Origin of the sequence: Rhodococcus sp. IEGM 1351 (assembly GCF_030056875.1) — a bacterium.
Taxonomy (GTDB): domain Bacteria; phylum Actinomycetota; class Actinomycetes; order Mycobacteriales; family Mycobacteriaceae; genus Rhodococcus_F; species Rhodococcus_F opacus.
In genome coordinates this window covers 54,621-169,963 of the sequence record NZ_JASHKU010000005.1, presented here as the reverse complement: position 1 = coordinate 169,963, position 115,343 = coordinate 54,621, and the positions used below count along the sequence as shown (strand labels likewise).

The window sequence follows — 115,343 nt, the reverse complement described above, 5'->3', positions numbered from 1 at the left end:
CTCGAGGGATCCGAGGTGTTCATCGCCAACGAGGGGCTGATCAAACAGTTGCCGTCGGCGCTGAGCGTCCACGTCTACCGGCTGGTGTGGCGGCAACTGCTGCTGTTCGCCCACAACCTCGTGATCTACGTGGTCATGCTGTTCGCGTTCGGGGTGTGGCGCCACCTGACCTGGATGTCGCTCGCCGCGATCCCGGCGATCGCGCTGATCGTCGTCAATGCGGCGTGGGTGTCGATCATGTTCGGCATCTTCTCCACCCGGTACCGGGACATCGCGCCGATCCTCGGCAGCATGACACTGCTGCTGTTCGTGCTGACTCCGATCATGTGGACGACGCAGAGTCTCGAGGCGCAGGGCGGGCAGGCCGCCGAGCGCGTCAAGCTCGCCGAGTTGAACCCGCTGTTCCACTACCTCGACATCGTGCGCGCGCCCATGATCGGTCAGGATCAGCAGGCGTACCACTGGTACATCGTGCTGACCATCACCGTCGTCGGGTGGGCCGCCGCCATCCTCGCGCTTCGCAAGTACCGGGCCCGTGTGCCCTACTGGGTTTAGGGGTCAGAAGTAATGACAGAGCATGTGAGTATCGAGACGCGGGACGCCTGCGTCGACTTCCCGATCTTCGACGCCAAGTCCCGGTCGCTGAAGAAGGCGTTCCTCGGCAAGGCCGGCGGGTCGATCGGGCGCAACAACTCGGACGTCGTGGTGGTCGAGGCCCTGCGCGACATCAACCTGTCGCTGAAGGAAGGCGACCGGATCGGCCTGGTCGGCCACAACGGCGCCGGCAAGTCGACGCTGTTGCGGTTGCTGTCCGGCATCTACGAACCCACCCGCGGCAGCGCGAGCATCCGCGGCCGCGTGGCCCCGGTCTTCGACCTCGGTGTGGGCATGGACCCCGAGATCTCCGGCTACGAGAACATCATCATCCGCGGGCTGTTCCTCGGGCAGACCCGCAAGCAGATGCTCGCGAAGATGGATGAGATCGCCGAGTTCACCGAGCTGGGCGAGTACCTGTCGATGCCGCTGCGCACGTACTCCACCGGTATGCGCGTGCGCGTCGCGATGGGTGTGGTCACCAGCATCGACCCGGAGATCCTGCTGCTCGACGAGGGCATCGGTGCCGTCGACGCGGAGTTCATGAAGAAGGCGCGCGTGCGTCTGCAGGCACTGGTGGAGCGGTCCGGCATCCTGGTGTTCGCCAGCCACTCCAACGAGTTCCTCGCCCAGCTCTGCGACAGGGCCATGTGGATCGACCACGGTCAGATCCGTCAGCAGGGCGGCATCGAGGACGTCGTCCGCGCGTACGAGGGTGACGACGCCGCCGACCACGTCCGCCACGTCATCTACGAGATGGACCGGGAGAAGTCCGGGCTCACCGCTTCGGCCGAACGGGACGCCCGTAGCGACAGATCGAACGAGCGTCCCGTTCGTACGGCCGCGGAAGCCGAGGCGGAGTCCGCGTGAGCGCTGCTGCCGAGCGGATCGTCGGTGTCGTCGTCACCCACAAGCGCCGCGCACTGCTGGCGGAATCGCTGAAGGTCCTCGGCTCGCAGACGCGTCCGCTGGACCACCTGGTGGTCGTGGACAACGCCGCCGAGGACGACGTGCGTGAGCTCGTCGAATCGTCCGGGATTCCCGTCAGCTACCTCGGTTCGCAGCACAATCTGGGCGGGGCGGGCGGCTTCGCGCTGGGGATCCTGTACGCCCTCTCGCTCGGCGCCGACTGGGTGTGGCTCGCCGACGACGACGGACGGCCCGAGGGACCGAAGGTCCTGGAGACGCTGCTCGATTGCGCGCAGCGGCACGGGCTGGCCGAGGTCTCCCCGGTGGTCTGCGACATCGACGACCCCGACCGTCTCGCGTTCCCGCTGCGCCGCGGTGTGGAGTGGCGACGGCTGCGTTCCGAACTGTTCGCGGACGGCGACGACTCTGCCGACCTGCTGCCGGGCATCGCGTCGCTGTTCAACGGCGCCCTGTTCCGCGCGTCGGCGATCGACACGGTCGGCGTTCCCGACCTGCGTCTGTTCGTCCGCGGCGACGAGGTGGAGGTGCATCGCCGGCTGGTGCGATCGGGGCTGCCGTTCGGCACGTGCCTGCAGACGGCGTACGTGCACCCGAACGGCGCGGAGGAGTTCAAGCCGATCCTCGGGGGCCGGATGCACACGCAGTACCCGGACAACGAGACGAAACGGTTCTTCACGTACCGCAACCGCGGCTACCTGCTGTCCCAGCCGGGCATGCGGAAGCTGCTGCCGCAGGAATGGGTGCGGTTCGGGTGGTACTTCCTCGTCACGAGGCGTGATCCGCAGGGTCTGCGTGAGTGGATGCGGTTGCGGAAGCTGGGCCGCCAGGAGCGGTTCGAGCGCCCGTAATTCGGTTGCGTCCGGGTTCCGCCGGGTGGGAGCATCGTGGGGTTCCGGTCTGAGAATCTCGACGTGTTGCGAAGGAGTGAGTGTCCGATGACTGTCTCGTCGGTCGACGCCGTGTGCGTCCGCTCCCCCTTCCCCCTCGCCTGACCGAACCCGTGCAGTGGTCCGGTCGGCACTCATCGACCCGAGGATCACACCCACCATGTTCGACCCTGGACAACTCCTGCCCTACGGCTGGAACGACACACTTTCCGACACCTTCGACAACTACCCGGCCGACGGTCGCGAGCCCGGGCGGGTGATCCGCGTGGACCGCGGTCGCTGCGACGTCGCCGCTCCCGCGGGCGTCGTCCGCGCGCTCGCCGGCGAGCACACTCTCTGCACCGGCGATTGGGTGACGCTCCACCGTCACGGCGACGAGCTCGCCGTCGCCGACCTGCTCCCGCGGCGCAGCGCGATCGTCCGGGCGTCCGCGTCCGGCCGGTCGGAGGGCCAGCTCCTCGCGGCCAACGTCGACACGGTGGTGATCGCCGCCGGACTCGACACCGCCCTCGATCTCGGACGCATCGAACGCCTGCTGGCCCTGGTGTGGGAGAGCGGCGCCCAGCCGGTGGTCGCGCTCACCAAATCCGATACCGTGCAGGATGTTTCCCTCGCGACCGCAGAGGTGGCAGCGGTGGCGCCGGGTGCGACGGTGCTCGCGGTGAGCGCCGACACGGGCGACGGCATCGACGTCCTCACCGCCGTGATCGACGGGACGGTCGCGCTCATCGGACCGTCCGGCGCGGGCAAGTCGACGCTCGCGAACGCGTTGCTCGGCGAAGACGTGCTCGCGACCGGACGTGTCCGCGAGGGCGACCACAAGGGGCGGCACACGACCGCGCACCGTGAACTCCTGCCGCTGCCCTCCGGGGGCGCCCTGATCGACACGCCGGGACTGCGGGGTGTCGGCATGTGGGACGCTGCCGACGGCATCGACAAGACGTTTCCTGAGATAGAGGAACTCGCGGCGCAGTGCCGGTTCGCGGACTGCTCGCACACGGCCGAACCCGGCTGCGCGGTGCAGGGCGCGGTGGAGCGCGGCGAATTGCCCGAGCGGAGGCTCTCAACTGTTGCCTCGATATCTAATACTATCCGGTATGTTCTGACACTATCTACGACGCGAATTGGTGAGGCTGCGCAATACTTGGGCCCGTCGGCAGTTAGGACGCGCACGGCGGCATCGGAGGGCCGGTTGCCCTCTCGGCGCACCGGTTTCGGGGGACCGAAACTGTGATCGCGTGGACCCCGACGCCTACCTGGGCCGGCCTGTATCGGAGTGTGCGGGAGCGACGCCGGAGAGGTGGAGGCATTGTAATGCCGGGTGTCGGGCTCGACCGGGCGGGAGGCTTCGCTGGCCGATCAGGAAAAGGTGTTTCGGGAGAGCGTTTACTGGTGAGGTGTGTGGGGTCTCCAAAGGATCGCGGTTCGGGACTCGAGGGAGTGGCGAGGGGCGCGGCCGGATGCTCGACGACGCGGCCAAGGGCGGGGTTCACGGTGGTGCGGGTGGTGGCGAGATCGATTGGCCCGATTCGCCGGTGGCGTGGGTCGGGCGGTACTTGTCGGGGGTCGGCGTTACAGTCGGGTTCTGTGAGAGGCGGGCGAGGTATCGCTGGGGGAGTTGGTGGATGACGTCATCGCGTTGCTGGCATCGTTGTCCGGCCGGTTGTAATCAGCCGCGGTCGATGCAGTTTCAACACCGACTTCTTCAATACCGGCTTCGGGGCGATGCCGGCGCACGGTTGGGAAGGGGTGGCTGGTGAGGATCTCGGGGGATCGCGAATCTTGTTCGGCCGCGGGGGTGCTCGCCGATCGTGAATTGGGCCCGGCATGAGCGGGCCGGGATCGACTGCGGCGCGGCAGTTTTCGGTGACCACCCGCGCCCATGTGGCGGTCGACGATGCGACCGGCGAGCCGATCGGTCTCGACGACGTCGATGTCCGGGTGGGGTGGCTGCTCGACCTGGTCGCCGCGGCCGGCGCCGAGTTGGTGTCGCGGCTGTGGCAGCCGGCGACGTTCGATGTGCTCGCCGCCGGCCTTGACCGCCAGGACCGCAGGCTGCCCGCGCAAGGTCACGTCGCCGCGGCCCGTCTCGGCTGGACTCCGTTCTATCCGGACGGGGTCTACGTGCCGTCGCGGGTGAGCAGGGTGGTGACCGCGCAGGTGGTGGCGACCCTGCGGACCCTGGCCTACCGGGACACCGCGATCGCGGCGCTCTCGGCCCGGTTCGACCCGGCCACCGGTCGTCTGACCGCACCCACCGAGCCGGGCGACTCTGTGCCGGCGGGTTTCGCCCGGGGCGTGCGGCGTCAGCTCGCCGCCCGCGGGGGCGGCGGGGCACCGGCCGGCCGGTTGCGGATCACCGAAATACAGGGACCGCCACAGACGAGCGCGATGGCCCGGCTGTCGGCCGCCGATCGGCAACTCGCGCAGATCACCGTGACGGGCCGTGAGCTGGTGTTGACGGTGAAGCTGCCCACCAGTCCGACCCCGGCGGGGCGGGCGCAGTGGCGCAGTGTCCGACTGACCGCCGCCATCCCCGAGCATCTGCACGGCAGAGCCGTTACCGACTGGCATCTGCCGACCCTGGTCCTCGACGGCCGGGGTCTGCTCTGGCGGTGCGCCGCGACCGAACTCGTCCCCGCAGACGACCTGGACTCGGCCGCGGTCGCGGTCGGGGTGGACTGGTCCCCGACCAGTCTGGGTGCCGCCGCCCTCGTGGCCGAGGGTGCTGACGGGTTGTCCTCGGATTACCGAGGTTGGACCTACGACGACCGCGGCCTCGGGATCAAACTGGCACGCCTGCAGACCGAGGGGCAGCTGCTGCACGGCAAGGCGGCCCGGTTGACGCGGCTCGCCGCCGCCGCCCCGCCCGAGGTACGCGCCCGGCTGGAGGCGAAGATCGCCGTCCTCGACGCCCACCGCACCGCGGTGGGTGTCAAGAGGGGAATGATCAACCGGGAACTGGCCTTCCATTTCGCCCGCCAGGTCACCGACTACGCCACCGCCGCGGGCGCGCAGGTGATCGCGGTGGAAGATCTCACCACCCTCGAGACCCGCGGACGCGGACGGGTCAACAACAACCGGGCCGCGCAGTCCGCCCGCCGCCACGCTGTCACTGCCCTCGCGCACACCGCCGCAGGTGTCGGCGTCACGGTGGTCTCGGTGCCCGCCCGGGGCTCCTCCGCATGGTGTCCGGGCTGCGACGAACCGCTCTCCCGCCCCGGCGGCTACCACACCGCCTGGTGCCCGGCCTGCCAGGTCGGCGGCAACCGCGACCACATGGCCGGGGTGAACCTGGCCAAACGCGCACTGCTCGGCAGAAGCAAAGTCACCAGGCGGCGTGGGCGGATGCCCGTGGTCCGGGTGGCCGAACATGCGCCGGTGCGCCGGTGCCGCGACAAGAACGGTCCCACACCGAGCAGACCGCGGCACCGCCGGGTCCGCCGCAGCCTGCCCCCCACAACACGGCGGGTGGGGGGTGAATCCGAAACAGCATGTTCCTGCACCACAAGCGTCGGTGTGGGACACGGTCAAACCCACACCACCGCACGGTGATACCGGTAGCCGTGACACACGTACATCTCAAGCGTCCGCCCCACCAGTGGCAGACGGTATGAGATCTACGTAGACGCTTGCCAGCTACCGCAAGCTGATTCGCGAGAACGGCTGGATCGCGTCACGCACCGATGCGAGGCTCCGGGCCGAGCGTGAACGCGAGTGGAAGAGCATCGCCCGCTGGCAACGTCAGATGTACCGCAGTCGCGGTCACTGACACGGGCGCCCGACCCGCATCCCGGTTCGAGCGGTGAGCCGGGATGCGGACTGGCAACATGGGTATATGTTCGATCTTCGGAGAAAGGCCCGTCTCAAGCTTCAACGTGCCATGTCCGAGGTGGTGGCCGAATCGGATCGGCGGTCCCGCGAACTCACCGAGAACCAGCACGACCAGACCCTGGCCGAGCTGAGCGCGACCAACCAGGAACTCGCCCGGGTGCTGTCCGAGCTGTCCGATGCCCGCATGGAGATCTCCGACGTCCAGCAGCGGCTCGGCGAACTCGAGCAGCAGGCCCGCCGCGACATCACGCAGGCGCTGGACGTGCGGGCCACGAACGAGGCCGCGGCGTTCGTGCTCGAGCACATGCCGAAGGCGCCCGTGTTCTGGAATCCGCAGGACACACTGCGCTACGGACTGTCGCAGGTGGAGGTCGAGGGGCTGGCCCTCGAGTTCGGGGTGGCGTCGGGCACCACGCTCCGGATCATCGTCGAACAGTTGAAGGACGCCGAGCACGAGGTGTTCGGGTTCGACGTGTTCTCCGGTCTGCCGCAGACCTGGCGCACCGGATTCCCGGCCGGGGAGTTCGCGCAGCAGAAACTGCCGCACGTGCGGGGCGCGCAGCTGGTGCCCGGACTGTTCGAGGACACGCTGGCGGGCTTCCTCGAGGAACACCCGGGACCGGTGTCGTTCGTGCATCTCGACGCCGACCTGTACTCGTCCACGAAGTCGGTGCTCGACCGGCTCGAACGGCGGGTGGTCGCGGGCACGGTGATCGTGTTCGACGAGTTCTTCAACTTCCCGGGCTGGCAGGAGCACGAGTACCGGGCCTGGACGGAGTTCGTCGACCGCACCGGCGTCGGCTTCGAGTACCTGAGCTACACCGCGAACCACGAGCAGGTGGTCGTGCGGATCACCGCACCAGCATCACCGCCTGCGTGACGTTGAACGTCGCGCGTGCGTCGATCCGCAGTCCGGACCGCGCGAGAGCGGCGAACGCCTCGGTGTCCTCGAAGTGGTACGGCGGCAGCGTCCACACCTCGTTGGACGTGTGCCGGATGATGCGCTCGGTGTCGCGTTCGTAGTCGGTGAAGAACCAGACCACGGAGCACGAGTCGAGCGCGCCCGCGAGGTCAGGGACCGCGAGTTCGTCGTCCCACAGCGACCCCCGGCTCGCGGCCGTGGTCCCGAGCCCGATGTCGCGAGTGCCGTCGAAGGCCTCCGGCCGCACGTTCTTCACGAGCCGCAGCGACGTGGGGTTCCAGGCCGGCTTGTCGAACAGCACGCAGTCGCCGGGGCGGAGGTGTTCCCCGGCGAAACCGTTGACGGTGCTGAAGTCCATGCCGCTGGGTTTCGCCCACTGCTCGCGCTGTTCGAGGTAGCTCGGCGATGCGGCCACCGCGAACACCGCGATCACCGCGGCGGACTGCCACCACTTCCGGGTCAGGGCGGCCAGGCAGAGTCCGCCGACGAGGGCCACCGCGGGCGTCGTGAATGTGAAGTACCGCGGGAGATACACCGGGCTGCGCAGGAGCGAGTACGCGAGCAGCGTCGCCATCGGCACCGCGATCCACGGCAACGCGACGGACAGTACCGGGGGCAGCCGGTGACCGCGCACCAGCGCCACCGACCCGGCCACCACCAGCACGGCGAACAGCACCGCGAACCACGGTGCGCCGACGAACCACTGGTACTCGGCGACGGCCCGGGGCAGGTGCCCGTCGAGCGGCGGGATCCACGCCACCTGGACCGATTCCCGGCGCACCAGTGCCACGAACGGCGCCGCGACCACCGCCCCCGCGGCCGTGCCCGACGTCCAACCGAGCCAGGACCGCCGGGCCTCGCGCAGCAGCAGGATCGTCAGCAGGTGCGCGGGAACGAGGGTGATCAGGTAGACGAACAACACGATCGACACCGCCAGGCCTGCGGCGTACAGCGCCCACAGCCACCAGCGCCGGAACCTCAGTGCCGCAAGGAGAATCACGGTCAGCCAGACCGCGGCCGCCGCCGTGGCCGCGTACCCGCGCGCCTCCGTGGCCGCCCACGTGACACTGGGCAGGATCACGAACAGGATCCCGGACAGCACCGCCACCCGCCTGGTCGAGATCAGCGCACCGAGCACCACCACGCCTGCGCCCGCCGCGCCAGTGGCCAGGGCGCTCGGGAACCGCGCCGAGAACTCGGAGGCACCGAACGCCGCGAACCAGTAGTGCATCCCGACGTAGTACAGCCCGTGCACGGCATCGATGTGGCCGAGCAGATTCGACAGGTCGGGCCGGGACCGCTGACTCGAGTACAGCGTCGCGACCTCGTCGTACCAGAACGACGGACGCCAACTCCACGCCGCGCCGAGCACCACACCGACAGCGAAGACGAGGAACGAATCCCGGAGCAGCCCGCGAACATCGCGTGCCCGCAACGGTCCGGCCGACGTCACTGACCGTAGAGGCGAGCCCAGTTCTCCCGGCTGGTGAGCTGCGGCAACGCGTCCCGGTACTGGCGCTGCGTGGACGCCGCATCCTCGCGGAACCGTTTCATCAGCTTCGCGGTCCGGGCCGTGAGCTCCCGGGCCGTCTCCTTGTCGCGGCGGCGCACCCGCACCCCGGACTGGGAGGCGTCGGTGATGACGGCGGTGTCGAACAGCGACACGTGCCACCAGTGCGCCTCCGCCACAGGGATACTCGCGACACCGTGCTGGGTGCGGCCGAGCCACTGGTTCGCGGCCCGCTTGGCGAGGACGAGGTCGAGCTTGCTCTTGTCGGGCTCGAAACCGGCGTACCGGGTGACGAGATCGGAGTTGCGGACCCCGGGAATGTTCGACGCGGGATGCTTGACGGTTTCGGGGAACCGCTTGCGCTCCTCGCGGATCGACGCCAGCACGGCCTGACCGCCGTCCTCGAGCACCTTCGGGCCCTCGAGGAAGTCCTCGATCCCGCGAATCATGGTGTACGCCAACCCGTACTGCATCGACACGAGGTACTGGGTGACCTCCCGCGTCATCATCTTGCTCAGCGACTTGGCGTCGAAGTCACTGTGCAGCGCGGCGGCGATCAGCGAGTTGCGGATGCTGAAGTACTTGGCCCAGTCGTCGCGGTCCTTCCAGTGGAAGTCCGCGTGCCACACACCGGCGTTGGGCAGGGTGACCGTGACGAATCCGGCGGCGCGGGCGCGGATGCCGTACTCGATGTCGTCCCACTGGAAGAACATCGGCAGCGGGAGCCCGATCTGCGCGACCACCTCGGCGGGGATCAGACACGACCACCACGCGTTGTAGCCGGCGTCGACGCGCTTGTGCTGCTTCTTCTTGATCAGGTTGATGTCGTGCCGCGACCCGGCCGCCCAGCGGCCCGCCTTCAGCTTCGACAGGTCCGCTTCCTCTGCGCTGACGTGCAGGTGTTCCGGGTTCATCAGGTACAGCATCTGCGCGCCGACGAGCGTCGGCTCGGTGGTGACGTTGGCGAATGCGTTCATCCGCAGGATCGACTCCGGCTCGCACAGGATGTCGTCGTCCATCAGAATCAGGTTGGCGTGCTCGTTGATGCCCGAGACCTCGTACATGCCGCGGGTGAATCCGCCGGCCCCGCCGAGGTTCGGCTGCCGCAGGTAGACGAGCTTGTCGCCCAGGATCTCGGCGACCTCGGTGAACTTCTCCCGGTCCGACACGTGGTCGCTGCCCTGGTCGACCACGTACACGGCGTCGATGCCGGACGCCATCGTCGAGTCGTTCGCGATGGCGGCGACGGTCTCGGCGCAGTCGTCGGCGCGGTTGAACGTGCAGATCGCGATCGCGGCGGGCCGGATCACCGACGGCGCGGCGACGGTCCACTCCAGTTCGCTCACCGCGAGGGGGCCGTCGACGGCGGTGAACTCCACCCACAGGGAGCCGCCGTCGAGGTAGGCGTCCAGCTTCGCCGACAGCGTCGCCGTGCCCGAGCCGTCGATCTCCGTCGTCGCGAGGATGCGCGAGTTTCCGCCCGAATCGGAGCCGCGCAGCGCCACCACGGCACGTCCGCCGGCCTCGTGGTGGAACCCGACGGTCACGTCGGTGACCGTGGTCCAGCGCTGGTAGTAGCTGGCCGCGAACCGGCCGAAGTAGGTGTCGGTGTCGACCGTCGCACCCTTCTCGAGGTGCACGACGTGGCGCTCGCGGTGGGCACGGCCCTTGACGATCCTGGCGTACAGGTCGTCCTTGACCCGGGTGGTCGGTCCCGTGAAGAGACCTCGCGCCACCACGAGGCGGTCGGGTGCGCGATGCTCGGTGAGAGCACTCCGTACCGCGGCCGTGCTCCCGTCCACAGGTGCTACCGACGCAGACTCGTTCATAGTGCTCCTACTGTTCCCCGCGAGAGGTGGGCTGGACCGCGCCACGGCGACAGCACGATCCTCTTCTCGGTTCGCAGGGTATCAACCTCGCGACCCGCTCCCCGACCATGCGAGGCGACCTCCGTCCCGGTGACGGGCCCGCAGCCGGAACAGCCCCACCCCCATCGCGAGCACATCTGCCCTGGATATGCGGGTTTCGTGGCTGTCGTGGTCGTCGCTCAGACGCACCGGGACCTCGACCGGCACGATGCCCGCCCGCTCCGCGAGGTAGACGAGTTCGGTGGTGAACAGGAATCCGGGTTCGACGAGGTCGGGAACCAGTCCCCGCATCAGGTCGCCGTCCATCAGGACGGTGCCCTGGGGGTCGCCGGTGCGCATCCCGAGGACCACCCGACGCAACGCCGCGAAACCCCACGTCAGGGTGCCCCGGAGGGCGCCGCGCCGCACCTGCGAGTCGGGGTGGGCCTTGGAACCGATCACGACTTCGGGCAGCCGGCCGTCGTGGCCGGCGGCGAGTTTCTCGGCGCCGTCGAGGTCGTCGAACCCGAACGGCAGGTCGTCCGCCGTCAGCAGCACGTGCGCGCCGCGACTCGCCTCCGCTCCGGTCCGCAACGCGTTGCCCATGCCCTTCTCACTCCGCAGGACGGTGAGCGACACACGTCCGGGCGTCCAGTCCGCGGCGAGGCGGGTGCAGATGTCCACGGTGTCGTCGGTGGATCCGTTCTCCACAACGATGATCTCGACGTCGTGGCCGGCCAGTCGTTCGGCGACCCGGTGGACGGTCTGCTCGATGACGGCGGCGGAATTGTAGGCCGGGACGACGACCGACAGCGCCTTCGGCGCACGTGCGCCTTTCTGGTCGTGGGAACAACCGAAAAGGCGCACGGGCGCAGCCTAACTCGTAGGCTCGGAGTCCGTGGCACCCTCCGCGTCCGTGTCTTCGACGTTCACCCGATCGATACACCGCATGCCCGAGTGGTTGGTGGCACTGGCAGTCGCGGTGGCTGCCGTGGCCGTCGCGACGATTCCGCGGATCGTGTACGACCGCTTCTACTACGGCGGCGACATGCTGGAATCGTTCGTGCCGTCCTGGCACCGGATCGGCACGGAACTCCTGGCCGGGCGGTGGCTCACCGTCAATCCCGACGCCTGGATCGGCGGAAACTACGCGGGCGAGGCCGCGTACGGTCTGTACAACCCGGTCAACCTGGCCAACTACGTCCTGGCCGCGAAGTTCGAGAACCTGTCCGTCGCGGCGTTCGTGATCATGGCCGAGTTCCTTGCGCTGTTCGCCCTCGCGACGTATCTGCTGTGCCGCGAATACGGCGCCCGCCGCGGTCCCGCGATCCTCGCCGGACTGACCATTCCGTTCAGCGGTTTCACCCTGTTCTACGAGGCGGCGGGCTGGCCGTCCGGGATGATGGCCGTCGCGTGGGTGACGCTGTTCTGGTGGTCGGCGCTCCGCCTCTCCCGCGGTCGCACGAACCCGCTGGTCACCTTCGTGATCGGTGCGCTGACAGTGAGCATGGGCAACCCGTACGCCGCGCTCGGCGCCGTCGTCGTACTCCTCGGCATCGGGATCGGCCTGCTGGTCGAGCGGCAGTTCTTCCGGTTGCTCGTGCTCGTCGTCACCGGCGCGTGCGCGGGCACCGCCGCGCTGGTGACGTACCTGCCGCTGTTCCTCAGTGTCGACGTCACCACCCGCGCCGGCAGCACCGGCATCTTCAACGACACGTTCCTGCAACCGCAGATCGGCGGCCTCGCGGGAATGAGCAGCCCGTCGTATCTCCCCGTGATCATGACGTTCGGGGGCCCCGTCGAGGTGATCCCGTCGCTGTACCTCGCGTGGTTCGTGCTGCCGGTGCTGCCATGGCTTCCGTGGGGACGGATCCGCGCACTGTTCGCGTCCGCGGAGTTCCGTCGCGCGCACGGGCGACCACTGATCAGCCTGGCCGTGATCGCGGTCGTCTACTTCCTCTTCACGTTCGGACCGTCGAACGTCGGGATGTTCCGGTGGCCGATCCGGCTCGTCGAATACCTGTACCTGTGCGTGGTGATCGGCCTGGCGCTCGCGCTGTCGCTGGGGATCGCGCGCGACCGGGTGCGTCACCGGGCGACGGCGTCGGCGGTGCTGATCGCGCTGGGTTACTACCTGGCGTTCTCGTCCTCGCCCGCCCTGACGCTGCGGCACACGCTGTTCGCGCTGCTCGTCGCGGCGCTGTGCGTGCTCGCGTACACCGGCTGGCGCACGCGGGGGCCGAATGCTCTCGTCGCCGCCCTCGTCCTGGGCACCGTGGTGGTGGCCGCCGCGCAGGTCTGGTCCCTGACCCGCGACGTCGAGCGCGGCAGCCGCGTCGACCCGGCGAGTACATCGGTGCTGTCCGAGCAGACCGACCGCTACCAGGGCACCGTGCTGCAACTCGCCGACCTGGGCGACACGTCCCACGAGGACGTCACCGCCGGCCGGATCCTGTTCGGCAACGAGATCATGGCGTCGTCCGTCGAGGGCAGCATCAACGCCTACACCGGTATCGGGTTCACCGAGTTCCAGGAAGCCCTGTGCATGGACTACCGCGGCGCCGTCTGCCCCGGGGTGTACGGGGCGCTCTGGCAGCCGGTGAACGCGGACATCCCGATCCCGCTGATCGACTACCTCCGGGTGTCGACGCTCGTCGTGGAGCACGGGCTCGTGCCCGAGGTCGCGACGGCACCGCCCCCACCCGGCTGGCACGTCACCGAACGCGGCGACTCCCGGACGGTGTTGCAGCGGGACCGGCCGCTGCCCCTGCCCGGACGCGTGGCGTTCGCGTCCGACGGCGTCCGGGTGCTCTCGTCCGACACGAGCGCGGCGACGGAGACCGTGCGGGTGGCGGGCAGCGGCGGCACCGTCTGGTTCGCGCGCCTCGCGTGGCCCGGCTACTCGGCCACCGTCGACGGCGAGCCGGTGGACGCGACCGCCGGGTGGCACGGTCTGCTCGAGGTGTCGGTGCCGCCGGGTGACCACGATCTGGTCGTGTCGTTCCGGCCGCCGCGGCAGAACCTGTCCGTAGCGGCATTCGGCGCAGCGACGGTCGTGGTGCTGATCTTGTCCGTCGTCGATGCGGTGGTGCGCCGGCGCAGGCTCAGCGCGGCGACCACTCGGACGACGTGAACGCCGACGCCTCGGTGGAGCCGGATCCCGCGACCGACGCGGACGACAACGCGTCGGCGATCAGCTGGTGGCCGATCTGGTTCGGGTGGTCGCCGTCGTCGGCCAGCAGTCCCGTGGGGTCGCCGTCGCCCCACGTCCCCTTGAACGTGCTGAACAGGTCGACGTAGGTGGCGCCCTCGGCACCCGCGACCTCCGAGATGACGTCGTTGGCGCGCAACGTCAGTACGGCGCTGTCCCGGAGGAACTGCGGGCCGTACAACTCGCGGGCCACGTCGCCGTCGGGGAAGACGTCCCAGTACCCGGTGACCAGCACCGCGGTCGGCTGACCGGCCCGCAGTTCGGCGATGCGGTCGAGCACGGACGTCAGCGTGGTCTGTAGCTGCGGGAGGACGGGTTCGAAGCAGCCGAGGCCGTCGTCGCCACCGCAGTCGCCGTCCAGGTAGTCGTCGAGTTCGGCGTAGAAGTCGTTGGCGCCGATCGTGACGGTGACGAGGTCGGCGTCGCGGACGGCGTCGGCGTCGTATTCGCCGGGTTCGAGGGAGTCGAGCAGGTCGGTGCTGGTCCAGCCTCCGACACCCAGGTTGGCCACCTGGACGGGCAGCGCGTCGTCGCCGGACAGCTGATCGCCGAACAGTTCCACGAACGGCGTGCAGCCGGGGCATCCGTCACCGGCCGGGATCGAATCCCCCAGGCCCACGAGAGTCGCACCTGCGGGCGGTGATTGCGGCTGCGGTTGCGCGACGGGCGGTGCCACAGTCGTGGAACAGCCGGCGAGGAGCGGAATCAGGACCGCTACGGGAACACCGAGAATCCAGCGTCGCACGGGGCCTCCCCATCACGTCCTGCGCCTCGGAGGGAGCGCTCGTCACCGGTCCGGACGAATTCTACCGACGGTCGTGCTCGGCTGCCGTTCCCCGCGGGACCGTGCGGACGTGCGCCCGCTCGCCCTGGGGACCGAACAGGCTGAGGATCTCCGCCGGTTGCGGTCCGGGGTTGCCGAACCAGTGCGGGACGTGGGTGTCGAACTCCGCGACCTCCCCCGGCGTCAGGATCACGTCGTGTTCGCCGAGCAGCAGTCGCAGCCGGCCGGACAGGACGTACAGCCATTCGTAGCCCTCGTGGACCTGCAGGTTCGGGACGCCGTTCGGGTCACCCGGTGGGATCACGTGCTTGAACGCCTGGATCCCGCCGGGCCTGCGCGTCAGCGGGATGATCGTCGAGCCGTTGCGCTCGAGGGGTCGCAGATGGACGCGGGGGTCGCCGGTGGCGGGTGCGTCGACGAGTTCGTCCAGGGGCAGTTGGTGGGCGCGGGCCAGCAGGAGCATCAGCTCGAGAGTGGGTTTCCGCTGGCCGGACTCGAGCCGCGACAGGGTGCTCACCGAGATCCCGGTGGACTCGGAAAGCTGGGCGAGGGTGGCACCGCGCTGCTGCCGGAGTGCTTTCAGCCGCGGTCCCACGGCGTCGAGGACGCCGTCCAGATCGGGTACGTCGTTCACACCCACCATGTTGCCACAGCGGCAAACTTGCTTGCCAGTTTCGCGGCCTCCCCGGACAGTGGACGTCACGAGGTCGACGAACGAAGGAGAACGCGATGGAAGACAGTTACGACGTAGTGGTCGTCGGTGGCGGCGCGGCCGGACTCGGCGGGGCACTGGCCCTGTCGCGGGCACGCCGCTCGGTGCTCGTGATCGACGCGGGCGCCCCGCGCAACGCACCGGCCGGGCGCATTCACAACTATCTCGGCCGAGAGGGCACCCCTCCCGGCGAACTACTGGCCATCGGACGCGAGGAGGTCGCCGGGTACGGCGGCGAGATCGTGACCGGCACCGTCACGTCCGCAGACAAGATCGGGGACGGCCAGTTCCGGGTGACACTCGCCGACGGCGCGGCCGTGCGGGCGCGGAGACTGCTCGTGACCACCGGCCTCGTCGACGTGCTCCCCGACATCCCCGGGGTGGCCGAGCGATGGGGACGCGACGTCCTGCACTGCCCGTACTGCCACGGCTGGGAGGTCCGAGACCAGCCGGTCGGCGTCCTCGCCGGCAGTCCGCTGGCGGTGCACCAGGCGCTGATGTGGCGGCAGTGGACCGAGAACGTGACGCTGTTCCTGAACGACGCGGACGAACCCACCGGCGAGGAGTACGAGCAGCTCGCCGCACGCGGTATCGCCGTGATCGACGGCGGTGTGGCCGGGCTCGAGGTGCAGGACGACCGGCTGACCGGTGTCCGGCTGCGCACGGGTCAGGTCTTCTCCCTCACCGCCGTGGTGGTCCCGCCCGTGTTCAGGGCCCGCGCCGACTTCCTTACGAGCCTCGGCCTGGACACCACCGAGATGGAGATGGCCGGACACGTGATCGGCACCGCCGTCGCCGCCGACGCGACCGGCGCCACCGCGGTTCCGGGGGTGTGGGTGGCAGGCAACGTCGCAGACCCGAAGGCGCAGGTGATCGTCGCCGCCGGAGCCGGCCTGAGCGCCGCGGCAGCGATCAACGCCGATCTCATCATGGACGACACCCGCCTGGCGGTCGCCGGAGCGCTCAGCCGGTAGCCGACACCGTCGCCTCGTGGACCACGCGATGCGCGGGCAGGATCGAGTCGCGCTCCGCTTCGGCCTCCCCCTCGCCGCCGATCAGTCCGACGTAATGCGCGAGCTGGGCGGCGAGGGGTTCGTCGCTGTAGCGGAGGGTGGGGATCTCGATCACCGTCTGCTGCTTGTAGCCGTCGCGGTCGGCGGGCAGGTCGTCGTCGATGTGCCGGTAGATGGTGATGTCGCGGCGCAGGAGGTCGATCTCGATCAGGCGGTCCGGCTCCAGCAGCGACAGCTGCCGGACCTTCCGCTGACTCACCCGGCTGGCCGAGATGGTGGCCACCGCACCGGATTCGAAACGCAGCACCGCCTCCGCGCAGTCCTCGGCCTCGTTGCGCCGCGAACTGTCGTGGAAGTACCCGAATTCGGCCTTCACGCCGACGGGTGGTGATCCGACGAAACCGATCGCGAGGTCGACGTCGTGGATCAGCAGGTCGGTCGCGACGCCGGTGGGGATGCGGGAGACGAACGGCGAGTGCCGGATTCCGTTGACCTGCCACACGTCACCGGCGAATTCGCGGGCCGTCCGGACCGCCGGATTGAATCGCTCGAGCAGGCCGCACATCAGCGGGACACCCGTCGCGGCGGCACGTTTCACCAGATCCGTGCTCTCCTCGTACGTTGCGGCGAGCGGCTTTTCGACGAGCACCGGCTTGCCGAGGTCGAGGACGCGGCCCGCCAACTCGTAGTGGGCGGGTGTCGCCGCCGCGACGACGGCGGCGTCGATGCCGTCCAGTTCGTCGAAATCCGCAGCCCATTCGGTGTCGAACCGTGCGGCGACCTCCCGCCCGTGTTCCTCCCGCGGTTCCACGAGCAGGGCGAGGTCACACAGCGAGGACTGCGCGAGAACGCGGGCGTGCAGCGAACCCATCCTGCCGGATCCGATGAGCGCGATCCGCGGTCGCGTGGACGTCATCATGCCTCCATCGCCTCGCGCACCGCGGCGACGATCCGGTCGACGTCGTCGGTGGAGAGCGCGGCGTGGACGGGAATGCTCAGGCACCGGCGGGCCACGGACGTCGCGACCGGCGTGGGCGAGATGATCACCCGGGGATGCTCGCGGTAGCAGTCGTAGTCGTAGACGGTTCTCGGGTAGTAGACACCGCTGCCGACCCCCCGATCTCCCAGACGCTGCGCGAGGGTGTCGCGGTCGATCGGCGCATCGGGTGCGAGGATCACGGTGAACTGGTGCCACACGTGTCCGCGGCCCGCGAGTTCCGAAGGCAGAACGAGACCTTCGACGTCCTTCAGACCGGTCCGCAGCGCCTCGGCGTTGCGCCGGCGCGACTCCACCTGCTGTAGATAGGAACCCAGTTGCGGCAACCCGAGACTGGCCTGCAGATCCGTCATCCGGAAGTTCTGGCCCGCCATCTCGTACTCGTAGCGGCGTCGCATGCCCTGATTCCGCAGCACCCGCAACCGGTCGGCCACCGCGTCGTCGTCCGTCGTGACCATGCCGCCCTCGGCGGTGGTGAGATTCTTGGTGGCGTAGAACGAGAAGCAGCCGAGCCCGAAACTGCCCGCACCCTTGCCGTCGAACGTGGCACCGTGCGCCTGCGCGGCGTCCTCGACGACGGCGAGTCCCCGGGTCTCGGCCAACGGCATCAGCGCACCCATGTCCGCGGTCTGCCCGTACAGATGCACCGGCATCAGCACCCGGGTGCGCTCGTTCACGCACTGCGACACGATGTCGGCGTCGAGTGCGAAATCGGCAGCCCCGATGTCGGCGAACCGGGCCGTCGCGCCGGAGTCGAGAATCGCGTTGAGCGTGGCCACGAACGTGAACGGGGTGGTGAGCACCTCGTCGCCCGGTTGGAGGTCCAGCACCCGCAGCGCCGCGATCAGCGCGGTGGTGCCGCTGTTGACGGCCACGGCGTGCCGGGTGCCGACGAGTTCGGCGAACCCGTCCTCGAACCTCGCGACCTTCGGTCCCTGCGCGACCATCCCTGATCGCAGGGTGTCGAGAACCTCGCGCTCGACGTCCTCTCCGAAAGAGATACTCGAGATCGCGATCACGGTTCCTCCGATAGATTGACGTGCGTTCACACCGTCTTCACAGATTGCACCCTCTTGAAGGTTCCCACGGTCTGCACGGCTCCTGGAAGGAATCGCCAACTTTCATGACCATCGGTGAAAACTGCGAGATCCACCCGACCGTCGTGATAGGCGACGGCGTCACGATCGGGGACCGGGTGAGCATCGGACCGTATGCCGTCCTCACCGGTCCGCTCGACATCGGCGACGACTGCTGGATCGGCGCCCACGCGACGCTCGGGGCGCCGCCGGAGTGGATAGGAAAGACGCATCCCCGCACGTGGACGGAGATCAGTCCACATCAGGGTGTCGTGATCGGCGCGGGCACCGTGATCCGCGAGATGAGCGCCGTCCAGCAGGGGGCCGAGCGGCCGACGACCATCGGGCGCGGCGGATTCGTCATGAACCACACGTCCGTCGAGCACGACGTCCGGATCGGCGACGACTGCGTCCTCTCGCCGTCCAGCACCCTCGGCGGTCACGTGACTCTCGGCGACGGCGTCAACCTCGGTATGAGCGCGGTGGTGCATCAGCGGCGGGTGATCGGTGCGCGGGCGATGGTCGGAATGGGATCGGTCGTCGCCAAGGACATTCCGCCGTTCGCCACGGTGTTCGGCAATCCCGCCGCCCTGCGCGGCACCAACCGGGTGGGCATGAGCCGCGCCGGGATCGCGGACCGGGACATCGCGGCGGTGGCGACGGTGTATGCCTCGGGGCGGCTCGACACCGACGCGGAACTCCCGAACTCGCTCGCCGACGCGTTCGCCTGGTGGCGGGAGCTGGCGGTGAAACCGCTCGTTTCCTGATCCGGCGCCCTCCGATTGCTATCGTCGGAAACGAACGCTGCACTGCCGCAGCGCACTGCCGGTGAGGGGGTGGTTCTCGTGGACGCCGATCCCGAGATCGTCCCGGACCGCGGCGGTCGCGCCGTCCTGATGAACGCGCTGCGGATCCTCGTCACCCTCGCGATCGTCGTCGCCGTCGTGTTCGCCGTGAAATCGCAGTGGGCCGAGGTCAGGGACACGATCACCCAGCTGGACTGGTGGGCGCTCGCCGTCTCCGCGGTGTTCGTCTTCCTCGGCATGGGCGCGGCGGTGCGCGCGTGGCAGCACGCGCTCGGCGCCCTCGAACATCCGATCCCCGCCTTCGACGCCGCCCGCTGCTACCTGGTCGGTCAGCTCGGCAAGTATCTGCCGGGCAGTGTGTGGGCGTTCGTCCTCCAGACCGAGCTCGTGCGCCGGGCCGGGGTGTCGCGGGCCAACGGATTCGTCGCCGTCCTCGTCACCGTCGGGCTGAGCATCACGTCGGCGCTGGTCGTCGGGCTGCTGGCGCTGCCCGCCCTGTTCCACATCAGCACCGTCGCGGCGGTCGCGGTGATCGTTCTCGTCCCGATCGCGCTCGTCTGCTGCTACCCACCGGTCCTCACCCGGCTGGTGAACCTGGCCCTGCGGATCCTGCGGCGGGCCCCGCTGCAGCGGCAGCTGACCATGCACAAGATCGGGCTGGCCCTCGGCTGGTGCGCCGTCAGCTGGGTCCTCTACGGCGTGCATCTGTGGTTCCTCGCGTCGAGCTCGGCGGGATTCGAGGCGGGCACCCTGGTGCAGTGCATCGGCGCGATCGCCCTCGGCATGTGCGTCGGCGTGCTGGTGGTCGTCGCGCCGTCCGGCATCGGGGTCCGCGAGGCCGTCGTCGTCGCGGCTCTGTCCCCGTTCATGGACAGCGGGGTCGCGCTCGGGCTGGCCCTCGCGTCTCGCCTGGTGTTCACGCTGTGCGAGGTGCTCGCCGGCTTCGTCGCCGCGATCGCCGGTTCGCGTTCGCTGCGCAACGCCCTCGTCCGCGAGGATTCCCGGGTACCGCAGCCGTCCTGAGGAGATCGCGATGACGGACGCCTGGGAGATCGATCCCGCGTACGAGCGCTACATCGGCCGCTGGAGCCGGCCGGTCGCGACGCAGTTCCTGCGGTGGCTGGCCGCCGGCCCGGGCGGCGCATGGTGCGATGTGGGTTGCGGGACGGGCGCCCTCGCCCACACCGTTCTCCGCACGGCGGATCCGGCCCGGGTGGTCGGCGTCGAACCGTCGCAGCCCTTCGCGGCGGCGGCTCGGGCCGGCACGGACGATCCCCGCTTCGACGTCCGGTCGGGCACCGCCGAATCCATCCCCGCCGAGGACGGCGAGTTCGACCGCGTGGTGTCCGGGCTCGTCCTCAATTTCGTTCCCCATCCGATCGACGGGCTCGCCGAGATGCGCCGAGTGACGCGAACCGGCGGGACGGTCGCCGGGTACGTGTGGGACTACGTCGAGGGAATGCAGATGATTCGCACATTCTGGGACGCCGCTCGCGAACTCGACGAGGCGGCCGCGGACCTCGACGAGGGCGTCCGCTTCCCGCTCTGCCGGCCCCAGCCTCTCCGCGACGCACTGTCCACCGCAGGGCTGGCCGCGGCGGAGGTGCACCCACTCGACGTGCCCACCGTGTTCTCCGACTTCGACGATTTCTGGCGGCCGTTTCTGGGCGGGCAGGGACCGGCACCCGGATATTGCGCGTCGCTGCCCGCCGTGCGCCGAGACGAGCTTCGCGACCTGCTCGATGCCCGCTCGAGGCGCGACGAGGCAGGCCGCATCGCACTGACGGCGAGAGCGTGGGCGTTTCGCGGAACCGTCAGCCGATGACGGATTCCGTGGCCGCGTACGCCTTCTCCGCGGATTCCTTCTGCGCCCGCCACCACGACTCGTTGTCGCGGTACCAGCGCACGGTGGCCTCGAGCCCGCTGCGGAAATCCTTGTACTGCGGCGTCCAGCCCAGTTCGGTGCGCAGCCGAGTCGAATCGATCGCGTAGCGCAGGTCATGGCCCGGGCGGTCCGTGACGAAGTCGAGGTCGTCGGCGTCGCGGCCGAACAGTTCGAGCAGCGTTCCGACGACGGTCCGGTTGTCGACCTCGCCGTCCGCGCCGATCAGATACGTCTGACCGAGACTCCCCTTCTCCAGGATCGTCCAGACGGCCGCGTTGTGGTCGTCGACGTGGATCCAGTCGCGCACGTTCTTCCCGCTGCCGTACAGACGGGGGCGCACCCCGTCGATCAGGTTGGTGATCTGGCGCGGAATGAACTTCTCGACGTGCTGGTACGGGCCGTAGTTGTTGGAACAGTTCGACAGGGTGGCCCGCACCCCGAACGACCGCGCCCAGGCCCGCACCAGGAGGTCGCTGGACGCCTTGGTGGCCGAGTACGGGCTCGACGGGTTGTACGGGGTCGACTCGGTGAAGCGCTCGGGGTCGTCCAGTTCGAGGTCGCCGTACACCTCGTCGGTGGAGATGTGGTGATACCGGACGTCGTGGGCGCGGACGGCCTGCAACAGCGAGAACGTGCCCATCACGTTCGTCTGCACGAACGGCGTCGGATCGGCCAGCGAATTGTCGTTGTGCGATTCCGCAGCGAAGTGGACCACCGCGTCCGAGCCCGCGACCAGACGGTCCACCAGCGCGAAATCCGCCACGTCGCCGTGCACGAACTCGATGCGGTCGGCCACCGGGTCGAGCGACTGCCGGTTGCCGGCGTACGTCAGCGCGTCGAGCACCGTCACCTGCACGTCCGAGCGCTCGGCGACCGTCTGGTGCACGAAGTTCGCACCGATGAACCCGGCGCCGCCTGTCACGAGAAGCCTCATGTGCACCCACCCTAGTAGCGCGCCCGAGTTTCTATCCGACGCGAACACTGGAACACTGCGCACATGCGCGGAATCATCCTGGCAGGGGGCACCGGGTCCCGATTGCACCCGATCACTCTCGGAGTGAGCAAGCAACTGGTCCCGGTCTACGACAAGCCGATGATCTACTACCCGCTCTCCACCCTGATGCTGGCCAACATCCGGGACATCCTCGTCATCACCACCCCGCACGACGCCGAGCAGTTCCGCCGGCTCCTCGGCGACGGCTCCCAGTTCGGGGTGAACCTCACGTACAAGGTGCAGGAGGAACCGAACGGCCTGGCGCAGGCGTTCGTGCTCGGTGCCGACCACATCGGCAACGAGTCCGTGTCCCTCGTGCTCGGCGACAACATCTTCTACGGCCCCGGTCTCGGTTCCCGGCTGAACCGCTTCGAGAACATCGACGGCGGCGCCGTGTTCGCCTACTGGGTGTCCGATCCCAGTTCGTACGGTGTGGTCGAATTCGACGACACGGGCCGGGCGATGTCCATCGAGGAGAAGCCCGCCACCCCGAAGTCGAACTTCTCGATCCCCGGCCTGTACTTCTACGACAATGACGTCGTCTCGATCGCGCGCGATCTGAAGCCGTCGGACCGCGGCGAGTACGAGATCACCGACGTCAACCAGGCGTACCTGCAGGCCGGACGGCTGCAGGTCGAGGTGCTTCCCCGCGGAACCGCGTGGCTCGACACCGGCACCGTCGATTCACTGCTCGAGGCGTCGAACTTCGTGCGCACGCTCGAACACCGGCAGGGGCTGAAGATCGGCGTCCCGGAAGAGGTCGCGTGGCGCCGCGGGTTCATCACCGACGCCGAATTGTGTGCCCGCGCCGAGACTCTCGGCAAGTCGGGATACGGCGACTATCTCCTCGAACTTCTCGAACGCGGCAAGGACTGGTGACGTGGAGTATCGGGAACTGAAGGTTCCGGGCGCCTGGGAGATCACCCCGAGGCAGTTCGGCGACGACCGCGGCGTGTTCCTCGAATGGTTCAAGGGCTCGGAGTTCGAGGCCGCCGTCGGGCACAGTCTCGAACTCGCGCAGGCCAACTGCTCGGTGTCCGCCGCCGGTGTCCTGCGCGGCATCCACTTCACCGACAACCCGCCCGGACAGGCGAAATACGTCACGTGCGTCAAGGGTGCGTTCCTCGACGTGATCGTCGACCTGCGCGTCGGGTCGCCGATGTTCGGGCAGTGGGATTCGGTGCTCATCGACGACGCCGACCGCCGCGCCGTCTACCTCCCGGCCGGTGTAGGCCACGCGATCCTGTCCCTCGAGGACGCGTCGACCGTGATGTACCTGTGCTCGATCGAGTACACCCCGGCCCTCGATCACGACCTCCATCCACTCGATCCCGAACTGGGAATCGACTGGCCCACGGTGGGCCGGGACGGCAACCCGCTGACCTTCCAGCTGTCCGAGAAGGATTCGGCCGCACCGTCTCTGAAACAGGCCATGGACGCCGGAGTGCTGCCCACCTTCCCCATGTGAGTGTTTTTGCGTGCCCAAGCACTCGATGGCACTCACATGGGGTGGCAGGATGCGGACATGACAACTGACACCGGCGAGCGGTTGGAGGTCCGGCGGGCTGTCGCCGCGGACCCGGCGACGATCTTCGGCCTGCTCTGCGATCCCGAGGGACATGTGGCTATCGACAGTTCCGGAATGCTGATGTCCGCGGAAGGGCACCGCGTCACGGCGGCCGGCGACACGTTCGTCGTGCACATGGACCGCGACGCGTTGAACGACTTCGACCTCGGTCTCTACGACGTGACGGTGACGATCGAGACATTCGTGCCCGACCGGGAGATCTCCTGGAAGGTCCTCGGGCAGATCCGGCCGCAGATCGGGCACGTGTACGGCTACCGACTCGAGCCGATCGACGAGGGAACGATGGTGACGTCGTTCTACGACTGGTCGTCCATCGACCAGGTGTGGCGGGAGTCCGGGATCTTCCCGGTGATTTCCGAGACCGCCCTGCGCGCGACGCTGGGCATCCTCGCGCGCACGGTCGCCCCCGGGCGTCCACGACCGCAAATTGATCCAGAGAATTGAAACGTGTTCTAGTATCGAGTGCGTGAACTTCGTCGTCGTCGACCATCCCCGGCCGGGCATCGCCCTGGTGACGCTCAACCGCCCGGAACGCATGAATGCGATGGCGTTCGACGTGATGATCCCGTTCCGCGACGCACTGGAGGAGATCAGCAACGACAACGCGGTGCGCGCGGTGGTGATCACCGGTGCGGGCCGCGGCTTCTGCTCCGGCGCCGACCAGAGGTCCGCGGGCACCCTCCCCCACGTGGACGGCCTCACCCCGCCGACCGTCGCCCTGCGGGCCATGGAGATGCTCGACAACGTGGTGCTCTCGCTCCGCCGGATGCACCAGCCGGTGATCAGCGCGGTCAACGGCGCGGCCATCGGCGGCGGCCTGTGCCTGGCGCTCGCCTCCGACATCCGGATCGCGGCGGAAGACGCCTACTTCCGGGCGGCGGGCATCAACAACGGCCTGACCGCGAGCGAGCTGGGCCTGAGCTACCTGCTGCCCCGGGCGATCGGTTCGTCCCGGGCGTTCGAGATCATGCTGTCCGGTCGCGACGTGCACGCCGACGAGGCCGAGCGGATCGGACTCGTGTCGCGGTGCGTGCCCGGCGAGGACCTGCTGGACGAATGCTTCGACCTCGCCGAGCGCATGTCCAGGTTCTCCCGGCCCGGCCTGGAACTGACGAAGCGCACGCTGTGGTCCGGGCTCGACGCCGCCTCACTCGAAGCCCACATCCACCAAGAGGGTCTCGGGCAGCTGCTCGTGCGGCTGCTGACCGACAACTTCGAGGAGGCCACCGCCGCACGCAAGGACAAGCGCGAACCCCGGTTCCGGGACCGGCGTTAGGCCGCCTGCCCCGTGCGGGGTTGACGAGGGCCTGGACTCGCCAACCACGCACAGGGCCGAAGGCCTCAGGAGTATCTTTCGGACATGTCGAAGCCACCTCTGACAACGAAAGCCGCCGAGATGTTCGCTCGGCCCAATTACGCCACCATCGCCTGCGTCCGACCCGACGGCCAGCCCGTGTCCGTGGCCACCTGGTACCTGTTCGAGGACGGCAAGGTGCTGGTCAACATGGATGCCGAGCGCCGACGCCTGGACTACATGCGCGCCGACCCCCGCGTCAGCCTCACCGCGATGGACCCCGACGACTGGATCACCCACGTCAGCATCCAGGGCCGGGTGACCGAATTCGTCGACGACGGCGAACTGGCCGACATCGACCGCCTCGCCACGCATTACACCGGCAAGCCGTACCCCGTCCGAGACCGGAAACGGGTCAGCGCCTGGATCGAGATCGACACCTGGCACGGCTGGGGGTCGCTGAAACAGTCCTGAACCGACTCCGCGACGACGACAACCGGCATGACGACGCCCCGCGCCACAACGGTCCTCGCCGTGGCCACGGCGGTGATCGGCAGCCTGCTGCTGAGCGCACCACCGGTCCGCGAACCGGGACCGCCGGCGGCGACGGTCGCCCAGCCCGCCGCGCCTCCTCCGCCGCCGCCCGTGGTCCTGACCCCGGCTGAGGTCGAGGCCACGGTGATCCCGGCGATCGTCACGCTCGTCGCGGATTCGGGTCTCGTCGAAACCGCGGGAACGGGGATCGTGCTCACCCCCGACGGCGTCGTCCTCACCAACCATCACGTGATCGACGGGGCCCTCGACATCAGCGCGGTGAGCCTGGGCAACGGTGCGGAGTACGTCGCGGACGTCCTCGGGTACGACAGTTCCCGCGACGTCGCGGTACTCCGGCTCCAGGGCGCGGGCGACCTCCCGGTGGCGACCCTCGCGAAGGACACCACCATCGGCATCGGTGACCCGGTGACCGCGGTGGGTAACGCGGAGGGAGGCGGAGTTCCGGTGGCGGCCCGCGGGTTCGTGACCGACGTCGGGCAGACGATCACCGCCCGCAGTTCCACCGACGGTTCCCGGAACCGGCTGAACGGGCTGATCCAGATCGATGCGGCCGTACGTCCCGGCGACTCCGGCGGCCCCCTCGTCGACGCCACCGCCGCCGTCATCGGCGTCAACACCGCGGGCAACGCCGACTCCGACCCCGCGAAACCCGCTCCCACCCAGCCGAGATCGTATGCGGTGCCCATCGACACCGCGATGACGATCGTCGATCAGGTCCGCGCCGGAACCACGTCCGCCACCGTGCACATCGGCGACACCCCACTCCTCGGGATCAGCGTCACCGACGACGATCGGGGCGCCGAAGTGCTCTGGGTCAGCATCGGCACTCCCGCCGACGACGCAGGCATCGAGATCGGGGACGTCGTCACCGAATTCGACGGAAAACCCATCCGGTCCTCGGACGATCTCAGCGAACGCATGATCGCACGGCACCCCGGCGACGAGGTCGCGCTGCGCTGGTTCGACGAGACCGGCCGACAGCGATCGACGACGATCGTGCTCGAGAAGGGCCCGCCGCGGTAGTCAGGCGGTCTTGTCCCGGGCGACACCGTCCTCCGGCCGCACACGCGACGCGACGAAACGCGCGATACGCCGAAGCACCGCACGGCTTTCCGGCAGCCCGGGCCACAACGCCGGGAACGCGTGCACCTGGCCGTCCCAGATCTGCAGCGTCGTCGCAACACCCGCAGCGCTCAGCCGATACGCCATCAGCTCCGAATCCGACCGCAGCACCTCGCCTTCCGCAGCGACCAGCAGCGCAGGCGGCAGACCCTCGAGAGCGCCGTTCACGGGTGACAGCGCGGGGTCGAGCACGCCGTCCACCTCGCCGCCGAGCTTGCCGATGGTGACGAGCGCCTCCACTGGCGCGAACACGTCGCGGGCCGCATTGGCGTGCACCAGCTTGTCCGCGCAGTCCAGGTCCAGCAGCGGGGACAGTCCGACCAGGCCCGCGGGCAGATCGACGCCCTCCTCGCGCGCCTTCAGCGCGGTCGCGAAGACGAGGAACCCACCCGCCGAGTCACCGGCGAACACCGTCCCGCCCGCGCGGGCTCCGTTCTCCAGCAACCACTTGTACGCCGTCAGGCAGTCGTCGACCGAACCGCTGATGTTCGTGTCGGGCAGTTGCCGGTAGCCGACGTGCATCACCGGCAGCCGGGTCAGCTTCGCGATCGTCGCGACCACCGGCCGATGCGTGTTCAGCCCGCAGCACAGGAACCCGCCGCCGTGCAGATAGAGGACGACCCCGTCACCGAGATCCGGTGACACCCCCGGCGCGCGCACGATCTCCGCGTCGAATCCGGGCAGTCGCACCTTCTGGCGGCGGATACCGGAAGCCGGACGGATCCCCGCCGCCATGTCCAGCAGCGCGGCCCTGCGAATCGCCGATTCGTTGATCGGGGCCATCCGCACCACAGGCCGGAGAAACCACCTGCATGCCTGGTAGAGAACCTGGGATTCGATACTCGGCCCCGCGAGCCTCGCACCCGAACGGTATTGGACGATCGGTGTCCCGTTCCGCTGCTGCGCGGACGGCTTGCGGTCGTTCGGCACAGATTTCATGCCTTCTCCCCTGGTCGCCGATACCCGTCGCCCTTGACGGATACGTAACTTCAACCTTGGAGTACCCGCCGCGATCGTGTGTCACTCATGGTGGCTTCGGCCCCAAGTCGTTATCCCCTTTGCCCGAATCGTTATCGCGGGCGTGCCAAGTGGGACATCGGGCGTCCGGCTCAGCCGAAATCGAGGTCGTCGAGCTCCTCCACGACGGTGACCTTCCGCTTGCGTCCGCCCATCACCCTGCCGATGCCGCGGCGGCCGCCGGTGTCCGCATTTCCCGAGGGCAGGATGCGCTGCGGTGCCACCCGGGGTCGCGCCACGTGCACGGGAGGCACGGCCGCGGCGGGAGCCGGACCCGAGGGTTCCACGGGTTCGGGGGCCGCGACGGGCGCCCGAGGCGGGAGTGGCGCCTTGACGGCGGCCACGGGCGGCGACGTGACGACCGGCTCGAAGACCCGTTCGCGGCGGGGCTGGCCGGTTTCCCGAACGTCCACGTCGTCCAGGTCGACCACCCACCGCACCCGGTGATCGAGACCACGTTCCTGCAGCTCGGCCCAGATCTCGTCGTGCCACGTCGACGGCTCGCCGCTACCGAACGCCCGGGAGTTGGCACTGACCCACACCACGTCCTCGGACGGGCGGCGATCGGCGATGTCCAGGACCGTCAGCCAGTTCACCGTGGCGGTGTAGCCGTGCCGTTTCTTGTCCACGTACGGGCGACGACGCTGCAACTCGCGACCGGCGATCTCGAGGTGCGACGCGTGCGCCGGCTCGATCACGTCGCAGCCCATCGCCTCGAGCTGCCGGGCCAGCGAGTCGACGTACCCGTCGGCCTTGGCCCGGGCGGCATCCACGAAGACCGACAGATCCTCCCGGAGCCCGAGCCGGTCGTACATGCGCGCCTGGACGGTGAGGGCCTCGATCATCGCGACCGATTCGCGCTGGTACCGGTGCGCGACCTCGACGAGGACCAGGCGCGGCACGAGTACCCGGCTCCCCTGATCGAGGGCGTCGCGGACGAACGTCTCGAAGCGCACGTCGCGAGTGACGGCCGAGGTATCGAGAACAATCAGCATTGATCGATTCTCACCGAACACACCCGCCACACCAGAGAAGTTGCTGAGTCGTTACCGAAACACCCGAATCGGGGTCATCGCAGCACCCGCCGGGGCATTGCCGTGCGGTTGCCCGGCAGCGCCTAGTGGATCTTGAAGATCACCGCGCGCTGCACGACGAAATTGATGACCGTCGCCGTGCCCTGGGCGATGACGAACGCGAGCGGCAGACGCCACCATTCGTCGGGGAATGCGTGGTACATCACCCAGTTGAGGCCCACCTGCACGGCGAACGTGACCGCGTAGAGGATGACGACGGCCACGAAGCGGGCGCGGCTCGGTTCGGCCTTGAACGTCCACCGGCGGTTGATCAGGTACGCGGTGGTGGTGCCCGCGATGAAGCTGATCGACTTCGCCACGTTCACGGGGAGCCCGACCACTTCCAACAGCAGGAAGTACAGCCCGAAGTCGACGATGGCCGACAATCCACCGGTCAGGACGAAACGGATGATCTGCGTCTTCAGGTCCAGTGCGTCGTCCGCGATGTTCTCGGTGACGGGGATCTCGACGGGGAGCGGAACGTGCGGTTCGTGCTCGTGACTCGGCTGGGTTTCTGACACGACGACGAGGCTAGCGCCCCGTGAGTACTTGTCGACCGCCCGCGGTGGATAAGCACGCACGGGCCCACGGGGCCGGCCTCCGGGTACCCTCTACCTCGATGTCCACGACAGCAGAAGAGACGCCCACCCAGGCGCTCCCCACACAGACCCGCACCCTCACCGGCTGGGGACGCACCGCGCCCACCACCGCGCAGGTGCTGTCCACTCCCGACGTGGAAGTGATCGCGCGAGCGGTTGCCCAGGTCGCGGAGCAGAACGAGTCGAAGCCCGCTCACCTTCAGCGTGGGGTGATCGCCCGTGGCCTCGGCCGCTCCTACGGCGACCCGGCGCAGAACGCCGGTGGCCTGGTCATCGACATGAATGCGCTGAACCAGATCCACCGCATCGACCGCGACACCCACCTGGTCGAGGTCGACGCCGGCGTCAACCTGGACCAGCTGATGAAGGCGGCCCTGCCGTTCGGTCTGTGGGTTCCGGTGCTGCCCGGCACCCGGCAGGTCACCATCGGCGGCGCCATCGGCTCCGACATCCACGGCAAGAACCATCACAGCGCCGGGAGCTTCGGCAATCACGTGGTGTCGCTGGACCTGCTCACGGCCGACGGCAAGGTGCGGACGCTGACGCCGAAGGGCGGCCGCAACGACCCCAAGGGCGCACTGTTCTGGGCGACGATCGGCGGCATGGGCCTGACGGGCATCATCCTCAAGGCCACCATCAAGATGACGCCCACCGAGACGGCGTACTTCATCGCCGACGGCGACGTCACCCAGACGCTCGACGAGACCATCGCACTGCACAGCGACGGCAGCGAATCCAACTACGAGTACTCGAGCGCCTGGTTCGACGCCATCGCGGCGCCGCCGAAGCTGGGTCGCGCCGCGATCTCCCGCGGTTCGCTCGCGAAGCTCGACCAGTTGCCGGCCAAGCTGCAGAAGAACCCCCTCGCGTTCGACGCGCCGCAGCTGCTGACGTTCCCGGACGTCTTCCCGAACGGCCTCGCCAACAAGTTCAACTTCTCGATGATCGGCGAGCTGTGGTTCCGGAAGTCGGGCACGTACCGCGACAAGGTTCAGAACTTGACGCAGTTCTACCACCCGCTCGACATGTTCGGTGAGTGGAACCGCGCCTACGGATCCAACGGATTCCTGCAGTACCAGTTCGTGGTGCCGACCACCGCGGTCGAGGAATTCAAGGCCATCATCCGCGACATCCAGAAGTCGGGGCACTACTCGTTCCTCAACGTGTTCAAGCTGTTCGGCGAGGGCAACCAGGCCCCGCTGAGCTTCCCGATCCCGGGCTGGAACATCTGCGTCGACTTCCGCATCAAGCCCGGCCTGAACGAGTTCGTCACCGAACTCGACAAGCGGGTCCTGAAGTTCGGCGGCCGCCTCTACACGGCCAAGGACTCGCGGACCACCGCCGAGACCTTCCACGCCATGTACCCGCGGATCGACGAGTGGATCGCCACCCGCCGCAAGTACGACCCCACCAATGTCTTCGCCTCCGATATGTCCAGAAGGTTGGAACTCTAGTGATCAACGCTGTCGGGAACCCCCAGACTCTCCTGCTGCTCGGTGGCACCTCCGAGATCGGTCTCGCGATCTGCGAGGAGTACCTGAAGAAGGCGCCGATGCGGGTGATCCTCGCCGCGCTGCCGGGTGATCCCGGTCGCGATGCCGCCGTCGCCCAGCTGAAGGCGGCCGGCGCCAACGCCGTCGACGTCATCGACTTCGACGCCGTCGACACCGAGAGCCACCCGAAGGTCATCGACGAAGCGTGGGCGAAGAGCGACGTCGACGTCGCCATCGTCGCGTTCGGCCTCCTCGGCGACGCCGAGGAACTGTGGCAGAACCAGCGCAAGGCCGTCCAGATCGCCGAGGTCAACTACACGGCCGCGGTGTCGGTGGGCGTGCTCGTGGGCGAGAAGATGAAGGCACAGGGCTTCGGCCAGATCATCGCCATGTCGTCCGCCGCAGGCGAGCGCGTGCGGCGCTCCAACTTCGTATACGGATCCACCAAGGCCGGACTCGACGGCTTCTACCTCGGACTCGGTGAGGCACTGCGTGAATTCGGTCCGCGCGTCCTCGTCATCCGACCCGGCCAGGTCCGCACCCGCATGTCCGCGGACGTGAAGGAAGCCCCGCTCACCGTGAACAAGGAAGACGTGGCCAAGCTCGCCGTCACGTCGGCGGAGAAGGGCAAGGATCTCGTGTGGGCGCCGGGCGCCTTCCGTTACGTGATGATGATCCTGCGGCACATCCCGCGACCGATCTTCAAGAAGCTGCCCATCTAAGCTTCGCCCTCGTGACGGAAGCAGACGTAGCACCGGCCCGACGGTCCCTGTCGACAGCTCTCGAAATGCTGCTGGGGGCCGTCGTGGCCGCAGTGGTGGCGGCAGTCGGACTGTTCGCGTTCGCGCGGGTGCAGTGGCCGGCGTTCAACTCGTCCAACGTGACTCAGGCCGTCACCACGGTCGGCCAGGTCGTCGCCATCGCGGGAATCGCGGTGTCGGTGCTGCTCGTGCGACTGCACCGGACTCCGCGGTTCGCCCGGCTGCTGTCGTGGGCGAGCCTGTCCGGGTTCGTGACCGTCACCCTCGGCCTGCCTCTCGCGGCCACCAAGCTCTATCTACACGGCGTCTCCGTCGACCAGGAGTTCCGCACCGAATACCTCACGCGGCTGACCGACTCGGCGGCACTGCGCGACATGACGTACGCCGACCTGCCGCCGTACTACCCCGCCGGATGGTTCTGGGTGGGCGGGCGCGTCGCCAACCTCCTCGGCATGGACGGCTGGGACGCCTTCAAGCCGTACGCCATCGGATCGCTCGCCGTCGCAGCCGTCGTGGCACTGGTGTTGTGGAGCAACCTGATCCGCCACGACCTGGCCATCGTGGTGTCCCTCGCGACCACGGCACTCGTCCTGGCCTACGGGTCACCCGAACCGTACGGCGCCGTCATCACCCTGCTGATCGGTCCCGCACTCGTCCTCGCCTGGGGCGGGCTGCACCGTGTCGACGGTCGCGGCGGCTGGGGCGCCGTGATCGGCACCGGTCTGTTCCTCGGCCTCGCCGCCACGTTCTACACGCTGTATCTCGGACTCGCCGCCTTCGCGATCACCCTGCTCGCACTGCTGGCCGCGACCCTGCGGATTCGCGCCCAGAAGTCGTGGCGGGCGGCGATCGATCCGCTGGTCCGGCTGATCGTGATCGCCGCCGTGTCCGGCCTTCTCGCGCTGACCGTCTGGTTGCCGTATCTGCTGAAGGTCGTGGGCGGTTCGCCCGCGGCGTCGGGAACAGCGCTGCACTATCTGCCCGAGGCAGGCGCGCATCTGCCGCTGCCGATGATCCACTTCTCCCTCACCGGGGCACTGTGCCTGCTCGGCACCATCTGGCTCGTCGCCCGCGCGTCGACGTCGCGGCGCGCGCAGGCACTCGGCGTCGGAGTGGTGGCCATCTACCTGTGGTCGCTACTGTCGATGGCGTTCACCGTGCTCGGCAGCACCCTCCTCTCGTTCCGGCTCGAGCCTGTGCTGATCGTCCTGCTCGGCGCGGCAGGTGTCTTCGGATTCGTCGAATTCGCAGGATGGCTCGTGCTCGCGACCAGCGACAACCCGCGGGTCAAAGGGGCGGTCCTGGTGATCGGGGTGTTGGGCGCGCTGTCGTTCGTCCAGAACATCCCCAAGTTCCTCGACTCCGACATCGCTGTCGCCTACACCGACACCGACGGCAACGGTGAACGCGCCGACCAGCGCCCACCCGGCGCCGCCGCCCACTACGCGGCAGTCGACGAGCTGATCCAGACGCAGGTCCCCCGCGACCGCGACGACACGGTGGTCCTCACCGCCGACACCAGTTTCCTCAGCTTCTACCCCTACCTCGGGTTCCAGGCGCTGACGTCGCACTACTCGAATCCCCTGGCGGACTTCGCCGGACGCGCCCGGACCATCTCGGAGTGGAGCGAGCTCGAGACGCCCGACAAGCTGGTGACCGCACTCGACACGGCGCCGTGGCGCGCCCCCGACGCGTTCGTGTTCCGCCAGGGCCCCGACGGGTACACGCTGCGGCTCGCCGAGGACGTGTATCCCAACGACCCCAACGTGCGCCGCTACACCGTCACGTTCCCGAAGGAACTGTTCGACGACCCCCGATTCACGGTGTCGGAGACCGGGCCGTTCGTGGTCGTCACAAGAAACTGATCGGTCTGTTCACGTTTATCGCACCCCCCTCGCGGGAACCCCGCACCCAATCAGGGAGGCGGGAATTTTCCGCGCCCCGAGGGGAATTGTCGGGTCGTCGCGAGGAGCGGTCATGCCGGATGCAGTGGAGCCGCGACGTGCCGGTAGCGGTGCCGAGGACTATCTTCTCGGCACCGCCGGCGGTGAGGTGGTCGTGCATGCCGGACTCGCTGTGACGATCGGAGCGATCGTCGGAGCCTACGTCGGGCAGTGGGCGCTTTTCGTGATCGCCGTGCTCGGTGCCGCCGTGTGGATCACAGGCGACATCGTCGTCCATGTCAGTCGACAAAGGTCGCCGGACGTCAGTCCGGCGACCCCTGTCAGGCACCCTGTCGGGCGGGCTGCCTAGTTGAGCTTCTGCGGCACGCCGTAAGTCATCACGGTGTCACCGTTCTCCGTCACAGCCATGGCGTACGGACGGATGGTGACCGGCCCGATAGCACCGGAGATGGAGCCATGAACTCCCTGCATCCTGACCACAGCCGCCGATCCGTCGAACTCCTGACCCTCGAGGAGCGGAACGGTGGTGATTCCACCGGGCTCCAGGTCGATGTCGAGTTCCTGCGACGGAATGATGTCACCGGCGAGTTCCGCGTTGGTCCCGGCGTTCAAATCCAGCGTGAAGTCCGGGACAAGTCCCAGATTGATTCCGTTGCTCGACCCGATCGCGAACCCGAGCCCGGGCGAATTGAGAACGATCGTCGCGCCGGCCAGGGAGACCGGGTAGCCGATCTGATAACCGACGGTGAGCTGAGTTCCCTTGAACTCCTCCGCGTTCGGCCCGGTGATGGCGACCCCCGCGTAACCGTTGTGGAAGAACTCCACGCTGGTGGGTACGCCGTCCAGCGGCGGTACGACCTGATACTGCGTGTCGCCCTGCACGACTTCGATGCGATTCCCTCGTGCGTCGATCACGGAGCTGGAATTGTCCACGCCGGCCGACGCGGTGCCATTGCCCATGACCATGGCGAGCGCGGCGATGCCTGCGACTGCCACCGAGCGTGTAAACCGTTTGTACCCAAATCGAGATGTGCTGATGTTCGTCATGCCGACCCCATTCAGAGTGCACTGCAACCGATACGAAAAAGCATGCTGAGCGTAACCAGTGGGGCAGGAGAATATCCCTGTATTGATCAGAAGTTCACAAATCAACTTGATGTGATACATGCAACAATCACGCGATCGCAACCCAGGAAGCTCTCAGCGACCTCCGGTACCCTCGGGCGATTGACATCGACCCGAGAACCGGAGGCGCAGCTGCGTGACTGAGATACTCACCCAGGTCGAGACCACTCGGCAGGCAGAGAGCACCAGCACCATTGCTCGCCCTCTCCGCTCCCGTCTCCGGCCGCACCCGGCCGACGTCGCGGCGATCGTCTTCTACGTCGGTCTCGCGGCATTCGTGTTGGCCCGCCAGTGGAAACACCTCGGGACCGGCTATCTGGTACGCAGCGGCCAGGACCAGACGATGTGGGAATGGTTCTTCGCGGTCGCGGCACGCTCACTGGTCCATCTGGAGAATCCGCTGTCCAGCGACCTGCAGAACTACCCGCTGGGCGTCAACCTCATGGGCAACACGGCGATGTTCGGCATCAGCATTCCGCTGGCGCCGATCACGCTGTTGTTCGGACCGAACGTCACCTTCACTCTCGCGCTCACACTTGGCCTGTCGGGCACGGCAATTGCCTGGTATTGGGTGTTTTCGCGGCATGTCGTGTCGTCGCGACTCGCGGCCGCCGTCGGCGGTGGTCTGTGCGGTTTCGCCCCCGCCCTGATCTCGCACACCAACGGGCACCCCAACTTCGTCGCCCTGTTCCTGCTGCCCTTCATCGCGCTGGCCGTGATCAGGCTGGGCAGCGGGGCGCGCCCGGTGCGCGACGGCATCGTACTGGGCCTGCTGATCGCCTATCAGATCTTCCTCGGCGAAGAACCCCTGCTGATCTACGCTCTGGCGTTCGCGGTCTTCGGTGCCGCGTTCGCGGCGTCGCGCCCGCGAGCGGCAGTCGCGGCGGCCACGCGCAGCATCACGGGATTCGCGATCGCCGGCGGCATCGCGCTGGCCATCGCCGCCGTGCCCCTGTGGTGGCAGTTCTTCGGACCCGACAGCTACCGGGCGATCGAACACGGCCCGGTCGGCAACGACACCGAGGCGTTCACCAGCTTTCCGACGTCCTCGCTGGCAGGCGAGCCCGGGTCCGCCGAGTTCAGTATGAACGCCACCGAGGAGAACGCGTACTTCGGCTGGCCCCTGCTGATCCTCCTCGGCCTGTCGGCCCTGTGGCTGTGGCGCATGCCGCTGGCCCGCGCCGCCTCCGCGACCGTGGCCGTGATGGGCGTCCTGTCACTCGGGACGTCGTTGACGATCGGCGGCTGGGACACCGGAATCCCCTTGCCGTGGAAGCTGATCTCACACCTGCCGCTCCTCGAGTCCGTTCTCGAATCGCGCTTCGCGATGGGCTGCCTGCCCGCCGCCGCCCTGCTTCTCGCGCTGGGCACCGACCGCGCCCTGGCGTCCGCCCGCGAGGGCCAGCGGACCACCACCCTGCTGTGGGTCGGCTGGCTCGCGGTGGCGCTGCTTCCGCTGGCGCCCACGCCGCTCGCCGTCGTGCAGCGCGACACCGCACCAAGTTTCTTTGCCGACGGCACGTGGCGGGAGTACGTCACCGAGGGTTCCGTCGTCACGGTGCCGCTCCCCTCCCCGGAGAACGCGCGGATGCTGCGCTGGCAGACCGAGCAGGATCTTGCATTCCCCATCGCCGGAGGGTATTTCGTCGGCCCGGCCGGCAGCGAGGACCAGGGAAAGTACGGGCCCGACGATCGCCCCACCGCGCTGCTGCTCGCGTCCGCACAATCGTCCGGCCAGGTGCCTGCCATCGACGAGGCGACGAAAGCCCAGGCACTGACGGACCTGAAATTCTGGAACGCCGACGTCCTGGTCCTGCCGCACACTCAGAACGATCGCGTTCTGCGCGAGACGGTCCGGCAGCTCGTCGGGGCGCCCGCGAAGCCGGTCGACGGCGTGTGGGTGTGGGACGTGCGAGCACTGACATAGGAAAGACTTACCGCGTCAACACTTCCGGTCCGTCCTCACCGATGGCGACGGTGTGCTCGCTGTGCGCGGCACGGGCGCCCGTCGCCGTGCGGAGCGTCCAGCCGTCTGCCTCGTGCCGGTAGTCGTCGGTGCCGTCGGCGATGAGCATGGGTTCGATCGCGATCACCATCCCCGGACGCAGCAGCATTCCCTTCCCGACACGTCCCTCGTTGGGCACGTGCGGATCTTCGTGCATCTGCCTGCCGATGCCGTGCCCGCCGTGGTCGGCGAGCATCCCGTACCCCGCGCCGCGCGCGAACAATCCGATGGCGGCACCGATGTCTCCCAACCGGTTTCCCGGCCGTGCGGCCGCAATGCCGTGCGCGAGAGCGGCTTCGGTGGCCTCGACGAGTGCCACGTCCGCCGGGTCCGCCGTTCCCACGACGAAGCTCACGGCGGCGTCCCCGCACCAGCCGGCGAGCCTGGCGCCACAGTCGATGCTGACGAGGTCACCGTCGCGGAGACGGTACTCGCCGGGAATGCCGTGCACCACAGCATCGTTCACGCTCGCGCAGATGACCCCGGGAAACGGGCTGGGCGCCCAGTTCGGGTGATAGTTCAGGAACACGGGCTCCGCTCCCGCGTCGCGGATCACCGCGGCGGCCACCGCATCGAGACCCTTGAGCGTCACCCCGGTCACTGCCGCCTCACGTACGGCTGCCAGAGCGTCGGCCACCACCCGGCCGGCCGCGCGCATCGCCTGCACCTCGGCCGCCGTCTTCAACTCGACCACAACACCCTCCACGACGGTTTCCAATTTCTATACCGGTATTACTATATGGCACATGGTGCGTGTGCCGTTGACAGCAGAGGAACTCGAACGCGGGCAGAGGCTGGGTGAGCTGCTGCGATCCGCGCGAGGAGACATGAGCATGGTCACGGTCGCACTCGACGCGGGTATCTCCGTCGAAACCCTGCGCAAAATCGAGACCGGGCGCATCGCGACACCCGCGTTCTTCACGATCGCCGCGGTCGCCCGGGTTCTCGACCTCTCCCTCGACGACGTCGCCGCGGTCGTGACCTTCGGTCCCGTGAGTACTTCTTAACGTCCGGGCGTTAACAAGTACTCACGGGTGGCAGAGCCACCATCGCCTAACATCGTTCTGTGCCGTCCCAACCCCCGCCGCCTGACCTTCGGACCATCCGCACTTCCCGGCTCGTCGCGATCGTCACCGGCCTGATCGGGTTCGTGCTCGCGCTGGCCACCCCGTTCCTGCCGGTGAAGCAGGACGCCGCGTCGATCGACTGGCCGCAGAACGGCACCCTGAACAGCGTCGAGGCGCCGCTGGTCTCGTACACACCGCTGGACATGCAGGTGAACGTGCCGTGCTCGGTGTTCACGCAACTCGGACCCGACGGCGGCACCGTCGTCTCCACCCTCCCGAATCGCGCGCCCGACTTCGAGAAGAACGGTCTCGTCGTGAAGGGGGGCGCCGGCGGCACGGTCGACGTCACGATTCGCGGCATCTCCCTGATCTCGGCGGACGCCGCGGACCTCCAGGGCTGCACCGCCCTCACCGTCACATCCGACCATCAGCGGACGTCGGCCGAGATCACCGGCACCGCCGAACCCCTCGCCGGTTCCGTCGAGGGCGACCAGCGCCCGCAGATGGTCGGCCTGTTCACCGACCTGCAGGGCGCGGCGCCGGCGGATTTGAATGTGCACGTCCACCCCGACTCCCGATTCTCGTCCAGCCCCACCCTGCTCAAACTGCTGGCGATGATCGTGTGCGTCCTCGCGACACTGACTTCGCTGTACGCGTTGCACCGCGTGGACGGCATCGACGGCCGCCGCGCGCGCCGCTTCCTGCCCGCGCACTGGTGGAAATTCACCGGTGTCGACGCGGTCGTGATCGGGACGCTGCTGCTGTGGCACGTGGTCGGCGCCAACACCTCCGACGACGGCTACCTCCTCGGCATGGCCCGCGTGTCGGAGCATTCCGGCTACATGGCCAACTACTTCCGCTGGTTCGGCGTCCCCGAGGCACCGTTCGGATGGTCGTACGAACTCCTCGCGGCGCTGGCGAAGGTGAGCACCGCGAGCATGTGGATGCGACTGCCGACGCTCCTCGCCGCCCTCCTCTGCTGGATGGTGATCAGCCGCGAGGTCATTCCCCGCCTCGGTGTGGCCGTGCGCCGCAACAGAACTGCCCTCTGGACCGGCGGACTGGTCTTCCTCGCGTTCTGGTTGCCGTACGACAACGGGCTGCGTCCCGAACCGGTCATCGCGCTCGGCGCCCTCCTCACGTGGTGTTCGATCGAGCGCGCCATCGCCACCGGACGACTCCTCCCCGGTGCCGTCGCCGTGCTCATCGCCGCGTTCTCCCTCGCGGCCGGACCGTCGGGCCTGATCTGTATCGCCGCCCTGATCGCGGGCGCGCGGCCGATCCTGCAGATCGTGATCGCACGGGGCCACCGGGTGGGATTCGCGTCCCAGATCCTGCCGATCCTCGCCGCCGGAACCGTGGTGATGGTGGCGGTCTTCGCGGATCAGACACTCGCGACGGTGCTCGAGTCGACGCGCGTCCGCACCGCCCTCGGCCCCAACGTGGCCTGGTTCGACGAGCGGCTGCGCTGGGATTCGCTCATGGGGATCTCGCCGGACGGCTCGCTGGCCCGCCGATTCGGCGTGTTCGTGATGCTGCTGTGCGTCGTGGTCTGCGTGATGCTGATCCTGCGCAAGGGGAAGGTGCCCGGGACCGCGATCGGACCGTCCCGCCGCATCCTCGGCATCGTGTTCGCGTCACTGCTGTTGATGATGTTCACGCCCACCAAGTGGACCCACCACTTCGGTGTGTACGCGGGTCTCGCCGGCTCGGTCGCGGTGCTCGCGGCGGTCGGGGTGGGTGCCGCGAGCATCCGCTCCAAACGGAACCGCACCCTGTTCGCCGCGGGGGTCCTGTTCATCCTCGCGGTCGCGTTCACCAGCTCGAACGGCTGGTGGTACGTGTCCAGCTACGGCGTCCCGTGGTGGGACAAGCCGCCGATGATCGCGGGCAAGGGCTTCTCCACGCTGTTCCTGGGCCTCACGGTGCTCACGCTGCTCCTCGCCGCCTGGTACCACGTCCGCGAACCGTACGAGAACGGCAGGAAACCCAACGGCAAGCGTGCCCGGATGCTGGCGCCGTCGCCGCTGACCGTCGCGGCCGGGGCCGTCGTCCTGTTCGAGGTGCTGTCGCTGCTGAAGGGGGCCGTCGCGCAGTACCCCGGGTACTCCATCGCCAAAGCCAACATCGAGTCGGTGACCGGCAACTCGTGTGCGCTCGCCGACGAGGTCCTCGTCGAGACCGACCCCACCGCCGCCCTGCTGCAGCCGCTCACCCCGGTCACCGACCCGAACGGCGCAGGCGCATTCGGCACGACCGCCGCGGAAGGCTTCACCCCCAACGGCATCGCCGACGACCTCACCGCCGACTCCGAGAAGATCGCCACCGGCGGCGCGAACACCGTCGACACCGAGACCGACGAGACGACGACGGGAACCAGCTCCGGTACCGGTGGCGGCACCGAGGCCACCGCCGGAGTCAACGGCAGCACCGTGACGCTGCCGTTCGGCCTCGACCCCGCCCGGACCCCGGTCCTCGGCAGTTATCAGCAGGGCGGGGAGCAGAAGCCCGCCTCCCTCACCACCGGTTGGTACGGCCTGCCCGACCGCAGCGACGACGCACCGATCCTCACCATCTCGGCCGCCGGACGCATCCGGTCGGTCGACGCGGACGGCGTCGTCACCCCCGGCCAGAGCCTGAAGGTCGAGTACGGCGTCACCGGCCCCGACGGGTCCGTCACCGCGCTCGGCACCGTCGACCCGATCGACATCGGACCGTCCCCGTCGTGGCGCAACCTGCGCGTGCCACTCGACCAGCTGCCCGCCGAGGCGAACACGGTCCGGCTCGTCGCGGACGACCCGGACACCGACCCCGGTCAGTGGCTGGCGGTCACGCCGCCCCGGGTGCCGTCGATGCAGACACTGCAGACCGTCGTCGGCTCCAGCGACCCCGTGCTCCTCGACTGGGCCGTCGGGCTCGCATTCCCCTGCCAGCGGCCCTTCGACCACCGCTACGGCGTCGCCGAGGTCCCGCAGTGGCGCGTCCTCCCCGACCGCATCGGTGCCGAGTCCACCAATGCCTGGCAGGACAAGTTCGGCGGCGGCCCGCTGGGCTGGACCGACCAGCTGCTGTCGGCGAGCACCCTGGCCACCTACCTGTCGAACGACTGGGACCGCGACTGGGGCTCGCTCGAGCGGTACACGTCGCTCGACGAGTCGGCGACGCCCGCGCAGGTCGAATCCGAACAGGTGACCAGGTCGGGTACCTGGTCGCCCGGACCGGTGCGCTACTACTAGACGTGTCCCTACCCTCTGGTAGGCGGCAATATGCCTACTCAGGTTCCTGACATACCATCGACAACCGTGCCCGACGCTCTGACAACTTCCGTCTCCGACGCCGAATCCACTTCGTTGCCTGCTCGCCAGGACCGGCGGAGTGAGTACCGGACCGCCCGTCTGATCGCCATCGTCACCGGCCTCATTGGGTTCGTGCTGGCAGTGGCCACCCCGTTCATGCCGGTGCAGCAGACCACCGCAGCGGTGAACTGGCCGGAGAACGGCGTCGTCGGCGACCTCGAGGCACCGCTGATGTCGCAGGTCCCGGTCGACCTGTCGGCGGCGATCCCGTGTTCGGCGGTGGCCGGGCTGCCCCCGCAGGGCGGAATCCTGCTGGCCACGGCCCCCGCGCAGGGCGAGGGTGCGGCACTGAACGCGATGTTCGTGCGGGTGTCGGACAAGTCCGTGGACGTGCTCGACCGCAACGTCACCATCGCGACGGCGCCGCGCGAACAGGTGCAGTCGGGCGCCTGCACCGAGATCCGCATCACGTCGAACATCGACGCGACGTCCGCCGAGTTCGTGGGTCTGACCACTCCGACCGGTGACCCGATCGCCGGTTCCCTCACCGGCGACCTCCGCCCGCAGGTGGTGGGCGTGTTCAGCGACCTCCGTGACGGGGCGGCGCCGGCGGGCCTGTCGTTCACGATGAACGTGGACTCCCGATTCTCGTCGAGCCCCACACTCATCAAGCTCGTCGCCATGATCGTGGCCCTCCTCGCCACGGCCATTGCCCTGGTCGCCCTCGGCCGCCTCGACGGCACGGACGGGCGCGGGCACCGCAATTTCCTGCCGTCGCACTGGTGGAAATTCACCGGACTCGACACGATCGTCGTGGGCACGCTGGTGCTGTGGCACTTCATCGGCGCCAACACGTCCGACGACGGCTACCTGCTCACCATGGCCCGGGTCTCCGACCACGCCGGCTACATGGCCAACTACTTCCGCTGGTTCGGTGTCCCCGAGGCGCCGTTCGGCTGGTACTACGACGTCCTCGCCGCGATGGCCAAGATCTCGACGGCCAGCCCGTTCATGCGACTGCCCGCCCTCATCGCCGGCATCCTCTGCTGGATGGTGATCAGCCGGGAGGTCGCTCCCCGCCTCGGCCGGTCCGTCCGGCGCAACAAGGTCGCCCTGTGGACCGGCGGACTCGTCTTCCTCGCGTTCTGGCTGCCCTACAACAACGGCCTGCGGCCCGAGCCCATCGTGGCGCTCGGCGCCCTGCTCACGTGGTGCTCCATCGAGCGTTCCATCGCGACCGGACGTCTCCTCCCCGCGGCTGTTGCCGTGCTGATCGGCGCGTTCACGCTCGCGGCCGCCCCGACGGGACTGATGTGTGTGGCCGCCCTGCTCGCAGGCGCCCGTCCGCTCGTCCGGATCGTCGTCAAACGCCACCGCCAGGTGGGGACGCTGCCACTACTGGCTCCGATCGCGGCCGCGGGCACGATCGTCCTGGTCGTGGTGTTCGCCGACCAGACCGTCGCCGCGGTGATGGAGGCCACCCGGGTCCGCACCCTGATCGGCCCGAACCTCGAGTGGTACAAGGACTTCCTGCGCTACTACTACCTCTTCGTCCCGACCGTCGACGGTTCGGTGGCTCGCCGCTTCGCGTTCCTGACGATGATCCTGTGCCTGCTGACGACGCTGTTCATCCTGTTGCGCCGCAAGCGGATCCCCGGCGCCGCCACCGGCCCCTCGTGGCGTCTGCTCGGTGTCGTATTCGGCACGATCTTCTTCATGATGTTCAACCCCACCAAGTGGACCCACCACTTCGGGGCGTACGCGGGCATCGCCGGTTCCCTGGCCGCACTCACCGCCGTCGCGGTGTCGGCGTCCGCGCTGCGGTCGCGCCGCAACCGCACGATCTTCCTCGCCGGCCTGCTCCTCATGCTGGCCCTGACGTTCGCGGGCATCAACGGCTACTGGTACGTCTCGAGCTACGGTGTGCCGTGGTTCGACAAGACCGTCTCCATCGGCGGCCGCCAGTCCAACACGTTCTTCCTCGTCCTGTTCGGGCTGGCCGTCGCACTGGCCGCCTGGCAGTACCTGCGTGAGGGATTCGCCGCGCCACCCGCCCGCGCCAACACCGAGAAGGGCAGGCGGATCAGGAAATTCGCGGCCGCCCCGCTCACCGTCATCGCCGGCATCATGGTGCTGTTCGAAGTCCTCTCGCTCCTCAAGGGCGCCGTCTCCCAGTACCCGGCGTACTCCCTGGCACGGTCGAACTTCGACTCCCTCACCGGGCAGACGTGCGGACTCGCCGAGGACGTCCTCGTCGAAGGCGACACCAACGGCGGCAACCTCACACCCCTCAACGATCCCGCGCAGCCGCTGGCGAACCCCGCCGACCCGCTCGGCGGCGCCAACCCCGTCGGCTTCTCCCCCAACGGGGTGCCGTCCGACCTGACCGCCGACTACGTCGAGGTCAAGCAGGGCATGGGCAACACCGACAACCAGAGCGTCGGGCCCAGCTTCGAGACCGGATCGAGCGCGGGAACCAGCGGCGGCACCGGCAACGTCGGCGTCAACGGCAGCACCGCCAAGCTGCCGTTCGGCCTCGACCCCGCCACCACACCCGTCATGGGCAGCTACCAGGAAGGCGTGCAGGAACCGGCCACGCTGTCGTCCAGCTGGTACGCACTCCCCGAGCGCAGCGACGACGCCCCGCTGATCGTCATGTCCGCCGCGGGCCGCATCTGGTCGGTCGACTCGACCGGCGCCCTCACCTACGGTCAGTCACTGCTCCTCGAATACGGCAAGCGTCAGCCCGACGGCACCGTGCAGGCCCAGGGCACCTACCTGCCCAAGGACATCGGGCCCGCACCGTCGTGGCGCAACCTGCGCGTCCCGATCAGCGAACTGTCCCCCGACGCCGACTCCGTGCGGATCGTCGCCAACGACCCCAACCTCACCGGCGACCAGTGGCTGGCCTTCACCCCGCCGCGGGTTCCGAAGCTCGAGACCCTCAACTCGACGATCGGCAGCTCGCAGCCGGTGCTGCTGGACTGGGCCGTCGGGCTCCAGTTCCCGTGCCAGCGTCCGTTCGACCACCAGTACGGTGTCGCGGAGATGCCGAACTACCGCATCCTCCCCGACCGTCCGCTGGCCGTCAGCTCCACCGACACCTGGCAGTCCCCGGAGAACGGTGGCCCCCTCGGCTTCACCGAACTACTCGCCAGCGCCACCGCCATCCCCACCTACATGCGGGACGACTGGGGCCGCGACTGGGGCTCCCTCGAGCGCTTCGACCGGTACTACCCGGACGCCACCGCGGCCACGGTCGACACCGAGACCGCCACCCGATCCGGACTGTGGAAGCCGGGCACCCTGCGGGTGTACAGCAGCCCGTAGACCTGCCTATTCGCTTCTGCTCTGCTTGCGTCGCCCGATGTCACACGCGTTCACTCTGACTGAACGAATGTCACATCGGGCGCCGCGCTGGGCGGGCCGACACGGCGAAACGGCTCCGCCGCCCGCGGAGTTGTCCACAACCTTCCGTCCATCCACAGGGAAATTTCCGACGTGGGCTTTCCGGCGACGGTCCGATTCGCCCGCGGCATGCTCTGACCCATGCGACGAGGAACCTGGGCCGAAGATCCCTCTGCGATAGCCGCCGTCAGCCGCGACGGTGTGGTCCGCGCGGCCACCCTGGAACGGCTGGGTGTCGCGAAGGGCACCATCTCCGCACGCTGCGCCGACGGCGGTCCGTGGCAGCGGATCCTCCCCGGCGTCGTCCTGCTGCACAACGGGCCGCCGACGATGCTGCAGCGCAATCTGGCGGCGCTCGAATACGGCGGTCCGGACGCGTTGCTGTCCGGTCACGCCGCGCTCGCCGCGTTCGGCTACACCTCGTCGGCGTCCCGGAACGACGTGCTGCTGCTCATCCCGTCCACCCGGCACCGCCGGGACTGGGCGTACGTGAAGGTCGAGCGGACGTGGCGCATGCCCGCACCGGTCCACCGGGGACTCCTGCGGCTCGCTCCCCCGGCGCGCAGCCTCCTGGACGCCGGTCGTCGCACGCTTCAGGCCGACAGCTGTCGGGCGCTCCTCGCCGGCGGGATCCAGCGCGGCGACGTGACTGTCGACGAACTCGTTCGTGAACTCGAGCACGGCAGCGACCGCGGAAGCCGCCTGCCCCGCGCGGTCTTGCGTGAACTGAGCGACGATGCGCATTCCGTCGCCGAGGTGCACGCGCAGAAGGTGTATGCGACGAGCGGTCTTCCGCCGATGTTGCACAACGTGGACGTCCTGTCCGCCGCCGGGCTGTGGATCGCCCGTCCCGACGGCTGGCTGGACGACGTCGCCGTCGCCTGGGAGATCGACTCGCTGAAGTACCACTTCTCGCCGGAACTCCACGAGGCGACGATGAGGCGGCGGGCGCGTATGCAGCGCGAGGGCATCATCGTCGTGACGCACCTGCCGAAGCAGATTCAGGCCGACCCGGCGACGGTGCTCGCCGACCTCCACGCGGCGCACACGCGGGCGGCGTCGCGCCCCCGGCCGCCGGTGTTCGTCCACACCGAACCGAAGCTGCGGTCGGCATGAGTCACTGCCGCGATGGCGACCTACAGAGGCATCAGATCGTGCTTGCGCGGGTTGCGCTGCACCTTCTTGTCGCGCAGCATCGTCAGCGCCTTGCGGATCTCGAGCCGAGTGGTGGCGGGCTCGATGACGGCGTCGATGTAGCCACGCTCCGCCGCGATGTACGGCGTCGCGATGTTCTCGTTGTAGAAGTTGATCAGCTGCCTGCGAACCGCGGGAGCGTTCTCACCCGCGGCCTCGATCTGCCTACGCCCGATGAGGTCGACAGCACCCTCCGCACCCATCACCGCGATGCGGGCGGTCGGCCACGCGAAGTTGATGTCGGCGCCCAGCTGCTTCGAGCCCATGACGGCGTACGCGCCGCCGTACGCCTTGCGGATCACGACGGTCACCTTCGGGACCGTCGCCGTCACGAACGCGAAGATGAACCGGCCACCACGCTTGATGACGCCGATCCGCTCCTGCTCGAGGCCGGGAAGGAACCCGGGCGTGTCGACCGCGAACACCAGCGGGATGTCGAAGGCGTCGCAGATACGGATGAAATGTGCGGCCTTGTCCGAGGCCTGGGCGTCCAGCGCGCCCGCCGCGACCAGCGGCTGGTTCGCGATCACCCCGACCGTACGTCCGTCCACGCGGGCGAAGCCGGTGATGATGTTCAGCGCCACCTGCCCGCCGATCTCGTGGAACTCGCCGTCGTCGAAGATCCGCAGCAGGATGTCGTGCATGTCGTAGCCGGCGTTGTCGGCGTCCGGGATGAACGTGTCGAGGTCGCGGTCGGAGTCCGTGATCTCCGGTTCGAGACCCGGGTTGACCACCGGCGGCTTCTCCATGCAACTCGACGGCAGGAAGCTGAGGTACTTGCGCACCCACTCGAACGCGGCCTTCTCGTCGGCCGCCACATGGTGCAGGTTGCCGTACTGCGCCTGGTTCCGGGCGCCACCGAGTTCTTCGAGGCTGACGTCCTCACCGGTGATCTTCCGGACCACGTCGGGCCCGGTGACGAACATGTACGACTCCTCGGTGGCCACCAGGACGTCGGTGTTGATCGGCGCGTAGACCGCGCCGCCCGCGCACTTGCCGAGGATCATCGAGATCTGCGGGCACATCCCCGACAGCGGTTCCTGCCGACGGCCGAGCTCCGCGTACCAGGCCAGCGACGTCACCGCGTCCTGCACCCGGGCACCGCCCGAGTCGTTGATGCCGACGCAGGGGCAGCCGATCTTGGCGGCGAACTCCATGATCGCGGCGACCTTGCGGCCGAACATCTCGCCGACGGAACCGCCGAACACGGTCTGATCGTGCGAGAACACCGCGACCGGTCGTCCCTCGACGGTCCCGTGGCCCGTGACGACACCGTCGCTGTACAGGGCACCCGGATCACCGGGCTGGCGCATCAGGCCGCCGACCTCGATGAAACTTCCCGGGTCGAGCAGCATGTCGATGCGTTCGCGCGCGCTCGGAATACCCTTCTTCGCGCGCTTGGCGATAGCCTGTTCGCCCGCGGGTTCCTTCGCCGTTTCGAGCTTTTCGCGCAGTTCGGCAAGCTTCTCTGCGGTCGTGGTGGTCACTGATGCGCTCCGGTTCCGGCGGCCTGGATCGCCGCCAGCTTCTTGGTGAGGTCGGCACCGACCTTCGCGATGTACGGCTCGTCGACGATCTGGATGTGATCGCCGCCCACGTGGATGATCTCCAGGTTCTTCACCGCGTCGCCCCAGCCGCCGTCCGGCTTCCGGGTCTTGAACGCGGGCTCCAGGTTCATCACGTCGTCGTGGTAGCGGTCGGCCGTGTACAGGACGACGTCGCCGTCGTACTCCTCGAGCTCGGCGGTCTGGATGGCCCGGTTGTCGAGCCACGACGTGCGCTGATGCTCGATGATTCCACCGGGAATCTTCGTACCACTCAGCTTGAGCAGTTCCGTCAGGATCTTGATCTGCTCTTCGTCGCTCTCCGCCGCAGCGAGCTTGTCGTACGGCAGCGGGTAGTCCACGTTGTACGTCTTCTTCGCGAACGCGGCGTACCGCTGCCAGCGTTTACGGATCTCGTCGGGGGTGTCCTCGACCTTCTCCCCGGCCATCACCGTGTCGATCAGGCCGACGATCCGGACGTCCGCACCCGACTCGCGCAGCAGCTTCGCCACCGCGTAGGCCAGCACACCGCCCAGCGACCAGCCGTACAGCACATACGGTCCGTCACCCTGGATCTCACGGATCAGCGGCAGGTACTCCGCCGCGCGGACCTCGATCGGACCCTCGGTGCGCTCGAACCCGTACATCGGCGTGCCCTCGGGCAGACGCTTCAGCAGCGGCTCGTACGCGACCGTCGAACCACCGGCCGGGTGGAACACGAACACGGGGACGGCATCCGATCCTTCCGGGCGGGCCCGCAGCGCACGGACCAGTCCGTCGATCTTGCCGGAATCCTCGAGGAATCCGCGCACCACATTGGCGAGTTCCTCGATGGTGGTGGAGTCGAGAACGTCGTCGAACGTGATCTCACCGTTCGCGCGTTCCGACAACCGAGCCGCCAGCTTCTCCGCCGTCTCGTCGTTCAGGATCGGCAGCGTGTTGAAGATGCCCTTCGCGGACTCGCCGGTGACGACGGCCCACGTGGCGAACGTCAGACGCTCGGCGGCGTCGCGGGGCGGAACGTCGGAACCGGTCGCGTCGGCGAACGCTTCCTTGCTGTCCACGGCGGCCGCCTCGGGAGTAGCAGCCGTCTCCGGCACCGGCGTCGCGGCGAGGATCGCCTCGGCCTCGGCCTCCACGGACGTGTTTTCCGCGTCGAGCGGAGACGCGGCGCCCTCGGATTCACGAGCGGCCTCCGAGTCACGGTCGGCCTCCGCGGCCTCCGCGGCCTCCTCCGCTTCCTTCTCGGCCTTCTGCTTGTCCGCCAGCGCCTGCACCTCTTCGCGGTTCTCGACCGCGTAACGCAGGTACTTGCCGACCTCCATCAGATTCGCGTCCCGGACCGCCTGCAACTGCAGCTGCGGGATGTCGAACTCGTACTCGACGCGGTTCTTGATGCGGACGGCCATCAGCGAGTCGAGGCCCAGCTCGATGAGCGGGATCTCGGCGGGCAGGTCTTCCGGGGCGTAGCCCATGGACTCGGCGACGATCAGCGCGAGACGGTCTTCGAGGGTCTGCGAACCGTTCGGGTCCCACTTCTCGCCGATGTCCTCGACGACCTCGGGCAGCTCCTCCACCGGGGAGGTCGACTGCACCGGCGGCGCGACGACCGGCTCGGGCAACGCCGCACCGGACGTGACGGCGGCATCGAACAGCAGCGTGAAACTCGGGCCGCTCTTCGCGTGCACCTGCAGCGACGCGCCACCCGGATGCGGGTTGAGCGTGGTGGTGAGCGTGCCCTCCGCGGGAGCGTGAGCGTGCAGGACGGACGCGGCGAGCGTCACGTCCGACAGCACCTGCGACGCGGCGGCGGTGACCAGTGCGGGCAGGTCGGTGACCGCGCCGGCCTGGACCTCCCACACGTGGCGGCCGTCGGGCAGCGACACGTGCGCACCGGGGACACGGGTGTTGCCGCTGGAGTCGATGCGGGTCTCCACCCAGTACGGCTTGCGGATCCACGCGGTACGCGGAACGGACGCGAAGTCGCCCTCGGGGAGCAGCGACGACAGGTCGACGGCGTGCCCGTGCACGTATAGCTGCGCGAGCGCGGCGAGGACACCGAGCGGCTCGTCCTCCTTGCGCTTGAGCGTCTGGATGAGCTGCATGTCGTGCAGGCCGGCATCGAACGCGGTGGCGGCCACCGACATCAGGGCCACCGGGTTGGGCGCCAGCTCCACGAACGTGGTGTGCCCGTTGCCCACGGCGAGGCGCACGGCGTTGGTGAAGTACACACTGTGGCGCAGACCCTTGGTCCAGTACTCCTCGCGGTGGATCGGCTCGTGGCCGGCGCGGTAGTACGTGTCCTGGTCGACCGAGGAGTACACGCCCAGCTTCAGCTTGGTCGGCTCGATCCCCGCCAGTTCCGCGGCCAGCTCGCCCAGCAGCGGATCCACCTGGGAGGTGTGGCTGGCGCCCTTCGTCTTGAGGACGCGGGCCATTTTCTCCTCGCCCTCGGCGCGCGCGACGATCGCGTTGACCTCGGGCTCGGGGCCACCGATCACGGTGTGCGTCGGGGCCGCGTACACGCAGACCTCGAGGTGCGGGAAGTCGGTGAGGACGGTCTCGATCTCGGACGCACTGTACTCGACGAGCGCCATCAGACGGATGTCGTCGCCCTCGAGCGTGGCCTCGGCCTCGCCCATGAGGCGGGACCGGGCGCAGATCACCCGCACCGCGTCCTCGAGAGGCAGACCACCCGAGATGTACGCGGCGGCAGCCTCGCCCATCGAGTGCCCGACCACGGCCTCGGGCTCGGCGCCGTGGTGACGCAGCAGGGCCGCCAGACCGATCTGGATGGTGAAGATACCGACCTGGGAGGTCTCGACGTCGTAGTCGATCGCGTCGTCGAGGAACTTCTCCTTCATGGAGTAGCCGGCCTCGTCCTCGATCAGCGCGTCAACCTCGTCGATGGCGGCGGCGAAGACCGGGTTCTCCAGGTAGAGCTGCTTGGCCATCTTGCGGTGCTGCGAACCGAAGCCCGACAGGACCCAGACGGCGCCCTTCGACGACGGCGAATCCGCCGAGAACACACCCTGCCCGGGCTTCCCTGCGGCGATGGCGCGCAGCCCGGTGACGGCCTCGGAGCGGGTCTTCGCCAGGACGACGGCGCGCGAGCGGCCGTGGTTGCGGCGGGCGAGAGCACGCGCGACATCGGCGAGCGGAGTGGTGCTGCCCTCTTCGGTCTCCAGCCAGTCGGCCAGATCCGCGGCGGCCCGGCGGCGACGCGACGGCAACGCACCGGACACCGCGAGCACGATCGTCGGCTCGACGGCCTCGGACACCGATTCCTCGGTGAGAACAGCGGGCTCGGTGACCTCGGCCGCGTCGTCCGCGGCAGGTCCGGTGTACTCACGCACGACGACGTGCGCGTTGGTGCCACCGAAACCGAACCCGGACACACCGGCGACGGCCGTGCCCGTGTAGCGCGGCCACGCCGCACCCTCGGGAATGACCTGCAGGTGCGCCTTGTCGAACGCGATGTACGGGTTGGGTCCGGCGAAGTTCAGCGTCGGCGGAAGTGTGTCCTCCCGCATCGACAGCACGACCTTGATCAGGCCCGCCGCACCTGCGGCGGCCTCGAGGTGACCGAAGTTGGTCTTGGCCGAGCCGAGCAGCGCGGGCTTGTCGTCGGCGCGGCCACGACCGACGACGCGTCCGAGCGCATCTGCCTCGATGGGGTCGCCGAGGATGGTGCCGGTGCCGTGCGCCTCGATGTAGTCGACGCCGGCCGGGTTGATGCCCGCGTCCCGGTACGCGTGCCGCAGGACGTCGGCCTGCGCGTCGGGGTTCGGGGCCGCGAGACCGTTGGAGCGGCCGTCCTGGTTGACCGCGCTACCGGCGATGACGGCGAGGATCTCGTCGCCGTCACGCTCGGCGTCCTCGAGACGCTTGAGGACGACGAGGCCGCCACCCTCGGCGCGGATCATGCCGTCGGCGTCGGAGGAGAACGCCTTGATGCGGCCGTTGGGGGCCATCACACCCAGCTGGTCGAAGCCCAGCGTGGCGGGCGGCGCGACGAGCATGTTGACGCCACCGGCGAGCGCGAGATCCGACTCACCGGACCGCAGCGAGCGCACCGCCTGGTGCACCGCGACGAGCGACGACGAGCACGCCGTGTCGAGGGCGATGGACGGTCCGCGGAAGTCGTAGAAGTAGGAAACCCGGTTGGCGACGATGGACGTCGACGTACCGGTCAGCGCATACGGGTGCGCGTGGACGGGGTCGCTGACCGCGAGCAACTGGTAGTCGTTGGCCGAGCTGCCGATGAACACACCGACCTGCTCACCCTTGAGGTCGCTGGCCGGGATGCGGGCGTGCTCGAGGGCCTCCCACGTCAGTTCCATCGCGAGGCGCTGCTGCGGGTCGACGTTCGCGACCTCCAGCGGGGACATCGCGAAGAACTCCGCGTCGAAGGTCTTCACGTCGTCGAGGTAGCCGCCCTGCGTGTTGGCCTTCTCGACGGCCGCCTTGATCTGCGGGTCGGAGGTGAACTCCTCCCATCGACCCTCGGGCAGGTCGGAGATGCCGTCGCGGCCCTCCGCGAGCATCTGCCACATCTCGGCGGGAGTCTTACCCGCGCCGGGGAAGCGGGAGGCCAGACCCACGATCGCGATGTCGTGCGCGTCCGACGTCGGCACCGACGCGTAGTACGCGGCGTCGGCGGAGTCGTCGGGCTGCTCGGGTTCGCCCTCGATGATGCGGGTGGCCAGCGACGCGATGGTGGGGTGCTGGTAGGCGACCGTCGCGGTGAGCGTGACGCCGACCAGTTCCTCGATCTCGCCGCTGAGCGCGACCGCGTCGCGAGACGAAAGACCGAACTCTTCCATCGGACGGTCGTCGGTGATCTGACCGACCGGTTGCCCGGTTGCGTCGGCAATCCAGTTGCGCAGCCACTCGCGCAGCTGCGCGACCGTCATGTCACCTGTGCTGCTGGTCCGGTCATCATCTTTTTCAGCCATCAACTCACCAAGCTACCCGTCAGGAAGTGGACTATTCGGAAACGCTATCGGGGAAGGCCGTCTGCGTGTATCCGCCGCGCAGGGTGCCTTCGATGTAGCTCGCCTTGCACGCGCGGCGGGCGATCTTGCCGCTCGACGTACGAGGAATCGAGCCCGCGGGCACCAGCAGGATGTCGCGCGCGGTGACCCCGTGCCTGCTCGACAACGCCGCCCGCACCGTGTCGGCGATCGGCTGGGGGTCGGCCTTGCCCGCACCCGGTGCGCGCTCGGCCACGATCACGAGCTGCTCGGACGAGTCGCCCGCGTCGTAGTTCAGACCCGAGTGTGTGTTCTCGAACACGACGGCGGGCAGCTGGTTGGCCGGGACCGCGAACGCGGCGACGAAGCCGGGGCGGAGCGCGGTGCTCGCCTCCTGCGCCGAGTACTCGAGGTCCTGCGGGTAATGGTTGCGGCCGTCGACGATCACGAGGTCCTTGACGCGGCCCGTGATGAACAGCTCGCCGTCGATGTAGACGCCGTAGTCGCCGGTCCGCATCCAGTTGGCGTCCTCGGGGGTGCCCTCCGCGTGGCTGCCCTCGGCGAGCCGGTTGGTGAGCTTGTTGTGGAACGTCTCGGCGGTCTCGTCGGTGCGACCCCAGTAGCCGATGCCGATGTTCTCGCCGTGCAGCCAGATCTCTCCGACCCGGTCGTCGGGCTGCTCGATGCGCGACTCCGGGTCGACGATGGCGGCCCACTGGCTGCGCGCGACGTACCCGCAGGACACCTGTGGGATGGCGTTCTCGGCGTCCTGGTCCACCTTCACGACGCGACCTGCGTTGAGCTCGTCGCGATCGACGTAGATGACGCGGGCCTCGTCCGAGTGCCGGGTGGAGGACACGAACAGGGTGGCCTCGGCCATGCCGTACGAGGGCTTGATCGCCGTCTTCGGCAGGCCGTACGGCGCGAATGCCTCGTTGAACTTGCGCATCGACGACGTGGTGACCGGCTCGCTGCCGTTGATGAGACCGATCACGTTGCTCAGATCGAGGCTCTCACCGTTCTTCGGCAGACCGCGGGCGGCCGCGTGCTCGAACGCGAAGTTCGGTGCGGCCGCGAACGTGCCCGCACCGTCGGACACCGCTGCCAGTTCCTTGATCCACCGGTACGGCCGCTGCACGAACGCGCGCGGGCTCATGATGGTGATGTACTTGCCGCCCAGGGCGGGCAGGATGACGGTCAGCAGACCCATGTCGTGGAACAGCGGCAGCCACGTGACGCCACGCGAGTTCTCGTTGAGCTCGATGGAGTCGACCATCTGCAGCGCGTTCGTGCCGACGGCGCGGTGCGTGATCTCCACACCGGCGGGCACACGGGTGGAACCGGACGTGTACTGCAGGTACGCGATGTCGTCGAGATCGATCTCGGGGCGCACCCAGGACTCGCCGACGCTGTCGGGGATGGCGTCGACGGCGATGATGCGGGGGCGTTCGGCGGCGGGGAGGGAACGGAAGAACTGTCGAACACCCGCGGCGGAGGAGGTGGCCGTGAGGATGGCGGCAGGCTTGCAGTCACCGAGGACGGCGTGCAGACGGTCGGTGTGGCCGGGTTCGTCGGGGTCGAACAGCGGCACCGAGATCGTTCCGGCGTGGATGGCGGCGAAGAAGGAGATGACGTAGTCGAGACCCTGCGGCGCCAGGACGGCGACACGGTCGCCGGGCTTGGTGACCTGCTGGAGGCGCGCAGCGACGGCGCGCAGGCGGTGGCCGAACTGTTCCCAGGTCAGCTCTTGCGCTTCGCCGTCTCTGTCCCGCGAATAGTCGATGTAGCGGTATGCCAGCTCGTCCGAGTTCTCCCGGGTGTGCCGCTGGACGTAGTCGACCAGCGTGCTTCCCGAGTCGAGCCTGATATGGCCCTTCTCGTCGATAAAATCATCGAACTTCGCGTTCATTCCATCTCCTCCGAAGCGATCACACAGGCATGCCACCGGCATGACTGCGCCCCAGACTTCCTTCGCCGAATCGGATCTTGTACAACTCGTGGGGAATGACGTAACTCGCCACTCACCCGAATAAGTTCATCGATTCCAAACCATCGATATGTTACAGATTGGCATCGCCGCCCTCGGTACGCTGCGTCTACTCGCCCTTCAGTTGCGAGATGATCGGCGCGAACGCATCCATCTGTGTGGGGAACACACCGACGTAAGACATTGTCGTCTTTTCTCGCACCATGCGTATCTGATCGGCGATCTCCTCGAAGCTTCCGATCGCGAGATACGGCGAGCTCAGGATGTCTTCGACGGACAGCTTCGTGTCGACCTCGATGTTGGGCGGGAAGCCCTGATCGAGTGCGGCGAGCGCCATCTCGGCGGTCTGCTCACGGTCGTCGGTGATGACGATGCTGGTGATCGTCCAGTTCAGTTCGATGTCGTCGAACCGGTCACCGGCAGCTTCCCGGATACGGTCGACGCGCTCCATCGTCTTCTCGAGCGTGACACCCGAGAGCAGGAGCTTGCCTTCCTTGCTGGTGGGCGTCGCCACGGAGATGATGTCGGCGTACTTGGCCGCGAGCGCCAGCATCTTGGGGCCGCCGCCGCCGACGGCAATCGGGGGACGCGGGCCCTGCCGCGGTCGCGGGCTGCCTGTCAGGCCCTTGATCTGGTAGTACTTGCCGTCGAAGTTGCACTCCTGGCCGCGCAGCAGCACGTCGAGGATCTGCAGGGTCTCCTCGAGCTTGGCGATCCGGATGCCCGGGCGCTCGTAGTCGATGCCGCCCTTGTCGAACTCTTCCTTCATCCAGCCGGCGCCGATGCCGAGTTCGAGGCGGCCCCCCGACAGCACGTCGATGGTGGCGGCGTCCTTGGCGAGGATCGCCGGGTGCCGGAAGCCGTTGGCCAGGACGGCGGTGCCGAGCCGGATCTTGTCCGTGGCGATCGCGAGTGCGCCGAGAGCGGCGATCGGTCCCACCTGGTTACCCAGGTGGTCGGGGATCATGAAGCTGTCGAACCCGAGTTCCTCGGCCTTCTGCGCAAGCTTGACGAACCGACGCGCGCCGCCCTCGTCCGCGTTGCCCTCTCCGCCTGCCGCGAATCGGAACTTACGCAACGAGCTGGCGTCGGAACTCATGAATAGCTTCTCCTGTGGTGAAACGCCCGCGTTTCAGGACGTGAACATCGGTGGGGTCGGGCACCGGTGATGCCGCAACAGTGCAGCACTCTACCGGTGCCGAGAAACGCACACTACCGGCCAGTACGCGTCTCGCCTATCTGTTTGGGACGTTTCACGGCTCACCGACCACGGTGAACCCACCCGCCACAAAATCAACTGTGTGCCGGGGTCGGGGCGGCGTCTATCTTCTCGGCAGCCCAACCGGCGATCCACTGCGTGGCCGTCGTGCCGGAGTCGTCGACGACGTACGAGTTGTACATCGCGTGGACGGGGTTGTTGTTGTACTCGAGTAGACGTAGTCCGCTTCCGATCCAGTTGCTCGGTTTCAACGCCTGCGCCGGGGCGTCGCAGATTCCGTCCGTCGGGGCGCAGATCTCGACCGCCCGGTCCGTGAGATCACCGAATCCGCCGGGGCGCGGGCCGGTCATCGTGATTCCGGGGATCTGCAGACCGGCCAACGACAGTTCGGCTCCGACGCCGGTGACGGGCTGGCCGACATTCGTGGCGGCGGCCGGGTCGCGGCGACCGTCGGCGATGAGCCCGACACCCAGCACGAGATCGGCCGGAACAGGACCGTCACCTGCACCGATGCTCGACGCGACGTCGCCGGCGATGACCGCGCCCTGGGAGAAGCCGGTGAGCAGGAAGCTGGTCAGCGGGCACTCGGCGTGACGACGGATCAGGATGTCGTTGGTGGCGGCCGTGCCCGCGCCGCGGCTGTTGTTGTACGACTGCTGCCCGTCCGGCGGGAAGGCGATCGGGTTGGAGAACTGGGCGACGTACGGAACCGTGTACACGTCGGCGCGCGACGGCTCGAACTGCTCCTGCAGCGGCCGCGACACGTTGAGCATCAGCGAAGCCGGGTTGGCCGACGGGTTGTACGGGTCGTCCGTCGGGCTGGACTCCCACGTGCCCGGGACGACCACCACCTGGACGTCGGGGCAGCTGGCCGGCTGGGCGTTGGGACGCTCGGGACCGGGCGGGGTCGGGATCGGCTTGGGCAGTCGCCCTGCGAGGAGATACCAGAGCGCGATCACTGCGACGAGAATCACCAGCAGGATCACGATCAGCACCACCAGCTTGCGCAGGAGGCTGCTCTTCTTCTTCCGCGTTCCGCGCCCGGTCAACGACATCGACGTCTACTTGCAGTAGGTCGCGTGGGCGACATCCATGTAGGTCTGGGCGTTGGCCGTCGCCTGCTCCTGGGTCAGTTCCTGACCCGCAGCCGACGCCTCGGTGCCGACCATCGCTGTGACGAACACCATCGCTTCGGCGTCGCTCTTGCCTTCGGCCTTGGCCTGGCAGATGAAGTCGGCGGTGCTCACGGCCATGGTGCCGTCGGCGGCCGGCTCGATGCCCTTGGCCTTCAGCGCGTCGAGGAACTTCTGGCCTTCGGCGCTGACCGGGACCTCGCTGGGGCCGGGGAAGTCGCCCGGAACTTCCTCGGGCTGCTCCGGCGGCGCCGTCGCCGCCTCACCCGGGCTCGTCACCGGCGCGGAGGCCGGGGCCGAGGCGCTCGCGCTGGGCGCGGCAGACGCCGAGCTCTCGGCGGAGCTGGACGCCGCAGCGGTCGTCGTGGCGCTGGTGGACGGGTTCGACGTCGCCGTGGAATCGTCGCTGCCGCACCCGACCAACAATCCGCTCGCTGCGACGGCGAGCGCGCCTACGGCGATCGTCCGTCGGAAGGTGGTGCTGATACGTGAGTGCTGCGGCATCTATTTCCGTCCTTGCTTTCCAAGTCGTTGTCTCTCGACAGGGTACAGACGCAGATCGGGCGGAACCCTGGTCCGCCGGACCCGGCCCCGCCCGCTGCGAGTGAGATTTCTACTGCGATCCGGCCATCAGTGAATCTCGGCCTTGTTGTCGATCACTGTGACGTAACCGGTCTGGAAGTTCTGCTGGACGCCGCCGGGGATGGCGAACTTGTCGCTGATCGGGAAGCCGAGCCGGCCGCCCTCGTAGCCGGCGCTCTTCCAGGCGTCGAAGATCGGTCCGTTCTCGACGGCCCACGCACCCGACAGCGGGCTCCAGTAGATGTTGCCGCCCTCGAACTGGTTGAACCGGCCGCCGTCCTTGACGGCGATCTCACTGGTCTTCGGGAAGCCGAGCCACCCGCCCTCGTAACCGAGTTCGGCATACTTGCCCATGATCATTCCCTGCACGCGGTGGGTGCCGTTCGCGGGACTGAAGTACATGGCGCCGATCTCGAAGCCCTGCACCGCGCCGTCCTTGCCGGGCGTCGGAACTTCCTCGGCCACCGGGTATCCGAGCGGTCCGCCCTCCCAGCCCTGACGTGCCCACTCGTCGCGGATCGCGCCGCGGACGGCGTGCGCCCCGGTCTGCGGCGACCAGTAGACGGACCCGTGCTCGAAGTGGTTGAAGCGGCCGCGACCGTCGGGGGTGGCCAATTCGGGCGTCGTCGGGTAGCCGAGCGGCCCACCCGGACCACCGGTCGCCTGGTAGACGCCGCCGATGGCGCCGGCCACCGGCTGCGCGCCGGTGTCGGACTTGGCGAAGATCCGGCCGTTGCGGAAGTCCTGCACCGTTCCGCCCGCGAGGCTGTACTCGGGGGTCAGGCAGTCGCCGATCCACGGGTTCGCGCCGGCGACCCCGGCGATGGAACCGCCTGTGGCGCACACCGGCTTGTCTGGTTCGACGTCGACGGCGCCGGCGAGCTGCGGCCACAGCTGGTGGAGCTCGAACTGCCAGTACGGCCACGAGTGTGTGCCGGACGGCCGGTAGTTGACCTGGGCGGGGATGCCCAGCTTGTTGAGCTTGGTCGCGAACGTCTGCGACGTGAGCCGCGACAGGATCTCGAGGCCCATACCCGCGTAATTGGTGCTGACGCCCGGAATTCCGGACGGCTGGTCGTACGGGCCGGTGGTTCCGCTACCGCTGGAGATGTACAGGCTGACGCCCTTGAGCTTGTCGGCCAGCAGGTAGGGGTCGTGCTCCTCCCACGCCGAACTGGTCGGGGGTCCCCACATCGCGTCCGCGTCGAATCCGCCTGCGTCGCTCATCGCGTACGCGACGGCCTGCGGCATCCCGAGCGCGGTGGTGGTGAGCATGCCCGACAGCGACGCGGCGAACGTGAAGAAACCCTGGTTGCGGGCCGCGAGGAACATCGCGGACGTGCCGCCCATCGAGAGTCCGATGACGCCGCGTGTCTGCGTGGTGCGCCAGTCGCTTTCGAGGATCGGGGGCAGTTCCTTCGTGAGGAATGTCTCCCACTGATAGTTCTGACCGTTGTCCTGGGCCACCCAGTCGGAGTAGAAGCTGGACTGGCCGCCGACCGGGAGGACGACGTTGATGTTCTTGTCGGCGAAGAACGACTCGGCGTCGGTCTCGAGCGTCCAGCCGTTCTCGTTGTCCTGCGCGCGGAGACCGTCGAGCATGTAGACGGACGGAAACTTCTCCGTGGGCTTCGAGTTCCAGTCGCGCGCAAGCAGCATCTGCACCTGGATCGGCACGCCCATCGACGGAGAGTTGATCCAGATCGCCACGCGACGGTCGGTGAGCCAGTCGACGTGATGGATCGTCGCGCCGCCCGGAGCCTGCGTGGCCACCGGAGCCTGCGCGGCGACCGGCGCAGCCGAGACGGTGGCGGTCTGGGTGAACCCGACCGCCACCGGCACCACGAGCACAGCGGCAAGCGAGGCCAGCGTCCGCCTTCGAACATTTCCGGCCGACGAACGCTGACGTTCTGCCTTGAACAGGCCTACTCGCATGACGTTCACTCTCTCTCTGCGCGTCGAGGCCAACACGGAGCACGGCCTCGCGTTCCGGTTCTTTCTACACGCAAACGACAGACGAGTGGGAGTGCCGCGCTGTTACAGCTGGTGCAATTGTTACTTCCGAGCTACCCGATCGTGTTGCCGAGGTCGCCCGCCAGATCGTGGATCTGCTGCTGCCAGTAACGCCACGTGTGGATGCCGCGGGGCGGGAAGCTGTAGGTGACGTTCTTCGCGCCGAGGGTCGCCATCTTGACCTGGAAGGCACGGGTGTTCGCCAGCGACAGCGCCTCGAGGCTCGCACCGGTGCTCGCGTTGAAAACGTCCATGAATCCGGTCGGTGCGGCTCCGCCGGGGGCGGGGATGCCGTTGGCGGCCGACACCCACAGGCGGGTGTTGTTGTCGCGAAGCTTGTTCGCGAACACGAACGGGTCGTTGCGCAGCCACGCCGGGTTCCACGGCGGGCCCCACATCGCGTCGACGTTGTAGCGGCCGGCGTCGAGCATCGCGATGCGGATGGCCTCACGCATGCCGGGAGCCGAGATGTTCAGGTACCCGGACAGCGAGCCCGCGTAGTTGAACTGATCGGGGTGGTAGGCGGCGAGGGTCAGGGCGGCGCTGCCACCCATCGACAGGCCGATGACACCGTTACGGGTGGACTGGAACCCGAGGCGGTTCGCCAGTGCGTCGCGAAGTTCCTCCGTGAGGAACGTCTCCCACTTGTACGGGGTCTTCTGGCCGTTGAGGTTCGAGTTCGAAATCCAGTCGGAGTAGAAGCTGGACTGCCCGCCGACCGGCTGGACGACGTTGATGTTCTGCGAGGCGAGGAACGGGCCCGCGTCGGTGTTGACCTCCCAGCCGCTCAGGTCGTCTTGCGCGCGCAGACCGTCGAGCAGGTAGACCACCCGGTTGGTGTTGCCGTCGGCGGCCCGCCAGATGCGGCTCTTGATCGGGCCCATGGCGGAATCGACCCAGAAGTCCTGCGCGGCGGGGTCGAAGGCGGCGGATGCGGTTGCGCCGCCGCCCACCATGGTCACGCCCAGCGGCAGTGCGACCGCCAGAGCAATTGCGGCGGCAGTACGCCTGGCCCATCCGCTTGTTCTCGTCGAACCCCCAACACGCATGAACTCGTCTTCCCTCCGCTTGATCCGTCTCGCGCCGCGGCCGCGGCAACCTCTCGATAACTCTCGTGAAAATCTCACGTACAGACGCCACCCGCGCAGCGCTCGCTGCGCGGGTGGCGTCTCGACGGGATCACCTTACTGACAAAACGTTCCGTTGTGCACTCTCGGGGGAAGGGAATCCTGGGTTTTCCCTCACGCTCCGGCCGTGGCGCGGGCACCCCGGAGCACACGAGTGCCGCCCCGCCGGATCGGCGGGGCGGCATTCGCCACGAGGGTGGTGTCAGATCACCAGGCGCCCAGTGTGTCCAGGATCTGGCCGCGCGCCTTGAACAACTCCGAGCCCCAGTACGGCCACGAGTGCGTGCCATTGGCGGGGAAGTCGAAGGTGGCCGGCACACCGAGGGTGGCCAGACGCACCTGGAAGGCGCGGGTGTTGGCCAGGGCGAGAGCCTCGAGGCCCATGCCGTTGGCGGTGTTGTAGTAGTCGATCGGAGCGCGCGGGTGGTCGAACTCACCGGGCAGACCGCTGGCAGCCGAGATGAACATCGACAGGCCCTGCAGACGCGGCGCGAACACGAACGGGTCGTTACGCAGCCACGCCGGGTTCCACGGCGGACCCCACATCGAGTCGACGTTGAAGCGGCCGGCGTCGAGCATCGCGACGCGGATCGCCTCACGCATGCCGGGAGCCGAGATGTTCAGGTAGCCGGACAGCGAACCGGCGAACTTGAACTGGTCGCGGTGGTACGCGGCGAGAGTCAGAGCGGCGCTGCCACCCATCGACAGGCCGAGGACGGCGTTGTTGGTGCGCGAGACGCCGTAGTTGGCCAGGAAGTCGGGCAGTTCCTGCGTCAGGAACGTCTCCCACTTGTACGTGACGGGCTGACCGTTGAAGTTGCTCGCCGAGTACCAGTCGGAGTAGAAGCTGGACTCGCCACCGACGGGCATGACCAGGGTCACGTTGTCGTTGCGGTACTGGTCGAACGCGTTGGTCTCGAAACTCCACGCGTTGCGGTCGTTGCGGGCGCGCAGTCCGTCGAGCAGGTACAGGGCGGCGCTACCGCCGCGGGCTGCCCACTGGACCTGGACCTTGATCGGTCCCATGGAAGAGGGAACCCACAGTTCCTCGTAGCCACCGGCCGGCGCGGTCTTGGCGGGACCCGCGTGCGTCGGTGCTGCTGCGGCGACGGCTCCACCAGCGATTCCTGCGCCCATAGGCAGTACCAATGCGACGGCTCCGATGGCCATCGCACGCTGCTTGAGGCGCTGAGACAACCTCGGTCTGGCAAAACGCATGAATACTGCTCACTCTCTTCGTCTGCGGACTCCGCCACTGGGCGGCTCCGGCGGATTCCGTCGGGGAACAGGCGACCTGCCGGCCCGGGCATGAAGCCGGGTCGGCAGCGGACCTCTTCCAAGTCACACTGCGCTCGGTGGACTGTATGTCACACGAACTTCTCTGACAAACGCTCACGGAGCGCTTTCCAGGGAACTTCCCAGACCACCGTCACGATGACTCATCATCGACGTACATCGTCGCCGACAGTTCCTGCGTTACACAAACGAGATCTGATGTTCCGACATCGAGATCTACCCGGGACGCCCTGGTGACCCACGCCCCGCCCGGTTCGCCCTATTTGGCAGGTTCCGGGAACGGCGGCTCGAGATTGCACCGCTGAATTTCATATGCGGGCACTCGTTCGAATCGATAACTCGCGAAATGCAGCGCATCCTTGAAATTCTGCTTGAATCGCGGCCACGTCAGTTCCGACCGATACGACGTCAGCAGGTCCTGCGTCTCGGGGCACGTGAGCGCGACCCGCGCCTCGGTCACCCATTCCTCATCGAGGAATCCGGGCATCCACGGGTGCTTGTCGATCATTCCCGTGTCCACCACGACCCAGTCGGGGTACAGGTTCTTGTCGTGCCCGATACGGCCGTCGTCCAACCGCTCGGTGTGCGCCGCGAGCGGGTAGGCGAGACCCATCTGGTCCAGCACACGCACGTCGAGACCGACGTTCATGCTCGTCATGCCGAGGTTCAGGAAGTACACCGTGTGACCTGCGCCGCCGTCCGGGATCGGAAGGGGTGGAGGAACGACGAACCAGTACGTGTAATCGGCGGACGGGATGAGCAGGCCGCCGTCCGGGGTGTCCGAGATGGTCTGCACCATGGCGCGCATCCGCGGGTAGTCCAGATAATCGTCCGCGCGAATCGGGTGCGCATGACCGGTGTTGAGAACGTAGAAGGCGCGTTCGTCGACAATTCCGGAACGTCCGATAACGACACCTTCCGGCATTCCCGTCGTGTTCGACGCGAAAAACGCCCACACGACGGTGCCGGCCCACAGGAAAGCCATTGCGAGGAAAATCGACGATTCCCCATTACGCCCCCACGCCGCCCGGTCCGGAATTCGCACCGGAATTACGGCGACGGGAACGATGAAACAGAACAGAACGGGGAGAAGAACGCGGCCGTGCATGAAGTCGCCGCCGACGCGCAACGAGTACAGACCGAGGATCAGCCCGCTCGCGAGAATGAACACGACGACGGCATTCTGCGTCCGCAGCCATCCGCGCAGGCGCGTCAGCCGATTTCCTTCGGTGTGACGAACACCATCTTCGATGGACTTGTCCCGGCCGCGCCAGGCGATCACGGCGCCGGCGAAAAGGAAGACCAGCGGTAGCCACAGCAGGTACGGGCCGAGCAGATTCCAGAGGTAGGCGAAACCCTGCGACCACTTGGCGCCGCCGGCGTCCTTCGACACCGCGGTGTTGGGGTACGGGAGGGCGTAATAGCCCATTCGCCAGATCTGATAGCCCACCGGGACGATGCCGGCGACGAACACCATCGCCACCCGCACCACCCAGGTGAGACCGGGAGCGAGGAAGATCATGGCCAGCGACAGCACACCCAGGATCGCCAGCTCGGGGCGCACGAGGGGCCCCATGCCCGCGATGAACGAGAGAACGAGCACCGAGGTGGTGGACGGAGCGGTGGCCTGACTCCATCGGACCAGCAGCAGCCAGAGCAGCGCGATCCAGAAGATGACCAGGCAGCTTTCGAGACCCGACGTCGCGAAGTCGCGGGCCGGGGGCACCGCGATGTACACGAGCACACCGGCGGGCATCAGCAACAGCGTGCCGCCGCCGGCGAAGGACCCACCGCGGTACAGGCGCGCGGTGCCGAACATGGCGAGCACGATCGCCGCCGTGGACAGGATCAGCGCGATCGTCAGGACGACGTATTCGAGCCGGGCCTGGGAGAGCCAGCTGAACGCGTAGACGATGTATGTCCACGCGGTGCTGGTGTTGGCCTCGACACGCTCACCCGAGTTGAAGACCGGACCGTTGCCTGCGAGGAGGTTGCGGACCGTGCGCAGCACGATCAGACCGTCGTCGGCAATCCATCGCCGTTCCCAGGCACCCCAGAACATCAGGAGAGCCGAGATGGCCACACCCCCGAGGAAGACCACCCTCGAGAGGATGGCCTTCCGGTGGCGTTCGGTGGTCCGCTCCGCGGCGGCGTCCGAGTCCTCGGCGCCTCCTACCAAGTCAGACGAGGTAGACAGCGACACCCACCACTCCGATCCAGGCAATCGCGAGGAGTTGGAGCACGCGGTCGCCCAGCGCGATCTCCTCGGGCTCCCCCGCCTCGCCGCCGTCGACGTCCACGGCGTAACGCAGGATCGCGATGGTGAACGGCACCATGGAGATGGCGTACCAGTTGGTGGCCTTCAGGTCGTCCTGCTGGAACGCCCACAGTCCGTAGCAGAGCACGACCGCGGTGGCGCTGAGCGTCCACACGAAACGCAGGTACGTCGTGGTGTAGTTCTCCAGGGACTTGCGGATCTTCGCGCCGGTGCGCTCGGCGAGCTGCAGTTCGGCGTATCGCTTACCGGCCGCCATGAACAGCGAACCGAAAGCCATGACCAGCAGGAACCACTGCGACAGCGCGATCTCGGCGGCCACACCGCCTGCGATGGCGCGCAGCAGGAACCCGGACGAGACGATGCAGATGTCGAGGACGGCCTGGTGTTTGAGACCGAAGCAGTAGGCCAGCTGGATGCCGATGTAGACGGCCATCACGACCGCCAGCTGCCAGTTGGCGAGGAACGACAGGGCGATGGACCCGCCGAGCAGCACGACCGCCATGCCGAACGCCAGGTTGACGGGCAGCACACCGGCCGCGATGGGGCGGAATCGCTTGGTGGGGTGCGCGCGGTCCGCCTCGACGTCCATCGCGTCGTTGACGAGGTAGATGCCGGACGCTGCCATGCAGAACACCACGAAGGCGAGTGCGACGGGAAGCAGGACGTCGGATTCCGTCGCCGTGCCCGCGGCGACGGGAGCTGCGAGGACCAGGACGTTCTTGACCCACTGACGCGGGCGGACGGCCTTGACGATGCCTGCCGCCAGGGATGTCGGGGGTCCGGTGACGACGGCCGGTTCCTCGCTCATTTCTCTCCAAACTTCTGCTCGGCCTTCAGCACCGCGACCGCAGAGGCGGCCCCCAGGGCAGATCCGGCGAGCACATCGGTCGGGTAGTGCACTCCCAGAACGAGCCGGGAGAGCAGCATCGGCGGTACCAACAACGCAGGCAAGGGTAGCCCGGTGAGACGGCCGAGCAGCACGGCAGCCGCTGTCGTGGACGTCGCGTGCGACGACGGGAAGCTCAATTTGCTGGGCGTCGACACGTTGACCTGGATCGACGGGTCGTTCGGCCGGGGGCGGCGGACGATGCGTTTGATCACGATCGAGGCCGCGTGGGCGCCGACGGCACCCACCGCGACTCCCGCCCACTGCCGGCGACGAGGCTTGTCGAGTGCCGCGCCGATGCCGGCGACGGCCACCCACCCGAGGGCGTGCTCACCGAAGTGCGACATACCCCGGGCGGTCGAGACGACGCCGGGACGGCTCGCGATCGTCGACTGGACGGTGTGCAGGATGTGAATCTCACTGGATGCCGAAGACACGTTCCCACCTCTCCTTGCTGGTCAGGGCAGGAACGGCGTCCTGGTACTCGCGCTTGAGCTCGGGGAACCGCTGGGCCAGTTCACGGCGCAACCGGATCGCTTCCTTCAGCAGCGCGAGCGCCAGCTTGGGGTTGCGCTTGCGGTAGACGACTCCTCGCCCGTCCGCGGTGGTGACGGTGACGCCGTCCACCTGGGACAGCAGGAACCACCGCGCGTCGATGGTGGGCACGTTGAGCTGGGGACGCTCGTGGTGCTGCTCGTGCGCGGGCTTCACGTTGTGGACCAGGCCCTTGCCGAGACGCACGATCTTCGCGAGCGGGTTCGTCGGCAGGCCGACCGCGCCGACTTCCTCACCGGAGGGCAGCGGCAGGCTCGTCGACGACGGCAGCACGACGGCGTCCGGGTACTCCTTGCGCATCGCGTGGACGTTACCGAGCGCGGTCGGGAGCAGTTCGAAGATGTGCTCGGGGCCCTGCAGGAAGTCGGCGATGGCCTGGTTCTGGATCGCGACGGTCGAGTACTCGAGGCACAGCAGGTGCTTGATCGTGGCCTTGACGGTGTTGATCACGAGTCCGCGGCCGTTGCCCGGCATGTGCAGGGCCGCGACGACGAGCCGGTTACGGAGGTGGAAGTACGCCTGCCAGTCGATGGCGTCGTCCTTGTCGCTCCACGCCATGTGCCAGATCGCGGCACCGGGCATGGTCACGGTCGGGTAGCCGGCATCCCGGGCACGCAGGCCGTATTCGGCGTCGTCCCATTTGATGAACAGCGGCAGCGGCTGACCGAGTTCCTCGGCGGCCTGCCGCGGGATCATGCACATCCACCAGCCGTTGTAGTCGACGTCGATCCGGCGGTGCAGCAGCCGGGAGTTCTCGCGGTCGCTGAGCGGGTAGCGGGAGAAGTCGTGGTCGTACTCGACGTTCGGGGCGGCCGTCCACATGAAGATGCTGCGGTCGACGACCTCGCCCATCGAGTGCAGGTGACTGCGCTCCTGGAGGTTCAGCATCTGCCCGCCGACGAGCATCGGCGACTTCGCGAACCGCGACATCGCCAGCGCGCGCAGGATCGAGTCGGGTTCGATCTCGATGTCGTCGTCCATGAACAGGATGTGCTGGCAGTCGGTGGTCTTCAGCGCCTCGTACATGATCCGGCTGTAACCGCCGGACCCGCCGAGGTTCGCCTGGTCGTGGATGGCCAGCCGGTCGCCGAGCGCTTCGGCCGCCTCCGTGAAGCCGGGCTCGTCCTTGACCTTGCGGGTGCCCTGGTCCGGAATGATGACGGCCTTGACCACGTCCATGACGAGTTCGTCGGACGCCAGCGCCGTCAGCGCCTTGACGCAGTCGGTGGGCCGGTTGAACGTGGGGATGCCGACGGCGACGGTGGCCTCACCGGGGGCGTCGACCGGCGCGTACCAGCCGGCGCTCTCCAGCACGACCTCGGTGTCGGTGGTGATGTCGAACCAGATCCAGCCGCCGTCCTCGAACGGGGCGAGTTCGATCTCGAACTCCAGCGCGGCGTCACCGTCCTGGAACTCGCGGCCTTCGACGTGGATGCGCGACGAGTCGGCCTTCGAGCGGTACACGTCGATGCGGCAGTGCCCCGACAGCTCGAGACGCAGCACCACGGAGTTCAGGGTGCTCCACCGGCGCCAGTAGCTGGCCGGGAACGCGTTGAAGTAGGTGCAGAACGACGCCTCCGCCTCGGCGCCGACCGACAGCGAGGTGCGCGAGAGCGAATGCGCGCGACGACTGTTGGTCTTCGCCTCCTCCAGGTAGAGGGTGCGGACGTCGAGCGGCTCGCCGGCACGCGGCAGGATCACCCGCTGCAGCAGCGACTTGCCCAGTAACGGGGCGTCCTCGGTGACCTTCTCGGATTCGAGCAGATGTCGGGCGCTCATTCGGCATCCCCCACCAGGGCCGCACCGGATTCGAAGTGCGGACGCAGGGAGTTGTCGAACATCGACAGCGCGCTGGCGATCGCCATGTGCATGTCCAGGTACTGGTAGGTGCCGAGACGGCCGCCGAACAGAACCTGGTTCGACGCCATCTCCTCCTTCGCGCGGTCGCGGTAGGCGGCGAGCATCGCGCGGTCGTCGGGAGTGTTGATCGGGTAGTACGGCTCGTCCTTGCTCTCCGCGAACCGCGAGAACTCCCGCATGATGACCGTCTTGTCCTTCGGGTAGTCCCGCTCCGGGTGGAAGTGGCGGAACTCGTGGATCCGGGTGAAGGGCACGTCGGCGTCGTTGTAGTTCATGACCGGGGTTCCCTGGAAGTCGCCGGTCTCGAGCACCTCGGTCTCGAAGTCGAGGGTGCGCCAGCCCAGCTCGCCCTCGGAGTAGTCGAAGTAGCGGTCGAGGGGGCCGGTGTAGACGACGGGGGCGTCGGGGCTCTCGGCGCGCAGGTCGTCGCGGACGTCGAACCAGTCGGTCTCGAGCCGGACCTCGATCTTCGGGTCCTTCGCCATGTTCTCGAGCCACGCGGTGTAGCCGTCGACGGGCAGGCCCTCGTACGTGTCGTTGAAGTAGCGGTTGTCGAACGTGTACCGCACCGGCAGGCGGGTGATGTTGCCCGCGGGCAGGTTCTTGGGGTCCGTCTGCCACTGCTTGGCGGTGTAGTCGCGCACGAACGCCTCGTACAGCGGCCGCCCGATCAGGGAGATCGCCTTCTCCTCCAAGTTGGACGCGGACGCCGAGTCGATCTCGCTGGACTGCTCGGCGATCAGCTTCCGCGCCTCGTCCGGGGTGAAGTAGCGCCCGAAGAACTGCGACACCAGGCCCAGCCCCATCGGGAACTGGTACGCCTGCCCCTTGTGCAGCGCGAACACGCGGTGCTGGTAGTTCGTGAATTCGGTGAACTGGGTGACGTAGTCCCACACCCTCTTGTTCGAGGTGTGGAACAGGTGCGCTCCGTACTTGTGGATCTCGATGCCGGTCTCGGGCTCGGCCTCCGAATAGGCGTTTCCGCCCAGGTGATGACGACGGTCGAGCACCAGCACACGCTTACCCAGCTGTGTTGCTGCACGCTCGGCGACGGTCAGTCCGAAAAATCCGGAGCCGACGACGATGAGGTCGTACCGGCCAGGGGCGGTTGTCTCTGGGGTTGCAGCGGTCACGATGAACCAGGGTAAGCGACTCCGCCGCCCGTGCGCGGCCAAGGGGGGCAAGGACCCCCTCGGCACGCACGAGGAGTTCTCCCTGTATTCACCGGTTCTGCAGACCTCGTTGTTCCCGCCGACGCGGCGATCGCGCTTCATGAGCGGGTGCGCATCGTCCAGCTGGCGAACTTCTACGGACCGCGGTCGGGTGGGCTTCGCACCGCCCTCCACAACTGGGGTCAGGGGTACGTCGAACGCGGGCACGAGGTGGTCCTCGTCGTCCCAGGTCAGCGCGACTGCGAGGAGCTGCTGCCGAGTGGGGTCCTGCGGATCACGCGGTCTGCTCCCACCATCCCCGCGACCGGGGGTTATCGCGTGGTCAATCCGCGGCGGGTGGCCGACGTCGTCAGCGGTCTGCGACCCGACGTCCTGGAGGTGTCCGACCGGCTCACTCTGCGCGGTTTCGGGGGCTGGGCCCGCACCCGTGGGGTGCGCAGTGTGGTCGTGTCACACGAACGCCTCGACCGGCTGCTCGGCCAACTCGCTCCGCGTCGAGTGGCCCGCGGCTGGGCCGATATCGCGAACCGCCGGATGGCCCGCAATTACGACGCCGTCGTCTGCACGACGGACTTCGCGAGCGAGGAGTTCACCCGGATCGGGGCCCCCAATCTGCACCGGGTCCCGCTCGGTGTGGACCTCACGATGTTCCATCCCGGCAAACACGACCAGGTGATGCGCGACTCGTTCGCCGACCCGGCGCAACGTTTCCTTCTGCACTGCGGCCGGCTGTCGGTGGAGAAACAGGTGGAACGGAGCATCGACGCCGTCCGGCTGCTGCGGCGGCAGGGCCACGACGCCCGGCTGGTCATCGCCGGGGACGGCCCGCGGCGTGAGGCGCTGCAGTACCGGGCCCGCGGGCTCCCCGTGCACTTCACCGGTTTCATCAGCGACAAGGGCCGCCTGGCGTCGCTGTTCGCGTCGGCGGACGTGTCGCTGGCGCCCGGACCGCACGAGACGTTCTGCCTGTCGGCGCTCGAGTCGCTCGCGGCGGGCACCCCGGTGGTCGCGTCACAGTCGTCGGCGCTCGCCGAGATCATCACACCCGGCTGCGGCGCCCTGGCCCGGGACCGGGGTCCCGCGTTCGCCGAAGCGGTGAGCGGCATACTCGCGATCCCCTCACGCACGCGCCGGGCGTCGGCCCGACGGCGGGCCGAGGACTTCGGCTGGGGCGAGTCCGTCGACGGGATGCTCGCCGTGCTCGAGGGAACCGGTCCGCTCTGCCCGGCCTAACTGCCGCCCGTCGGTAACCACTCGCGCAGCACGCTGGCGTCGATCACCTGCGCGCCCAGCTTCTTGGTCCAGATGATGGTTCCGTTGGTGTACATCCGGAACTTCCCCGCCTCCGACGGCAGCATCATCTCGGGACCGATCGGCGCTCCCAGCGTGCTGTTGACGCCGCCGAGTTCCTTGTACTTCTCGGCGATCGGCGAACCCTCGGTGGTGCCGACGGTGTCCTCGTCCTCACCCGCGGACGCGAGGGTGGACTCGGGTTCGGGGGCGGAAGGCGGTGCGGGGACGCCGAGCCCGTCACCGACCGTGAACCAGTCGGACTTGAGTTTCAGCTTCGACCGCGCCTCGGCGCCCGTCGCCTCGGCGGTGCCCGACGATCCGACCACCTTCACACCGGTGACGCGTCCGCCGTCGACTCCGAAGTTGTTGCGGGTGACCACCTCGAACGATTCGAGGTCTCCGACGTTGAACGCGGACGCGATGTCGCCCGCGGTGAGGGTCACCGTCCAGTCGTGGTTCGGTGACACGGTGTCGCCCTGGTCCTCGACGGCCGGGAACTCGCCGCCCGCGGTGTATCCGCCTGTGGACGAGGAGAATTCGGCGGCGACGGGCTTGTTGTCCTTCGTCAGGATGGTGCCCTTGGTAGAACGGACGGCGTCGGTGGTCCGCGGGTCTTCCTTCGCGGAACCCCCGTACACCTGGCAGCTCTGGGTGTCGCAGGTCTTCGCGTACTCTTCCCGGTTCTCGGCGGCAGCGTAGGAGCGGGCCGCGACGGCCTGCGCCCGAAGCGCCTCGGCCCCACCGGTGTCGGCCCAGCCGGCTTTCGCCTCGGCGGGCACGACGCCCAGGAGGTAGTCGTCCATGTCGAGGACGTTGACGGTGCGGACGGCGGCGCCGTCGAGCGCGACCCCGAGCGCGCCGCGGTAGGGGGTGTCACCGGCGCACAGCTTCAAGTGCTCGTTCGCGGGACGGTCCGGGGTCAGGTCGACCGGGTCCACCCACGGATGGTCGGTGGCGTCCTGCCACAGGACCTCGCCGGCACATCCGCGCGTCACCACGACGTTGGCGCCGCCGTCGGCGGTCGGCGTGAGGTGGACGGCCTCTCCCGGTCCGACGGGCTTGCCGGCGACGACGGCGCCGGCGTCGGAGTAGACGTCGAGCGGCTGATCGTCACGCGCCTGCAGCCGGACGCTGATCTGTGCGTCGGCGAGGGTGCCGAGTGTGGTGCCGCCGTAGTAGTGGCCGAGGATGCGCTCGGCCGCCCATCCCTGATCTTTCGCGTATCCGTAGGCGCCCCACTGGCCCATCCCGCGGCCGTGGCCGTTGCCGTGCCCGGAGAGCGTGTACGGCGTGTCGGAGGCGACGGTTTCCCGGACGTCCTGGCCGGAGGAGCGCACGTGCACGACGACGCCGGTGACGGCGCCGACGACGAGGACGGGTGCGATGCCGAGCGCCGACGCGCGCAGAAGTCTGGCCGTGAATCCGCGCGGGGCTGGAGGGCCCGCGATGTACCGCCTCCTGCGGGTCCAGGCAGGTCTACCTGCACGAACCCCGAATTCGGTCTTCGCCATCACTGCACTCCTCATCGCTGAACAACGAGCGCTGAGACGGGGCGTGCACCTCGTCTCAGCGGGTCCGAGAAATTCGGGATAAAGTCTCAATGTAAGGTTGAGCGTTATGGACCTGTGTGACTAGTGTGGCAAGAGTGGTTGGAGTTAGCAACAACAGTCTCTTCAGTCACATGAGCATCACGAGTTGCAGACACGCGAGGTCGCTCGCAGGAAACTACAACTGAGGAGAGTCCCCCTTGCCGCACCGTCGACCGAAGCCCTCGATTGTCCTCGGGGCTGTCGCCGCTCTGGCTGTCGCAAGTCCCGTTGCGGTCTACGGCATCAGTAGCGCACCCTCCGACGTCAAATCCACGAACGAAACCTCCAACTCGGCAGTGTCCACCGAGATCGCGCAGGTCGTGCTGTCGCAGATTCCCGACATCGTGATTCCGCTGAAGGAACTGACCGGGCTGAACCTGCCCGACGTCAACATCGGCGACCTCCGGAACCTGAAGATCCCGCCGTACCTCCACATCCCCAGCAACGTGCAGCTCCCGGGCGGAATCCAGATCCCGAACCTGCAGATCCCGCTGAAGCTCCCCGCCCCGGGCGACGTCTCCGACCCCGCGATCCTGCCCCCGGCCGATCAGCAGCCCGGCACGATCGTCAAGGAACTGTCCCGCGACACCCCGTTCAGCATGGTGGCGCTCACCTCCGAGACCCTCGCGTCCGCGGAGTCGAAGGTCCGGGCGCTGCAGGCCGACGGAACGTGGGGACAGTGGGTCTCCCCCGACATGATCGACACGCGTCGCACGGACAAGACGGCGTCGGACGGCAAGGTCGCCACCGAACCCGTCTACGTCGGGCTGACGAAGGCGATCCAGATCCTGACCCCCACCTCGATCCCTGCACCGGCAGGCGCACCCGCGCCCGACGCGGTGCCCGCTCCCGCCCCGGCACCCGCAGCCCCTGCTCCCGCCGCGGACGGGGCCGCACCGCTCGGTTACACCCCTGCCGCCGTCAACACGCCGTTGCGGCAGCAGCCGGCACGCGCGGGCGCCGACGACGTCACGGCCGTGCTCATCGAACCGGGCAGTGGTCCCGGCGACGCGACGCTCGGCGACATCGCGAGCCCCCTCGACAGCGGCGGTCCCAAGGTCATCAGCCGCCAGCAGTGGGGCGCCGACGAGTCCATCCGGTGCCAGGACCCCGATTACGACGACTTCATCGGCGGCGCCACCGTGCACCACACCGCGGGAGCCAACGACTACTCGAAGGCCGAATCGGCCGAGATCGTCCGGGCGATCTACGCGTACCACGCGCAGACGCTCGGCTGGTGCGACATCGGATACAACGCACTGGTCGACAAATACGGCCAGATCTTCGAGGGTCGCGCAGGCGGTCTCGACCGTCCGGTCCAGGGCGCGCACGCCGGCGGGTTCAACGAGAACACCACCGGAGTCGCGATGATGGGCGACTTCTCGTCCGAGGATCCGCCGCAGGTCACCCTCGACGCCGTCGGCAAGTTCCTGGGCTGGAAGCTCGGCAAGGCCGGACTCGACCCACTCGGTGAGACGACGATGTACTCCGAGGGCACCGAATTCACGCCCTACGCGGAGGGTGAGGCCGTCGATCTCCCGGTGATCTTCGCGCACCGCGACGTCGGCAACACGTCCTGCCCCGGAGACGCGGCGTACTCACACATGGACGAGATCCGGCAGATCGCGGCGGCCAACCTCGGCGGCGGCAACGCGTCGCTGGCTTCGGACGCACCCTCGGGTGAGGCTCCGGCGCCGTCCGGCGGTCCCGGCACGGACGCCAGCGCCAGCCTCGGCGCCGGAATCCCCGCCCTGGTCAACGAACTGCTGCGGCTCACCGACCCGTCGCCGGTCGCCCAGAAGTGGGTGGCGGAAGGCGGCGACACCGGCCGGCTCGGCCAGGCCATCACCGGACTGCTGCAGGCCAAGGCCGGTAACTCGGGCGCACAGTTCGCCAACGGCGCCATCTTCACCTCGCCCAACGGCGGTGTGTGGGCGGTCCTCGGACAGATCTTCAAGACGTGGCAGAACCTCGGAGCCGACAACGGCGAACTGGGCCTGCCGACCAGTGACGAGTACCCGATCCCGGGCGGTCTGCGCACCGACTTCGAGAACGGTTCGCTGATCTTCAACGAGATCACCGGCATAGTCACCAAGGTGTTGAAGACCTACAACGACACCTACGCGGAGGCCTACAAGAACGGTGCCCGGGTCGATGCCGCGGCCCCCGTCGCACCGCCCGCGGACCCGGCTCAGGTTCCGCCCGCTCCGGCCGAGCCCGCTCCGGCTCCGGCACCCGAACCGGCTCCCGCGCCCGCTCCCGCTCCCGTCGAACCGGCACCGGTTCCGGCCGGCTGATCGGGTTTCACCCTCCCGGGCGCTGGTGGTCTCAGGACCACCAGCGCTCGAGTACTTTCGCGACTCCGTCGTCCCAGTTGGTGGCCGTCACTTCGTCGGCGGCGGCCTTGGCGTCGGGGTGCGCGTTCTCGACGGCGACACCCCGGCCCGCGAGGTTCAGCATCGGAATGTCGTTGGGCATGTCACCGAAGGCCACGATGTGCGACGCCGTCACGCCGAGTCGTTCCGCCACCAGCGCGAGACCCGACGCCTTCGTGATTCCCGACGCCGACAGTTCGATCAGCCCGTTGTCGGTGGAGAACGTGACATCGGCCCGGCGACCGATGTGCGGCGCCAGCGCGTCGACCATCGCCTGACTGGACATTTCCGGCACCCGGATCAGCAGCTTCACCGCGGGGGCCGCGACGACCTCGTTCTCGGACATCTCGGTGTTGTCGGGGTTGAGCCAGGCGTGCTGGTAGCCGGGTGAACTCACGAACTGCGGTGTCGCGGCGTCGTGGGCGCTCACCCCGACACGCTCCGCCGCGAGCCCGGCGCCGGGCAGCACGCGGAGCGCGATCTCCGACAGCCACGTGAGGGTGTCGACGTCGAGGGTCGCGGAGCTGAGCACGCGGTCGCTGTCGCTGTCGTAGATGACGGCGCCGTTCGCGCAGACGGCGAGCGGCGCGTAGCCGAGGCCCTCGACCACGGGATGGATCCAGCGCGGGGGCCGGCCGGTGGCCAGCACGAAAGGGGTTCCCGACGCGACCACCGACGCGACGGCGTCGCGGGTGCGGGCACTGATGCGCTCGTCCTCCCCGATCAGGGTGCCGTCGACATCGGACGCTACAAGGCTCGGTCGGTCTGGGCTCACCCAGCTATTCTGCCTGCCGAGTCCGCGGCGCCGCCGGGCGGCCGTTACCGGGCCCGCCGTTCCTCGGCTTCGCGGCGGTCCATCTCGGTGGCCTCCTCGATGGTCGGCGCGCTGCCGCCGAGTCGCCGGGGCACCCAGTACGCTCCCGCCGGATGGTCGAATCCGTCCTGCACCCGGCGCAGGATGGTGTCCATCTCCGTGTGCAGGGTCTCGGTGAGGGCCTCCGCCGGTTCCCGCGGCTCGATCGGCCGGCCGACCTCGACTGTCACCGGGAACCGATGCCGCCCAAGTTGTCTCGGCTGCCCTTTGGTGGCGATCCGATGAGCGCCCCACACGATGACGGGCACGAGCGGCACCCGGGCGTCGATCGCCATGCGCGCCGCACCCGACTTCAGTTCCTTGATCTCGAAGCTCCGGCTGATGGTCGCCTCCGGGTACACACCCACCAATTCGCCCTCGCGCAGCCGGTCCACCGCAGCGAGGTACGCGCCCGCGCCTGCGGTCCGGTCGACCGGGATGACCCCGCACCCGCGCATCAGGAACGCCATCACCGTGTTGTTCGCGAGTTCGGCCTTGGCCATGAGCCGCAGTTTGCGGTCCACCGCACCGACCGCCAGTGCCAGCTGGACGAAGTCCAGGTAGCCGGTGTGATTGACCGCGAGCACCGCACCACCCTCGGTGGGGATGTTGTCCAGGCCGACTCGCGTCATCCTCAATCCCTGGAACAGGGACAACGCCTTGGCCGTCGACTCGACAGCCGTATAGACCGGCTCCACCGCCACCCTCTAGCTACCGGTCTCCCGGGCCCGACGGGACTGTGCCTTCGCCTCGGCGTCGGCGGCGTCCATCTTGTTCGCTTCGTCGAGTGTCGGCGCGCTGCCACCGAGGCGCGCGGGCACCCAGTACTCGCCCGCCGGGTGGTCGTAGCCCTGCTGGAGGTCGGCGAGCATCGTCGTCATCGTGGCATGCAGCTTCGCGGTCAGCTCGGCCGCGGGTTCGAACGGCTGGATCGGCTCACCGACGGCGATCGAGATGGGAGTGTTCGTGCGGCCCAGCCGCTTCGGGAACCCCTTGGTCCACACCCGCTGCGCCCCCCAGATGACCACCGGGATGATCGGCACATTCGCCTCGATCGCCATGCGCGCGGCACCCGACTTGAATTCCTTGATCTCGAAGCTCCGGCTGATGGTGGCCTCCGGGTACACACCCACCAATTCGCCGCGGCGCAGGAAGTCGACGGCCGCCTTGTACGAATCCGCGCCGGCGGCCCGGTCGACCGGAATGTGCTTGAGCGCGCGCATGATCGGGCCCGAGATCTTGTTGTCGAACACTTCCTTCTTCGCCATGAAGCGGACGTACCGCTTCACCCGGCGGGCCGGAAGTCCGGCGTAGGTGAAGTCCATGTAGCCGGTGTGATTGATCGCGATCACCGCCCCACCCGTCGACGGAATGTGCTGATCGCCCTTGACCGTGAACTTCAGGCCCTCGAGGGCGAATACGGTGCGGGCGATGCCGATGACGGTTCGGTAGACGGGTTCCACAATCGGCTAGCGTAGCCGGGTATCCGCGATCTGGCCCGCCGTCGGGGACGGACTTTCGGTGGGGAGTCGAGAGAAAGGGCGCGCTGGAGATGGCTGGCATGGGCAGGAGGGCGCTCATCGCGCCGGTCGTCGCGGTGATCCTCGGCGCGGGGGTGGCGTGCGATTCGCAGTCCGGCATCCCGACGGAGGAACCTCCGGCCGATACCGTTTCCGCGCCCACATCCGCCGCCGGGCCCACGACCACCACGCCGCCTGCCCCGGTGCCGCAGGTGATCGTCGGCGACGTGCCCGGCAACCCCGCAGCGGTCGACGCCGTCCGCGCCTGGGCCACCGACCTGGTCACCCGACCCGACACCGTCCCCGCGAAATGCTGGACGCTGCCGCCCGCCCAGGCCGCCGACCAGTACGCCGACACGTCCGCGATCCTCGGGGCCCTCGCGCAACCCGGCGTCGACGGACAGTTCGCGGTGTCGTGGACCGGCGGCGGCACCACGGTGTCCGTCAAACGCAGCGAGATCGCGTCCGGCTACGCCTGCCCGCACGTCCACCCCGCCGGGACCGTCGACTTCTACACCCCCGCCGACGCCGAGTACGCCGTCACCCGATTCCTGTCTCGGGAGTCGGGCGCGCCGGTGAACAGGGCAGACACCGAGACCGCCTACCCGCTGATCTGCCCCGGCTTCAGCCCCTGGGACCCGTCCGGCACGGGCACCGGTGGCAGGCCGCCGCTCCAGCTCGACCCCGACGTCCTCGCCGGGACGACGGCGTTCGCCGCCGACGCGATGACCGCCACTCCGGTCCGCGGCGACTACCTGGAAGTGTCCGTTCCCGTCACCGACGTGTCCGGTGTGACGAACACCAGGCAGCTCACGCTGTCCATCGGCCCCGACGGCTACTGCCTGGGCGAAGTGACCTGACCGCACGTGAGTGGCATGGTGTGCTGGAGCGCGCATTGCCACTCACCTGGGGGGACCGCCTACTCTGGAACAGTCGCTCAGCTCCCAGGAGGCATACCAGTGCAGGTCACCAGCGTCGGACACGCCGGATTCCACATCCAGACCGAGGCAGGCTCGATCCTGTGCGACCCCTGGGTGAACCCCGCGTACTTCGGGTCCTGGTTCCCGTTCCCGGACAACACCCAGCTCGACTGGGACGCCCTGGGCAACTGCGACTACCTGTACGTGTCGCACCTGCACAAGGATCATTTCGACCCGGAGAACCTGAGCAAGCACGTCAACAAGGACGCGACGGTGCTGCTCCCCGACTACCCGGTGCCGGACCTCAAGCGTGAACTCGAGGCGCTGGGCTTCCACAAGTTCTTCGAGACCGAGGATTCCGTCAAGCACAAGGTCACCGGCCCCAAGGGCGACCTCGACGTCATGATCATCGCGCTGCGCGCCCCCGCGGACGGTCCGATCGGCGACTCGGGTCTCGTGGTGTCCGACGGCGAGACCACGTGTTTCAACATGAACGACGCACGACCCGTCGACATGGACGTCCTGCACGACGAGTTCGGCAAGATCGACATCCACCTGCTGCAGTACTCGGGCGCCATCTGGTACCCGATGGTCTACGACATCCCCACCAAGACGAAGGCCAACTTCGGCAAGCAGAAGCGTCAGCGCGGCATGGACCGCTGCCGCAGCTACATCGAGCAGGTCGCGGCCACGTGGGTGGTGCCGTCCGCCGGACCGCCGGTGTTCCTCGACGACGCCCTGCGCTACCTCAACGACGACCGGGGTGACGAGGGCAACATCTTCCCCGACCAGATCACGTTCCTCGAGCAGATGCGGATCCACGGCAACGACGGCGGCATCCTGATGATCCCGGGGTCCACCGCGGACCTGAAGGGCGGCGAGCTGACGCTCACGCACCCGATCTCGGATGCCGAGGTCGACAAGATCTTCTCCGACAAGGCCGCGTACATCGAGGACATGGCGAAGCGCATGGCGCCGGTCCTCGCCGCCGAGAAGGCCACGTGGGCCCCCGCCGAGGGTGAGCCGCTGCTGGAGGCGCTCAAGGCGAAGTTCGAGCCGATCATGAAGCAGTCCGACCTGATCTGCGACGGCATCGGCTACCCCGTCGGCCTGGTGATGGGCGACGAGACCGTCGTCCTCGACTTCCCGCAGCGCACCGTCCGTCCGCGCGGCGAGAAGGACGGCAAGTACCGCTACGGCTTCCGCATCGCCCCCGAATTGGTGCGCACGGTGCTGCGCGACGACGAGCCCGACTGGGTGAACACCATCTTCCTGTCCACCCGCTTCGAGGCCTGGCGCGTCGGCGGATACAACGAATTCCTCTACACGTTCTTCAAGTGCCTCACCGACGAGCGCATCGCGTACGCCGACGGCTGGTTCGCCGAGGCCCACGACGACTCCGCGTCGATCGAACTCGGCGGGTACGAGATCCAGCGTCGGTGCCCGCACCTGAAGGCCGACCTGTCGAAGTTCGGCGTCGTCGATGGCACCAACCTCACCTGCAACCTGCACGGCTGGCAGTGGGACCTCGAATCCGGTCGCTGCAAGACGTCCAAGGGACACGAACTGCGGTCCACCAAGCTCTGACCCCGGCGGGCGAACGCACCCTTCGGCGCATCTGAGGCGTCGAAGGGTACGTTCACCCGGCAGTGGGGGCGTCGGTGCGGACCGGCGGCAGCCACCGACGCACCAGGACCGCCGACAGCAGCACGGGAACGGCCAGTGCCGCGACGAGCGTCGTGACCGACAGCCACAGGGACCCGACGGCCACGCCCGCGTAGATCAGCACCGCGGCCACCTCACCGAACAGTCCCGCCACCGACGTGACGGTGGCGCGTGCGGGACCGGTGATCGCATCCTGTACGCGCGCTTCCGACACGATCATCGCGTTGCCGAGGATGCCGTAGCCGACGCCGAGCGCGAGGAATCCGGGGACACCGCCGAGCAGCGCTCCCCCGCCGAGCAGGATCGCGGCGACGGCAACGGCCCGCCCCATCGTCACGGCACGCATCGACGCCGTGCGTCCGGCGAGGGCTGTGCCGACCACCTGACCGCTCACCGTGATCGCGACGAGCAGCGGTACGGACGCCGTCGCTGTGCCACCGTCGCGGGCGAGGAGCCCGAAGTACTCGTCGAACGCCAGGAACGCGATCAGCACCGCCGAGAGCAGCACTCCGCGCCGGACCACCGCCTCCCGCGTCACCTCGCCGAGGCCGGCACGCAGCATCGCGGCGTACCGGGCCGCGAGTCCCCGGCGTTCGTCCGCGACGTCGAGGGTCTCGTCGGCCTCCTCGACCTTGGGTGCCGCGGGCAGCAACAGGGCGAAGCCCCCGTGGACCACGGTCGCACCGACGCTGACCCATCCGACCAACGGATATCCGCCGAGGACGTAGAGCGGCGCCGCCGTCAGGGTCGCGAGAAGGTTGCACACCATGGCGCCGGAGTTGGCGAAGCCGAGCAACCTCGCGAAGTCACCGGCGGCGCCTCGCGCCACGAGTTCGTCGTACAGCAACGCCTCGAACGTGCCCGACTGGATGGCGCCGCTGATGCCCCACAACACGAATCCGGCCGCGAATCCCGCGTACGACGGCACGAGGATCCACACGCTGAATCCGGCCGTGTACAGCACGGACGCGAACACCAGGAGGCCACGTCGAGACACGGTGTCGGCCCACGCGCCGGACGGCACCTCGGCGACGAAGGACACGACCGACCAGATGACGAACAGGGACGAGATCTGACCGACGCTCAGTCCGTGGTCGGCGAACAGCAGGTCGTACAGACCGTAGAGCGGGATGAGGTCGCGCGTGGACACGTAGCCGACCACGCGGACGGCGAGAGAACGCTGCGAACTGGGTCAAGGCTGGTCGGCGGGATATCTCACGCGCCCAGTTTCGCACTCCCCGCCGGGGGTGTCACCCCGTTTTCGACTATCCGACGGTCGGCGGCTGATCGACGAGCTGGGCCATGTAGAGCTGGTCGCCCATCTTGTCCATCAGTTCGATCTGCGTCTCCAGATAGTCGATGTGATCCTCTTCTTCCTCGAGGATCGTCTCGAGCAGTTTCGCCGACGTGGCATCGCCCTTGTCGCGGCACATCTGGATTCCCGGACGCAGGCGCTCGACGACCTCGACTTCGATGGAGAGGTCGGAATGGAACTGCTCGCGTAGGTCCTGTCCGATGCGCAGCGGCAGCAGCTTCTGATAGTTCGGAAGCGCCTCGAGGAACAGGATCCGGTCGGTGAGGATCTCGGCGTGATTCATCTCCTCGATGGACTCCGCCCGAGTCTTGTCCGCCAGTTTGGTGAAGCCCCAATTGGCTTGCATCTTGGAGTGCAGAAAGTACTGGTTGATCGCAGTCAGCTCACTGGTCAACTGTTCGTTGAGAAGAGCAATTACTTCGTCGTCGCCGCGCATGACTTCTCCGTTCGCCCCGGTTGAGGCGAACGTACCACCGGCAATATCCCGCGATGTAGAGAATCGCGGGATTCAGTTGTGCTGCGGTTTCGTTACGCGGCCACGCTGTCGGCGGCCGACCGCTCCAGAATCTCCTTCAACCGATCGACGCAGGTTCCGCATCCCCATCCGGCGCCGCAACGCTCACCGATGGCATCCGCACTGTCAGCTCCGGCAGCACAGTGCTCATGCACTTCGTCTTCCGTCACTGCCTTGCAGATGCACACGAACATGTGGAGCTCCTTACCAACTCGATTAGGTAAGGGTTACATCATTTCGGCGTTCGCGCAAGGGTAGCCTTCCCAAAAGCCCTGCGCCTGCGTTCATGGCTTCAGGAGATCCGTCCCGACAAACGGCACGAGCGCCTCGGGCACCCGCACCGTGCCGTCGGACTGCTGGTGGTTCTCCAGGATGGCGACGATCCACCGGGTGGTGGCGAGGGTGCCGTTGAGGGTCGCGGCCGTCTGCGGCTTCCCGTTCTCGTCGCGGTACCGGACACCGAGACGACGCGCCTGGAACGTCGTGCAGTTGGACGTCGAGGTGAGCTCGCGATATGCCTGCTGCGTGGGCACCCAGGCCTCGCAGTCGAACTTGCGGGCGGCCGACGACCCCAGGTCGCCACCGGCCACGTCGATCACGCGGTAGGGCACGTCGATGGCGGCGAGCATGTCGCGCTCCCACCCGAGCAGGCGCTGGTGCTCCGCGTCGGCGTCCTCGGGCTTGCAGTAGGTGAACATCTCCACCTTGTCGAACTGGTGGACCCGGATGATGCCGCGGGTGTCCTTGCCGTAGCTGCCGGCCTCGCGGCGGAAGCACGTCGACCAGCCGGCGTACCGCTTGGGGCCGTCGGCGAGGTCGAGGATCTCGCCCGAGTGGTACCCGGCCAACGGGACCTCGGACGTGCCGACGAGGTACAGGTCGTCGTCGGCGAGGTGATAGATCTCGTCCGCGTGGGCGCCGAGGAACCCGGTTCCCGCCATGATCTCCGGTCGCACCAGCACCGGCGGGATCATCATCTGGAAGCCGTTGGCCATCGCCTTCTGCGCGGCCAGCTGCAGCATTCCCAGCTGCAGCATCGCGCCGAAGCCGGTGAGGAAGTAGAAGCGGGCACCGGAGACCTTCGCGCCGCGCTCCATGTCGATCAGCCCCAGCGACTCACCCAGCTCGAGGTGGTCCTTGGGTTCGAAGTCGAACGTGGGAATCTCGCCGACCGTCTCGAGGGTGACGAAGTCGTCCTCGCCGCCCGCGGGGGCGCCCTCCTGGACGACGTTGGAGATCGCCCGGTGCGCGGCGTCGAGCGCGGCCTGCGCCTCGTGCTGCTCGGCCTCGGCCTGCTTGACCTTGGCCGCGAGTTCCTTGGAGCCCTCGAGCAACGCCGGACGCTCCTCCGGGGACGCCTGCCCGACCTTCTTGCCGAACGCTTTCTGCTCGGCACGCAGATTGTCGCCGGCGAGAACGGCGGCGCGCCGGGACGCGTCGGCCTCGAGCAACGCGTCGACCAGGGCGGGATCTTCGCCACGGGTGCGCTGCGACTCGCGGACGGCGTCGGGGTTCTCGCGGAGGAACTTCAGGTCAATCACGGCTTCAAACCCTACCGGGCGCCGCGGAGCGGCTCACTCCGGTTTCGGTTCCAGCAGGCTCAGAAGGTCCTCGCGGCCGAACATGCGGGCAGCGTCGACGGCGGTCGGGTGGCCGGCCGTGGCGTCGGCACCACCGGCGACGAGGGTCCGCACCACGGCGTCCTCACCCTTGAACAGCGCCCCTGCCAGCGGGGACTGTCCCTTGTCGTTGAGCCGGTCGACGTCGGCGCCGCGGTCGATCAGGACCTGAACGGCCACGGCGTGACCGTGGTAGGCGGCCAGCATCACCAGAGTGTCGCCGTTCTGATTGGCCAGGTTCACCGGGACGCCCGCATCGAGGTACGTGGCCAAGGACACGGCGTCGCCGGATCGTGCCGTGTCGAACACACGCCCGGCGAGCTCTTGCAGTTCAGGATCCACCGGCTCGGCGGAGTGCTGAGGATCGTCACTCATGGTCGTCGAAGTTACGCCAGGTTCCAGCCGATTGCGGGAGTTGTTCTGCTTCCACGAGTGGAACAGGCATTATGGAAATCGATGTCCTCAGATCAGTCGAACGGCGCCGACCCCCAGCCGAAGAATGCCGGGCAACCGGAGAAGGCTCCCCGCAGCATGTCCGCGACCACGACGCGTCGCGCGCTCGCGGCCGTCGCGGCAGGTGCCGTGGTGGCGGCGATCGCCACGTTCGCGATCGCAGGCGGTTTCAACCGCAGCGAGAACCTCCCCGCGCACTCCGCCGGTTCCGGACCGCAGGCGACGGGTTCGGTGGACGGCGACGCGTTCGCTTCGGCGGCGGCAGGCGACTGCCTCGACTGGACGCCGTCGAACGATCCGCAGGAAGACCGGAAGGACGTCGCGAAGGTCGACTGCTCGGAGGAACACCGGTTCGAGGTGGCGGCACCGCTGGACCTCAGCGTGTATCCGGGTGCCGAGTTCGGTCCGGGTTCGCGTTACCCGGGTGCGCTGCGGTTCGCCGCGCTGCGCGACGAACACTGTGTGCCCGCCGTCGACTCCTACCTCGGCGCGAAGTTCGATCCGTACGGCAAGTTCAGCGTGGGTCTCATGTTCCCCAGCGAGTCCGGTTGGGCGGCGGGCGAGCGCACTCTGCGGTGCGGCCTTCAATTCTCCAGCACCGCAGGGACGTTGCTGCCGTTCACCGGCAAGGTGGCCGAGCAGGACCAATCCAACATCTGGGATCCGGGCACCTGCATCGGCATCAACCAGAACGTGCCCACCGATCCCGTCGACTGCGCGCAACCCCACGCCTTCGAAGTGATCTCCGTCGTCGACCTGGCCACCCAGTTCCCTTCCTCGATGCCGGCCGTCGAAGACCAGGACAAGTATCTCGAAGGCGTGTGCACGCAGGCCGCCAACGAGTACCTCGGTTCCGCCGACGCGCTGCGCAACAAGACGCTCACGCTGTTCTGGGACAACCTGGAACTCGACAGTTGGCTCGCGGGCAGCAGGCGGGTGAACTGCTCGGTGGGCAAGGAGACCGACGCCGGCGGCTTCTCGACCATCACCGGTTCGGCGAAGGGCGAGATCCTCATCAACGGCGCGGCGCCCGTACCGCCGCCGCCGGTCCCGGAGGGTAGGTCGATTCCGACACCGCTTCCCGGCGCAGCGCCGGTCCCCGGGAACTGATGTGGCGGTGAGCATGACGCCCGACCGATTCGAGGAATTGGTGGGCGACGCACTCGATCTGATCCCACCCCAGCTCGCGTCCGCGATCGACAACGTCGTCGTCCTCGTCGACGACCGCAACGACGAGGACCCGTATCTTCTGGGCCTCTACCACGGGATCGCGTTGACGGAACGGGACAGCCATTACGGCGGATCGCTGCCCGATACGATTACCGTCTACCGCGACGCCCTCCTCGAAATTTGCAGTTCGGAGGAGGAAGTCGTCCACGAGGTGGCCGTCACCGTGATACACGAGGTTGCGCACTACTTCGGGATAGAAGAAGATCGCTTGCACGAGCTCGGCTGGGGATGAACGGTTTTCCCGAGAAGTAATTTCTCGGGATCGGGGGGAACCGAAGAGCGCGTTGCAGCGTCCAAGTGTGTAGGGACAGCTGCACATGCAGTTCGTTTGCCGGGGGGCAACTGCCTTCCGCCTGCCTAGGTCAAGAAGGAGTTCGACGCAATGCCAGCTCTGCACGTCGCACCTGAAGCTCTTGTCGCCGCCGCCCTGGAACTCGACGCGCTCGCCGCGCGTCTCGAGACCGCGGTCGCTCTCAACTCCGCGGCCATCCGCGTGCTTCCCTCCGGGAGCGAAGAGGTCTCGCTGCACGCGGCTGGTTACTTCAATACCGTCGCCAACACGTTCACTCCTGCTGTCGCCCAGGGCATTCTCGAGATGCGCGAGACCGCGAACACACTCCGCACCCAGGCCGCGTTGTATGTCGCCGAGGACCTCGCGCTCGGCGCGTCGCTCGCTGCGGGCATGTGACGGCCGGCGCCTCGAGACCACCAGGAGATCAGATATGACCATGGGACTGACAGGTGTCATCTGGTTGCCCCGAGGGGCAACCGTCAACTCGACCACCCTCGCCGCCGGCGCGGGTCCGGTGCCGCTCAGCGTGGCGAGCGCGGCGTGGACGGCGCTGTCCACGAGCTTCGTCGACGCCAACCTCACACTCGTCCGCGTGATGGCCGAACTCGCGGCCGGCTGGCAGGGAGTGTCCGCGGTCGCGGCGCTCGCCAAGATCACGCCGTTCACGGTGTGGACGGCGGAATGTGCCGAACTCGCCGCGGACACCGCAGCGAAGGCCGGGCTCGAAGCGGGCGCCTACACCACCGCCGCGCTCATCATGCCCAGCATCCCCGAGATCGTCGCAGTGAAAACCGCGAAGGCCACCGCGTACACGACGGGTGGGGCGCTCAACGGCACCGCCGCGGCCGCCGAAGCCGCGGACCGCGCGATGGACATTCGCGCCGGGCTCGTGATGGAGGGATACGAGGCCGCGTCGAACATCCTGGCACTCAAACGCACGTACAGGCAGCCCCCTCGTATCGTCACGAAGGCCGATTCGAAGGAGGTCGGGACCTTCGACGAAATCCCGTCCGACGGTGAATTCGATCCGACGCGTGCCGCCGCTGCCGCACTGATGGCCGCCGGCCAGAACCCGGCCGTCACCACGGCCGCGTCGCAGGTCGGGAGCATCGCGGGCACCACCGTCTCGACCGCCACGTCGGCCGCGAGCAACATCGGTGGCGCGGCATTGTCCGCGGTCACCGGTGGCGGCGTCACCCCGATGGTGGGCGGTGCGCCGATGATGTCCGGCGGCGCGTACGGCGGCGGCTCTGCCTCGACCAGCGCGGCGGCAGCCCGCACCTCGGTCGGTGCGATCGGTGCGGGCACCGCAGGCGGGGCGACCCTGCCCGAGGGCTGGGGCAAGACGGACGGCGGCCAGGGCGCACGGCCCGGCGCACCGGCAACCGCACCCGGCGGGGTGATCGGAGACGTTCGCGCCGACGTGAACCCGGCTGCGGCGGCGCGCGGCGCCACCGGCAGCGGACCGATGACGGTCGGACGTGGAGCGGGCGCCGCCGGGGCGGGTTCACAGGACGAGGACGAACGGGAGACCCCCGACTACCTGAAGAACTTCGAGCACTTCTCCGACGGACGCACCGTCATTCCGTCGGTCATCGGCGCGAACCCCGACCACCGGGAGTCCGGACGGTGATCGACCTGGGCACCCAGCCGGGCGTACCGACCCTCCCGGCGGTGACCCTGAGCCTCGACGAAATGGATTATCTCGTCGACACGCTCGCACTCGACGTGCTGCCGGTGGTGCTCGACGCCACCCCGCGGTACGACACGTACGACGCCAGGGACGCAGCGTTCCGCGGCGCCGTCGACACCCTCGCCGCCCGGGACCTGCTCCCGGGCGGTGGGGTTCACCCCGAACTCGCCGACCGCCTACGGGTTCTCGCCCGGCCTCTGTGGGAGATCGCCCTGCGCTGGTACGGCGACGGCAGCATCTCGAGACTGTGCATCTCCCAGGGCGATGCCCTCTCGGTGCTGGCCCTGCGCGCCGGCGACACGTACGTCGTCCAGGATGCGGGCGCCGACATCTTCGCCCCCGTGATCGGAGCGCTGGGGGCCGCAGAGCCGATGAACGTCGGCGTCGTCAACGCACCCACGGTCCAGCTCGGCGAAGCCTTCGATCAGGGCGGGGACGGCAAGACGCTCGCCGCCACCCTCACCGCACTCGGGGTGAGCGCGGTCGACGCGACCGTCCTCGGCAACGCGATGGCCGGCTGCACCACCTACGCCGAGATCGTCGGAATCGTCTACGGCGACGGACGATACGACCCCGTGGGCGGGCCTGTCACAGTCTTCGACACGTCGGCGGGACGCATCGTCGGCACGTCCAGTGTCTCCGCGCACGGGGCGGGGTGGTCGTCGCTCAGTCCCGGCACCCCGCAGCGCCTGCGGCAGGCGCTGGAGTCGCTGGCCGACCGGCTCCGCTGACCTACACCGGTTGCCGCTTCCACCAGGCGCCGGTCTCGCGGCGCTCCTTCCAGGTGGTGAATTCGTACCGGTACATCCGCGCACGCACGTGTTTCGGCGGCTCCTCCGGGAACGGGTTGTACTGCAACAACTTCAGCGTGTCCCGATCGTTGCGCAGCAGCCTCTCGACGAAACCCCGGAACCACGGTTCGGCGTAGCCGGGCGAGATCGCCGTGAACCAGAACAACCAATCGAGCCGCAGGTGATACGGCGCGAACTGGCGCGGTCGCCGGTTGACGTCACCCGGTTTTCCCTTGAAGCCGTACTCCTTCCACACGGAGTGCACACTGGAGTGCGCGTCCGACGTGCCCTCCACGATCACCTCGTAACGCACCCGGGTGATGCTCCCGAACGCGCCGTACGTGTTGACGAAGTGCCACTTGTTGAACGACGCATTCATGCGTTGCCCGTGGGAGATCATGTTGCGAATCGGCCAGTAGCTCAACACGACGACGAGCGCCGTCACCGCGATCACCAGCACGACGAAGGGCATCGGCGCCGAGTCACTGGCGGCCGGGACGTCGAACGGCAGCACCTTCTCGTACACGTTGTCCGGGATGACGGACAGCCCCAGCACGATGGTCGTCCAGTTCAGCCACGAAAAGTTACCGCTCGCCACCAGCCACAGTTGGGTGACGATCATGATCGTCGCGGCGACGGCGGCGACCGGCTGCGGCGCGAACAGCCCGAACGGCACCACCAACTGAGCGAAGTGGTTGCCGAGCACCTCCACCTTGTGCAGCGGCTTCGGCAGCCGGTGGAAGTACCAGCTGAACGGTCCGGGCATCGGCTGGGTTTCGTGGTGGTAGTACAGGCAGGTGAGGTCCTTCCAGCATCGGTCGCCGCGCATCTTGATCAGCCCGGCCCCGAATTCGAGACGGAACAGCAACCACCTCAGCACGAGCAGCACGAGTATCGGCGGACCGACCGAGGCGTTGCCCAGGAAGATCGCGAGGAAACCCGCCTCGAGCAGCAACGACTCCCAGCCGAAGCTGTACCAGATCTGGGAGACGTTGACGATCGAGAGGTACAGCACCCACAGGGCGAACCACACGAGCATGCACGCCGCGAGCGGGACGACCTGCGTCAGACCGAGCAGCGCGGCGAGAGACAGTGCGGTGCCGGTCCAGCAGACCGCCTCGAAGAATCGGTCCGAGTAGTGGAAATGGAAGATGCTCGGTGAACGTCCGAACGAGACCGCGCCGAGAAAGTTCGGGACGGGCAGCATCCCGTTGCTGCCGACGAGCGGCCTGAACTGGTTTCTCGCGGCCACGAACGCGACGAGATAGATCGCGGCGAGCCCCTCGGTGACGAGCAGCCGACCGAGTGAATAGTCATCGCCAACGAACCAATCCACCGCCGTCACTCCTCGAGGACGGTTTCCTCCATCGTCGCGCAACCCCACAGTGCGCGCAACGACGTCACCCCATCGGGTCGTCCGCGCCGGGGATCACCCGGTGCTCGAACGGTGGCTCGACGGTTCCCCAGCGCACGCACTCCCAGCCGCCGCCCGCGAGCGGTGTCAGCTCCACCGACTGGGTGTTGGCCAGATGATTGTTGGCGGCGAACAGCCCGGGCACCCCGGCGAGTTGCGCCGCCACGAGCCGGATGGCGGCGCCGTGGCTGACCAGCACGACGTCACCCGATTCCGCCGTGTCGTCGAGGTATTGCTCACGCAGGGCGTCCACGACCGGCACATACCGTTCGAGGATGTCGTGGGCGGATTCCCCGCCGGGAACCCGGGCGTCCAACTCGCCGGTGTGCCACAGGTGGAACGTCTTCATGAACAGCTTGTGCGACTCCTCGTCGCTGCGGTCCTCGAGTTCACCGGCCTGGGCCTCGTGCAGGCCTTCCCGCACCTGGACGGCGATGCCCGACGCGAGTTCGACGAAGCGCGCCGTCTGCCGGGCGCGCAGTGCCTGCGAGGACACGAGGGCGGCCGTCGTCGCCTTGGCGGCGAGGTCGGTGCCCAGTCGTTCGGCCTGGGAGAGCCCTTCGGGTGTCAGCCGGGCACCGGGCAGCCGGGTGTCGAGCCTGCGCTCGACGTTGGCCTCGGTCTGCCCGTGCCGGATCAGGATCAGCTTGCCGCTCACGATTCCCTCTCTCCCTGACGGATTCGTTCGATCCAGTCCGCTGCGTCTCCGTCGGACGGCGGCGGCGGGCCGCTGGGGTTCGCCGCGGGCCAGGACCCGAGGAACCGCACGTGCGACTTGCGGTGCAGCGCACGGAACGCCTCGGCGACGAGCGGGTCGTCGATGTGCCCGATGCAGTCGACGAAGAAGCGGTACAAGCCGGGGGTGGTGCGGACCGGGCGCGATTCGATCCGGATGAGATCGATTCCGCGGGTCGCGAACTCGGAGAGCACATCGACGAGGGAGCCGGGGGTGTTGTGGGGTTCGAGCACGGCCGAGGTGCGGTCACCGCCGGTGCGGGCGGGCACCCGGGTCGGCGCGGTGACGAGAACGAACCTGGTGCGGGCGCTCTTCTCGTCCGCCACCCCGTCGGCCAGGCTGCGCAGCCCGAGCCGTTCGCCCGCGAGCGCGGTGGACACGGCGGCGTCGGCGAGGCCGTTCGCCACGTCCTCGGCGGCGCCTGCGTTGGAGGACGCCGTCTGGAGTTCGGCGCCGGGGCAGTTCTCCTCCAGCCAGATTCGCACCTGACCGGCCGCCACCGGGTACGCCCGCACGGTGCGCACCTGATCGAGCCGCTCGATGCCTGCCCCGCCGAGGATCGTGAACGCCACGTCGAGCTCGGTCTCGGCCACGATCTGCAGGCGGTCGCCCAGCGCGAGCGAGTCGAGGGTGGGCACCACGGCCCCCTCGACGGAGCTCTCGATGGGAACGACAGCACCGTCGACGACGCCGTCGCGTACCTTGGCCAGGCTGGCGGGCGGACTCGTCGCAGCTACCCGCTCGACCGGGCCGTCGAAGGCACCCGCGGCCTCGAGCTGGGCGAGCGCCATCTCCGTGAAGGTTCCCGAGGGTCCGAAATACGCGATCTTTGGCACGCCTACGAGATTACGCACCGAGCGTTGACGGACCGGCGCATTGACGGTGAATGTTTACCGCAGACCCGCGTCCGCCAGCTCACGGGCCACGAGTGCCGGGTCGTGCACCTCGACCCCCAGCAGGACCTCGCGGACGGCCTCCGCGGCCTCGGGGATCAGCGAGGTGAGTCTCGTCGGATCCGGTGCCGCGAGCGCCGCCCGCACGTCGTCGCCGCGAAGGGACGCGACCGTCCCGGACAGCAGCGCGAGCACCTCCGCCGTGTCCCGGGCCCTCGCCACGTACCCGACGTCCGCGTGCGCGAGGACGGCCAGGAAGTCGGCGACCTCGCCGATGGCGTGCCCGTTCGCGAGGCCCGGGATGCGGCCGGCGTCCGCGAGTTGCTGCGCCGACTCGGCCAGACCGAGGTCGTCGCTGCCGTCGACCGTGACGAACACCGCGAGCGGAGACGGCAGCCGGAGAGCGACCGCGTCGCCGAGCTGGTCCGCGGGGCAGTCGAGGTGGAAGCGGACCGCCTCGTAGGAGGCCTGCTCGCTGGTGCGGAGAACGGCGGGATCGACGTCGAGACCCACGATGACGCGGCCGGCGTCGGTCCCGACGGCGTCGAGCAGTGCGGACGCTGGGACCACCCGCGGTCCGAGTGCGCCGCCGACGGCCGGGCTCGTGTCCCGGGATCCGCTGAGAAGTTCCGCGAGCAACGACTGCGGTCCGCGGGATCGCGGGACACCGAGGGTGAGAGGTATAGCCACCTCCCCACCGTAATGCCCACCTCGTGGACCGGAATCGTCTCGGGGTCTTGCCATCGCCGACTCGGCCACATTAGGTTAGGGTTACCTCAGTATCGCGGAACCCTGAAGGAGGCTCCATGCCCGTCACGACCACCGGTCCGTCCACCGCCGAGCGTGTGCGTAGCTCGTGCGCACGGACCCAGGACGCGGTACTCGCCGTCGAAGGCAGCGCACCGACCGTCACGTCGGTACACCACCTGCGGTCCAGCGGCGACGTCGTCGTCGCGGTGCCCACCGAATCGGCGGCCGCCACGTTGTCCTGGCTCGCCGGTGGCGGCGGAATCCCCGCCGTGCTGGAGCTGACCGACAACTCACCGCTCGCGCTGCGTGAGCCCGTGCGGTCGCTCGTCTGGCTGCGCGGCACCCTCCACGCCCTCTGCGAGGCACACACCCGGACGCTGGCCGACGAGGTGGCGTCCGAATACCCGCACCCCGGACTTCTCGACGTCGGGCACGATGCGACGCTGCTGCAGCTCCGCCTCGAATCGGCGGTGGTCGCCGATTCCAGTGGCGCCGAACCCGTCGCCCTCGACGACCTGCTCGCCGCCCGGCCCGACCCGTTCTGGGAAATGGAGACCGCCTGGCTTCAGCATCTCGACGAGGACCATCGCGACCTCATCGACATGCTGTCCCGCAAACTGCCGCCCCACATGCGATGCGGACGTGTCCGCCCCCTGGGCATCGACCGGTACGGGCTGCGACTGCGCGTCGAGAACGATCACGGCGATCGCGACATCTGGATGCCGTTCTCGGCGCCGGTCGACGACGCCGTCGCGCTGAGCAGGGCGATCCGACTGATGGTGGGATGCCCGTTCGTGAACGGACTCCGCGCGCGCGGCTGATCGGTATTCCGGTTCGGCGCACGCTAGCGTGTGCCGCGTGATCTCGCGTGCAACGCTCGCCTCCTGGATACGGCCTGCCCCACCCGAACCGGCGGCTCCGCCGGCCACCGGGAGCGAGCGGCGGGCCCTGTGGATCGAGATCACGATCGTCCTGCTCGTCACGTTCGGGACGAGCGGACTGTCGGGACTGCTGTCACTGTCCGAATCGCTGCTGACCCCCGGAAACCTCGCCGATCAGGCCGTCGCCCTCAATGTCTCCCGCGCGGAGAACCAGATCATCGACGTCGCCCGGCAATTGCTCGGCGTCGTGAAACTTCTCGCGTGGGCTGCGCTGGGTCTGTACCTCCTGTGGCGCAGCGGCCTCGGCCCGCGCGCCGTCGGGCTCGGCCGACCCCGGTGGCGTCCCGACGCGACGCAGGGTGTCGGGCTCGCCGCGCTGATCGGTCTGCCCGGGCTCGGCTTCTACCTGCTGGCCCGCGCGGTCGGCGCCAACCTCACCGTCGTGCCCAGCACCATTGGGGATCACTGGTGGCGGCTGCCTGCTCTGATCCTGTGGGCGATCGCGAACTCCGGCGCGGAGGAAGTGCTCGTCGTCGCATATCTGATCACCCGGCTGCGGCAACTCGGGTGGGGCGAGAATTCGTCACTGCTCGCGTCGGCGGTGCTCCGCGGGACATACCACCTCTACCAGGGTTTCGGGGGCGGACTGGGCAACGTCGCCATGGGTCTGGTGTTCGGCCGGTACTGGCAGAAGACTGGACGGTTGTGGCCTCTCGTGATCGCCCACGCCACCATCGATTCGGTCGCGTTCGTCGGCTACGCCGCCCTGCGCGGGCACGTCGGCTGGATTCCGTAATCCGGCCGGACCAGTAAAGTCGTGCGGGTGACCGGCGACGCCCCCTATCCTCCGCTGCCGCCCCGTCCGCCCCGGCGGACGCAGGGCGGGCAGCAGGTGCCGCCGCCCCCGAACCGCCGAATGCCACCACCTGACCAGCGAGTTCCTCCGCAGACGCGGCGGGTGCCACCGCAGGGTCCCCCGCAACAGGGACCTCCTGCGCCCCGCCCGCGACATCCCGCTCCCCGGCAGGGTCCCCCCGCGCCGCCGCCGGAGGGCACCCAGGTGATCCGCCGCGACGGACGCGGCGCCCCGCCGCCTCAGCAGGCGTGGTCGCAGGCCCCCGAACCGCAGTTGTCCCGGTCGGCGCCGCCGCAGGGACCGCGCGGCTACGCGCCCACCCAGACGCCGCAGCCCTACCGTGACGCGCCGCCACCGCCGCCTCGGGTGCCCGACCGGCGTCCCCCTCGCACGCCACCACCACCCCCGCCGCTCGCACCGCCGCGGACCCCGGAGCCCCGGGGGCAGCGACGCCCCAAGCGCAAGCGGAACTGGGGCCGGCGCATCGGCATCCTGTTCCTGGTGCTGGTCCTGGCGCTCGCGGGCATGACGTACTACCTCGACAGTTCGCTGAACCGGATCGACGCGCTGGCCGACTACCCCGGCCGGATCGACGACACCCCCGGCACGAACTGGCTGCTCGTCGGATCGGACAGCCGCACCGGGCTCACCCCCGAGCAGGAACAGCAGCTGTCGACCGGCGGCAACAGCGGCCCCGACCGCACCGACACCATCATCGTGGTGCACGTCCCCAGCGGCGGCGGCCCGGCGACGATGGTGAGCATTCCGCGCGACTCGTACGTGTCGATCCCCGGCTACGGCGAGGACAAGATCAACGCATCGTTCGCGTTCGGTGGTCCGCAACTGCTGACCCAGACGGTCGAGGAGGCCTCCGGTCTGCACATCGACCACTACGCCGAGATCGGGTTCGGTGGTTTCGCCGGCATCGTCGACGCGATCGGCGGCGTCGACATGTGCCTGGACACCGCCATCGACGATCCGCTCGCGGGGATCAACCTCGCGCCCGGCTGCCAGGAACTGACGGGGGCGCAGGCCCTCGGCTTCGTCCGCAGCCGTGCGACCGCGCTCGCCGACATCGACCGGATGAACCATCAGCGGATGTTCATGGCGGCGTTGATGTCGAAGGCCACCAGTCCCGCGACGTGGCTCAACCCGTTCCGCGTCTGGCCGCTCGTCACCGACACCGCCGCATCGCTGCGTGTCGACGAGAGCGACCACATCTGGCACCTCGCCGCACTCGCGTGGGCGGTGCGCGGCGACATGATCACCACCACCGTCCCCGTGGGCGGTTTCGAGGACGTCGACGGCGCCGGGAACGTGCTGCTCTGGGATCACGACCGGGCGTCGCAGTTCTTCGATGCGCTGGCGAACGACCGTCAGGTCCCGGCCGAACTGGTCACCACCGGACCGTGACCGACGCCCGTAAACTGACACCCATGTCTCAATCGGCGACGAAGACCCCCACCGAGTTCCACGCCCTCCTGCTGCAGCAGATCCGCAACGAGTTCACCACGTCCCAGCAGTACATCGCGGTAGCCGTCTATTTCGACTCGCACGATCTCCCGCAACTGGCTCGCCGGTTCTATTCGCAGGCCGCCGAGGAGCGTGGCCACGCGCTGATGATGATCCAGTACCTGATCGACAACAACCTCCACGTGACCGTCCCCGGCATCGACGACGTAGTCACCGATTTCGATTCGGTGCGCGCCCCCGTCGCCCTGGCGGTGGAACGGGAACGCGTCGTCACGGAACAGATCACCAAGCTCGCCCGAACGGCCCGCGACACCGGCGACTACCTCGGCGAGCGGTTCATCCAGTGGTTCCTGGAGGAACAGGTCGAGGAGGTCGCGAGCATGCACACCCTGCTCACGATCGTCGAACGCGCCGGCGACAACCTGTTCGACATCGAAGATTTCATCGCCCGCGAGATGAGCGGGAACTCGCCGGTCCGGCCGGGTGCGCCGAAGAGGGCGGGCGGCGGGGTCTGACCCTTCCGGGTCAGCAGCGGGTGGGCGCCGGTTCGCCGCGGAACCGCGCGGCCACGTATTCGTACGCGTCCGGAAAGCCCACCACTGCCGTCGTCATGTGCTCGGATATCTCGTACGGGACGAACGTCAGTCTGGCGCCGGCAGCGCAATAGCGGTGCGCGGTCTCGGCAACCGAATCGAACGGTGTCAGCCCGTCGAGGGTGCCGTGCCACAGGTAGAGGGGCGCGGTCGGGACACCGTCGAAGTACCGCAGACTGTTGTCGCGCAACACCTGATGCGCGCCCGAACTCGCCATGAGGCTGGTCGACGCGGCCAGCTGTCCGGCGCTGCGAAAGGCGCCGTGAAACAGGAGGAACCGGCGGCATTCGTTCGACATCCACTCGCGCAGCCACAGTCCGGTCGCGTTCAGCTGCGACGAAATCGGTAGCTGTTCCGGGTATTCCCGTTCCAAGCCGATCGCGGCAGCGAAAGCGAGCCCGAACCCCGGGTGCGGATTGAATCCCAGGCCCTGGGCCATCTGCTCGAGGTCCGCGGGAATCCCACCCGCCACCACCGCGTCGAGTTTCAGCTCCGGCGCATAACTCGGGGCCAGCGCCGCGGCCCACGCGCTGGCCATTCCCCCACCCGAATACCCGGCCAGCGCTACAGGGCTGTGCGACAACCCCAGTTCGGCCACCCGCTGCACCGCCCGGACACTGTCGAGGGTGATCATGCCGCCGAGTTTCGCGGCACCGTAGGCGCCGGTCGGGCCGAGATGGTCGGGCACCGAGACCGCCCAGCCGCGTTGCAGACCCAGATACAGGCCCGGCGACTCCTGCAGTTCCAGATTGAACAACGACCGCGACGGGGCGCACTTGGTTCCGAGCGAATTCACGATGGCCTGATACGACACGAGCGGAGGATTCGCGACACCGCGGGGAAGCAGAACCGTGGTGACGGCCAGGATCGGATGTCCCGTCGAATTCGTCGACCGGAACGCGATCTGCCACCCGTCCGAGTTCGCGTACATCCAGGTGTCGATCCGGCGCGTCCGCACGACGTCGCCTGGACGAAGGACCCCGAGGTCGGCCGGAGCGAGGTAGAAGGGGTCGGGATCCGGCCACGGATACAACGGTTCGGCCTGCGCCGGGGCCGGAATCGCCGCCCCCAGGAAAAGGGCACCGAGAATCAACGCTAGCCACGCACCGGATCGTCTCAACATGTGCCTGCCCCTCCGCACCGTCGGAACGCTGTGAATTTTATACACGGGCGAGGCCCCGCCGACGTGGTTTGCCGCGTTCCCGTCGAGGATCCGCCGCCAGCTCAGGTTAGGAAAATGACATCAGAATGGTGCCGAAATTAGGTTGACTTTAGTTTGGGCAAGCTTTCCAAAATTAGGTCCAACTTGGATGACACCCGCTCTGACCAGCGATATTATCCATTTCATGACTTCCACTGACGCGCACAAGACGAAATTCCACGCTCTGCTCCACGATCAGATTCGCAACGAATTCAACGCGTCACACCAGTACATCGCGACTGCCATCTATTTCGACAATGCGGACCTGCCGCAGTTGGCCAAGCACTTTTACAAGCAGGCCGTCGAAGAGCGCAACCACGCCATGATGATCGTCCAGTACTTCCTCGACCGCGACATCTCCGTGGAACTGTCGGGTGTCGACGCGGCGAAGGGCCAGTTCGAGAACGCACGCGAGCCGATCGCCCTCGCCCTGACGCAGGAGCAGACGGTTACCGAGCAGATCGTGCAATTGGCGAGCACCGCCCGCGAAGAGGGCGACTACCTCGGCGAGCAGTTCATGCAATGGTTCCTCAAGGAGCAGGTCGAAGAGGTCGCCAGCATGACGACGCTGCTGACCATCGCCGACCGCGCGGGCAGCAACCTGTTCGACCTGGAGGAGTTCGTCGCACGCGAGATGAGCGGCCCCGCAGACACGTCCGGGGCACCGCACGCAGCGGGCGGTTCCATCTAGGCGGCTCCGCCGCCCGTGAGTGGTTGACGAGTCTCTGTACTCCTCAACCACTCACGAGCCCGAAGGGCCTAACGCAACGTGACCTGACGGCCACGCAGTCCGTCGCGGGCGCGTCGCTCCTCGGTGGTGAGCGGCGCGTCGACGGCGAGTGCTTCGGCCAGTCGCTGACCGAGTTCGACGGTCGCGGCGGCCCACTCGTTCGCATGCTTTTCGCGGTCCAGGTCGAACACCGGGACCAGCAGACCGTGCGTCCGGAACGACCCGGCGTAGCGCGAGCCCTCACCGAGGTGCAGGCCGCCGGTCGCGTGCACGCGCGCCAGGGCCAGCATCAGATCGTCCTCGTTCTCCGGGCGCACCCAGCGGATGTGCGCCTTCTCGCCCGCATCGACCCACCACGCCGCGACGACGCCTTCGGCCTCGACTCGCGCGGACGGCATGATCGCCGCATTCGCATGCTGCACGGTGGTCGCGACCTCGGGGGCCGGCTCCACTCCTTCGGGGATCCACCAGTTGAAATCCTGGTGCACGGTGATGTCGAGAGGTGCGTCCGCGTCGATCACGTCGGCCAGTGCCGGGGTGTCGGATCCAGGGTTGGCGGAGGCCAGCGATTCGCCGGCTGCGGCGTCACGGACCCAGGCGACGGACGCGGCCAGATCGGCGCCGAGATCCGCGGAATGCGCCTGGACCTGCACACCGACGAACCCGGTGGCACTGTCGCCCTCGTCGCGCACCAGCGCCGCGACGGCACCGGGCAGCACGGTCGCGAGCGTCACCGGACGGGACGAATCCTTGACGGGCAGCGGGGCGGTCGCCGACGGGACGAACTCGCGCAGCGCCACCAGATCGCATTCGGCGGCGAGGCCTTCGAACGGCCGGGTCACGGCCGCTGCGGCGCTCTCCCGTTCCGCCTGCCGCTGCGCGAGCTTCTCGGCGCGGGCACTACCGGGCTTCGGACCACTGTTTCTCTTGCTCTTCTTTGCCACGACGCCAAAACCTACACGCCGACGCCGGTCCGGTCAGGACGCCAGCCACTTCTTGGTGCGGCCGGGGTGGTTGGTGGCCACCCAGCTGACCCCGAGTTCGCGGCACAGTTCGACGTCGCTGCGGTTGTCGACGGTCCAGCAGTACGTGGCGCGTCCCGCGGCGGCGGCCTTGTCGACCATGTCCGGGTGTTCGTGCAGCGTCTTCACCGACGGACCGACCGCGGTGGCGCCGACGGTGGTCGCGGCTCCCCCGCCGAGGTACCGGGCGGATTCTCCGAGCAGCACGGTCGGGAGCATCGGCGCCGACCGGCGGATCCGCCACACCGCTCCGGCGGAGAACGACATCACGACCGCGCGGGAGTGGTCGGCGGACGGCGGTGCGGCGATGCCGAAGCGTTGCAGTTCGGCGAGCACCTTGCTCTCGACCAGGCCACCGAACCGCACGGGATGCTTGGTTTCGATGAAGAGTTTCACCGGGCGCGCCGACCAGTCCAGGGTGAGCGCGATCAGCGCGCTCAGCTCGAGGAGTTCGGCGGGCTCGTCTTCCGTGCCGTAGTTGAACTCCGCCAGCTCCTCGAGGGTCATCTCGCTGACGACGCCGGCTCCGGTGGACGTCCGGTCGACGGTGCGGTCGTGGACGCACACGAGGTGGCCGTCCCGGGTGAGCCGCACGTCGCATTCGAGCCCGTCCGCGCCCTCTTCCAGCGCCAGCTCGTACGCGGCGAGTGTGTGTTCCGGCATGGCCGCGGATGCGCCGCGGTGCGCCACCACCAGGGGGCCGCGCCGGTCGGGGCTCACGGCGCGACGGCTTCCCGGTCACTGGCCGCGGACGTCTTCTCCGCGGGCTTCTCCGCAGCCTTCTCCGCGTCCGTCTGCGGCGGCGGACCGGTGGCGATCACCCAGCGGGTGACGGGTTCCTTCGCCCCCTTCAGTGTCCGGCCCTCGAGCCGCCGGAGCACCATCAGTGCGAGTACGGCGGTCGCGGAGGCGACCAGCGCCGTGAAGGCGGCCAGCAGGACACCGTCCGCCATGGCCTGCAGACCCGGCCTGGAGCGCCAGAACCAGTTGAAGACGACAAGCACGGCCCCGAAGATCCACAGGCTCCACCAGGCGCGGACCAGCAGGACCGCGCGGGGGTCGCGGCGGATCACCTCGAGCAGGTACACACCCGGCATCACCAGGTTCAGGCCCGGCACCGCGCAACCGGCGATCACCTCGGTGGGGGTGCGCGGGTCGGACGTCTTGGCCCGGGCGAACGTGCGGCGCCGCATCCGCAGCAACCAGCACACTCCGCCGATCCCCGACAGCAGTGCGAGGAGCATTCCGCCGGCCTGGCCGAGGAACACCGCGATGTCGGACACGGCGAGCAGGGTGGGATCGATCAGCCGGGTCCGGTTGCGGAGGAGGACGGCGTATCGGCCCAGTTCGGCGATCACGGCGAACGCGTACAGACCGGCGGTGAGGGTGAGGAAGGAGGCCGTCTTGCCGGCGAGCAGTTCCGGCCAGTCGCGGCGCGCGGAGGGTGATTCGACGTGATCGTGGAGTCCCCAGCGGGGGATCTCGGTGTAGTGCGGGGTGGGGCCGGCCGTCGGCGCCTCGGCCGCGAGACCGCTGCGCCGCAGCGGGGATCGCGCGATCCAGCGGAACCCCCGGCTCGCGGGTGGTTGGTGCTGGTCGGTGCGGACGGGGGCGAGCAGCACACCGTGGCAACGCGGGCACCACTGCGCCGGGGAGCCGAGGACCGGCCACCGAGCCGCGCATCGCGCGCACACCTGAACGACGACGCTCATGCCCTCCGCACCCACTTCACATTGCCGATTCTGTCACGACCCGCGAATGCGGGCAGCCCACGACCGAATCGTCCTTCTTGGGGAGAATGTGTGAGCTGCACCACGAGAAATGCCGAGTTATCCACAGTTTCCACAGGTTCATACACAGTTATGGACAGTGTGAGTAGTGCTCATACACAGGTCAGAGCGCATGCGAATCCGCGATTGTTGACAGCTTCGGATGAACGGTCCACAACGGTGGATGAACTTGACATCGCAGCTCGGTGAACAATCGGACTCGGTGACCGACGGCTCGGCCCGGAATTACCCCTCCAGTTCGGATCGCCCGCGAAGCGACCCGAGAACTCCGGACCGGCCGTCGTCTCCCCCACCTGTGCCGGGCGAAAATGTCCCGACACTTGATCTGACGCAGCCCGGCGCGGTTTGGTTCCACCCGATCTGTAATCTCGGAAAACGATGACGGACGACGTCGGATCGCGGTGGCACCTCGGGCCCGCCCGTGTCCTCCAGGTGGCCGCCGCCCTCGTCGTGGTGCAACTTCTCGTGCGGACGTGGGTGGCCGCCCGCAGCGACTTCTACTGGGACGATCTGATCCTTGCCGGACGCGGTGGAAGCCTCCCGCTGCTCTCCGCCGACCTGCTGCTCTACGACCACGACGGTCATCTCATGCCCGGGGCCTTCCTGGTGGCGGGTATCGCGACGCGGGTGGCGCCGTATCAGTGGATCCTGCCGATGCTGACGATGATCGCGTTGCAGGCGGTCGCGTCGTATGCGGTCTTCCGGTTACTTCGCACGATCCTCGGTCCACGACCCGTCCTTCTCGTTCCGCTGGCGATCTATCTGTTCTCCCCGCTGACCGTGCCGGCGTTCGCCTGGTGGGCGGCGGCACTCAACGCACTGCCCCTGCAGATCGCGCTGGCCTGGGTGGCGCGCGACGCCCTCGAACTGTGCCGCACCGGGCGGCGGCGGTACGCGGTGTCGGGCACGCTCGTGCTGATCGCGTCGCTGCTGTTCTTCGAGAAGTCCGTCGTGGTCCCGTTCGCGGCGTTCGCGACCGTGGCTCTGCTCGCGCACGTCGGCGAGCGGGAGCGGCCGGTGCGGTCGACGCTGCGGCGAGGCGCGGCCCTCTGGCTCCCGTCGGCGGCGGTGCTCGCGGTGTGGGCGGCGTTCTACTTCTCCACCGTCGCCTCACAGTGGGAATGGGCGGGTGCGTCGCGCGCGTTCGAACTGTTCCACCACGGCACGTCGCTCGGACTGCTGCCCACGTTCGTGGGTGGGCCGTGGACGTGGGATCGGTGGATTCCGAGTCCCCCGTGGGCCTCCCCGTCGACGGCGCTGGAGGTGGTCGGCTGGGTGGTCCTCGTCGCGGCGGTCGTCGCGACGGTCCGGTTGAAGCGCCGCATCGGCTGGGTGTGGGTCCTCACGGCCGCGTATTTCCTGCTGTCGGTGACCGCGATGGTCGTCACCCGCTGGGGCGCGGACACCACCTACGAACTCGCGCAGACGCTGCGCTACTACACGGACACCGCGGTGATCCTCGCGATCGCCGTCGCCGTGATCGCCCGTGCACCCCGCCGACGCGCCGACCCGGTCCGGGTGCGGCCGCTGGTGTCCGTCGCCGCCGTGGTCGCGTTCGTCGCGAGCAGCCTGTGGTCGACGTACACGTTCACCCGCAGTTGGGAGGAGAACCCGACCACCGCGTACCTCGCGACCGCGCGTGCGTCGCTCGCCGAACGGGATGACGCGCCGATCCTCCAGCAGCCTGCGTCCATCTGGGTGCTGTTGCCGGTGGCGTACCCGAACAACCTGGTGAGCCGGGTCTTCGCCCCGCTGCGCGACCGCCCCGAGTTCTCCGACAGCACCCCCGACCTCCGGATGATCGACGACGCGGGTTCGGTGGTCGACGCCCAGGTCACGTGGGTGCGCGCGATCGATCCCGGACCGGTTCCGGACTGCGGGCACCTGGTCGACCAGCGCAGTTTCGTCCCGCTTCCCCTGGACGGACCGCTGACCGGCTGGGAGTGGACTGCGCAGCTGAACTACATGGCCACCGCGGACGGTGAGATCGCCGTCGCCATGGAGGTCGGCAGCCCGGTGCGGGTGCCGGTGCACCGCGGCCCGAATTCGGTGTTCGTGCGACTCACCGGCGGCGGGCAGAGCGTGCGGGTGAGCACCCTGACCCCGGACCTGTCGCTGTGTATCGGCGCGGGCCCGGTCGGGGTCGTCGTGCCGAAGTAGTTACCGCCCGTACCGCGACCAGGCGACGCGGGCACTGGCCGCGCCGACGATCGCGGCGGCCACGTCGTCCCAGCTCGCAGCGGGCAGCCCGAGCTTCGCGAAGAGGGAGCGGCGCGGCCCGGTCATCTCGAGGGTGGCGTCGGGGAACCGCTTCTCCACCACCTCGCGCAGTGTTCCGATCCCGTCCACGATGCCGAGTTCGACGGCGCGGCGTCCCAGCCAGACGTCGCCGTTGAACAACTCGGCCCCGTCCGCCTTCAGCTTGTCCCCCCGGCGGCCGACCACCCAGTCGCGGAACTCGTCGTGGATGCCTTCCTGGATCTGTTCGAGCCACTGCACGTCCTCGGACTTCTCGGCGAAGAACGGGTCGAGGCGGGCCTTCGCCTCGCCGGCCGAGTGCAGCCGCCGTTCGATGCCCAGCCGGTCGATCAGTTCGGAGAACCCGAAGCCCGCCGAGATGACACCGACGGAGCCGACCACCGACGTGGCGGTCGCGTAGATCTCGTCGGCCGCGCAGGCCAGCCAGTAGCCGCCGGACGCGACGACGTCCTCGCAGAACGCGAGCACGGGCAGTTCGTGTTCGGTGGCGAGCTGACGGATGCGGGCGGCGATGTATTCGCTCTGCGTCGGCGACCCGCCGGGGCTGTTGATCAACAGCGCCACCGCTTTGGCACCGTGCGTGGTGAACGCGCGTCGCAACGGTTCCTCGACGGATTCCGCGCTCAGCGCCCGCCCGAACCCCGCTCCGCCGGACGCGATCATCCCCTGCAGTCGCACCACCGGCACCACGCCGGCGCCGGAGCCTCCGAACGCGTCGGGCAGCTTGTCGGCCAGCGGTTTCGGCAGGTTCAGTGGGATCTTGGCCATGAAATCAGCGTACCGATCACGGATCGGGCAGAGTGGTTCACATGGAGTTGCGAATCTTTACCGAACCCCAGCAGGGTGCCACCTACGACGATCTTCTGGCGGTGGCGCAGGCCGCCGAACGTTTCGGCTACGGCGCGTTCTTCCGGTCGGATCACTACCTCGCCATGAACACCGAGGGGCTTCCCGGACCGACCGATGCGTGGATCACGCTGGCGGGTCTCGCCCGCGAGACGTCCACGATCCGTCTCGGCACCCTCGTCACGTCCGCGACGTTCCGCTATCCCGGACCGCTGGCGATCTCGGTGGCGCAGGTCGATCAGATGAGCGGTGGCCGCGTCGACCTCGGCATCGGCGCCGGCTGGTACGAGGAGGAGCACCAGGCGTACGGCATTCCGTTCCCGCCGTTGAAGGAGCGGTTCGAGCGGCTCGAGGAGTCCCTCGCCGTGATCACGGGGCTGTGGCGCACTCCGCTCGGTGAGACGTTCTCCTACGACGGGACGCACGTGACGGTCAAGGATTCGCCCGCACTTCCGAAGCCGCGGCAGCCGCAGGGTCCGCCCGTCCTGATCGGCGGCACCGGCAAGAGGAAGACTCCCGCGCTGGCCGCGAAGTACGCGGACGAGTTCAACGTCCCGTTCCAGTCCGTCGACGAGACGCGGGACGTGATCGAACGGGTCCGGCTCGCGTGCAAGGCGATCGATCGCGACCCCACCGAGTTGGTGTACTCCAACGCGCTCGTCCTGTGCTGCGGGCGCACCGAGGAGGAGATCGCGAAACGCGCCACCAGCATCGGACGCGAGGTGAGCGAGCTGCGGGAGAACGGACTCGCCGGGTCGCCCGCCGAGCTCGTTGACAAGATCGGCCGCTACGCCGAGGCGGGGTCGCAGCGGATCTACCTGCAGACCCTCGATCTGAGCGACCTCGACCACCTGGAACTGGTCGCCAGTGAGGTCGTTCCGCAACTGAGCTAGGCAAGCTCGAGTTCGGCGGCCACGACGACCGGAAGATCGAGGGGCAGCGCGGCCACCCCGATCGCCGTCCGGGCGTGGCCGCCGATGTCCGGGCCGAACACGTCGAGCACCACCTCGGAGAACCCGTTGAGCACCGCGGTGGTCTGCTCGTAGCCCGGTTCGGCGTTGACGAATCCCGTGACGGTGAGCCACGCACCGATGCGGTCGAGATCGCCCACCGCGCGGCGAACCCCTGCCAGCACCGCGAGGGCGGTGAGCCGGGCTGAGTGCGTGGCATCGGCGGCCGACACGTCGGCGGGAACGGAGCCGAACGGTCCGGCGGGTGTGCCGTCCTCGGCGAGCGGCCCGTGACCGGACACCAGCACTCTGCGGCCGTGCACGCGTACCCAGCTGAACGGCAACTCCACCCCCGGCGGCAGCTGGACGGCGCGGGGCAGCACCAGCCCCAGATCACGTAGTCGGGACTCCGCGCCCATCACCCCTCCGCTCGACGACTGCCCGGGTCATTCGGCGTGCTCAGCAACATTCCGTTCCCTTTCCACCGGTGGAAAGCTCGAAGTACGACCGGAACGGCCGTGTCACTCGAGTGCGCCGGAGGTTGTCATGGGTTCTGCGGAAGAAGCGGTAGTGCGTCGATTCTACGAGGAGATGAACAACGATCGGAAGAACGAGATAGCGGAGGAGCTGTTCAGCAGCGACCACGAGATGCACGATCCCCAGGTCCCGGGTGGGCCGGGTCCCGCGGGAATGGCGGCGGCGATCTCGGCCTATCAGAACGGGGTGGACGGGCACTGGACCGTCGAGGAGATGTTCTCGGCCGGCGACCGCGTCGTCGTGCGCTGGACGGGAACGGGAACACACGTCGGTGAGATGAACGGGATTCCGCCGACCGGAAACAAGATCCGAGTGGATGCGATCTCGATCCATCGTCTGGCCGACGGCAAGATCGCCGAGACCTGGCAGGTGTGGGACACACTCGGATTCCTTCAGCAGCTCGGCGCGGTCCCTGCGAGCTGATCCCGGCACGCCCTCGGGAGGGTGCAATGAAGTACGTGATTACCTGGACGCTGCGTGACGGTGGGTCCGCCGCCGAGAACGAGGCAGCTGCGCGGCGGAGCCTGGAAGTGTTCGCGAGATGGACGCCGGCGGAAGGGGCGACCTTCCATCATTTCCTCGGTCGCCTGGACGGAACCGGGGGATTCGCCTTCGTCGAGGCGGATGACCCGAACGACATCTTGGACGGTCCGACGAAATTCGGACCTTTCTTCGAGTTCCACGTCTACCCTGTCGCCGACATCGCTGTCACGACGCAGGCTGCGCAGCAGGCGGTCGAGTTCAGGGGCTCGATCAGCTGAGCGGGCTCAGTGCCGGGTGGTCGAATCCAGGAACTGGCGGAGGTCGCGGTCCCACTGCGCGTCGCGGCCGCGGTTCAGGGAGGCGCGGCAGATGAGGAAGCCGGACAGCGCGATCATCATCACCGCGAACCAGGTGAACATCCCGGCGATCACGCCGGCCACTCGTGCCGCGGACGGCGACATCGGTTCGGTGGTGAGGTTGCCGTCGGCGTTGACCCAGATGTCTTCCTTCGTTCCCGAAGGCGTGGCGGGGTCGACGGTGATGTCGGCGTGGCGGGTTTCGTTACCCCACGTCCACTTGGCGGGGGCGGTGTCGACGCCCGACGGTGCGACGTCGGAGGTGACGGACACGCCGGTGGAGTCGGCGAGCGTGGTGGCGGAGACGGTGCGGTAGTCCGCGACTTGCTTCTCCGCCAGCGTCAGCTGACTGTCGATGGTCCGGGCGCCCACGAGGATGGCCAGGGGCAGCATCGCGAACGCGAGCACCACGACCGCGAGGGTGAGCATGTTCTCGATCCGGTCCGAGCGCCGGAGTAGCGGGTTGTGCCGCTGACGGGCCGACCGCTGACGCAGCCCCCGTGCTGGAGAGTTGTTCCACATTCCGGATCCGGTCCTCTCGCCGACAATTCCCTACCATCCAGGGTCGTACGCAAGGCAAACAAGATCAAGTCGATCCGGTGTGTCTTTGGGCACTGTGCCGTAATACACTCATCTGCTCCCCGCCATCTCACGATGCTCCTTGGGGCTCACTCCGCGCACGCGTTTGAACGCCGCACTCAGCGCGAATCCGCTCCCGTACCCGACGCGCTGGGCCACGGACGCGACCGTGGCATCGGGTTCGCGGAGCAGATCCGCGGCCAGGGACAGCCGCCAGCCGGCGAGGAAAGTCATGGGCGGTTCGCCGACGAGGTCCGTGAACCGTCGCGCGAGGGCAGCCCGCGACAGGCCGGTTTCCGCGGCGAGCGACTCCACGGTCCACTGGCGGGAGGGGTTGTTCTGCAGGATGCGCATTGCCTTGCCGACCACCGGGTCGCTCTGCGCCCGCACCCACGACGGTGCCTCGGCCGCCGGCCGCGCGAACCAGGCGCGCAGCACCGCGATCAGCAGCAGGTCGAGCAAACGGTCGAGCACCGCTTCCTGTCCGGGTTCGTCCCGCACAACTTCGTCGTGCATGAGGGTGACCAGCCGCGAGTCCCAGTCGGCGCGGCGCTGCACGACGAGTTCCGGGAGCGCGGCCAGCAGTCGCATGCTGATCTCGCCCGGGGTCTGGTACGTCCCGGTCAGCATGACCGTGCGGCCGCCCGCACTGTTTCCCCAGGTGCGCACCCCGAGGTCCATCGCCTCGGCGAGTGGTTCCCCGCGGAGCGTCGTGCAGCTCTGGTCGGGGTTGATGATCACGTTCGGCGGGGTGTCCGGATGGTCGGCGACGACGTAGCGCTCGGGTCCGCGGACGATCGCGACGTCACCCTCGGTGAGCTGCACCGGCTCGCCGGTGTGCGGGAGGATCCACGCTTCGCCCCGGCCCATCGCGACGAGGCTGAGCGGCGCGTGGTCGTCGATCTGCAGCGACCACGGCGGTTCCATGATCGAGCGGAGCACGAACGCGCCTGCGGCACGGGGACCACTGATGAGACCGGCGAGGGGATCCACACATCCAGCGTAGACGCTCGCGTATGGATCGGCGCGTTTCAACCATGGAAAGTCTCGACGTCGCCGTCTTGACTGAAAGACATGACAACGACACCGCACACACTCGTCCTCACCGGCACCGGCAAGGTCGGTAGCCGCGTCCTCGCCCGGCTCGCCGCCGCGGAAGTACCTGCCCGGGGCGGCTCCCGCTCCGGCCGTCCCCCGTTCGACTGGGAGAACAGGGACACGTGGCGGCCCGCACTGGACGGAATCACCTCGGTGTACATCGCCTACTACCCGGATCTCGCGGTGCCGGGAGCGGCGGAGGTCGTCGAGGAGTTCGCGGGCCTGGCCGTCGCGAACGGCGCCCGGCGACTCGTCCTGCTCTCCGGTCGCGGCGAAACCGAGGCCGAGCGCAGCGAACTCGCGATCCGCAAGGCGGGAGCCGAGTGGACGATCCTGCGGTCCAGTTGGTTCAGCCAGAATTTCAGCGAGAGCTTCATGCTCGACTCACTGCTCGCCGGCGACCTCGCACTGCCCGTCGATGGGCACGTGCTCGAACCCTTCGTCGACGCCGACGATCTCGCCGAGATCGCCGTCGCCGCACTGACCGGGGACCGCCACGCCGGCGAACTCTACGAACTGACCGGACCGCGGTTGTTGTCGTTCGGTGACGCCGTCGCCGAGATCGCGGAGGCAACGGGTCTCGAAATCCGGTACACCCCAGTCACTTCGGAAGAGTATTCGACGGCCCTGGCTGGGCAGGGGGTACCGTCCGACGCGATCGGCCTGCTCACCTACCTGTTCGACGAAGTGCTGGACGGGCGCAACGCATCACTCACCGACGGGGTGGAACGCGCTCTGGGGCGCGCACCCCGCGACTTCACCGACTATGTCCGCGCCGCAGCAGCGGCCGGTGTCTGGAGGGTCTGACCGTGGAGCGCTATCTGACGATCGTCACGGCGGTGGGCGCCGGCGTGGTGGGCGGCGTGATGTTCGCGTTCTCCACGTTCATCATGACCGGACTCGGTCGGCTGGAGCCGGCCCAGGGCATCGCGGCGATGCAGGCGATCAACCGCGAGGCGCCGAACTTCTGGTTCATGACCGCGTTGTTCGGCACCGCACTGACATCGATCGTGCTCGCGGTCGTCAGCGTGGTGCGGCACGACGGTTCGGCCGTCTACGCGGTAATCGCCTGCGTGCTGTATCTCGTGGGAATCGCCCTGACCGTCGTCTACCACGTGCCGCACAACAACGCGCTGGACGCGATCGATCCCACCGCGGCCGATTCGGCGGCGTACTGGCGCGACTACGTGTCGGGATGGACCGGGTGGAACCACGTGCGCACCGTCAGCGCCATCGCGGCGTCCGCGGTGCTCACGTGGTCCGCGACCCGCGGTTGAGACCGGGGGCTACGAGGGCGGCAGGATGTCGGTCTGCGCCGGCACCTCGTCCTGCTTCAGCAGCCCGACCGGGCAGCTGACGCCGGTGGCGTGCACGGGGCAGTAACCGCCGGGGTTCTTCGCGAGGTACTGCTGGTGGTAGTCCTCGGCGTAGTAGAACTGCGTGAGCGGGGCGATCTCCGTGGTGATCGCCCCGTATCCGGCTTCGGCGAGCCTCTTCTCGAACGCTTCACCGGTGGCCTCGGCGATCTCCACCTGCTGTTCGTCGATCGTGTAGATGGCCGAACGGTACTGCGTTCCCTGGTCGTTGCCCTGCCGCATGCCCTGCGTGGGGTCGTGGTTCTCCCAGAACTCCTTGAGGATCTCGGCGTACGAGATCACCTTCGGATCGAAGACCACGAGCACGACCTCGGTGTGTCCGGTGCGACCGGAGCACGTCTCCTCGTAGGTGGGGTTGGGCGTGTAGCCGCCGGCGTATCCCACCGCGGTGGTGTAGACGCCGTCGAGTTGCCAGAACTCCTTCTCCGCGCCCCAGAAACATCCCATGCCCAGCACCGCCGTCTGCATGCCCTCGGGGAACGGGGGTTGCAGGGGGCGACCGTTGACGAAGTGCGTCGCCGGAACGGGAATCGGCTGACTGCGACCGGGGAGGGCATCCTCAGCGGTGACCATCACGGATTTAGCGGCTGCTCGACCCAGAAGCTCGTCGTACCAAGACATGATTCGATGCTACGCGCGGTGCCGGAGTGGTCTCCTGGGCGAGCGCCGAGTGCGCCCGCATCCGCTCGACGCGCGCGGTCACCCACCCCGTGGCGGGGACCTCCACCCACCGGTACAGCGCCTCCGACACCAGCGCCGTCACCACGAGGAATGCGATCACCGCCCCGGTCTCGCCGAACGAGCCGACCGTGTGCTCGTACACGCGGTAGAGGATCAGCGTGTGGACGAGGTAGATCGCGTAACTGCGCGTCGCGGTCCAGCGCACGACGGCCCAGTGCGCCGCGGGACCGTCGTATCGGCCCACCAGCACGACGCACGCGGTGACGACGGCGAACGTCCAGAGGTAGTGATCGCCCGCCCAGTACACGCGGAAGTCGGTGGCGAGGCGGATGACCTCGACCTGGGCCAGACCGGCGACGACGACCCACCGGCAGTCCGCGAGCCGCGCCCAGCCGAGGTAGATGATCTGCCCGAGGAACACGGCGGGCAGCGTCGCGGCGATCTTGGAGAGCATCGGGACCGTGTACGGCTGCGGCGCGTACAGGTTGTAGAGCAGGATCAGCGCGCAGAGCGCGGCACCGGCCATCGGCATCGCGATGGGCAGGGTGCGCAGAACGGGGCGCGCGGCCACGCAGGCGAAGTAGAAGAAGATCTGCACGGCGAGGGTCCACGTGACCCCGAGAACCGCCACCTCGGGTTTGAGGAAGAAACCGCCGAGCACGAAACTCAGGGCGGCGTCGACATTCGACACCCCGTCCTGGCCGCTGAACATGCCGTTGATGCCGAGGCGGACCAGCACGATCGCGGCGAGAACGGCCACCCAGAATGCGGGCAGGATTCGTCCGAGCCGGTTGACCAGAAATTGTCCGGGCTCGTGACGAATGGCCGAACGGGTGATCAACACCCCGGTCAGCATCATGAAGACGGCGACCCCGAGAAAGGACAGATGCTGGTTGAGACCGCCCCGCTCGACGAGGATTTGGTAGACGACGTCGATGAACCACCATCCGGTTCCGAGGTCGTCGATCAGATAGAACGAAATGTGCGAGTAGATCACGGCCAGAACTGCGAAAAAGCGGAGCAGGTTCGCGCCCGTGAGCTCCACACGCGGCGCGGCCGCGTGCGAATCTGCAACAGGTATCAGCGAAGGCATCGCGTCAGCTTAAGGTTCCGTTCACCGCTCGGACGAATTCTCACGACATCCAGTGTCACCGCGACAGCCTTTTTTCGGGTGCCCGAACTTTCCTGTGCGGGAATTGCCCCCGGGAGACCCGGTGTTGCGGAGGGTGTACCAATGAGATTGGGTATATACCCGAGAACGGTTTAGAGAAGGCGGGTGTGTGACGCGTGATCACACGAAGTCTGCACCCGGAAGAATCAGGGCTCGCACGCCCACAAAGAAGGGACCCTCGTGTCTGAATACACGCTGCCGGAACTCCCCTACGACTACGCAGCTCTCGAGCCGCACATCTCCGGCAAGATCATGGAACTGCACCACGACAAGCACCACGCGACCTACGTGAAGGCCGCCAACACCGCCCTCGAGAAGATGGCCGAGGCCCGTGAGGACGGCACGATCGCCGATAAGGCGCTCCTTCTCTCCCGCAACCTCGCCTTCAACCTCGGTGGCCACACCAACCACTCCATCTTCTGGAAGAACCTGTCCCCGAACGGCGGCGACAAGCCCACCGGCGACCTGGCTGCCGCCATCGACGACCAGTTCGGGTCCTTCGACAAGTTCCAGGCCCACTTCACCGGTGTCGCTACCACCATCCAGGGCTCCGGATGGGCTCTGCTCGGCTACGACACCATCGGCCAGCGCCTGGTGATCGAGCAGATGACGGACCAGCACGGCAACATCACCGCCGCGATCATTCCCGTCGTCATGCTCGACATGTGGGAGCACGCCTTCTACCTCGACTACCAGAACGTGAAGCCGGACTACGTCAAGGCTTGGTGGAACATCGTGAACTGGGCGGACGCACAGGAGCGCTTCGACCGTGCCCGCACCCAGGGTGCCGGCCTCATCGGCTAGTCACACTCCTCGTTCCCGAGCGCACAGAACGCCGTCATCGGCGCTTCTGTGCGCTCGTGCTCGTTTCGGGTCCGGAATTCCTTCCGAGCAGGCCGAGCGTCCAATAGGCTTCGGAAGTGACCGAGTTCAGCAATCCCGCCCGGGACGACACCGTCGTCCACGCCTTCCGTGACGACGCGCTCGGCGACCTCGACGCCACCGGCCTCGCGGCACGGATCGCTGCCGGGGAGGTGTCGGTCCGCGAGGTAACAGAGGCGGCGATCGCACGCGCCGAGTCGGTCGGGCCCGCACTGAACGCCCTGGCGTTCGCCGACTTCGACCGTGCGCTGACGGAGGCGGACCGCCCGCACGAGGGTGTCTTCGCGGGAGTGCCGACCGTCGTCAAGGACAACGTCGACGTCGCCGGCCTGCCCACGCAGCACGGCAGCGTCGCCTTCGCCGCGCAGCCCGCCCGGGTCGACAGCGACTTCGTCACGCAGTACCTGTCCACAGGTGTTCTCTCGCTGGGGAAGAGCCGGCTCCCCGAGTTCGGGTTCAGCGCGTCCACCGAGTTCATGGACGCCGCGGCCGTGCACAATCCGTGGAATCTCGCGTTCTCGCCGGGCGCGTCCTCGGGTGGTTCGGCCGCACTCGTCGCTTCGGGTGTCGTGCCGATCGCGCACGCCAACGACGGTGGCGGATCCATCCGCATACCCGCGGCCGCGTGTGGGCTCGTCGGCCTGAAACCGTCCCGCGGGCGGACGGTCCCCGACGCCATGGACAAGACGCTGCCGATCCGGATCATCGCGCAGGGCGCCGTCACCCGCTCGGTGCGGGACACCGCACGGTGGATGGCGGCCGCCGAACGCTACTACCGCAATCCGGCACTGCCACCCATCCGGTTGGTCGAGGGGCCGAGCAGCACCCGGCTGAAGGTCGGGGTGGTGGTCGACTCGGTCACCGTGTCCCGCACGGACGACGAGACCCGCAAGTCGGTCCACGCGACCGCCGATCTGCTGGCGGACCTCGGGCATCACGTCGAGGAGTGCCCGATGCCGGTGAACTCCTCGTTCGTCGAGGACTTCTGCATCTACTGGGGGTTCCTGTCGTTCGTCATCTCCAGCAACGGCAAGCGGATGCTCGGACCGGACTTCGACCGCGACGCCACGGACAATCTGACGCGCGGACTCGCCGCGATGTACCGCAAGAACATCGCGAAGACTCCCCGGGTGCTCTACCGGTTGCGGCGCACGTACCGTGAGTACGCGCAGATCTTCCAGAAGTACGACGTGATCCTGTCGCCCACCCTGGCCCACACGACGCCGGAGCTCGGATATCTTTCGCCGACACAGAGTTTCGAGGAGTTGTTCGACAAGTTGATCGCCTACACGGCGTTCACGCCGTTGAACAACGCGTCGGGCGGACCGGCCATCTCGCTGCCGATGCACGAGACGTCCCGCGGCCTGCCGCTGGCGTCGCACTTCTCCGCCGACCACGGCGACGAGCGGACTCTGCTCGAGCTGGCGTTCGAGCTCGAGCAGGCCACGCCGTGGCGTCGTATCCAGGACGCCCGCTGACGGTCAGGCCCTGCGCCGCAAACCCATCCACACGATGGCGCCCGCCAGCAGCACGGTCGTGATCCCGAACCCGACGGCGAGGTGCTCGGCGGTGAGGATCGGCGACGGCGCGGACAGTGTGCGGGTCACCGCGACCGGTTCGGCGAGCACCGTCGCCAACTGGTTCTGCTGAGCCGCCGTGCGCACCGGCATCGCCGCGACACCGTTGTTGAGGTCGGTGGACAGCTGTCCGGATAACATCTTCAGCTTTGCGAACCCGTCGACGATCTGCGAGGTGGCGCCTTCGAGCATCTCCGGTGCCTGATCGGCGATCGGGACGATGCCGTCGTTCAGTTGCTGCGCCCCGCTGCTCAGCTGATTGCTGGCGTCGGTCAGCTGACCCATCGCGACACGGACGAGTTCGCCCAGATCCGTGTCGGGGCCGACGCCTCCGCCCAGCAGACCGGGCACCGAACCCAGCTGCGAGGAGAACAGACCGAGGTCGGCACTGACCTGACGGAGCGACGGGACCACGTCCGATGCAACGGGAGTGGCGTCGAGAACGCGGATCGCCTCGTCGATTCTGGTACGCATCCGGGTGGCGCTGTCGTTCGCCTCGCCCAGCGTCAGTCCCAGCGCGCTCAACCGGTCCGCGAGATCGTTGGCCGTCCCCGACGTCTGGTCGACCACGCCCGCCACCTGGTCGGCGACGCCCAGCAGTTGCACCGAGCCGGAACGCGCCGTCTCGAGATACGGGAGCAGAGTGTCGGCGCCCTCCGTGAGCTGTTGCGCCGCATCGTCCGCCGCGGCCGTCCCGGCCGCGAGGAACCCGGCCGTCATTCCCGCCTGCTGGAACCGCGACCGCGACGAGGACATGTCCGCCAGCAGATCCGTGATGCCGTCCGCGCCGATCTGGGAGGACACCACTCCGGAGAGTTCCTCGGACGCACCGGAACCTGCGACGTCGAGGTCGAGGGTCGCCTGCCGCGGCTTCGCGCCCCACACCGAGGACACCGCCTCGCTGAAGTCCTCGGGCACGGTCACCGTGGCGAACCAGTCGCCGCCCGCCGCCGCGTCCGCGTCGACCACCTGCCAGTCGAAGGCCTCGTTCGCCTCGAGCTTGTCGATCAGGGTGTCGCTCGCACGCACCGGTTTTCCGTCCACGGTCGCGCCGGCGTCGGTGTTGACGATCGCCACGGTCCGGCTGCCTGCCGCGCTGTCACCGAGGAACAGGTAACCGAGTCCCCCCGCGGACGCCAAAACCGAGCCGGCAAGGGCGGCCGCGGCGACGCGCCGCGAAGTGAGGACCTTTCGCGTCGACTCGGTTCGGGCGTGATTCGCGGAGTTCCGTGCGCGCTCAGAGGTCATTCCGGTGAGGATAGGTGGCATTCGTAGCGGCAGATTGTGACGATTCTGAGGATTCTCTGAGACCTCTACCCGGCGACGATCACCTCGTTCGCGGCCAGCGCGTCCGCGCGGGCCTGCAACCGCGCACGCAGGATCTCGACTTCCGATGTGAGTTTCTCGGCGCCGAGCCCGTCGGACAGCGGTACGGCCCGCGCGATCTCGTCGAGGATCTCGACCGCCCGGCCACTGCCGAACAGTTGCCGGTAGAGATCGCGGTACGCGTCCTCGTAGACGCTCGTAAACGCCTCCGAGGCCAGGAACCGCTCCTTCAGCGCGTTCCCGCCACCTCCGCCGGGCATGCCACCACCGGGCCCGGCGGCGCCTGGATCTGCACCGCCCGGCCTTGCTCCGCCGCCCATCCCGATCGAGTCGTGCGGGCCCGCATCACTGTTGCCGCTCAGCGCGAGGTTGAGATCCCAGGACACGACGGAGATCTTCTTCGTCTCGAGGTCGTACCAGAGGTAGTAGTTCTTGCCCGGGCCCGCCATGTCGTCGCTGTTGACCAGCAGATTCTGGGTCGCGACGTACCGGGCGAAGGATTCGACGTCCACCCGGTCGGCGAGTTCGGCGTCGAACTGCTCGTCGGACGCACCGTCCAGCCATTTCAGTAACGAGATGATCGGCTGCAGATCCTGCGAGCCTTCCGCGTTGATCTGGTCGAACTGCTCCGCGTAGGTGGTCTGATCGTCGCCCTGATACGTGAAACTCGAGTTGGCGTCGGCCTTGTAGAGGACGCCGTCGCTGTCGAACAACGAGTTCGCATACCCCTCGTCCGGGTGCTCGAGAACGAGCCGGGTCTGCGTCGGCGACCCGTTCACGGAGTACGTGGTGTAGGCGTATCGCTGGGTGGGCTGGCCGGATTCGGCGGTCGACGACAGTGACACCGCCTCGTTCAGCACGGGCGAACCCGGCCGGACCGACAGCTGTGTCATCCCCTGGTACGCCCGCCCCGCCACGTACTTGTCGAAGTTGATCAGCAGCGGCAGCGACGCCGGGTCCTCGGCCGACAGCGTGACCATGCCGCCCGGCCCGCCTTCGCCCCTGCCCTCCGGCATCGCCGTTCCCACCGGAGGTTCCATCCCTTCCGGGATACCGCGTTTCCCGCCGCCGGGACCGCCGGTGCCGCGGAGCCCCATCAGGGTCGAGTTGCCCTTCAGCCGCACCCCGACGTCCGTGACGAGGGTGCCGTCGATCGTGATGTCGGCGGTGATCCACTTCTTCTCGCCCTCGTCCCGGTAGGCGGCGATCATGTCGTCGTAATCGGACTGCGAGAACTCGATACTCACGTCGTGTGCCGTCCCCGCGTCGAAGAAATCGACCGACCCGGCAACGTTCTCGGTGATGCGGGAGGCGATCACCGTCGTGTCACCGGTGATGTACGGACGCACCCGGGCCTGACCGAACACGCCGACCGTCACCGCCACGAACGCGAGGAAGGCGGCGAGGATCTTCCAGTGCCGGCGGACCGGGATCGGCAGCCGGTGAACGAGTCTGCGGCGCATCAGATGTCGGTTTGGTCGTAACCGGTGAGAACGGTGACCCGCTGGCCGGTGTTGACCCCACTGAGCGCCGAGATGAGTTCCGCCGGTTTCCGGCCCGACTTCAGCTGCGCCGTGTAGTACAGCTCGGTGAGCGCACCCGACCGCACCGACTCCGTGCTCACCAACTCGAACTCCTTCGTGTAGTCGATCAGCACGTCCTCCACGAGGGCGGTGTAGCCCGACTCGGGCGGAACCTGCACCTTCACCACCTGCCGCTGCACGTCCAGCTTGAACATGTTGAACCGGCTCATCAGGACGAGCACGAGGCAGATCGCGACGGTGGCGGCGACGGCCAGCACGTAGAACCGGGTGCCCGTCGTCATGCCGATGGCCATCACCAGGAAGATGAACCCGACGTCGCGAGTTTCCTTGATCGCGTTGCGGAATCGCACCACCGACAGCGCGCCCACGAGCGCGAACGCGCGGGCGATGTTGGAACCCACCACCAGCATGATCAGGGTGATCACCATGCCGACCATCACGAGGGTCTGCACGTAGGACTGGCTGTAGGAGACGTTCTTGTGCGTCAGGCGATAGACGTATCCGATGATCGCCGACAACACGAACGACAACGCGAGCGAGACGACGATGTCGAACGTCGAGAACGTTCCACTGAGATCCTGGAGATCGAAATTCATGACAGGGTTCCTGTTTTCGCGAGGGTGCGGCCACGGTCGGCCGGGGCCGGGAAGAGCTCGTCGGGGATGTGCATGCGGGATCGGGGCGCAAGCCCGAAGGCCTCCACGCTCTGGCAGTACTTCGAAACCCGGACCACCGACATGTCCAGTCGCGCGGTGAGATCAGTGACCCAGTAGGGCACCCGCTCGTTGGCCTTGATCTCGACGATGCACAGGTGCGGCGGAATGATGAAGCGGTTCTCCGCCGGCGCCGCGAAGTGGAAGTCGCGGTCGCGACCGTGCACCCGATGGTCGATCGTGACGCGCAGGCCCAGATCGGCCCCCGTACCGACGAACGCTTCACGCAGGTACCCGGTGGTGACGGTCGGGCACAGGTCGAGGTTGCCGACGAGCGTCGTCACCTCGTTCACGAACGGCCCGGCCGAGACGTCGTGGTCGATCGGCTGTCGTGCGTCGCACAACCGCATGGCATGCGAGTACGGCAGCTGGA

General features: G+C 68.2%; 101 protein-coding genes and 1 pseudogene (2 of these 102 cut by a window edge). 48 read left to right on the top strand and 54 right to left on the bottom strand.

Annotated elements, in window-relative coordinates:
• The 6 genes and pseudogenes from wzm to QM806_RS10770 form a co-directional block, all read left to right on the top strand.
• A protein-coding gene (gene wzm / locus QM806_RS10800; RefSeq protein WP_005571488.1) for a galactan export ABC transporter permease subunit Wzm/RfbD crosses the window boundary here: on the top strand, nt 1-555 show its 3' portion. 318 nt of this gene lie to the left of the window's left edge; only the last 555 of its 873 coding nucleotides appear in the window; its start codon lies beyond the left edge, outside the window; it ends in the stop codon at nt 553-555.
• Between the two features lie 12 nt (nt 556-567).
• Nucleotides 568-1,464: a galactan export ABC transporter ATP-binding subunit Wzt/RfbE gene (wzt, locus tag QM806_RS10795; RefSeq protein WP_005571489.1), complete on the top strand. Its 897-nt coding sequence runs from the start codon at nt 568-570 to the stop codon at nt 1,462-1,464.
• The gene (gene glfT1 / locus QM806_RS10790; protein ID WP_005571491.1) at nt 1,461-2,372 is read left to right on the top strand and encodes a galactofuranosyltransferase GlfT1; all 912 of its coding nucleotides are present in this window, start codon (nt 1,461-1,463) and stop codon (nt 2,370-2,372) included. The genes wzt and glfT1 overlap by 4 nt, the downstream gene beginning before the upstream one ends.
• Nucleotides 2,373-2,529: 157 nt before the next feature.
• Nucleotides 2,530-3,645, top strand: a complete 1,116-nt coding sequence (gene rsgA, locus QM806_RS10785; RefSeq protein WP_054247583.1) for a ribosome small subunit-dependent GTPase A — start codon at nt 2,530-2,532, stop codon at nt 3,643-3,645.
• Nucleotides 3,646-4,238: 593 nt separating this feature from the next.
• Nucleotides 4,239-6,039 (top strand): annotated as a pseudogene (locus tag QM806_RS10780) (zinc ribbon domain-containing protein).
• 210 nt (nt 6,040-6,249) lie between these two features.
• Nucleotides 6,250-7,125: a class I SAM-dependent methyltransferase gene (locus QM806_RS10770; RefSeq protein WP_054248767.1), complete on the top strand. Its 876-nt coding sequence runs from the start codon at nt 6,250-6,252 to the stop codon at nt 7,123-7,125.
• On the opposite strand, the gene QM806_RS10765 is transcribed toward QM806_RS10770, so the two are convergent.
• From QM806_RS10765 to QM806_RS10755, 3 genes are all read right to left on the bottom strand, one after another.
• A complete protein-coding gene (locus QM806_RS10765; protein ID WP_283291337.1) occupies nt 7,097-8,620 on the bottom strand; it encodes a glycosyltransferase family 39 protein in 1,524 nt (507 codons plus the stop codon). The genes QM806_RS10770 and QM806_RS10765 overlap by 29 nt on opposite strands.
• A complete protein-coding gene (locus QM806_RS10760) occupies nt 8,617-10,506 on the bottom strand; it encodes a glycosyltransferase (protein ID WP_054248769.1) in 1,890 nt (629 codons plus the stop codon). The genes QM806_RS10765 and QM806_RS10760 overlap by 4 nt, the downstream gene beginning before the upstream one ends.
• A gap of 81 nt (nt 10,507-10,587) precedes the next feature.
• Complete coding sequence (locus QM806_RS10755; protein ID WP_005253252.1) at nt 10,588-11,391, bottom strand: glycosyltransferase; 804 nt, start codon at nt 11,389-11,391, stop codon at nt 10,588-10,590.
• 82 nt (nt 11,392-11,473) lie between these two features.
• Here QM806_RS10755 and QM806_RS10750 point away from each other — a divergent pair, with 82 nt between their 5' ends.
• Nucleotides 11,474-13,657 (top strand): glycosyltransferase family protein, encoded by a 2,184-nt coding sequence (locus QM806_RS10750; protein ID WP_169693800.1) that lies wholly within the window; start codon nt 11,474-11,476, stop codon nt 13,655-13,657.
• On the opposite strand, the gene QM806_RS10745 is transcribed toward QM806_RS10750, so the two are convergent.
• Nucleotides 13,629-14,480, bottom strand: a complete 852-nt coding sequence (locus QM806_RS10745; RefSeq protein ID WP_005571168.1) for an SGNH/GDSL hydrolase family protein — start codon at nt 14,478-14,480, stop codon at nt 13,629-13,631. The genes QM806_RS10750 and QM806_RS10745 overlap by 29 nt on opposite strands.
• A gap of 61 nt (nt 14,481-14,541) precedes the next feature.
• Nucleotides 14,542-15,162, bottom strand: coding sequence for a helix-turn-helix domain-containing protein (locus QM806_RS10740; protein ID WP_005253247.1), 621 nt, complete (start codon nt 15,160-15,162; stop codon nt 14,542-14,544).
• A gap of 86 nt (nt 15,163-15,248) precedes the next feature.
• Here QM806_RS10740 and QM806_RS10735 point away from each other — a divergent pair, with 86 nt between their 5' ends.
• Complete coding sequence (locus tag QM806_RS10735; protein ID WP_169693801.1) at nt 15,249-16,205, top strand: NAD(P)/FAD-dependent oxidoreductase; 957 nt, start codon at nt 15,249-15,251, stop codon at nt 16,203-16,205.
• Here QM806_RS10735 and QM806_RS10730 read toward each other — a convergent pair.
• Both QM806_RS10730 and QM806_RS10725 read right to left on the bottom strand, forming a co-directional pair.
• Nucleotides 16,195-17,160: a Gfo/Idh/MocA family protein gene (locus QM806_RS10730; protein WP_133985922.1), complete on the bottom strand. Its 966-nt coding sequence runs from the start codon at nt 17,158-17,160 to the stop codon at nt 16,195-16,197. The genes QM806_RS10735 and QM806_RS10730 overlap by 11 nt on opposite strands.
• Nucleotides 17,160-18,260 carry a DegT/DnrJ/EryC1/StrS family aminotransferase gene (locus QM806_RS10725; protein WP_005571174.1) on the bottom strand — a complete coding sequence of 367 codons (1,101 nt, stop codon included), beginning with the start codon at nt 18,258-18,260 and terminating at the stop codon, nt 17,160-17,162. Before QM806_RS10725 ends, QM806_RS10730 begins: the two co-directional genes overlap by 1 nt.
• 104 nt (nt 18,261-18,364) lie before the next feature.
• Here QM806_RS10725 and QM806_RS10720 point away from each other — a divergent pair, with 104 nt between their 5' ends.
• The 3 genes from QM806_RS10720 (at nt 18,365) to QM806_RS10710 (ending at nt 20,948) form a co-directional block, all read left to right on the top strand.
• Complete coding sequence (locus QM806_RS10720; protein WP_133985921.1) at nt 18,365-19,084, top strand: DapH/DapD/GlmU-related protein; 720 nt, start codon at nt 18,365-18,367, stop codon at nt 19,082-19,084.
• 69 nt (nt 19,085-19,153) lie between these two features.
• The gene (locus QM806_RS10715) at nt 19,154-20,146 is read left to right on the top strand and encodes a lysylphosphatidylglycerol synthase transmembrane domain-containing protein (protein ID WP_133985920.1); all 993 of its coding nucleotides are present in this window, start codon (nt 19,154-19,156) and stop codon (nt 20,144-20,146) included.
• A 10-nt stretch (nt 20,147-20,156) separates the two neighbouring features.
• On the top strand, nt 20,157-20,948 hold the full coding sequence (locus tag QM806_RS10710) for a class I SAM-dependent methyltransferase (RefSeq protein WP_133985919.1): 792 nt from the start codon (nt 20,157-20,159) through the stop codon (nt 20,946-20,948).
• On the opposite strand, the gene rfbB is transcribed toward QM806_RS10710, so the two are convergent.
• Nucleotides 20,938-21,942 carry a dTDP-glucose 4,6-dehydratase gene (gene rfbB, locus QM806_RS10705; protein ID WP_265146885.1) on the bottom strand — a complete coding sequence of 335 codons (1,005 nt, stop codon included), beginning with the start codon at nt 21,940-21,942 and terminating at the stop codon, nt 20,938-20,940. The genes QM806_RS10710 and rfbB overlap by 11 nt on opposite strands.
• A 63-nt stretch (nt 21,943-22,005) precedes the next feature.
• On the opposite strand from rfbB, the gene rfbA reads away from it, so the two are divergent.
• From rfbA to QM806_RS10675, 6 genes are all read left to right on the top strand, one after another.
• Complete coding sequence (gene rfbA / locus QM806_RS10700; protein ID WP_005248802.1) at nt 22,006-22,881, top strand: glucose-1-phosphate thymidylyltransferase RfbA; 876 nt, start codon at nt 22,006-22,008, stop codon at nt 22,879-22,881.
• A 1-nt stretch (nt 22,882) separates the two neighbouring features.
• Nucleotides 22,883-23,470: a dTDP-4-dehydrorhamnose 3,5-epimerase family protein gene (locus QM806_RS10695; protein ID WP_005565990.1), complete on the top strand. Its 588-nt coding sequence runs from the start codon at nt 22,883-22,885 to the stop codon at nt 23,468-23,470.
• Between the two features lie 57 nt (nt 23,471-23,527).
• Complete coding sequence (locus QM806_RS10690) at nt 23,528-24,034, top strand: SRPBCC family protein (RefSeq protein WP_120661353.1); 507 nt, start codon at nt 23,528-23,530, stop codon at nt 24,032-24,034.
• Nucleotides 24,035-24,056: 22 nt separating this feature from the next.
• On the top strand, nt 24,057-24,866 hold the full coding sequence (locus QM806_RS10685; RefSeq protein ID WP_005248805.1) for an enoyl-CoA hydratase: 810 nt from the start codon (nt 24,057-24,059) through the stop codon (nt 24,864-24,866).
• Nucleotides 24,867-24,950: 84 nt separating this feature from the next.
• On the top strand, nt 24,951-25,358 hold the full coding sequence (locus tag QM806_RS10680; protein WP_120659910.1) for a PPOX class F420-dependent oxidoreductase: 408 nt from the start codon (nt 24,951-24,953) through the stop codon (nt 25,356-25,358).
• Between the two features lie 27 nt (nt 25,359-25,385).
• Nucleotides 25,386-26,462, top strand: coding sequence for a S1C family serine protease (locus QM806_RS10675; RefSeq protein ID WP_120659911.1), 1,077 nt, complete (start codon nt 25,386-25,388; stop codon nt 26,460-26,462).
• Here QM806_RS10675 and QM806_RS10670 read toward each other — a convergent pair whose 3' ends face one another.
• The 3 genes from QM806_RS10670 to QM806_RS10660 form a co-directional block, all read right to left on the bottom strand.
• Entirely contained in the window at nt 26,463-27,500 is a 1,038-nt protein-coding gene (locus QM806_RS10670; RefSeq protein WP_005565986.1) for an alpha/beta hydrolase, read from the bottom strand.
• 170 nt (nt 27,501-27,670) lie between these two features.
• On the bottom strand, nt 27,671-28,573 hold the full coding sequence (locus QM806_RS10665) for a PIN domain-containing protein (RefSeq protein ID WP_064080281.1): 903 nt from the start codon (nt 28,571-28,573) through the stop codon (nt 27,671-27,673).
• Between the two features lie 122 nt (nt 28,574-28,695).
• Nucleotides 28,696-29,172, bottom strand: coding sequence for a GtrA family protein (locus QM806_RS10660; protein WP_005248820.1), 477 nt, complete (start codon nt 29,170-29,172; stop codon nt 28,696-28,698).
• A 98-nt stretch (nt 29,173-29,270) separates the two neighbouring features.
• Here QM806_RS10660 and dprE1 point away from each other — a divergent pair, with 98 nt between their 5' ends.
• From dprE1 to QM806_RS10640, 4 genes are all read left to right on the top strand, one after another.
• Nucleotides 29,271-30,704, top strand: a complete 1,434-nt coding sequence (gene dprE1, locus QM806_RS10655) for a decaprenylphosphoryl-beta-D-ribose oxidase (protein ID WP_005248821.1) — start codon at nt 29,271-29,273, stop codon at nt 30,702-30,704.
• Nucleotides 30,704-31,465 (top strand): decaprenylphospho-beta-D-erythro-pentofuranosid-2-ulose 2-reductase, encoded by a 762-nt coding sequence (gene dprE2, locus QM806_RS10650; RefSeq protein ID WP_005248822.1) that lies wholly within the window; start codon nt 30,704-30,706, stop codon nt 31,463-31,465. The genes dprE1 and dprE2 overlap by 1 nt, the downstream gene beginning before the upstream one ends.
• 11 nt (nt 31,466-31,476) lie before the next feature.
• Nucleotides 31,477-33,369, top strand: a complete 1,893-nt coding sequence (locus QM806_RS10645; protein WP_208328707.1) for a galactan 5-O-arabinofuranosyltransferase — start codon at nt 31,477-31,479, stop codon at nt 33,367-33,369.
• Nucleotides 33,370-33,481: 112 nt separating this feature from the next.
• Nucleotides 33,482-33,757, top strand: a complete 276-nt coding sequence (locus tag QM806_RS10640; RefSeq protein ID WP_054246977.1) for a hypothetical protein — start codon at nt 33,482-33,484, stop codon at nt 33,755-33,757.
• Here QM806_RS10640 and QM806_RS10635 read toward each other — a convergent pair.
• Nucleotides 33,754-34,455 carry an MspA family porin gene (locus QM806_RS10635; protein ID WP_120659913.1) on the bottom strand — a complete coding sequence of 234 codons (702 nt, stop codon included), beginning with the start codon at nt 34,453-34,455 and terminating at the stop codon, nt 33,754-33,756. The two genes, QM806_RS10640 and QM806_RS10635, sit on opposite strands and share 4 nt — an antisense overlap.
• A gap of 214 nt (nt 34,456-34,669) precedes the next feature.
• Between QM806_RS10635 and QM806_RS10630 the strand changes: the two genes are divergently transcribed.
• A complete protein-coding gene (locus tag QM806_RS10630; protein ID WP_120659914.1) occupies nt 34,670-36,460 on the top strand; it encodes a glycosyl transferase in 1,791 nt (596 codons plus the stop codon).
• Between the two features lie 7 nt (nt 36,461-36,467).
• On the opposite strand, the gene map is transcribed toward QM806_RS10630, so the two are convergent.
• The gene (map, locus tag QM806_RS10625; RefSeq protein ID WP_120659915.1) at nt 36,468-37,232 is read right to left on the bottom strand and encodes a type I methionyl aminopeptidase; all 765 of its coding nucleotides are present in this window, start codon (nt 37,230-37,232) and stop codon (nt 36,468-36,470) included.
• A 52-nt stretch (nt 37,233-37,284) separates the two neighbouring features.
• Here map and QM806_RS10620 point away from each other — a divergent pair, with 52 nt between their 5' ends.
• The 4 genes from QM806_RS10620 to QM806_RS10605 all read left to right on the top strand — a co-directional run bounded on the left by QM806_RS10620 (nt 37,285) and on the right by QM806_RS10605 (nt 45,425).
• Complete coding sequence (locus QM806_RS10620) at nt 37,285-37,545, top strand: helix-turn-helix domain-containing protein (protein WP_005572349.1); 261 nt, start codon at nt 37,285-37,287, stop codon at nt 37,543-37,545.
• A 59-nt stretch (nt 37,546-37,604) separates the two neighbouring features.
• The gene (locus QM806_RS10615; protein ID WP_120659916.1) at nt 37,605-40,841 is read left to right on the top strand and encodes an arabinosyltransferase domain-containing protein; all 3,237 of its coding nucleotides are present in this window, start codon (nt 37,605-37,607) and stop codon (nt 40,839-40,841) included.
• Between the two features lie 66 nt (nt 40,842-40,907).
• Nucleotides 40,908-44,231, top strand: a complete 3,324-nt coding sequence (locus QM806_RS10610; protein ID WP_283291327.1) for an arabinosyltransferase domain-containing protein — start codon at nt 40,908-40,910, stop codon at nt 44,229-44,231.
• A gap of 219 nt (nt 44,232-44,450) precedes the next feature.
• On the top strand, nt 44,451-45,425 hold the full coding sequence (locus tag QM806_RS10605; protein ID WP_120659917.1) for a hypothetical protein: 975 nt from the start codon (nt 44,451-44,453) through the stop codon (nt 45,423-45,425).
• Between the two features lie 20 nt (nt 45,426-45,445).
• Here the strand turns inward: QM806_RS10605 and QM806_RS10600 are convergent, their stop codons facing one another.
• The 14 genes from QM806_RS10600 to glf all read right to left on the bottom strand — a co-directional run bounded on the left by QM806_RS10600 (nt 45,446) and on the right by glf (nt 68,092).
• Nucleotides 45,446-46,990, bottom strand: a complete 1,545-nt coding sequence (locus QM806_RS10600; RefSeq protein WP_005565873.1) for an acyl-CoA carboxylase subunit beta — start codon at nt 46,988-46,990, stop codon at nt 45,446-45,448.
• Nucleotides 46,987-51,963: a polyketide synthase Pks13 gene (gene pks13, locus QM806_RS10595; RefSeq protein WP_283291477.1), complete on the bottom strand. Its 4,977-nt coding sequence runs from the start codon at nt 51,961-51,963 to the stop codon at nt 46,987-46,989. The genes QM806_RS10600 and pks13 overlap by 4 nt, the downstream gene beginning before the upstream one ends.
• Before the next feature lie 73 nt (nt 51,964-52,036).
• Entirely contained in the window at nt 52,037-53,932 is a 1,896-nt protein-coding gene (gene fadD32, locus QM806_RS10590; RefSeq protein ID WP_005260435.1) for a long-chain-fatty-acid--AMP ligase FadD32, read from the bottom strand.
• A 187-nt stretch (nt 53,933-54,119) separates the two neighbouring features.
• Nucleotides 54,120-55,109, bottom strand: coding sequence for an LLM class F420-dependent oxidoreductase (locus QM806_RS10585; protein ID WP_283291323.1), 990 nt, complete (start codon nt 55,107-55,109; stop codon nt 54,120-54,122).
• 194 nt (nt 55,110-55,303) lie between these two features.
• Nucleotides 55,304-56,284, bottom strand: coding sequence for a cutinase family protein (locus QM806_RS10580; RefSeq protein WP_005565878.1), 981 nt, complete (start codon nt 56,282-56,284; stop codon nt 55,304-55,306).
• A gap of 6 nt (nt 56,285-56,290) precedes the next feature.
• Nucleotides 56,291-56,866, bottom strand: a complete 576-nt coding sequence (locus QM806_RS10575; protein WP_064080280.1) for a DUF732 domain-containing protein — start codon at nt 56,864-56,866, stop codon at nt 56,291-56,293.
• A 126-nt stretch (nt 56,867-56,992) separates the two neighbouring features.
• Nucleotides 56,993-58,879, bottom strand: coding sequence for an alpha/beta hydrolase-fold protein (locus QM806_RS10570; protein WP_283291322.1), 1,887 nt, complete (start codon nt 58,877-58,879; stop codon nt 56,993-56,995).
• 131 nt (nt 58,880-59,010) lie between these two features.
• Nucleotides 59,011-60,006 (bottom strand): alpha/beta hydrolase, encoded by a 996-nt coding sequence (locus tag QM806_RS10565; RefSeq protein ID WP_080606195.1) that lies wholly within the window; start codon nt 60,004-60,006, stop codon nt 59,011-59,013.
• 285 nt (nt 60,007-60,291) lie between these two features.
• Nucleotides 60,292-61,302, bottom strand: a complete 1,011-nt coding sequence (locus tag QM806_RS10560) for an alpha/beta hydrolase (RefSeq protein WP_043789365.1) — start codon at nt 61,300-61,302, stop codon at nt 60,292-60,294.
• 337 nt (nt 61,303-61,639) lie between these two features.
• Entirely contained in the window at nt 61,640-63,559 is a 1,920-nt protein-coding gene (locus QM806_RS10555; RefSeq protein WP_005565887.1) for an arabinofuranosyltransferase AftB family protein, read from the bottom strand.
• Between the two features lies 1 nt (nt 63,560).
• Nucleotides 63,561-64,466, bottom strand: a complete 906-nt coding sequence (locus QM806_RS10550; RefSeq protein ID WP_005248842.1) for a decaprenyl-phosphate phosphoribosyltransferase — start codon at nt 64,464-64,466, stop codon at nt 63,561-63,563.
• Entirely contained in the window at nt 64,463-64,981 is a 519-nt protein-coding gene (locus QM806_RS10545) for a phosphatase PAP2 family protein (protein WP_005260442.1), read from the bottom strand. Before QM806_RS10545 ends, QM806_RS10550 begins: the two co-directional genes overlap by 4 nt.
• Nucleotides 64,962-66,878 carry a glycosyltransferase gene (locus QM806_RS10540; protein WP_005248844.1) on the bottom strand — a complete coding sequence of 639 codons (1,917 nt, stop codon included), beginning with the start codon at nt 66,876-66,878 and terminating at the stop codon, nt 64,962-64,964. Before QM806_RS10540 ends, QM806_RS10545 begins: the two co-directional genes overlap by 20 nt.
• Nucleotides 66,875-68,092 carry a UDP-galactopyranose mutase gene (gene glf, locus QM806_RS10535; RefSeq protein WP_005260443.1) on the bottom strand — a complete coding sequence of 406 codons (1,218 nt, stop codon included), beginning with the start codon at nt 68,090-68,092 and terminating at the stop codon, nt 66,875-66,877. Before glf ends, QM806_RS10540 begins: the two co-directional genes overlap by 4 nt.
• A gap of 147 nt (nt 68,093-68,239) precedes the next feature.
• On the opposite strand from glf, the gene QM806_RS10530 reads away from it, so the two are divergent.
• The gene (locus QM806_RS10530) at nt 68,240-69,364 is read left to right on the top strand and encodes a glycosyltransferase (protein WP_005565890.1); all 1,125 of its coding nucleotides are present in this window, start codon (nt 68,240-68,242) and stop codon (nt 69,362-69,364) included.
• Here the strand turns inward: QM806_RS10530 and QM806_RS10525 are convergent.
• Nucleotides 69,361-70,935 (bottom strand): SpoIID/LytB domain-containing protein, encoded by a 1,575-nt coding sequence (locus tag QM806_RS10525; protein WP_005565891.1) that lies wholly within the window; start codon nt 70,933-70,935, stop codon nt 69,361-69,363. The genes QM806_RS10530 and QM806_RS10525 overlap by 4 nt on opposite strands.
• A 236-nt stretch (nt 70,936-71,171) precedes the next feature.
• On the opposite strand from QM806_RS10525, the gene QM806_RS10520 reads away from it, so the two are divergent.
• Nucleotides 71,172-73,310: an N-acetylmuramoyl-L-alanine amidase gene (locus tag QM806_RS10520; RefSeq protein WP_120659922.1), complete on the top strand. Its 2,139-nt coding sequence runs from the start codon at nt 71,172-71,174 to the stop codon at nt 73,308-73,310.
• Nucleotides 73,311-73,341: 31 nt separating this feature from the next.
• On the opposite strand, the gene QM806_RS10515 is transcribed toward QM806_RS10520, so the two are convergent.
• The 3 genes from QM806_RS10515 to QM806_RS10505 are packed head-to-tail and all read right to left on the bottom strand — an operon-like array spanning nt 73,342 to nt 75,704.
• A complete protein-coding gene (locus tag QM806_RS10515; protein WP_005571619.1) occupies nt 73,342-74,163 on the bottom strand; it encodes a Cof-type HAD-IIB family hydrolase in 822 nt (273 codons plus the stop codon).
• 44 nt (nt 74,164-74,207) lie between these two features.
• Nucleotides 74,208-74,939 carry a lysophospholipid acyltransferase family protein gene (locus QM806_RS10510; protein WP_169693721.1) on the bottom strand — a complete coding sequence of 244 codons (732 nt, stop codon included), beginning with the start codon at nt 74,937-74,939 and terminating at the stop codon, nt 74,208-74,210.
• 9 nt (nt 74,940-74,948) lie between these two features.
• On the bottom strand, nt 74,949-75,704 hold the full coding sequence (locus QM806_RS10505; protein ID WP_120659924.1) for a lysophospholipid acyltransferase family protein: 756 nt from the start codon (nt 75,702-75,704) through the stop codon (nt 74,949-74,951).
• Between the two features lie 89 nt (nt 75,705-75,793).
• On the opposite strand from QM806_RS10505, the gene QM806_RS10500 reads away from it, so the two are divergent.
• The gene (locus QM806_RS10500) at nt 75,794-76,621 is read left to right on the top strand and encodes a hypothetical protein (RefSeq protein ID WP_169693722.1); all 828 of its coding nucleotides are present in this window, start codon (nt 75,794-75,796) and stop codon (nt 76,619-76,621) included.
• 99 nt (nt 76,622-76,720) lie between these two features.
• Nucleotides 76,721-78,268 (top strand): Rieske 2Fe-2S domain-containing protein, encoded by a 1,548-nt coding sequence (locus QM806_RS10495; protein WP_054248585.1) that lies wholly within the window; start codon nt 76,721-76,723, stop codon nt 78,266-78,268.
• A 52-nt stretch (nt 78,269-78,320) separates the two neighbouring features.
• Here the strand turns inward: QM806_RS10495 and QM806_RS10490 are convergent, their stop codons facing one another.
• From QM806_RS10490 to QM806_RS10470, 5 genes are all read right to left on the bottom strand, one after another.
• Nucleotides 78,321-79,508 carry an MFS transporter gene (locus QM806_RS10490; RefSeq protein ID WP_169693723.1) on the bottom strand — a complete coding sequence of 396 codons (1,188 nt, stop codon included), beginning with the start codon at nt 79,506-79,508 and terminating at the stop codon, nt 78,321-78,323.
• A gap of 103 nt (nt 79,509-79,611) precedes the next feature.
• Complete coding sequence (gene bfr, locus QM806_RS10485) at nt 79,612-80,097, bottom strand: bacterioferritin (RefSeq protein WP_005248856.1); 486 nt, start codon at nt 80,095-80,097, stop codon at nt 79,612-79,614.
• A 92-nt stretch (nt 80,098-80,189) separates the two neighbouring features.
• Entirely contained in the window at nt 80,190-80,369 is a 180-nt protein-coding gene (locus tag QM806_RS10480) for a (2Fe-2S)-binding protein (RefSeq protein WP_005248857.1), read from the bottom strand.
• Nucleotides 80,370-80,459: 90 nt separating this feature from the next.
• Nucleotides 80,460-81,716, bottom strand: coding sequence for a serine--tRNA ligase (serS, locus tag QM806_RS10475; protein ID WP_054248583.1), 1,257 nt, complete (start codon nt 81,714-81,716; stop codon nt 80,460-80,462).
• A 33-nt stretch (nt 81,717-81,749) separates the two neighbouring features.
• On the bottom strand, nt 81,750-82,169 hold the full coding sequence (locus tag QM806_RS10470; RefSeq protein WP_005248859.1) for an ankyrin repeat domain-containing protein: 420 nt from the start codon (nt 82,167-82,169) through the stop codon (nt 81,750-81,752).
• Nucleotides 82,170-82,250: 81 nt separating this feature from the next.
• On the opposite strand from QM806_RS10470, the gene QM806_RS10465 reads away from it, so the two are divergent.
• From QM806_RS10465 to QM806_RS10445, 5 genes are all read left to right on the top strand, one after another.
• The gene (locus QM806_RS10465; RefSeq protein WP_005260456.1) at nt 82,251-83,357 is read left to right on the top strand and encodes a septum formation family protein; all 1,107 of its coding nucleotides are present in this window, start codon (nt 82,251-82,253) and stop codon (nt 83,355-83,357) included.
• A 1-nt stretch (nt 83,358) separates the two neighbouring features.
• Nucleotides 83,359-83,709 carry a metallopeptidase family protein gene (locus QM806_RS10460; RefSeq protein ID WP_005260457.1) on the top strand — a complete coding sequence of 117 codons (351 nt, stop codon included), beginning with the start codon at nt 83,359-83,361 and terminating at the stop codon, nt 83,707-83,709.
• Nucleotides 83,710-83,859: 150 nt separating this feature from the next.
• Nucleotides 83,860-84,165: a PE domain-containing protein gene (locus QM806_RS10455; protein WP_005568845.1), complete on the top strand. Its 306-nt coding sequence runs from the start codon at nt 83,860-83,862 to the stop codon at nt 84,163-84,165.
• Between the two features lie 34 nt (nt 84,166-84,199).
• Nucleotides 84,200-85,402 (top strand): PPE family protein, encoded by a 1,203-nt coding sequence (locus QM806_RS10450; RefSeq protein WP_064080277.1) that lies wholly within the window; start codon nt 84,200-84,202, stop codon nt 85,400-85,402.
• Nucleotides 85,399-86,193 carry an ESX secretion-associated protein EspG gene (locus QM806_RS10445; protein ID WP_167120544.1) on the top strand — a complete coding sequence of 265 codons (795 nt, stop codon included), beginning with the start codon at nt 85,399-85,401 and terminating at the stop codon, nt 86,191-86,193. Before QM806_RS10450 ends, QM806_RS10445 begins: the two co-directional genes overlap by 4 nt.
• Before the next feature lies 1 nt (nt 86,194).
• On the opposite strand, the gene QM806_RS10440 is transcribed toward QM806_RS10445, so the two are convergent.
• Genes QM806_RS10440 through QM806_RS10425 form a run of 4 tightly spaced genes read right to left on the bottom strand, consistent with a single transcriptional unit; the run spans nt 86,195 to nt 89,986 of the window.
• Nucleotides 86,195-87,598: a lipase maturation factor family protein gene (locus tag QM806_RS10440; RefSeq protein WP_283291312.1), complete on the bottom strand. Its 1,404-nt coding sequence runs from the start codon at nt 87,596-87,598 to the stop codon at nt 86,195-86,197.
• 55 nt (nt 87,599-87,653) lie between these two features.
• Nucleotides 87,654-88,325, bottom strand: coding sequence for a histidine phosphatase family protein (locus QM806_RS10435; protein WP_242322344.1), 672 nt, complete (start codon nt 88,323-88,325; stop codon nt 87,654-87,656).
• Nucleotides 88,322-89,239, bottom strand: coding sequence for a prephenate dehydratase (gene pheA / locus QM806_RS10430; protein ID WP_005573465.1), 918 nt, complete (start codon nt 89,237-89,239; stop codon nt 88,322-88,324). The genes QM806_RS10435 and pheA overlap by 4 nt, the downstream gene beginning before the upstream one ends.
• 54 nt (nt 89,240-89,293) lie before the next feature.
• Nucleotides 89,294-89,986, bottom strand: coding sequence for a hypothetical protein (locus QM806_RS10425; RefSeq protein WP_005573464.1), 693 nt, complete (start codon nt 89,984-89,986; stop codon nt 89,294-89,296).
• A 116-nt stretch (nt 89,987-90,102) separates the two neighbouring features.
• Here QM806_RS10425 and QM806_RS10420 point away from each other — a divergent pair, with 116 nt between their 5' ends.
• From QM806_RS10420 to QM806_RS10405, 4 genes are all read left to right on the top strand, one after another.
• Entirely contained in the window at nt 90,103-90,867 is a 765-nt protein-coding gene (locus tag QM806_RS10420) for a DUF2470 domain-containing protein (RefSeq protein ID WP_005573463.1), read from the top strand.
• Between the two features lie 37 nt (nt 90,868-90,904).
• Complete coding sequence (locus QM806_RS10415; protein ID WP_054248860.1) at nt 90,905-91,723, top strand: CPBP family intramembrane glutamic endopeptidase; 819 nt, start codon at nt 90,905-90,907, stop codon at nt 91,721-91,723.
• Between the two features lie 264 nt (nt 91,724-91,987).
• Nucleotides 91,988-93,196, top strand: a complete 1,209-nt coding sequence (locus QM806_RS10410; protein ID WP_231137786.1) for an LCP family protein — start codon at nt 91,988-91,990, stop codon at nt 93,194-93,196.
• Between the two features lie 23 nt (nt 93,197-93,219).
• Entirely contained in the window at nt 93,220-93,771 is a 552-nt protein-coding gene (locus QM806_RS10405; RefSeq protein WP_283291309.1) for a ferritin, read from the top strand.
• A 10-nt stretch (nt 93,772-93,781) separates the two neighbouring features.
• Here the strand turns inward: QM806_RS10405 and QM806_RS10400 are convergent, their stop codons facing one another.
• Nucleotides 93,782-94,972, bottom strand: coding sequence for a lipase family protein (locus QM806_RS10400; protein ID WP_120659926.1), 1,191 nt, complete (start codon nt 94,970-94,972; stop codon nt 93,782-93,784).
• 223 nt (nt 94,973-95,195) lie between these two features.
• Here QM806_RS10400 and QM806_RS10395 point away from each other — a divergent pair, with 223 nt between their 5' ends.
• Nucleotides 95,196-95,741, top strand: a complete 546-nt coding sequence (locus QM806_RS10395; RefSeq protein WP_005260470.1) for a ferritin — start codon at nt 95,196-95,198, stop codon at nt 95,739-95,741.
• A 68-nt stretch (nt 95,742-95,809) separates the two neighbouring features.
• Here the strand turns inward: QM806_RS10395 and QM806_RS10390 are convergent, their stop codons facing one another.
• Genes QM806_RS10390 through QM806_RS10380 form a run of 3 tightly spaced genes read right to left on the bottom strand, consistent with a single transcriptional unit; the run spans nt 95,810 to nt 98,514 of the window.
• Nucleotides 95,810-96,724 (bottom strand): DUF5926 family protein, encoded by a 915-nt coding sequence (locus QM806_RS10390; protein ID WP_120659927.1) that lies wholly within the window; start codon nt 96,722-96,724, stop codon nt 95,810-95,812.
• A gap of 33 nt (nt 96,725-96,757) precedes the next feature.
• Complete coding sequence (locus tag QM806_RS10385) at nt 96,758-97,522, bottom strand: glycerophosphodiester phosphodiesterase (protein ID WP_133985904.1); 765 nt, start codon at nt 97,520-97,522, stop codon at nt 96,758-96,760.
• Entirely contained in the window at nt 97,519-98,514 is a 996-nt protein-coding gene (locus QM806_RS10380; protein ID WP_210461318.1) for a DUF4328 domain-containing protein, read from the bottom strand. Before QM806_RS10380 ends, QM806_RS10385 begins: the two co-directional genes overlap by 4 nt.
• Nucleotides 98,515-98,970: 456 nt before the next feature.
• Here QM806_RS10380 and QM806_RS10375 point away from each other — a divergent pair, with 456 nt between their 5' ends.
• The gene (locus tag QM806_RS10375; RefSeq protein ID WP_054247496.1) at nt 98,971-100,752 is read left to right on the top strand and encodes a hypothetical protein; all 1,782 of its coding nucleotides are present in this window, start codon (nt 98,971-98,973) and stop codon (nt 100,750-100,752) included.
• Here the strand turns inward: QM806_RS10375 and QM806_RS10370 are convergent, their stop codons facing one another.
• On the bottom strand, nt 100,753-101,619 hold the full coding sequence (locus QM806_RS10370) for a S49 family peptidase (protein ID WP_210461317.1): 867 nt from the start codon (nt 101,617-101,619) through the stop codon (nt 100,753-100,755). It abuts the gene before it with no gap.
• Between the two features lie 41 nt (nt 101,620-101,660).
• Between QM806_RS10370 and QM806_RS10365 the strand changes: the two genes are divergently transcribed.
• Nucleotides 101,661-102,590, top strand: a complete 930-nt coding sequence (locus QM806_RS10365; protein ID WP_005562550.1) for an LLM class F420-dependent oxidoreductase — start codon at nt 101,661-101,663, stop codon at nt 102,588-102,590.
• Here the strand turns inward: QM806_RS10365 and QM806_RS10360 are convergent.
• Nucleotides 102,587-103,066, bottom strand: coding sequence for a RidA family protein (locus tag QM806_RS10360; protein ID WP_005562552.1), 480 nt, complete (start codon nt 103,064-103,066; stop codon nt 102,587-102,589). The two genes, QM806_RS10365 and QM806_RS10360, sit on opposite strands and share 4 nt — an antisense overlap.
• Before the next feature lie 127 nt (nt 103,067-103,193).
• Between QM806_RS10360 and QM806_RS10355 the strand changes: the two genes are divergently transcribed.
• Both QM806_RS10355 and QM806_RS10350 read left to right on the top strand, forming a co-directional pair.
• Nucleotides 103,194-103,607, top strand: a complete 414-nt coding sequence (locus tag QM806_RS10355; RefSeq protein WP_005562554.1) for an ester cyclase — start codon at nt 103,194-103,196, stop codon at nt 103,605-103,607.
• A 26-nt stretch (nt 103,608-103,633) separates the two neighbouring features.
• Entirely contained in the window at nt 103,634-103,945 is a 312-nt protein-coding gene (locus tag QM806_RS10350; protein WP_005562556.1) for a DUF3303 domain-containing protein, read from the top strand.
• 6 nt (nt 103,946-103,951) lie between these two features.
• Here QM806_RS10350 and QM806_RS10345 read toward each other — a convergent pair whose 3' ends face one another.
• Entirely contained in the window at nt 103,952-104,545 is a 594-nt protein-coding gene (locus tag QM806_RS10345) for an Rv1733c family protein (RefSeq protein WP_043787769.1), read from the bottom strand.
• A 108-nt stretch (nt 104,546-104,653) separates the two neighbouring features.
• Nucleotides 104,654-105,595 carry an AraC family transcriptional regulator gene (locus tag QM806_RS10340; RefSeq protein ID WP_054247497.1) on the bottom strand — a complete coding sequence of 314 codons (942 nt, stop codon included), beginning with the start codon at nt 105,593-105,595 and terminating at the stop codon, nt 104,654-104,656.
• An 81-nt stretch (nt 105,596-105,676) separates the two neighbouring features.
• Between QM806_RS10340 and QM806_RS10335 the strand changes: the two genes are divergently transcribed.
• Nucleotides 105,677-106,507 (top strand): Rossmann-fold NAD(P)-binding domain-containing protein, encoded by an 831-nt coding sequence (locus tag QM806_RS10335; protein WP_054247498.1) that lies wholly within the window; start codon nt 105,677-105,679, stop codon nt 106,505-106,507.
• A gap of 2 nt (nt 106,508-106,509) precedes the next feature.
• Complete coding sequence (locus QM806_RS10330; RefSeq protein ID WP_005260482.1) at nt 106,510-106,977, top strand: anthrone oxygenase family protein; 468 nt, start codon at nt 106,510-106,512, stop codon at nt 106,975-106,977.
• Between the two features lie 9 nt (nt 106,978-106,986).
• On the opposite strand, the gene msrA is transcribed toward QM806_RS10330, so the two are convergent.
• Nucleotides 106,987-107,697 carry a peptide-methionine (S)-S-oxide reductase MsrA gene (gene msrA, locus QM806_RS10325; protein ID WP_043787771.1) on the bottom strand — a complete coding sequence of 237 codons (711 nt, stop codon included), beginning with the start codon at nt 107,695-107,697 and terminating at the stop codon, nt 106,987-106,989.
• Nucleotides 107,657-108,850 carry an acyltransferase family protein gene (locus tag QM806_RS10320; RefSeq protein ID WP_051055367.1) on the bottom strand — a complete coding sequence of 398 codons (1,194 nt, stop codon included), beginning with the start codon at nt 108,848-108,850 and terminating at the stop codon, nt 107,657-107,659. The genes msrA and QM806_RS10320 overlap by 41 nt, the downstream gene beginning before the upstream one ends.
• A gap of 258 nt (nt 108,851-109,108) precedes the next feature.
• Between QM806_RS10320 and QM806_RS10315 the strand changes: the two genes are divergently transcribed.
• Together QM806_RS10315 and QM806_RS10310 are read left to right on the top strand one after the other, a co-directional pair.
• A complete protein-coding gene (locus QM806_RS10315) occupies nt 109,109-109,732 on the top strand; it encodes a superoxide dismutase (protein ID WP_005260485.1) in 624 nt (207 codons plus the stop codon).
• A gap of 116 nt (nt 109,733-109,848) precedes the next feature.
• Nucleotides 109,849-111,288 carry an amidase gene (locus QM806_RS10310; protein WP_054247499.1) on the top strand — a complete coding sequence of 480 codons (1,440 nt, stop codon included), beginning with the start codon at nt 109,849-109,851 and terminating at the stop codon, nt 111,286-111,288.
• Between the two features lie 3 nt (nt 111,289-111,291).
• Here QM806_RS10310 and QM806_RS10305 read toward each other — a convergent pair whose 3' ends face one another.
• From QM806_RS10305 to QM806_RS10290, 4 genes are all read right to left on the bottom strand, one after another.
• Nucleotides 111,292-112,635, bottom strand: a complete 1,344-nt coding sequence (locus tag QM806_RS10305) for a YhgE/Pip domain-containing protein (protein ID WP_283291301.1) — start codon at nt 112,633-112,635, stop codon at nt 111,292-111,294.
• A gap of 65 nt (nt 112,636-112,700) precedes the next feature.
• Nucleotides 112,701-114,176 (bottom strand): CotH kinase family protein, encoded by a 1,476-nt coding sequence (locus QM806_RS10300; RefSeq protein ID WP_167119425.1) that lies wholly within the window; start codon nt 114,174-114,176, stop codon nt 112,701-112,703.
• Entirely contained in the window at nt 114,176-114,853 is a 678-nt protein-coding gene (locus QM806_RS10295) for a DUF4956 domain-containing protein (RefSeq protein WP_005562572.1), read from the bottom strand. Before QM806_RS10295 ends, QM806_RS10300 begins: the two co-directional genes overlap by 1 nt.
• Nucleotides 114,850-115,343 carry the 3' portion of a polyphosphate polymerase domain-containing protein gene (locus QM806_RS10290; protein ID WP_120659933.1) on the bottom strand. Its footprint extends 361 nt past the window's final position, so only the last 494 of its 855 coding nucleotides appear in the window; its start codon lies beyond the right edge, outside the window; its stop codon occupies nt 114,850-114,852. Before QM806_RS10290 ends, QM806_RS10295 begins: the two co-directional genes overlap by 4 nt.

Bases quoted from the DNA above. Each gene is read 5' to 3' on its own strand.
- wzt (WP_005571489.1), top strand. From the start codon at position 568: ATGACAGAGCATGTGAGTATCGAGACGCGGGACGCCTGCGTCGACTTC.
- QM806_RS10770 (WP_054248767.1), top strand. From the start codon at position 6,250: ATGTTCGATCTTCGGAGAAAGGCCCGTCTCAAGCTTCAACGTGCCATG.
- QM806_RS10760 (WP_054248769.1), bottom strand. From the start codon at position 10,506: ATGAACGAGTCTGCGTCGGTAGCACCTGTGGACGGGAGCACGGCCGCG.
- QM806_RS10750 (WP_169693800.1), top strand. From the start codon at position 11,474: ATGCCCGAGTGGTTGGTGGCACTGGCAGTCGCGGTGGCTGCCGTGGCC.
- QM806_RS10740 (WP_005253247.1), bottom strand. From the start codon at position 15,162: ATGGTGGGTGTGAACGACGTACCCGATCTGGACGGCGTCCTCGACGCC.
- QM806_RS10735 (WP_169693801.1), top strand. From the start codon at position 15,249: ATGGAAGACAGTTACGACGTAGTGGTCGTCGGTGGCGGCGCGGCCGGA.
- QM806_RS10730 (WP_133985922.1), bottom strand. From the start codon at position 17,160: ATGACGTCCACGCGACCGCGGATCGCGCTCATCGGATCCGGCAGGATG.
- QM806_RS10720 (WP_133985921.1), top strand. From the start codon at position 18,365: ATGACCATCGGTGAAAACTGCGAGATCCACCCGACCGTCGTGATAGGC.
- QM806_RS10710 (WP_133985919.1), top strand. From the start codon at position 20,157: ATGACGGACGCCTGGGAGATCGATCCCGCGTACGAGCGCTACATCGGC.
- rfbB (WP_265146885.1), bottom strand. From the start codon at position 21,942: ATGAGGCTTCTCGTGACAGGCGGCGCCGGGTTCATCGGTGCGAACTTC.
- rfbA (WP_005248802.1), top strand. From the start codon at position 22,006: ATGCGCGGAATCATCCTGGCAGGGGGCACCGGGTCCCGATTGCACCCG.
- QM806_RS10690 (WP_120661353.1), top strand. From the start codon at position 23,528: ATGACAACTGACACCGGCGAGCGGTTGGAGGTCCGGCGGGCTGTCGCC.
- QM806_RS10680 (WP_120659910.1), top strand. From the start codon at position 24,951: ATGTCGAAGCCACCTCTGACAACGAAAGCCGCCGAGATGTTCGCTCGG.
- QM806_RS10675 (WP_120659911.1), top strand. From the start codon at position 25,386: ATGACGACGCCCCGCGCCACAACGGTCCTCGCCGTGGCCACGGCGGTG.
- QM806_RS10670 (WP_005565986.1), bottom strand. From the start codon at position 27,500: ATGAAATCTGTGCCGAACGACCGCAAGCCGTCCGCGCAGCAGCGGAAC.
- QM806_RS10665 (WP_064080281.1), bottom strand. From the start codon at position 28,573: ATGCTGATTGTTCTCGATACCTCGGCCGTCACTCGCGACGTGCGCTTC.
- dprE1 (WP_005248821.1), top strand. From the start codon at position 29,271: ATGTCCACGACAGCAGAAGAGACGCCCACCCAGGCGCTCCCCACACAG.
- QM806_RS10640 (WP_054246977.1), top strand. From the start codon at position 33,482: ATGCCGGATGCAGTGGAGCCGCGACGTGCCGGTAGCGGTGCCGAGGAC.
- QM806_RS10635 (WP_120659913.1), bottom strand. From the start codon at position 34,455: ATGACGAACATCAGCACATCTCGATTTGGGTACAAACGGTTTACACGC.
- QM806_RS10620 (WP_005572349.1), top strand. From the start codon at position 37,285: ATGGTGCGTGTGCCGTTGACAGCAGAGGAACTCGAACGCGGGCAGAGG.
- QM806_RS10605 (WP_120659917.1), top strand. From the start codon at position 44,451: ATGCGACGAGGAACCTGGGCCGAAGATCCCTCTGCGATAGCCGCCGTC.
- pks13 (WP_283291477.1), bottom strand. From the start codon at position 51,963: ATGACGGTCGCGCAGCTGCGCGAGTGGCTGCGCAACTGGATTGCCGAC.
- fadD32 (WP_005260435.1), bottom strand. From the start codon at position 53,932: ATGAACGCGAAGTTCGATGATTTTATCGACGAGAAGGGCCATATCAGG.
- QM806_RS10585 (WP_283291323.1), bottom strand. From the start codon at position 55,109: ATGAGTTCCGACGCCAGCTCGTTGCGTAAGTTCCGATTCGCGGCAGGC.
- QM806_RS10580 (WP_005565878.1), bottom strand. From the start codon at position 56,284: ATGTCGTTGACCGGGCGCGGAACGCGGAAGAAGAAGAGCAGCCTCCTG.
- QM806_RS10575 (WP_064080280.1), bottom strand. From the start codon at position 56,866: ATGCCGCAGCACTCACGTATCAGCACCACCTTCCGACGGACGATCGCC.
- QM806_RS10570 (WP_283291322.1), bottom strand. From the start codon at position 58,879: ATGCGAGTAGGCCTGTTCAAGGCAGAACGTCAGCGTTCGTCGGCCGGA.
- QM806_RS10565 (WP_080606195.1), bottom strand. From the start codon at position 60,006: ATGCGTGTTGGGGGTTCGACGAGAACAAGCGGATGGGCCAGGCGTACT.
- QM806_RS10560 (WP_043789365.1), bottom strand. From the start codon at position 61,302: ATGCGTTTTGCCAGACCGAGGTTGTCTCAGCGCCTCAAGCAGCGTGCG.
- QM806_RS10550 (WP_005248842.1), bottom strand. From the start codon at position 64,466: ATGAGCGAGGAACCGGCCGTCGTCACCGGACCCCCGACATCCCTGGCG.
- QM806_RS10540 (WP_005248844.1), bottom strand. From the start codon at position 66,878: ATGAGCGCCCGACATCTGCTCGAATCCGAGAAGGTCACCGAGGACGCC.
- QM806_RS10525 (WP_005565891.1), bottom strand. From the start codon at position 70,935: ATGGCGAAGACCGAATTCGGGGTTCGTGCAGGTAGACCTGCCTGGACC.
- QM806_RS10500 (WP_169693722.1), top strand. From the start codon at position 75,794: ATGGCTGGCATGGGCAGGAGGGCGCTCATCGCGCCGGTCGTCGCGGTG.
- bfr (WP_005248856.1), bottom strand. From the start codon at position 80,097: ATGCGCGGCGACGACGAAGTAATTGCTCTTCTCAACGAACAGTTGACC.
- QM806_RS10480 (WP_005248857.1), bottom strand. From the start codon at position 80,369: ATGTTCGTGTGCATCTGCAAGGCAGTGACGGAAGACGAAGTGCATGAG.
- QM806_RS10470 (WP_005248859.1), bottom strand. From the start codon at position 82,169: ATGAGTGACGATCCTCAGCACTCCGCCGAGCCGGTGGATCCTGAACTG.
- QM806_RS10465 (WP_005260456.1), top strand. From the start codon at position 82,251: ATGTCCTCAGATCAGTCGAACGGCGCCGACCCCCAGCCGAAGAATGCC.
- QM806_RS10455 (WP_005568845.1), top strand. From the start codon at position 83,860: ATGCCAGCTCTGCACGTCGCACCTGAAGCTCTTGTCGCCGCCGCCCTG.
- QM806_RS10450 (WP_064080277.1), top strand. From the start codon at position 84,200: ATGACCATGGGACTGACAGGTGTCATCTGGTTGCCCCGAGGGGCAACC.
- QM806_RS10420 (WP_005573463.1), top strand. From the start codon at position 90,103: ATGCCCGTCACGACCACCGGTCCGTCCACCGCCGAGCGTGTGCGTAGC.
- QM806_RS10405 (WP_283291309.1), top strand. From the start codon at position 93,220: ATGTCTCAATCGGCGACGAAGACCCCCACCGAGTTCCACGCCCTCCTG.
- QM806_RS10400 (WP_120659926.1), bottom strand. From the start codon at position 94,972: ATGTTGAGACGATCCGGTGCGTGGCTAGCGTTGATTCTCGGTGCCCTT.
- QM806_RS10395 (WP_005260470.1), top strand. From the start codon at position 95,196: ATGACTTCCACTGACGCGCACAAGACGAAATTCCACGCTCTGCTCCAC.
- QM806_RS10380 (WP_210461318.1), bottom strand. From the start codon at position 98,514: ATGAGCGTCGTCGTTCAGGTGTGCGCGCGATGCGCGGCTCGGTGGCCG.
- QM806_RS10375 (WP_054247496.1), top strand. From the start codon at position 98,971: ATGACGGACGACGTCGGATCGCGGTGGCACCTCGGGCCCGCCCGTGTC.
- QM806_RS10370 (WP_210461317.1), bottom strand. From the start codon at position 101,619: ATGGCCAAGATCCCACTGAACCTGCCGAAACCGCTGGCCGACAAGCTG.
- QM806_RS10365 (WP_005562550.1), top strand. From the start codon at position 101,661: ATGGAGTTGCGAATCTTTACCGAACCCCAGCAGGGTGCCACCTACGAC.
- QM806_RS10360 (WP_005562552.1), bottom strand. From the start codon at position 103,066: ATGGGCGCGGAGTCCCGACTACGTGATCTGGGGCTGGTGCTGCCCCGC.
- QM806_RS10355 (WP_005562554.1), top strand. From the start codon at position 103,194: ATGGGTTCTGCGGAAGAAGCGGTAGTGCGTCGATTCTACGAGGAGATG.
- QM806_RS10350 (WP_005562556.1), top strand. From the start codon at position 103,634: ATGAAGTACGTGATTACCTGGACGCTGCGTGACGGTGGGTCCGCCGCC.
- QM806_RS10345 (WP_043787769.1), bottom strand. From the start codon at position 104,545: ATGTGGAACAACTCTCCAGCACGGGGGCTGCGTCAGCGGTCGGCCCGT.
- QM806_RS10335 (WP_054247498.1), top strand. From the start codon at position 105,677: ATGACAACGACACCGCACACACTCGTCCTCACCGGCACCGGCAAGGTC.
- msrA (WP_043787771.1), bottom strand. From the start codon at position 107,697: ATGTCTTGGTACGACGAGCTTCTGGGTCGAGCAGCCGCTAAATCCGTG.
- QM806_RS10320 (WP_051055367.1), bottom strand. From the start codon at position 108,850: ATGCCTTCGCTGATACCTGTTGCAGATTCGCACGCGGCCGCGCCGCGT.
- QM806_RS10305 (WP_283291301.1), bottom strand. From the start codon at position 112,635: ATGACCTCTGAGCGCGCACGGAACTCCGCGAATCACGCCCGAACCGAG.
- QM806_RS10300 (WP_167119425.1), bottom strand. From the start codon at position 114,176: ATGCGCCGCAGACTCGTTCACCGGCTGCCGATCCCGGTCCGCCGGCAC.
- QM806_RS10295 (WP_005562572.1), bottom strand. From the start codon at position 114,853: ATGAATTTCGATCTCCAGGATCTCAGTGGAACGTTCTCGACGTTCGAC.